The 111994-nt window shown below is 63.8% G+C and carries 110 protein-coding genes (2 of these 110 cut by a window edge); 57 read left to right on the top strand and 53 right to left on the bottom strand.

The window, feature by feature from the left end; translation table 11 throughout:
- Positions 1–329, bottom strand: partial view of a phytanoyl-CoA dioxygenase family protein gene (locus MHM97_RS01905; RefSeq protein ID WP_239318931.1) — the start only. The gene continues 469 nt to the left of window position 1, outside the view; the window shows 329 of its 798 coding nt (coding positions 1–329); the start codon lies at positions 327–329; its stop codon lies off the left edge, out of view.
- Between the two features lie 92 nt (positions 330–421).
- Here MHM97_RS01905 and MHM97_RS01900 point away from each other — a divergent pair, with 92 nt between their 5' ends.
- Entirely contained in the window at positions 422–1330 is a 909-nt protein-coding gene (locus MHM97_RS01900; protein WP_239318930.1) for a LysR family transcriptional regulator, read from the top strand.
- A gap of 5 nt (positions 1331–1335) precedes the next feature.
- On the opposite strand, the gene irrA is transcribed toward MHM97_RS01900, so the two are convergent.
- A complete protein-coding gene (irrA, locus tag MHM97_RS01895) occupies positions 1336–1752 on the bottom strand; it encodes an iron response transcriptional regulator IrrA (protein ID WP_239318929.1) in 417 nt (138 codons plus the stop codon).
- A gap of 229 nt (positions 1753–1981) precedes the next feature.
- Between irrA and fabA the strand changes: the two genes are divergently transcribed.
- The 5 genes from fabA to MHM97_RS01870 all read left to right on the top strand — a co-directional run bounded on the left by fabA (position 1982) and on the right by MHM97_RS01870 (position 5985).
- A complete protein-coding gene (gene fabA, locus MHM97_RS01890) occupies positions 1982–2491 on the top strand; it encodes a bifunctional 3-hydroxydecanoyl-ACP dehydratase/trans-2-decenoyl-ACP isomerase (protein ID WP_239318928.1) in 510 nt (169 codons plus the stop codon).
- A gap of 81 nt (positions 2492–2572) precedes the next feature.
- Positions 2573–3802, top strand: coding sequence for a beta-ketoacyl-ACP synthase I (fabB, locus tag MHM97_RS01885; RefSeq protein WP_239318926.1), 1230 nt, complete (start codon positions 2573–2575; stop codon positions 3800–3802).
- A gap of 5 nt (positions 3803–3807) precedes the next feature.
- A complete protein-coding gene (locus MHM97_RS01880; RefSeq protein WP_005676343.1) occupies positions 3808–4602 on the top strand; it encodes an enoyl-ACP reductase FabI in 795 nt (264 codons plus the stop codon).
- A gap of 139 nt (positions 4603–4741) precedes the next feature.
- Entirely contained in the window at positions 4742–5374 is a 633-nt protein-coding gene (locus MHM97_RS01875; RefSeq protein ID WP_239318924.1) for an HD domain-containing protein, read from the top strand.
- Positions 5371–5985 (top strand): TetR/AcrR family transcriptional regulator, encoded by a 615-nt coding sequence (locus MHM97_RS01870; RefSeq protein ID WP_239318922.1) that lies wholly within the window; start codon positions 5371–5373, stop codon positions 5983–5985. The genes MHM97_RS01875 and MHM97_RS01870 overlap by 4 nt, the downstream gene beginning before the upstream one ends.
- A 120-nt stretch (positions 5986–6105) precedes the next feature.
- Here MHM97_RS01870 and MHM97_RS01865 read toward each other — a convergent pair whose 3' ends face one another.
- Both MHM97_RS01865 and MHM97_RS01860 read right to left on the bottom strand, forming a co-directional pair.
- Positions 6106–7179, bottom strand: a complete 1074-nt coding sequence (locus MHM97_RS01865; RefSeq protein WP_239318920.1) for an ABC transporter substrate-binding protein — start codon at positions 7177–7179, stop codon at positions 6106–6108.
- Positions 7180–7622: 443 nt separating this feature from the next.
- Positions 7623–8051 carry an FKBP-type peptidyl-prolyl cis-trans isomerase gene (locus MHM97_RS01860; protein WP_239318918.1) on the bottom strand — a complete coding sequence of 143 codons (429 nt, stop codon included), beginning with the start codon at positions 8049–8051 and terminating at the stop codon, positions 7623–7625.
- Between the two features lie 164 nt (positions 8052–8215).
- On the opposite strand from MHM97_RS01860, the gene MHM97_RS01855 reads away from it, so the two are divergent.
- The 8 genes from MHM97_RS01855 (at position 8216) to MHM97_RS01820 (ending at position 15886) form a co-directional block, all read left to right on the top strand.
- Positions 8216–8905, top strand: a complete 690-nt coding sequence (locus tag MHM97_RS01855; protein WP_239318916.1) for a haloacid dehalogenase type II — start codon at positions 8216–8218, stop codon at positions 8903–8905.
- A 15-nt stretch (positions 8906–8920) separates the two neighbouring features.
- Complete coding sequence (locus MHM97_RS01850; protein WP_239318914.1) at positions 8921–9769, top strand: alpha/beta fold hydrolase; 849 nt, start codon at positions 8921–8923, stop codon at positions 9767–9769.
- Positions 9766–10743, top strand: a complete 978-nt coding sequence (locus MHM97_RS01845) for a threonine ammonia-lyase (protein ID WP_239318912.1) — start codon at positions 9766–9768, stop codon at positions 10741–10743. The genes MHM97_RS01850 and MHM97_RS01845 overlap by 4 nt, the downstream gene beginning before the upstream one ends.
- Positions 10744–10893: 150 nt before the next feature.
- A complete protein-coding gene (pcaD, locus tag MHM97_RS01840; protein WP_239318911.1) occupies positions 10894–11685 on the top strand; it encodes a 3-oxoadipate enol-lactonase in 792 nt (263 codons plus the stop codon).
- Entirely contained in the window at positions 11678–12406 is a 729-nt protein-coding gene (locus tag MHM97_RS01835; RefSeq protein WP_239318910.1) for an alpha/beta fold hydrolase, read from the top strand. The genes pcaD and MHM97_RS01835 overlap by 8 nt, the downstream gene beginning before the upstream one ends.
- A 234-nt stretch (positions 12407–12640) precedes the next feature.
- A complete protein-coding gene (locus MHM97_RS01830; RefSeq protein ID WP_239318908.1) occupies positions 12641–13732 on the top strand; it encodes an alcohol dehydrogenase catalytic domain-containing protein in 1092 nt (363 codons plus the stop codon).
- Between the two features lie 124 nt (positions 13733–13856).
- Positions 13857–15095 carry a mandelate racemase/muconate lactonizing enzyme family protein gene (locus MHM97_RS01825; protein ID WP_239318906.1) on the top strand — a complete coding sequence of 413 codons (1239 nt, stop codon included), beginning with the start codon at positions 13857–13859 and terminating at the stop codon, positions 15093–15095.
- A 476-nt stretch (positions 15096–15571) separates the two neighbouring features.
- Positions 15572–15886, top strand: coding sequence for an ArsR/SmtB family transcription factor (locus MHM97_RS01820; protein WP_239318904.1), 315 nt, complete (start codon positions 15572–15574; stop codon positions 15884–15886).
- A 34-nt stretch (positions 15887–15920) separates the two neighbouring features.
- Here the strand turns inward: MHM97_RS01820 and MHM97_RS01815 are convergent, their stop codons facing one another.
- Positions 15921–16769, bottom strand: a complete 849-nt coding sequence (locus MHM97_RS01815; RefSeq protein ID WP_239318903.1) for a fumarylacetoacetate hydrolase family protein — start codon at positions 16767–16769, stop codon at positions 15921–15923.
- A 98-nt stretch (positions 16770–16867) separates the two neighbouring features.
- On the bottom strand, positions 16868–19834 hold the full coding sequence (locus MHM97_RS01810; RefSeq protein WP_239319211.1) for an ABC transporter transmembrane domain-containing protein: 2967 nt from the start codon (positions 19832–19834) through the stop codon (positions 16868–16870).
- A 322-nt stretch (positions 19835–20156) separates the two neighbouring features.
- Here MHM97_RS01810 and MHM97_RS01805 point away from each other — a divergent pair, with 322 nt between their 5' ends.
- The gene (locus MHM97_RS01805; protein WP_239318900.1) at positions 20157–20546 is read left to right on the top strand and encodes a DUF3307 domain-containing protein; all 390 of its coding nucleotides are present in this window, start codon (positions 20157–20159) and stop codon (positions 20544–20546) included.
- Positions 20547–20618: 72 nt separating this feature from the next.
- Here the strand turns inward: MHM97_RS01805 and MHM97_RS01800 are convergent, their stop codons facing one another.
- Both MHM97_RS01800 and MHM97_RS01795 read right to left on the bottom strand, forming a co-directional pair.
- Positions 20619–21209 carry a type 1 glutamine amidotransferase family protein gene (locus tag MHM97_RS01800; RefSeq protein ID WP_239318899.1) on the bottom strand — a complete coding sequence of 197 codons (591 nt, stop codon included), beginning with the start codon at positions 21207–21209 and terminating at the stop codon, positions 20619–20621.
- Positions 21210–21341: 132 nt separating this feature from the next.
- A complete protein-coding gene (locus tag MHM97_RS01795; protein ID WP_239318898.1) occupies positions 21342–21800 on the bottom strand; it encodes an Lrp/AsnC family transcriptional regulator in 459 nt (152 codons plus the stop codon).
- 167 nt (positions 21801–21967) lie between these two features.
- Here MHM97_RS01795 and MHM97_RS01790 point away from each other — a divergent pair, with 167 nt between their 5' ends.
- On the top strand, positions 21968–25387 hold the full coding sequence (locus tag MHM97_RS01790; protein WP_239318897.1) for an indolepyruvate ferredoxin oxidoreductase family protein: 3420 nt from the start codon (positions 21968–21970) through the stop codon (positions 25385–25387).
- A 109-nt stretch (positions 25388–25496) separates the two neighbouring features.
- On the opposite strand, the gene MHM97_RS01785 is transcribed toward MHM97_RS01790, so the two are convergent.
- Together MHM97_RS01785 and MHM97_RS01780 are read right to left on the bottom strand one after the other, a co-directional pair.
- Positions 25497–26171: a TetR/AcrR family transcriptional regulator gene (locus MHM97_RS01785; protein ID WP_239318896.1), complete on the bottom strand. Its 675-nt coding sequence runs from the start codon at positions 26169–26171 to the stop codon at positions 25497–25499.
- Between the two features lie 131 nt (positions 26172–26302).
- Complete coding sequence (locus MHM97_RS01780) at positions 26303–26794, bottom strand: class I SAM-dependent methyltransferase (RefSeq protein ID WP_370645667.1); 492 nt, start codon at positions 26792–26794, stop codon at positions 26303–26305.
- Positions 26795–27048: 254 nt separating this feature from the next.
- Between MHM97_RS01780 and MHM97_RS01775 the strand changes: the two genes are divergently transcribed.
- From MHM97_RS01775 to MHM97_RS01755, 5 genes are read left to right on the top strand one after another with little or no spacing between them, the layout of a single operon-like run.
- Complete coding sequence (locus MHM97_RS01775; RefSeq protein ID WP_239318895.1) at positions 27049–28827, top strand: ABC transporter ATP-binding protein; 1779 nt, start codon at positions 27049–27051, stop codon at positions 28825–28827.
- Positions 28820–30742 (top strand): ABC transporter substrate-binding protein, encoded by a 1923-nt coding sequence (locus tag MHM97_RS01770; protein ID WP_239318894.1) that lies wholly within the window; start codon positions 28820–28822, stop codon positions 30740–30742. Before MHM97_RS01775 ends, MHM97_RS01770 begins: the two co-directional genes overlap by 8 nt.
- On the top strand, positions 30742–31770 hold the full coding sequence (locus MHM97_RS01765; protein WP_239318893.1) for an ABC transporter permease: 1029 nt from the start codon (positions 30742–30744) through the stop codon (positions 31768–31770). The genes MHM97_RS01770 and MHM97_RS01765 overlap by 1 nt, the downstream gene beginning before the upstream one ends.
- Positions 31767–32936, top strand: a complete 1170-nt coding sequence (locus MHM97_RS01760) for an ABC transporter permease (RefSeq protein ID WP_239318892.1) — start codon at positions 31767–31769, stop codon at positions 32934–32936. The genes MHM97_RS01765 and MHM97_RS01760 overlap by 4 nt, the downstream gene beginning before the upstream one ends.
- Positions 32933–34279 (top strand): CoA transferase, encoded by a 1347-nt coding sequence (locus tag MHM97_RS01755; protein ID WP_239318891.1) that lies wholly within the window; start codon positions 32933–32935, stop codon positions 34277–34279. The genes MHM97_RS01760 and MHM97_RS01755 overlap by 4 nt, the downstream gene beginning before the upstream one ends.
- A gap of 348 nt (positions 34280–34627) precedes the next feature.
- Here the strand turns inward: MHM97_RS01755 and MHM97_RS01750 are convergent, their stop codons facing one another.
- Entirely contained in the window at positions 34628–37015 is a 2388-nt protein-coding gene (locus MHM97_RS01750; RefSeq protein ID WP_239318890.1) for a mechanosensitive ion channel family protein, read from the bottom strand.
- 436 nt (positions 37016–37451) lie between these two features.
- Here MHM97_RS01750 and MHM97_RS01745 point away from each other — a divergent pair, with 436 nt between their 5' ends.
- The 7 genes from MHM97_RS01745 to MHM97_RS01715 are packed head-to-tail and all read left to right on the top strand — an operon-like array spanning position 37452 to position 43999.
- The gene (locus tag MHM97_RS01745) at positions 37452–38675 is read left to right on the top strand and encodes a glycosyltransferase family protein (RefSeq protein WP_239318888.1); all 1224 of its coding nucleotides are present in this window, start codon (positions 37452–37454) and stop codon (positions 38673–38675) included.
- Positions 38676–38677: 2 nt separating this feature from the next.
- Positions 38678–39919 carry a glycosyltransferase family 4 protein gene (locus MHM97_RS01740; protein ID WP_239319209.1) on the top strand — a complete coding sequence of 414 codons (1242 nt, stop codon included), beginning with the start codon at positions 38678–38680 and terminating at the stop codon, positions 39917–39919.
- The gene (locus MHM97_RS01735; RefSeq protein ID WP_239318886.1) at positions 39916–41022 is read left to right on the top strand and encodes a glycosyltransferase family 4 protein; all 1107 of its coding nucleotides are present in this window, start codon (positions 39916–39918) and stop codon (positions 41020–41022) included. The genes MHM97_RS01740 and MHM97_RS01735 overlap by 4 nt, the downstream gene beginning before the upstream one ends.
- On the top strand, positions 41019–41603 hold the full coding sequence (locus MHM97_RS01730) for a histidine phosphatase family protein (protein WP_239318884.1): 585 nt from the start codon (positions 41019–41021) through the stop codon (positions 41601–41603). Before MHM97_RS01735 ends, MHM97_RS01730 begins: the two co-directional genes overlap by 4 nt.
- Positions 41600–42739, top strand: a complete 1140-nt coding sequence (locus MHM97_RS01725; protein WP_239318882.1) for a glycosyltransferase family protein — start codon at positions 41600–41602, stop codon at positions 42737–42739. Before MHM97_RS01730 ends, MHM97_RS01725 begins: the two co-directional genes overlap by 4 nt.
- A gap of 20 nt (positions 42740–42759) precedes the next feature.
- On the top strand, positions 42760–43518 hold the full coding sequence (locus tag MHM97_RS01720; RefSeq protein WP_239318880.1) for a polysaccharide deacetylase family protein: 759 nt from the start codon (positions 42760–42762) through the stop codon (positions 43516–43518).
- Position 43519: 1 nt separating this feature from the next.
- A complete protein-coding gene (locus tag MHM97_RS01715) occupies positions 43520–43999 on the top strand; it encodes a class I SAM-dependent methyltransferase (RefSeq protein ID WP_239318878.1) in 480 nt (159 codons plus the stop codon).
- A gap of 397 nt (positions 44000–44396) precedes the next feature.
- Here MHM97_RS01715 and MHM97_RS01710 read toward each other — a convergent pair whose 3' ends face one another.
- Positions 44397–45539, bottom strand: coding sequence for an alpha-D-ribose 1-methylphosphonate 5-triphosphate diphosphatase (locus MHM97_RS01710; RefSeq protein ID WP_239318877.1), 1143 nt, complete (start codon positions 45537–45539; stop codon positions 44397–44399).
- 52 nt (positions 45540–45591) lie between these two features.
- On the opposite strand from MHM97_RS01710, the gene MHM97_RS01705 reads away from it, so the two are divergent.
- Positions 45592–46275 carry a DUF1045 domain-containing protein gene (locus tag MHM97_RS01705; RefSeq protein ID WP_239318876.1) on the top strand — a complete coding sequence of 228 codons (684 nt, stop codon included), beginning with the start codon at positions 45592–45594 and terminating at the stop codon, positions 46273–46275.
- Here MHM97_RS01705 and phnN read toward each other — a convergent pair.
- From phnN to phnG, 7 genes are all read right to left on the bottom strand, one after another.
- Entirely contained in the window at positions 46257–46829 is a 573-nt protein-coding gene (phnN, locus tag MHM97_RS01700; RefSeq protein WP_239318874.1) for a phosphonate metabolism protein/1,5-bisphosphokinase (PRPP-forming) PhnN, read from the bottom strand. The two genes, MHM97_RS01705 and phnN, sit on opposite strands and share 19 nt — an antisense overlap.
- The gene (gene phnL, locus MHM97_RS01695; RefSeq protein WP_065324546.1) at positions 46826–47509 is read right to left on the bottom strand and encodes a phosphonate C-P lyase system protein PhnL; all 684 of its coding nucleotides are present in this window, start codon (positions 47507–47509) and stop codon (positions 46826–46828) included. The genes phnN and phnL overlap by 4 nt, the downstream gene beginning before the upstream one ends.
- A 93-nt stretch (positions 47510–47602) precedes the next feature.
- Positions 47603–48373, bottom strand: a complete 771-nt coding sequence (gene phnK / locus MHM97_RS01690; RefSeq protein ID WP_009175801.1) for a phosphonate C-P lyase system protein PhnK — start codon at positions 48371–48373, stop codon at positions 47603–47605.
- Positions 48373–49254, bottom strand: coding sequence for an alpha-D-ribose 1-methylphosphonate 5-phosphate C-P-lyase PhnJ (locus MHM97_RS01685; RefSeq protein WP_005669187.1), 882 nt, complete (start codon positions 49252–49254; stop codon positions 48373–48375). Before MHM97_RS01685 ends, phnK begins: the two co-directional genes overlap by 1 nt.
- Before the next feature lie 156 nt (positions 49255–49410).
- On the bottom strand, positions 49411–50514 hold the full coding sequence (locus MHM97_RS01680; RefSeq protein WP_239318872.1) for a carbon-phosphorus lyase complex subunit PhnI: 1104 nt from the start codon (positions 50512–50514) through the stop codon (positions 49411–49413).
- A gap of 4 nt (positions 50515–50518) precedes the next feature.
- Positions 50519–51094 carry a phosphonate C-P lyase system protein PhnH gene (phnH, locus tag MHM97_RS01675; RefSeq protein ID WP_239318870.1) on the bottom strand — a complete coding sequence of 192 codons (576 nt, stop codon included), beginning with the start codon at positions 51092–51094 and terminating at the stop codon, positions 50519–50521.
- Positions 51094–51546 (bottom strand): phosphonate C-P lyase system protein PhnG, encoded by a 453-nt coding sequence (gene phnG / locus MHM97_RS01670; RefSeq protein WP_065324552.1) that lies wholly within the window; start codon positions 51544–51546, stop codon positions 51094–51096. The genes phnH and phnG overlap by 1 nt, the downstream gene beginning before the upstream one ends.
- Before the next feature lie 122 nt (positions 51547–51668).
- Here phnG and phnF point away from each other — a divergent pair, with 122 nt between their 5' ends.
- Complete coding sequence (gene phnF, locus MHM97_RS01665; RefSeq protein WP_239318868.1) at positions 51669–52391, top strand: phosphonate metabolism transcriptional regulator PhnF; 723 nt, start codon at positions 51669–51671, stop codon at positions 52389–52391.
- A 208-nt stretch (positions 52392–52599) separates the two neighbouring features.
- On the opposite strand, the gene MHM97_RS01660 is transcribed toward phnF, so the two are convergent.
- From MHM97_RS01660 to phnC, 5 genes are all read right to left on the bottom strand, one after another.
- Positions 52600–53214 carry a chloramphenicol acetyltransferase gene (locus MHM97_RS01660; protein WP_239318866.1) on the bottom strand — a complete coding sequence of 205 codons (615 nt, stop codon included), beginning with the start codon at positions 53212–53214 and terminating at the stop codon, positions 52600–52602.
- Between the two features lie 157 nt (positions 53215–53371).
- A complete protein-coding gene (phnE, locus tag MHM97_RS01655) occupies positions 53372–54691 on the bottom strand; it encodes a phosphonate ABC transporter, permease protein PhnE (RefSeq protein WP_239318865.1) in 1320 nt (439 codons plus the stop codon).
- Positions 54692–54694: 3 nt separating this feature from the next.
- Entirely contained in the window at positions 54695–55573 is an 879-nt protein-coding gene (gene phnE, locus MHM97_RS01650; RefSeq protein WP_239318864.1) for a phosphonate ABC transporter, permease protein PhnE, read from the bottom strand.
- 112 nt (positions 55574–55685) lie between these two features.
- Positions 55686–56588, bottom strand: coding sequence for a phosphonate ABC transporter substrate-binding protein (phnD, locus tag MHM97_RS01645; RefSeq protein ID WP_239318861.1), 903 nt, complete (start codon positions 56586–56588; stop codon positions 55686–55688).
- A 68-nt stretch (positions 56589–56656) separates the two neighbouring features.
- Positions 56657–57475 (bottom strand): phosphonate ABC transporter ATP-binding protein, encoded by an 819-nt coding sequence (gene phnC, locus MHM97_RS01640; protein ID WP_239318859.1) that lies wholly within the window; start codon positions 57473–57475, stop codon positions 56657–56659.
- 229 nt (positions 57476–57704) lie between these two features.
- Between phnC and rpe the strand changes: the two genes are divergently transcribed.
- The gene (gene rpe / locus MHM97_RS01635) at positions 57705–58388 is read left to right on the top strand and encodes a ribulose-phosphate 3-epimerase (RefSeq protein WP_239318858.1); all 684 of its coding nucleotides are present in this window, start codon (positions 57705–57707) and stop codon (positions 58386–58388) included.
- Positions 58389–58578: 190 nt separating this feature from the next.
- Here the strand turns inward: rpe and MHM97_RS01630 are convergent, their stop codons facing one another.
- On the bottom strand, positions 58579–59949 hold the full coding sequence (locus tag MHM97_RS01630) for an aspartate aminotransferase family protein (protein WP_239318857.1): 1371 nt from the start codon (positions 59947–59949) through the stop codon (positions 58579–58581).
- Positions 59950–59978: 29 nt separating this feature from the next.
- Entirely contained in the window at positions 59979–60758 is a 780-nt protein-coding gene (locus tag MHM97_RS01625; RefSeq protein ID WP_239318856.1) for an IclR family transcriptional regulator, read from the bottom strand.
- 205 nt (positions 60759–60963) lie between these two features.
- On the opposite strand from MHM97_RS01625, the gene MHM97_RS01620 reads away from it, so the two are divergent.
- The 5 genes from MHM97_RS01620 to MHM97_RS01600 all read left to right on the top strand — a co-directional run bounded on the left by MHM97_RS01620 (position 60964) and on the right by MHM97_RS01600 (position 66869).
- Entirely contained in the window at positions 60964–61908 is a 945-nt protein-coding gene (locus tag MHM97_RS01620) for a tripartite tricarboxylate transporter substrate binding protein (RefSeq protein ID WP_239318854.1), read from the top strand.
- A gap of 100 nt (positions 61909–62008) precedes the next feature.
- Positions 62009–62539 (top strand): tripartite tricarboxylate transporter TctB family protein, encoded by a 531-nt coding sequence (locus tag MHM97_RS01615; protein WP_239318852.1) that lies wholly within the window; start codon positions 62009–62011, stop codon positions 62537–62539.
- A gap of 27 nt (positions 62540–62566) precedes the next feature.
- Positions 62567–64186, top strand: a complete 1620-nt coding sequence (locus MHM97_RS01610; RefSeq protein WP_239318851.1) for a tripartite tricarboxylate transporter permease — start codon at positions 62567–62569, stop codon at positions 64184–64186.
- Positions 64093–65535, top strand: a complete 1443-nt coding sequence (locus MHM97_RS01605) for an aldehyde dehydrogenase family protein (protein ID WP_239319207.1) — start codon at positions 64093–64095, stop codon at positions 65533–65535. Before MHM97_RS01610 ends, MHM97_RS01605 begins: the two co-directional genes overlap by 94 nt.
- 101 nt (positions 65536–65636) lie before the next feature.
- The gene (locus tag MHM97_RS01600; RefSeq protein WP_239318850.1) at positions 65637–66869 is read left to right on the top strand and encodes a Tm-1-like ATP-binding domain-containing protein; all 1233 of its coding nucleotides are present in this window, start codon (positions 65637–65639) and stop codon (positions 66867–66869) included.
- A gap of 34 nt (positions 66870–66903) precedes the next feature.
- Here the strand turns inward: MHM97_RS01600 and MHM97_RS01595 are convergent, their stop codons facing one another.
- The 3 genes from MHM97_RS01595 to MHM97_RS01585 all read right to left on the bottom strand — a co-directional run bounded on the left by MHM97_RS01595 (position 66904) and on the right by MHM97_RS01585 (position 70505).
- Positions 66904–67638: an FkbM family methyltransferase gene (locus MHM97_RS01595; RefSeq protein WP_239318849.1), complete on the bottom strand. Its 735-nt coding sequence runs from the start codon at positions 67636–67638 to the stop codon at positions 66904–66906.
- Positions 67639–67763: 125 nt separating this feature from the next.
- Positions 67764–69053 carry a glutamine synthetase family protein gene (locus tag MHM97_RS01590; protein WP_239318848.1) on the bottom strand — a complete coding sequence of 430 codons (1290 nt, stop codon included), beginning with the start codon at positions 69051–69053 and terminating at the stop codon, positions 67764–67766.
- A gap of 192 nt (positions 69054–69245) precedes the next feature.
- Entirely contained in the window at positions 69246–70505 is a 1260-nt protein-coding gene (locus MHM97_RS01585; RefSeq protein ID WP_239318847.1) for a cytochrome P450, read from the bottom strand.
- Between the two features lie 73 nt (positions 70506–70578).
- Between MHM97_RS01585 and MHM97_RS01580 the strand changes: the two genes are divergently transcribed.
- Entirely contained in the window at positions 70579–71289 is a 711-nt protein-coding gene (locus MHM97_RS01580) for a type 1 glutamine amidotransferase (RefSeq protein WP_239318846.1), read from the top strand.
- On the opposite strand, the gene MHM97_RS01575 is transcribed toward MHM97_RS01580, so the two are convergent.
- Positions 71286–71936 (bottom strand): GntR family transcriptional regulator, encoded by a 651-nt coding sequence (locus MHM97_RS01575; RefSeq protein ID WP_239318844.1) that lies wholly within the window; start codon positions 71934–71936, stop codon positions 71286–71288. The two genes, MHM97_RS01580 and MHM97_RS01575, sit on opposite strands and share 4 nt — an antisense overlap.
- Before the next feature lie 244 nt (positions 71937–72180).
- Here MHM97_RS01575 and paaA point away from each other — a divergent pair, with 244 nt between their 5' ends.
- From paaA to MHM97_RS01495, 16 genes are all read left to right on the top strand, one after another.
- Positions 72181–73173: a 1,2-phenylacetyl-CoA epoxidase subunit PaaA gene (paaA, locus tag MHM97_RS01570; RefSeq protein WP_239318842.1), complete on the top strand. Its 993-nt coding sequence runs from the start codon at positions 72181–72183 to the stop codon at positions 73171–73173.
- Positions 73174–73261: 88 nt separating this feature from the next.
- Positions 73262–73546: a 1,2-phenylacetyl-CoA epoxidase subunit PaaB gene (paaB, locus tag MHM97_RS01565; RefSeq protein ID WP_168620869.1), complete on the top strand. Its 285-nt coding sequence runs from the start codon at positions 73262–73264 to the stop codon at positions 73544–73546.
- Positions 73546–74307, top strand: a complete 762-nt coding sequence (paaC, locus tag MHM97_RS01560) for a 1,2-phenylacetyl-CoA epoxidase subunit PaaC (protein ID WP_239318841.1) — start codon at positions 73546–73548, stop codon at positions 74305–74307. Before paaB ends, paaC begins: the two co-directional genes overlap by 1 nt.
- Before the next feature lie 110 nt (positions 74308–74417).
- A complete protein-coding gene (paaD, locus tag MHM97_RS01555; RefSeq protein ID WP_239318840.1) occupies positions 74418–74894 on the top strand; it encodes a 1,2-phenylacetyl-CoA epoxidase subunit PaaD in 477 nt (158 codons plus the stop codon).
- Between the two features lie 13 nt (positions 74895–74907).
- The gene (locus MHM97_RS01550; RefSeq protein WP_239318839.1) at positions 74908–75978 is read left to right on the top strand and encodes a 2Fe-2S iron-sulfur cluster-binding protein; all 1071 of its coding nucleotides are present in this window, start codon (positions 74908–74910) and stop codon (positions 75976–75978) included.
- Positions 75979–76088: 110 nt separating this feature from the next.
- The gene (locus MHM97_RS01545; RefSeq protein ID WP_239318838.1) at positions 76089–76952 is read left to right on the top strand and encodes a branched-chain amino acid aminotransferase; all 864 of its coding nucleotides are present in this window, start codon (positions 76089–76091) and stop codon (positions 76950–76952) included.
- 353 nt (positions 76953–77305) lie between these two features.
- Positions 77306–77761: a universal stress protein gene (locus MHM97_RS01540; protein ID WP_239318837.1), complete on the top strand. Its 456-nt coding sequence runs from the start codon at positions 77306–77308 to the stop codon at positions 77759–77761.
- A gap of 124 nt (positions 77762–77885) precedes the next feature.
- Positions 77886–78449 (top strand): NifU family protein, encoded by a 564-nt coding sequence (locus tag MHM97_RS01535; protein ID WP_239318836.1) that lies wholly within the window; start codon positions 77886–77888, stop codon positions 78447–78449.
- Positions 78450–78750: 301 nt separating this feature from the next.
- Positions 78751–79416 carry a tRNA (adenosine(37)-N6)-threonylcarbamoyltransferase complex dimerization subunit type 1 TsaB gene (tsaB, locus tag MHM97_RS01530; protein WP_239318834.1) on the top strand — a complete coding sequence of 222 codons (666 nt, stop codon included), beginning with the start codon at positions 78751–78753 and terminating at the stop codon, positions 79414–79416.
- Positions 79417–79420: 4 nt separating this feature from the next.
- Complete coding sequence (gene rimI / locus MHM97_RS01525; RefSeq protein WP_239318832.1) at positions 79421–79846, top strand: ribosomal protein S18-alanine N-acetyltransferase; 426 nt, start codon at positions 79421–79423, stop codon at positions 79844–79846.
- Positions 79847–79983: 137 nt separating this feature from the next.
- On the top strand, positions 79984–80979 hold the full coding sequence (locus MHM97_RS01520) for a BMP family lipoprotein (protein WP_239318831.1): 996 nt from the start codon (positions 79984–79986) through the stop codon (positions 80977–80979).
- Between the two features lie 193 nt (positions 80980–81172).
- Complete coding sequence (locus MHM97_RS01515; protein WP_239318830.1) at positions 81173–82702, top strand: ABC transporter ATP-binding protein; 1530 nt, start codon at positions 81173–81175, stop codon at positions 82700–82702.
- The gene (locus MHM97_RS01510) at positions 82703–83797 is read left to right on the top strand and encodes an ABC transporter permease (RefSeq protein WP_239318829.1); all 1095 of its coding nucleotides are present in this window, start codon (positions 82703–82705) and stop codon (positions 83795–83797) included.
- Positions 83797–84804: an ABC transporter permease gene (locus MHM97_RS01505; RefSeq protein WP_239318828.1), complete on the top strand. Its 1008-nt coding sequence runs from the start codon at positions 83797–83799 to the stop codon at positions 84802–84804. The genes MHM97_RS01510 and MHM97_RS01505 overlap by 1 nt, the downstream gene beginning before the upstream one ends.
- 317 nt (positions 84805–85121) lie before the next feature.
- Positions 85122–86039: a sulfite exporter TauE/SafE family protein gene (locus MHM97_RS01500; RefSeq protein ID WP_239318827.1), complete on the top strand. Its 918-nt coding sequence runs from the start codon at positions 85122–85124 to the stop codon at positions 86037–86039.
- On the top strand, positions 86039–86821 hold the full coding sequence (locus tag MHM97_RS01495; protein ID WP_239318826.1) for a TIGR02186 family protein: 783 nt from the start codon (positions 86039–86041) through the stop codon (positions 86819–86821). The genes MHM97_RS01500 and MHM97_RS01495 overlap by 1 nt, the downstream gene beginning before the upstream one ends.
- Positions 86822–86957: 136 nt before the next feature.
- Here MHM97_RS01495 and MHM97_RS01490 read toward each other — a convergent pair whose 3' ends face one another.
- The 5 genes from MHM97_RS01490 to MHM97_RS01470 form a co-directional block, all read right to left on the bottom strand.
- Positions 86958–87695: an SDR family oxidoreductase gene (locus tag MHM97_RS01490; RefSeq protein WP_239318825.1), complete on the bottom strand. Its 738-nt coding sequence runs from the start codon at positions 87693–87695 to the stop codon at positions 86958–86960.
- Complete coding sequence (locus MHM97_RS01485) at positions 87692–89245, bottom strand: ATP-dependent DNA helicase (protein ID WP_239318824.1); 1554 nt, start codon at positions 89243–89245, stop codon at positions 87692–87694. The genes MHM97_RS01490 and MHM97_RS01485 overlap by 4 nt, the downstream gene beginning before the upstream one ends.
- 88 nt (positions 89246–89333) lie before the next feature.
- The gene (locus MHM97_RS01480) at positions 89334–90053 is read right to left on the bottom strand and encodes a helix-turn-helix transcriptional regulator (protein WP_239318823.1); all 720 of its coding nucleotides are present in this window, start codon (positions 90051–90053) and stop codon (positions 89334–89336) included.
- 392 nt (positions 90054–90445) lie between these two features.
- Positions 90446–91726, bottom strand: coding sequence for a crotonyl-CoA carboxylase/reductase (ccrA, locus tag MHM97_RS01475; RefSeq protein ID WP_239318822.1), 1281 nt, complete (start codon positions 91724–91726; stop codon positions 90446–90448).
- A 126-nt stretch (positions 91727–91852) separates the two neighbouring features.
- Entirely contained in the window at positions 91853–93283 is a 1431-nt protein-coding gene (locus MHM97_RS01470) for a 1-acyl-sn-glycerol-3-phosphate acyltransferase (RefSeq protein WP_239318820.1), read from the bottom strand.
- 177 nt (positions 93284–93460) lie between these two features.
- Between MHM97_RS01470 and MHM97_RS01465 the strand changes: the two genes are divergently transcribed.
- The 3 genes from MHM97_RS01465 (at position 93461) to deoD (ending at position 96618) form a co-directional block, all read left to right on the top strand.
- A complete protein-coding gene (locus MHM97_RS01465; protein WP_239318810.1) occupies positions 93461–95446 on the top strand; it encodes a protein meaA in 1986 nt (661 codons plus the stop codon).
- Positions 95447–95576: 130 nt separating this feature from the next.
- Positions 95577–95897, top strand: a complete 321-nt coding sequence (locus MHM97_RS01460) for an H-NS histone family protein (RefSeq protein ID WP_239318808.1) — start codon at positions 95577–95579, stop codon at positions 95895–95897.
- 16 nt (positions 95898–95913) lie between these two features.
- Positions 95914–96618, top strand: a complete 705-nt coding sequence (gene deoD, locus MHM97_RS01455; RefSeq protein WP_239318806.1) for a purine-nucleoside phosphorylase — start codon at positions 95914–95916, stop codon at positions 96616–96618.
- A gap of 143 nt (positions 96619–96761) precedes the next feature.
- On the opposite strand, the gene MHM97_RS01450 is transcribed toward deoD, so the two are convergent.
- From MHM97_RS01450 to MHM97_RS01390, 13 genes are all read right to left on the bottom strand, one after another.
- Positions 96762–97619 carry an urea carboxylase-associated family protein gene (locus tag MHM97_RS01450; protein ID WP_239318804.1) on the bottom strand — a complete coding sequence of 286 codons (858 nt, stop codon included), beginning with the start codon at positions 97617–97619 and terminating at the stop codon, positions 96762–96764.
- 112 nt (positions 97620–97731) lie between these two features.
- Positions 97732–98949 (bottom strand): type III PLP-dependent enzyme, encoded by a 1218-nt coding sequence (locus MHM97_RS01445; protein ID WP_239318802.1) that lies wholly within the window; start codon positions 98947–98949, stop codon positions 97732–97734.
- A gap of 383 nt (positions 98950–99332) precedes the next feature.
- On the bottom strand, positions 99333–100172 hold the full coding sequence (locus tag MHM97_RS01440) for a hypothetical protein (protein ID WP_239318800.1): 840 nt from the start codon (positions 100170–100172) through the stop codon (positions 99333–99335).
- Positions 100173–100457: 285 nt separating this feature from the next.
- The gene (locus MHM97_RS01435) at positions 100458–100655 is read right to left on the bottom strand and encodes a hypothetical protein (protein WP_239318798.1); all 198 of its coding nucleotides are present in this window, start codon (positions 100653–100655) and stop codon (positions 100458–100460) included.
- 151 nt (positions 100656–100806) lie between these two features.
- Positions 100807–100983, bottom strand: coding sequence for a hypothetical protein (locus MHM97_RS01430; protein ID WP_239318791.1), 177 nt, complete (start codon positions 100981–100983; stop codon positions 100807–100809).
- Positions 100984–101532: 549 nt separating this feature from the next.
- On the bottom strand, positions 101533–102312 hold the full coding sequence (locus MHM97_RS01425) for a succinate dehydrogenase iron-sulfur subunit (RefSeq protein WP_239318789.1): 780 nt from the start codon (positions 102310–102312) through the stop codon (positions 101533–101535).
- Positions 102313–102441: 129 nt separating this feature from the next.
- Positions 102442–103308 carry a hypothetical protein gene (locus tag MHM97_RS01420; protein ID WP_239318787.1) on the bottom strand — a complete coding sequence of 289 codons (867 nt, stop codon included), beginning with the start codon at positions 103306–103308 and terminating at the stop codon, positions 102442–102444.
- Positions 103305–104147: a sulfotransferase domain-containing protein gene (locus MHM97_RS01415; protein WP_239318785.1), complete on the bottom strand. Its 843-nt coding sequence runs from the start codon at positions 104145–104147 to the stop codon at positions 103305–103307. Before MHM97_RS01415 ends, MHM97_RS01420 begins: the two co-directional genes overlap by 4 nt.
- Complete coding sequence (gene sdhA, locus MHM97_RS01410; RefSeq protein WP_239318783.1) at positions 104148–105956, bottom strand: succinate dehydrogenase flavoprotein subunit; 1809 nt, start codon at positions 105954–105956, stop codon at positions 104148–104150.
- Between the two features lie 23 nt (positions 105957–105979).
- Entirely contained in the window at positions 105980–106351 is a 372-nt protein-coding gene (gene sdhD, locus MHM97_RS01405; protein ID WP_239318781.1) for a succinate dehydrogenase, hydrophobic membrane anchor protein, read from the bottom strand.
- A gap of 11 nt (positions 106352–106362) precedes the next feature.
- A complete protein-coding gene (gene sdhC / locus MHM97_RS01400) occupies positions 106363–106752 on the bottom strand; it encodes a succinate dehydrogenase, cytochrome b556 subunit (protein WP_239318779.1) in 390 nt (129 codons plus the stop codon).
- A gap of 388 nt (positions 106753–107140) precedes the next feature.
- Entirely contained in the window at positions 107141–107539 is a 399-nt protein-coding gene (locus MHM97_RS01395) for a hypothetical protein (RefSeq protein ID WP_239318777.1), read from the bottom strand.
- 13 nt (positions 107540–107552) lie between these two features.
- The gene (locus MHM97_RS01390) at positions 107553–108089 is read right to left on the bottom strand and encodes a redoxin domain-containing protein (protein ID WP_239318776.1); all 537 of its coding nucleotides are present in this window, start codon (positions 108087–108089) and stop codon (positions 107553–107555) included.
- 70 nt (positions 108090–108159) lie between these two features.
- On the opposite strand from MHM97_RS01390, the gene MHM97_RS01385 reads away from it, so the two are divergent.
- Positions 108160–108765 carry a TetR/AcrR family transcriptional regulator gene (locus MHM97_RS01385; RefSeq protein WP_239318775.1) on the top strand — a complete coding sequence of 202 codons (606 nt, stop codon included), beginning with the start codon at positions 108160–108162 and terminating at the stop codon, positions 108763–108765.
- Positions 108766–108835: 70 nt separating this feature from the next.
- Here the strand turns inward: MHM97_RS01385 and MHM97_RS01380 are convergent, their stop codons facing one another.
- The 5 genes from MHM97_RS01380 to MHM97_RS01360 all read right to left on the bottom strand — a co-directional run.
- A complete protein-coding gene (locus MHM97_RS01380) occupies positions 108836–109510 on the bottom strand; it encodes a DUF1194 domain-containing protein (RefSeq protein WP_239318774.1) in 675 nt (224 codons plus the stop codon).
- A 150-nt stretch (positions 109511–109660) separates the two neighbouring features.
- On the bottom strand, positions 109661–110701 hold the full coding sequence (locus MHM97_RS01375) for a MaoC family dehydratase (RefSeq protein ID WP_239318769.1): 1041 nt from the start codon (positions 110699–110701) through the stop codon (positions 109661–109663).
- 1 nt (position 110702) lies between these two features.
- Positions 110703–110906, bottom strand: coding sequence for a DUF1737 domain-containing protein (locus tag MHM97_RS01370; protein WP_068240441.1), 204 nt, complete (start codon positions 110904–110906; stop codon positions 110703–110705).
- A gap of 3 nt (positions 110907–110909) precedes the next feature.
- The gene (locus tag MHM97_RS01365) at positions 110910–111458 is read right to left on the bottom strand and encodes an NnrU family protein (RefSeq protein ID WP_239318767.1); all 549 of its coding nucleotides are present in this window, start codon (positions 111456–111458) and stop codon (positions 110910–110912) included.
- Positions 111459–111496: 38 nt separating this feature from the next.
- Positions 111497–111994, bottom strand: the 3' portion of a protein-coding gene (locus MHM97_RS01360; RefSeq protein ID WP_239318765.1) for an HpcH/HpaI aldolase/citrate lyase family protein. The gene runs 357 nt beyond the window's last position; only the last 498 of its 855 coding nucleotides appear in the window; its start codon lies beyond the right edge, outside the window; it ends in the stop codon at positions 111497–111499.

The following is a 111994-nucleotide window of genomic DNA, read 5'->3' as shown; positions in this document are numbered from 1 at the left end:
GAGGTGCCCGGCTCCTTGACCAGCACATGGTCGTGAAACATCTGCACACGGTCCGAACGCATCAGATCGGCCGCGACCTCCGCCACCGGCGCGGCCTCGATGGCGGCGGCGAACTCGGGGATGCGGGTCCAGTTGCAATAGTCGTCAAAGAAACGCCCGCTTTCGCCGGCCTTTTCGTTGTTGGACGCATAGGGGCCCGGCTGCGCCATATTCGCGGCCACGCCCGCGCGCAGCAGATCCACCTGATCCTTGAACAGCCCCTTGATCAGGACCGCACCATCGCGCTGAAACGCCTCAACCTGATCCTCGCTCAGCATCGCATGTGCCATGATCGCTCTCCCTTGATGATCGCTGTCAGCTGGATCTTCTGTGCGCCTGAATATAAATTCAAATCATAGTTACCTAAGGCACTATTTCACTGATGTTATACCTTACACTTCGGCACTACGAATATGTCACCGCCATCGCGCGTCACGGCAGCCTGTCGGGCGCCGCCCAGGCCCTGCATGTCAGCCAGCCCGCGCTGTCGACGGCACTGTCGCGGATCGAGGCGCATCTGGGGCGGGTGCTGTTCCTGCGCCGCAAGGGCGCGCCGCTGGAACTGACACCGGCAGGGCGGGATTTCGTCGCGCGAGCGGATTCCCTGCTGGCAGAGGCCGCGCGGCTCGAACAGGCCGGCACGGCGGCGCACCCGCCGCTGTCTCTCACCATCGGGTGTTTCAGCGACCTGGCGCCCTTCCTGATTCCCCGGGCGCTCGGCCTTCTGCGCGCGACCCTGCCCCACGTGCAGCTCGATGTATTCGAGGGTGGGTTTGAGGCGCTGATTGCCGCGTTGAAGGCCGGCACCTGCGACTTGGCATTGACCTATGACCTCGGACTTGATTCGAGCATCACCCGGACGCCGCTCTATCAGGTCACGCCCCGGGCGCTGATGCCGCCGGATCACCGGCTCGCCCAACAGCCCGACACCAATCTGGCCGCGCTGGCAGAGGTGCCCCTGATCCTGTCGCGCGACGGTCTGTCCAGCGCCCATATGATGCAAATGTTCAAATCCGCGGATCTGGTGCCGCAGGTTGCCTACCGCGTGGCGTCGCTCGAACTGCTTCGCAGCATGGCGGCACGCGGCGAAGGGGTCGGACTAGCCTACAGCCTGCCCGCCAGCGACACCACCTATGATGGCATGCCGCTCGCCAGTCGCCCGCTACGTGATCCGCAGGCCACGGAATCCGTCGTGCTGAGCTGCCACGCCACCCCTGTGCCCAGGTCGACAACCGAACGCGCCATGTCAGCGCTGGCCAAGGGTTTGGCTGCAAATTCTGGTTTAAGTTGAGAGGCTTACTTCTTGCGCAGGCGGATGACCACATCCACCGAGGCGATCTCCATCCCCTCGGGCGGCTGCGGCAGGGACTGGATCACCAGCTCCTCGGAAGGGGCATCGGTCACGCGCCCCTCGCCTTCCCAGTAGTAATGCGGATGGTCGTGCACATTGGTGTCGAAGTAGCTCTTGGAGCCGTCCACGGTGATTTCCTGCAAGACGCCGGCATCGCAGAACGCCCGCAGCGTGTTGTAGACCGTGGCCAGAGACACCGCAGCGCCATCGTCCTTGGCCGCATCAAACAGGCTTTCGGCGGTGACGTGCCGGTGCTGACCGTCGCCCACCAGCAGCGAGGCCAGCGTCACGCGCTGGCGGGTCGGGCGCAGGCCCGCCTCCATCAGCCACTTGTTGGCGTTCTCTTCATGGGTCGGTGTCATGATCACCTTCCTACCGTTCACTGCTACCGGGGCCTTATAGGATAGAATACTGCCCTTTTTCAAACGGATTTGCAAAGTGGGCATGCGACACGAACGCGGCACCGTCCCGGATTTGCGGCGCGGACCCTCGCACCTGCGGCAACGCGCTGCCCTTGCAGGATATGTAAACGCGGTGCTAATGGGGGCAGTGAACAAATATCAGACCCCACAGGCAGGAGTTGCCCCGCACATGACCCAATATCCCAGCAGCTTTGACAAGGAAGACCTGCTTAAATGTGCAAGAGGCGAGCTGTTCGGACCCGGCAATGCGCAGCTGCCCGCGCCGCCCATGCTGATGATGGACCGCATCACCGAAGTCAGCGCCGATGGCGGCGAGCATGGCAAGGGCCATATCCTCGCGGAATTCGACATCACCCCGGACCTGTGGTTCTTTGATTGCCACTTCCCCGGCAACCCGATCATGCCCGGCTGCCTTGGCCTCGACGGCCTGTGGCAGCTCACCGGCTTCAACCTCGGCTGGCGTGGCTGGCAGGGTCGCGGCTATGCGCTTGGCGTTGGTGAGGTCAAACTGACCGGCATGGTGCGCCCGGATCGCAAAATGCTGACCTATCGCGTCAATTTCACCAAAGCCGTACAGACCCGCCGCTTGACCATGGGCGTCGCAGACGGGATCGTGGAGGCGGATGGAGAAGTGATTTATCAGGTTAAGGATATGAAGGTGGCCCTCTCCGAGACCTGATCCGCCCTCCGGATCAGCTTGGGGCTTCGGGCCCATGATGCGGGGTGCGCCCCCTTCACACCAGTTACAGGAGTACGCAACATGCGTCGCGTCGTCGTCACCGGCTTGGGGATCGTTTCCTCGATCGGGAACAATGCCGAGGAGGTCATCGCCTCCTTGAAGGCCGGGAAATCCGGCATCGTCGCCAGCGAAGAGATGGCCGAACACGGCTTTCGCAGCCAGATCGCGGGCACGCTGAAAATTGATCCGGCCGAGCATGTGGACAAGCGCACCCTGCGGTTCATGGGTCCGGGTGCCGCCTATGCCCATATCGCCATGAGCCAGGCGATTGCGGATGCGGGCCTCTCGGACGATCAGGTCGTCAACGAGCGCACCGGCCTCGTGGCCGGCTCTGGCGGGCCATCGACCTCGTCGATGCTGACCGCGCATCAGACCGTGTTGAAAACCGGCGCAACCAAGCGCATCGGCCCCTTTGCGGTGCCGAAATGCATGTCCTCCACGATCTCCGCGAACCTTGCGACCGCGTTCAAGATCAAGGGCATCAACTACTCGATTACCTCCGCCTGCTCTACCTCGCTGCATTGCATCGGCAACGCGGCTGAGCAGATCATGATGGGCAAGCAAGACGTGATGTTTGCCGGTGGCGGCGAGGAGCTGGACTGGACCCTGTCCTGTCTGTTTGACGCCATGGGCGCGATGTCCTCGAAGTTTAACGACACGCCGGAAAAAGCCTCCCGTGCGTTCGATCAGGACCGCGATGGGTTTGTGATCTCCGGCGGTGGCGGCATTGTGGTGCTTGAGGATCTTGAACATGCGCTGGCGCGTGGGGCCAAGATCTATGCCGAAGTAACCGGTTTTGCCGCGACCTCCGACGGTCACGACATGGTGGCCCCCTCTGGCGAGGGCGGCGAGCGCGCGATGCGTCTGGCGCTGCAAACCCTGCCCGAAGGCCGCAAGGTTTCCTACATCAACGCGCATGGCACCTCGACGCCAGTGGGCGATGTGGGCGAGGTTGAGGCCGCCCGTCGGCTGTTCGGCGCAGGCAATGTGCCGCCGATTTCCTCGACCAAATCCATGACCGGCCACGCACAGGGCGCGGCGGGCGCGCTGGAGGCGATCTTCTGCCTCCTTATGCTGGACAATGATTTCATCACGCCGTCCATCAACGTCGACACCCTCGCCGAGGGCATCGAGGAGGGCGAAGTGGCCACGCAATATGTTGAAAACGCAGGACTCGACAGTGTCATGACCAACAGCTTCGGCTTTGGCGGCACCAACGGCTCCATGGTTCTGAGCAAGTACAAGGATTGACGACCGTGACAGGAGTATTGGCCGGCAAACGGGGCCTGATCATGGGGGTGGCAAATGACCGCTCCATCGCTTGGGGGATCGCCAAGGCGATGCATGAGGCAGGGGCCGAGCTGGCCTTTACCTATCAGGGTGAAGCCTTTGGCAAACGTCTGGAGCCGCTCGCGGCCTCTGTGGGCAGCGATTTCATGGTGGATGTGGATGTCACCGATGATGCCTCGCTCGACACCGCGTTCGAACAGCTGAGCGCGCGCTGGCCGACGATTGATTTCCTCGTTCACGCGATTGCCTATTCGGACAAGACCGAACTCACCGGCCGGTTCATCAACACCAGCCGCGCGAACTTCAAGAACTCCATGGATATCTCCGCCTATTCCTTCATCGAGGTGGCGCGTCGCGCCTATCCGTTGATGCAGGAAAACGGCGGCGGCACCATGATGACGCTGACCTATGGTGGCTCCAACCGGGTGACGCCGAACTACAATGTGATGGGTGTGGCCAAGGCCGCGCTGGAAAGTGCCACGCGCTATCTGGCCAATGACCTCGGCCCCGATGGCATCCGCGTCAATGCGATCTCTCCCGGCCCGATGAAAACGCTCGCCGGGGCTGCGATCGGTGGGGCACGCAAGACATACAAGCACACCGAACAGAACGCCCCCTTGCGGTCCAATGCCACCCTTGAGGCGGTGGGCGGCACAGCGGTCTATCTGGCCTCGGATGCAGGGGCCTACACCACGGGTGAGATCATCCGCGTCGATGGCGGCTTTCACATCCTTGGCATGCCGCAGCAAGAACACCTCTGATTTCAATTAGAATTCAGACTGTTAAGGCACCCTTCGGGGTGCCTTTTCTTTTTGTCGCAGGTCGTTTTGAGTATCGGCTCTTTTATTTTATACCGAATCGCATAATAAAAGGCGAACCTTTCAAGACAGGATACTTTCGATGCTCCTCACTGACCTCGTCACCCCGCCCGACACGGCCCTGTGCGCCGCCGCCGAAGAGATGGCGCGCATGGCAAGCGATCCCTTCCTTTATAACCATGTCAGTCGCTCATATGTGTTTGGCGCGCTGGCGGCGCGCGCGACGGGCATGCAGTATGACCCGGAGCTGTTCTACATCGCCTCCATGCTGCATGATCTCGGCCTCACCGAAACCTATATGGCAGAGGATCGTTTTGAGGTGGACGCCGCCGATGCCGCCGCCACGTTCCTTGCGGCGCAAAACGTAGAGCAATCGCGCATTGACCGGGTCTGGGACGCGATTGCGCTGCACACGACGTTTTCGATCCCGCAGAAGAAATCGCCCGAGGCCGCGCTGGTGCAGATCGGTGCAGGGCTGGACGTGGGCGTTATCCCACATGACCACATCACGCCGGAGGTGATGGAACAGGTGCTTGACGCCTACCCCCGTCTGGGTTTCAAAAAGGCCATGGAACACGCGCTCACCCGGATCTACAAAGCCAAGCCCATGACCGCGATGCATAATTTTGGCGCTGATGTGGCCCATCGCCATGTGCCGGGCTTTCACCAGCCGCATTTCTGCGATGTGCTGCATGGGGCGGATTTCCCCGAATGAGCAAGGCGGGGCAGACACGCGGTCGAGGCCGTCCGCGCAAGTTCGATGAACGCGCGGTACGGCAGACCATCATGGAGACCTTCTGGCAGAAGGGCTATGCGGCCACCTCGCTGGATGATCTCTCCAAGGCAACCGGCCTTGTCCGCCCCAGCCTCTATGCCGCCTTTGGCAACAAGGAAGAGATGTTCCTGCGCGCGATGGATGATTTTGTCAGCCGCGTGCAGGGCGATCTGCGCCGTCAGGTGCCGCGCGATGCCGCGCCCGAAGACGCGCTTCTGGCGGTTTTTACCGCGATGCTGGCGAACTATCAGGAGGACGGCGCTTCCGGCGCACGGGGCTGCCTGGTGTTTTCGACCGCCATTGCCGAAGCCCCCATGCACCCCGAGATCCGCACTGCGTTGCGCGCCCGGATTGCCCAAACAGATCACCAGTTCCGCTGTCTTTTTGACCACCTGGCACCGGCTGCGCCGGAGGCCTCCCGCGCAGCCGCCGCAGACCTCGCCGCCGCAACTCTGCATTCCCTTGGGCTGCGCGTCCGGGCCGGCAGCGACATCGAAGGATTGCGGGTCTTCCTCCAGCGCTCGGCCCGCAGCATCGCGTCACTGCTGTAACGCGCAGCGCCTACCCCGCCCAAGCTGGCACCCTCAGACACCGGGCCACAATCTGCCCCGGCAAACAAAAAAAGGGGACGCCCTGGCGCCCCCTTCTCCGTCACGATCCAATGGACCTGATCAGCTGTCGCCGCCCGAGGCGCGTTTGGACAGCATGTTCATCACGTTGTTGGCAACCTTGGTATAGGGCGGCCAGAACAGCTCTTCGGCAAAGAACTCCGGATTCTCGTCCAGCATTGGGTTGGCATCGACCTGCGTCGTCGCCGCCACCATGCCAAGACCATTCACGATGCGCTCCTGCACGTCCTTGCCGATGAAATAGTTGGCAAAGATCTCTGCCGCTTCCAGCTTCTCACCCTCAAGCTTCTTGGAGAAGTTGATGGTGTCGAGCCAGACGGTGTTGCCTTCCTCGAAGTTCACGATGCTCCAGTTGCCACCTTCGGCCACATGCGCCGCTGCACCCGGCCCGTAAGAGGCCACAAACGCCAGATCGTCGCGGAATTCCGGACCGGCGCTCCAGAAGAAACCGACCTGATCGTAGAGCGTGTTCATGGTCTGCTGGAGCGCGCCATCGGCCTTCTGCATCTCCGCCATCTTCTTGCGATCTCCGGAGGCATCCTGCACCGCAAACGGCGCCTCGCCCATCGCCATCAGCGCCAGCGCCACGTTGGGCTGCACCTGACCCTCGGTCAGCGAGAGGCGGCCCTTCCATTCCGGCTTCAGAAGATCGGCGACAGAGGCGGGGTGCTCCGACACCACATCGTCATTGGCCCAGATCCCGTAGGACCCGCCACCGAACGGCAGGTAGAGCGGACCCGCATCCGACATGCCCATCGGGATTGCGCTCAGCTCCGGCAGCAGCGCCGCAGCGTTGCTCAGCCGTGGCGAGGACAGATCGATGGGCTGCAACAGGTTGGAGAAGGGAAAGCCCTCCATCTGGATGTAGTTCAGCGTCAGGAAGGACACGTCCACATCACCGGAACGGATCACGTCGAACATCTGCTCCGGCCCCTCGGCCAGCGTGTCCATGACGCGCACCTCGACATCATAGCCTTCGGACTTGAGGATGTCGTTCACCGCCGCGACCTCGGCCGGCAGGACATAGCCGTCCCAGGTGAAAACATTCAGATATTCGGTGGCATGCGCCATGGTGCCGCCAATGGTGAACATTGCGCCAAGAAGCAGATTCCGCATGTGAGAGAACTCCCGTTAGATAAAAACCCACCCGCAGGCCAACCGGCCGTTCGATCGGGCCGGGAACAAAACGCGGCATCACGCCAGCGCGGCAGCGGGTCTGTGGGGAAGGTCGCCGAGAGAAATGAACAGGACGTGAATCCCGATCACCGCGCTTCAGAAATGCGCGGCGCAATTGAAGTAAGTTGCGGGTGATCGCCCGGGGCGGAATGCGCTCGTGACGCGAGGCTAACGAGGCGTACAAGGGACGCGCGCAGACGGAGGGGGGAAGAAGCGACCGCCACACAGGTTTTGGCGGCGATCACGTGGGCGGGCTGCGGCCTGTCCCCGCCGCGCCGCAGGCGCGGCGCCGGGCCCAACCGGGAAGGATGCGCTTGCCGCGTCCCGAGCGGGCGGGAGCACCGCCTGCCCGGCTTTCAAAGCAGTGGCAGTGATGCCTGGCCTCAGGCGATCGCCACCAGCTCCACGTCAAAGACCAGGTCCTGGCCCGCCAGACGATGGTTGGCGTCCAGGGTCACATTCGCCTCGTCCACCTCGACCACTGTCACCGGCAGCACCTGGCCTTCGGGGGTCTGCATCTGGAGCATGGTGCCGATTTCCAGCGGAATATCGTCCGGGATCCCCTCGCGCGGCACCGCCTGGCGCGCCGACGGGTTGATCGGACCGTAGGCATCTTCGCAGGCAATCTCCAGCGTCTTGGTGTCGCCTTCGGCCATCTCCAGCATGCCTTCGTCCATGCCCTTGATCACGTGGCCGGCGCCGACGGTGAACTCTAGCGGATCGCGCCCTTCGGAACTGTCAAACACGGTGCCGTCCGTCAGTTTTCCGGTGTAGTGGATGCGAACCGTGTCGCCATTTTTTACCGCGGTCATAATGACCCCCTTTCGGGTTCTCTGGTGTATTTCAGGCCCAACGCCCAATGATAAAGCGCCACCCTAACGGCCATGTCGGCAGAGTAAACCCGTACCAACACAATTTAGCCCATTGAGACCGGCCCCGCTTGTGGCACCTTTGCCGCGACAGGGAGACCCAAGAGATGACACTCAAGACCTGCATCTTCGACGCCTATGGCACGTTGTTCGATGTCACGGCTGCCGCCCGGCAGGCCGCCGCAGACCCAGCGTTTCCGCAGCTTGCCGACAGCTGGGCGACACTGGCGCAGGACTGGCGGCTGAAGCAGCTGCAATACACCTGGTTGCGTGCGGTCGTCGGCGCCCATGCAGATTTCTGGCAGATCACACAGGACGGCCTCGACTGGGCGTTGGAGGCTGCCGGCCTGGCCGACCAGCCGGCGTTGCGGCAACGGTTGCTCGACCTCTATTGGCAGCTCGCCGCCTATCCGGAGGTTCCGGCGATGCTGCAGGCGCTGAAGGCGGCAGGCTACAACACCGCAATCCTGTCGAACGGCTCGCCCGACATGCTGACGGGGGCGGTGGACTCGGCCGGGATTTCCGAATGCCTCGATGCGGTGCTGTCGGTCGAAAGCGTCGGCGTCTTCAAACCCGCTGCTGCCGTCTATGATCTGGTGGGCGCGCATTTTGGCGATGCCCCATCCGACGTGCTGTTTGTGTCCTCCAACGGCTGGGACGCCGGTTGTGCAACCGGCTATGGCTTTACCACGGTCTGGGTCAACCGGGGCAAAGAGCCGGTCGATCGGCTGCCCTGGCGTCCCACACATATCCTGACCGACCTGAGCACCGTGCCCGACATTGCCGCCTCCTGCTGAGAAAGACCCTGTTACATGAGCCGTTTCACCACGCCCGACGGGCTGTCGCTCTACTATGAAACCCACGGCAACCGCGATGGATTGCCGCTGATCTGCCTGCCCGGGCTGACCCGCGACGGGCAGGATTTCCGCTATGTTCTGCCGCATCTTGCCGATTACCACGTGATCCTGCTGGACCTGCGCGGCCGGGGGCGTTCCGACTATGCCGAGGACCCCGGCAGCTACAACATCCTGACCGAAGCCGGGGATGTGGTCGCGCTGATGGATCATCTCGACCTGTCCCGTGCCGCCATCCTGGGCACCTCGCGCGGCGGGCTCGTCGCCATGGCCATGGCCGGCACCACCCGGGACCGTTTGTCGGCGGTGATCCTGAATGATGTCGGCCCCGACATCGCCGACACGGGGCTCGGGCGCATCTTCGACTATCTGGGGCGGCGACCAGCCGCAAAAACCCACGCGCAGGCTGCACAGGCGCTCGAGGCCGCGATGTCTCCGGCCTTTTCCGGCGTCCCGTCACAGCGCTGGCTGGAAGAGGCCCAGACCTTCTACAAGGAAACCCCGGACGGGCTGGAGCTGCGCTATGATGCACGCCTGCGGGACGCGATGCTCGCCCAGGCCGAGGCCGTGGCAGAGATGGAGGAGAAACCGAGCCTCTGGCCATGGTTCGCCGCTCTCGACGGCCTGCCCTGCGGCGTCATCCGCGGCGCACAGTCCGATATCTTCTCGGCCGAGACCTATGCAGAAATGCAGCGCCGCCTGCCCGCGCTGCGCGCGGTGGAACTGCCGGATCGCGGCCATGTGCCCTTTCTCGATGAACCCGCTGCCCTGTCCCTTATCCACGACGTATTGAAAGACGCCCAATGACCACACTCGCCATGATCGAGGCCGCCGCCGCGCGGCTCAAGGGCCATGCCCGTCGCACGCCCTTGCTGTCCTCGCCCTTTCTTGACGAGATCGCGGGCCGCCGTCTGCTGGTGAAGGCCGAGTGCCTGCAACACACCGGATCGTTCAAGTTCCGCGGCGGCTGGGCGGCGCTCTCGGCGCTTTCCCCGGAGCTGCGCACACGCGGCGTCATCGCCTATTCCTCCGGCAACCACGCACAGGGCGTCGCCGCCGCCGCCAAGGCCCATGGCGCGCCTGCGGTCATCGTGATGCCTGCCGATGCGCCCCGCCTCAAGATCGACAACACCCGCGCCCTCGGCGCCGAGGTCGTTCTCTATGACCGCGCCGCCGGTGAGAGCCGCGAAGCTGCCGCCGCACCGCTGGTCGAGAGCCGCGGCCTCACCCTGATCAAACCCTATGACGAACCCGAGGTGATCGCAGGTCAGGGCACCACCGGCCTGGAGATCGCCGAACAGGCCGCAGAGCTTGGCATCACGCAAGCCGACGTCCTGGTCTGCTGCGGCGGCGGAGGCCTGACCTCCGGCATCGCACTGGCACTGGAAGATCGCGCGCCGGCGATGCGCGTGCGCCCGACAGAGCCAGAAGGGTTCGATGACGTGGTGCGCTCGCAGGCTGCGGGCCGGATCGAGACCAATGCCGCGCCCACCGGCTCCATCTGCGATGCGATCCTGACCCCGGCCCCGGGCGAAATCACCTGGCCGCTGCTGTCCCGCCTCTGCGCGCCGGGCATCACCATCACCGATGCCGAAGCACAACAGGCCATGGCTCTGGCCTTTCAGCGCCTCAAGATCGTGCTGGAACCCGGCGGCGCCGCCTCTCTGGCCGCAGCTCTGTTCCATGGTTCGGACCTTGAGGGCGATACCGTGATCGCCGTTGCCACCGGCGGCAATGTGGACACCGAGACCTTTACCGAGGCGCTCGCGCGCTTTGGCTGAGACGGCCCCTGCCGTGCTTGTGCAACCGTCATTCGAGGTGTCCGGGTCGCTGGCCACTTCTGACAGATCCGGCTAGGGTCGGGGACCTCACCCCACCCTGATCGGACCCGGCGTCCGGTCCGCACAGCGCAGAACCAAAGAGCCCCACCCATGCCCCTCGCAGACCTCGGCGACGTCCAGTTGAACTACACCCTACGCGGTCCGGAGACGGCCCCACCGGTGGTGTTTGCCCATGCGCTTGGCACCGATCAGCACATCTGGGATCGCGTCATCGAACTTCTGCCCGACGGCCTGCGCATCCTGACCTTCGACCTGCGCGGTCACGGAGGGTCCTCGGTGCCCGACGGTCCCTACTCCATGGGCACGCTGGTGCGCGATACGGAACGATTGATGGAGTTCTGCGAGATCCGCGACAGCCTCTTTGTTGGCCTCTCCATCGGCGGCATGATCGCCCAGGGTCTTGCGGTCAAACGGCTGGATCAGATCCGGGCGCTGGTGCTGTCGAACACCGCCGCAAAGATCGGCACGCCAGAAATCTGGCAGCGCCGGATGGCGGCGATCCGCAGCGGCGGCATGACCGCCATAAGCACAGACACCATGCAGCGCTGGTTCCCCCGGGCCTATGTGAAATCCGGTGCCCACGCCCCGACACAGGCACAGATCGAGAGCTGCCCGCCGGAAGGATATCTGGGCTGCTGCGCCGCCATCGCCGGAACCGATTTCTACACGCCGACCTCCGGCCTGCGGCTCCCAGCCCTCGGGATTGCCGGCTCCGAGGACAGCTCGACGCCGCCGGATCTGGTGCGCGAGACCGTCGATCTGATCCCCGGCTCGCAGTTCACCCTGTTGCGCCGGACCGGGCATGTGCCGCCCATCGACCAGCCCGAAACCTATGCCGAACGGCTCACACATTTCATGCAGGAGATCGCTCACCTTGGCTGATATTCTTCTCGTACACGGGTCCTGCCACGGCGCCTGGTGCTGGCGCGACCTGATCCCGGCTCTGACCGCATATGGCCATACCGTGCGCACCATCGACCTGCCCGGCCACGGCGACGGGCGTTCGCCGGCAGATGTCAGCCTGGACGACAGCTGCCGGGCAGTGGCCGCCCAGATCACGCCCGACACAATTGTCGTCGGACACTCCTGGGCCGGTTTTCCAATCACCGGTGCCGTGGCCCACGCCTGCCCACGCGGGCTGATCTACCTCTGCGCCTATGTCCCGATCTCCGGCATGTCGCTGATCGACATGCGCCGGGCCGGTCCACGCCAGACCATCGGCAGCGCCGCGGTCAAATCCGAGGACGGGCACAGCTATACAATCCACCCGGATGCTGCGCCGGAGCTGTTCTATCACGACTGCCCGCCCGACGCGGTGTCTTTCGCGCTGGACCATATCTGCCCGCAGCCGATCCGGCCACAGGCGACGCCCCTCACCGTTCCCGACCGCTGGAGCAGCCTGCCCAAGCACTACATCCGCTGTACACAGGACCGGACCATCCCGCCGGAGTATCAGGCCAGCATGACTGCGGACTGGCCGGACGCGCAGGTCCATGTTCTGGACAGCGCTCACTCCCCGTTCTTCGCCGCGCCTGGCCCGCTGGCCAGATTGATCGACCAGATCACGGCCAATATCCCGGACCCGTCGGAGCCGCGACGTTAAGGGAACACCCGCCGTTCGGGAAGGCGTGCACGCGGGCCGGATCACCGCGTGTTCGCCTCCCCCAAGCTGCGCCATGCCCCGCACCGCTCCCCGGGCCCGGCGGCCCCGTTCGGCGCGCCTCTCCAACGTCCCACCCGATGCCGTAGCGTAAAACCGACACTTCAGCGCCGTTTTCCGCATTGCAGTGCACCAGAGCGCCCGTCACCCTGACCTCAACCGACGAGGAGACGAACCATGCAGTTGATCAAGGCCGCAGTGTGCCACACACATGGCGCCCCGCTTGTGATCGAAGAAATCCGGATCGCACCACCCGGAGCGGGCGAAGTCGAAGTCACCCTCGATGCCGTCGCGATCTGCCATAGCGACATCTCCTATGCCGACGGGGCCTGGGGCGGCTCCCTGCCTGCGGTCTTCGGACATGAGGCCGCCGGTCGCGTCACCGCGGTTGGCGCCGGTGTCGAAGGGTTCGCCCCCGGCGATGATGTGATCGTGACCCTGATCCGGGCCTGCGGCAGCTGCCCCACATGTGCCGCGGGTCGCCCCGTCAACTGTGCCACGCCCCGGGACGGGACCGACGGGCCGCTCACCACCGCGGAGGGACGCCCCATGCTTCAGGCGATGGACTGCGGTGCATTTGCCGAAAAGGTCGTGGTCAGCGCCCGACAGATCGTGAAGATCCCCGCGCAGATCCCGAAGGACGTGGCGGCGCTGATCTCCTGTGGCGTGATCACCGGCATCGGCGGAGCGGTCAACACCGCCCATCTGAGAGCCGGCGAGGACGTGGTGGTCATCGGCGCCGGCGGCGTCGGGCTCAACGCGATCCAGGGTGCGCGCATCGCCGGCGCCCGCCGTATCGTGGCGGTCGACATGAGTTCCGAAAAGCTCGCGATTGCACGGGAGTTCGGCGCAACCCACGGCATCCTCGCAACCGAGCCGAAACCCTGGCGCGCTGCCTTCGAGGCGCTCGGCGGGAAGGGCGCGGAAGTTGTGCTGATTACCGTCGGCGCCATTCCCGCCTACGAGCAGGCCCCCCGCTATCTCGGAGCGGGGGGACGCGCGGTGATGATCGGAATGCCGCACTCCGGCCAGACGGCCCGCTACGAACCCGTGGTGATGGCCGCCCTGGGCCAGGGGTTTCTAGGCTCCAAGATGGGAGATGTGGTGATCCAGCGGGACGTGCCCTGGATCGTCGATCTCTACCAGCAGGGCCGCCTGAAGCTGGACGAACTGATCTCGGGGCGCTGGTCGCTGGCGCAGATCAACGACGCCATCGCCGATACCAGAACCGGCAGCGCCAAACGCAATGTGATCCTTTTCGACCGCTGAGGATTGCAACCTGACGCAGGGATCCGGGCCACCAGGCCCGGACCCGCGCGCGCCGGGGCCTCGATGGCCCCGGCGCGCGCTCCCGCCTCCACCCGATCTGCAGACCATCAAAGGACCGAGAGATATGAAACTCCAGGACCTCGACATCATCATCACCGCGCCCCCCGCTCCGGGCTGGGGCGGGCGCTACTGGATTCTCGTCAAACTCACCACCGACACCGGCATTACCGGCTGGGGGGAATGCTATGCCTCCACTGTCGGCCCCAAGGCAATGACCGCCGTGATCGAGGACGTCTTTGCCCGCCATATGCAGGGTGAAAACCCCGAGAACATCGAGCTGATGTTCCGCCGGGCCTATTCCTCCGGCTTCACCCAACGCCCGGATCCAACCGTGATGGGAGCTTTCTCCGGTCTCGAAATCGCCTGCTGGGACATCCTCGGCAAGGATCGCGACCGACCGGTGCATGCACTGCTCGGGGGGCGGATGAACGACCGTATCCGCGCCTATACCTACCTCTACCCCTTGCCGCACCACGATATCAGCACCTTCTGGACCTCCCCCGAAATGGCCGCCGACTCCGCCCGCGATGCCGTCGCGCGCGGATATACGGCGGTGAAATTCGATCCCGCCGGCCCCTACACGATCCGCGGCGGCCACATGCCTGCCATGTCGGACATCAGCCTCTCGGTCGCCTTCTGCAAGGCGATCCGCGACGCGGTTGGCGACAGGGCAGATCTCCTGTTCGGCACCCATGGCCAGTTCAACACCGCAGGCGCAATCCGCATGGGCCAGGCGCTCGAACCCTATAGCCCGCTCTGGTACGAAGAACCCACCCCGCCGGATATGGTCGAGGACATGGCCCGCGTAGCCAGACAGGTCCGCATCCCGGTTTCCGCCGGGGAACGCCTGTCCACCAAGGCCGAATTCGGCGCGCTGCTGCGGGCCGGTGCCGCGGAAATCCTGCAACCCGCACTCGGACGCGCCGGCGGGATCTGGGAAATGAAGAAAGTCGCCGCCATGGCCGAAGTGTTCAATGCCCAGATGGCGCCACATCTCTACGCCGGGCCGGTGGAATGGGCGGCCAATATCCAGTTCGCCGCCTCCATCCCCAACCTTCTGATGGCGGAAACCATCGAAACCCCCTTTCACGATGCGCTGATCAAATCCTCGATCCAGGTCGAACAGGGCTATGTCACGCCGCCAACCTCGGCGGGCCTCGGCATCGAGGTGGACGAGGACCTCGCCCGCGCGCATCCGTTTACCGGCGACGACCTGCACCTCAACATGCAGGAAGCGCCCTGCGACTATGCAAACGGCAATGCGTTTCAGGGGGGCGCTCCGGTTCTGGACGGCGACACCTAGCGGTTCCCCTGGACCGCAGGTCCCCCAGCGCCACACGCAGCGCCGGTACCACTGCACCGGTACAACCGCACCGACGCATCAGCCCTGCCCCTCCCAAACCAGCCGGCGGACCAGCAACAGTCCGCCGGCTGCCGCGCACAGCGCCTGATTCCCGCATGTACCCAGACAGGCAATGCCCCGCTCGGGTGGCCCCGCACCAGTCGCAACCTTGCGCCCGGAGCCTGTCCTCACGGCGACGTGTCTGGACATTTCCAGCGCATTGCCGCTAGGACATCTTTTCCAACCTCGCCAGATCCGGCGAGGCGTTCCCGCAAAAAGTGAGCGGAGGTTTGCTAAAATGAATAAATATTTGCCAAAACTCTTGCGATCCCCCTACAAGACGTGAACTTACTCTAGTTAGCGTCAGCCCAATGGCCTGACACACTCAGCCTGCGCCCGTGCAGGATCAACGACGGCCCCGAGAGTAGACCCTGACCATGACTGAAACACTGGACATGCCCGCCCCCGACATGGCAGATCGCGCGTCTGACGCTGCAACCCTGTTGAAAGCCCTGGCGCATGAGGGACGCCTGATGATCCTGTGCTATCTCGCCGGCGAGCAGGAGCTTTCGGTGGGCGCACTTGAAGACAGGCTGGGCAAGCGGCAGGCCGCGGTCAGCCAGCTGCTCTCCCGCCTGCGCGAAGATCGGCTGGTTGTGGCCCGGCGCGAAGGCAAGACGGTCTATTATTCCCTTGCCGACGGACCGGCCACAAGCATCCTCAATACCCTGCAGGACATCTATTGCAGCTGACGGGGCCGCGCCGCGCGGGCGCGGTGCCCCGGGTTTATTGGTCGGCGCGCAGGTTTTGCCGCTGACGGCCAAGCCCCTGAATTTCCAGCTCCATAACATCGCCCTCCTGAAGAAAGATCGGCGTGGGCTTCTGCCCCATGCCGACCCCGGGCGGGGTTCCGGTGGCGATGACATCCCCGGGATGCAGCGTCATCAGCTGGCTGAGATGGCTGATGATCTCGGCCACGGAAAAGATCATCCGGCTGGTATGCCCGGTCTGCATCCGCTGGCCGTTCACATCGCATGACAGGTCGAGCGCCTGAGGGTCGGGCACCTCATCAGCGGTGACCAGCCACGGACCGATGGGGCCAAAGGTGTCGCAGCTCTTGCCCTTGGTCCACTGCCCGGTCAATTGCATCTGGAAGTCGCGTTCCGAGACATCATTCACAACGCAATAACCCGCCACATGGTCCAACGCGTCTTCCACTGTGACGTATTTTGCCGCCTGACCGATCACCACGCCCAGCTCGACTTCCCAATCCGTCGCCTTCGACCCTCGGGGAATGCACACGTCATCGCAGGCGCCTATGATCGCCGAATTTGCTTTCATGAAAAGAATGGGGTGTGCCGGGGGGGACGCCCCCACTTCCTGGGCATGATCGGAATAGTTGAGTCCGATGCAGAGGAACTTGCCGATACCCCCGACACAGGGCGCATAGTCGAGCGCCCCCTCCAGTTCGGGCAGCGCGCGCGCATCCAGTGCCGCGATCGCCGCCAGCACAGATGGGTTCAGCGTCTCCGGCGTGACATCCGCGACATGCTGGGCCAGATCCCGGGGCACCCCCTCCGAGTCGATCAAGCCGGGGCGGACCCCTTCGGCGGTCCGGTAGCGAAACAGTTTCATGCGTTCTCTCCCTGATTTTCATTGGTATGTTTGGCCCGCCTGAGCGGCCCGCCTGGCACCCCGGAGGGCCGCCTGTCGCATCACGCCGGATCGCAATCTCAGCTGGAGACGTATCCCGCGACCACCTGCAACAGCTTGAAGGCCGTATTGGCATCATTCTCCACCACGGCGAGGAACTCCTCCTCACCGATCCGCAGGCAGGTCAGGTCGCTCTCTGCGACCATCGACAGGGCGCGGGGCTCCTTGCGGATCAGGCCAAGCTCTCCGACCAGCCGCCCCGGCCCGACCCGTGCGATCATCTGCGCCTGCGTGCCGTCGTCATCGGACGGCAGGTAGAGCCCCGCCTCGCCCTCGATGATCATATAGGCCCCATCGGTGGCCGCATCGTCCTTGTGGAACACGGCAGTGCCCGGTGCCGCCTCATACCAGCGCGCGCCAAAGGCCAGCAGCCGCAGCTGGCGGCGGTTGAGGCCGGAGAACAGCTCTGTGGTTTCCAGCGCGCGCAGCTTGCGCGACAGATCCGCCGCCGAGGCGCTGTCCTCGTCGCCAGTCTCCCGGTCGTCGGCGCGTTCGTCCTTCAGGCGTCCTTGCCGCAGCTCGAAATAGTGATCGAACCGATCCGGGTCGCGGAACGCCGGTTCAAGGAAGATCAGCGTGGTGTGCGGCAGCAGCTCGCGCAGATTGTCCTGCATGGCGCGGCGGGTGTCGCGATCAAAACTGGCCAGGGCGCTGTCTAGGATGAGCACATCCGGGCGCTTGATCGACGCGCGGCAAAAGGCCAGCGGCTCGGCAAAGCTCTGCCCCAGCCCCTGCCCGCCGACGGACACCGGCAGGTCGAAGATCAGCTCCACCACCATTTCGCGCACGCCGGCCTCGTCGATCACCTCGGCAACCGCCTTACGCAGATCCTCGGCCCGCGCGCCGGCGCTGTCGGAAATCTTGCCGAAGATGGCGTTCTCCAGCACGGTGAAGCCGGGCGCGAAATCGCCCTCGTAGAGCGGGACAAAAATATCGTCGAGCGTGTCCAGAAGCTCGCGCCCGTGGCTGTCGCGCAGGGACAGGATGCGGTCCTCGATCTCGGTGCTGAATGCCGGCCCCAGCGACTCGGCGGAAATCGAGAAGGGCACGATCATCATCTGCGCCAGCTCCTCCGGCTCCAGCGCCTCGGTGCCCTTGGATTTCACCTTTTGCAGCAATTGCAGTGCCGCCTCATAGTCCGAGGCCTCCAGCCCCAGCTTGCGGAACAACGGATGCACGGTGCCGTCCATGCCAAAGATCTGCCGCAGCATTTCCAGCACGTCCTGCGCCAGCATCACCAGGTCCTTGTCGAGCCCGATACGGCGCACCGTCTCCAGAAAGTCGCTCTGCCGTCGCAACAGCTCGTAGGTGATCGGCACCGAGCGCGTCGCATAGAGCAGGTTCTCCACCACCGGCAACGCGGGGTTATACTGTTCGCGATTGTTGAAATGGGCAAAGGCATCCAGCCCCGCATCCATCAGCGCCAGCTGCACATGCGGGCGCAGCTTCACCAACGCATCGGCCAGTTTCGGATGCTCCGCCCGGTCAAAGATCTGGTCCATGCCCCGCCGCAGCAGCGCCGTGTCAGAGCCGATGCCCTCGACGATGCGCAACCACCAGTCGCGCAGCTCCTCCGGCTTCTCGAACCCGGCAATGCGCGGATCGACCCAGTTCACATCAAAGGGATCGGGGCTGTTGCCCGCACGGATGGCATCGCGCTGGACGCGTGGATCGGAAGGATCCTCCAACGGGCGCACCCGCAGTGGCATCAGCACGTTTTCCCCGAATGACCCCTGGAACAGCGCCGGGCGCGAGGTGGCATGGCCGACCCGCGTTGCCAGCACCATCTGGTGCAGTTCGCGAATGTTGTGTCCGGCCAGGGTCACCGTGCCCGATGCGGGCAGCACCTCACGGGTCAGAACCTCCGCCAGGGCGCGGCGATCCTCTTCGGACGGCGCGGCGATACCGATCAACTCGCCCTTGGGGAAGGTCGCCGTCAGCTCCTCCAGCACCAGATTGCCATCCGCATCGCGCACGCTGACGCCATCCAGCACGATGTCGCCGTCCAGATGCGGCAACGTCTCCGGCTCGCCCTGCATCAGGCGCTCATCCACCATGTCCGGCGGCGCGAACCGCTCCAGGATCACCTCCCAGCGCAGCGCCATGTCCTGGGTCTGGTTGTAATAGGTCAGCAGTTCCTTCCACGGCGAGGCAAGGTCCTTGTAGGCCGCCAGGGCCGCAACCAGCGCCCCGAGCGAGACCTTCCCCTCCAGCACCAGATAGCCGCCGACCGCGTAGAAGAAGAACGGCGTCAGCTGGGTGATGAAGTTGTTGAGGAACTTCATGAAGAACTTTTTCTGATAGATCTCGAAACGGATCTCGTAGAGGCGGCCCAGCCGATCCGTCACCCGCGCCATGCGGTAGCGCCAGCCACCGTTCACCCGCAGCGTCGCCGCCCCGGCGGCGCTTTCGCCGATTTCCGAGGCCAGCGCCCGCACCTGCTGGATGCGCTTCTTGTTGAGCTTGTTGATCCGCCGCTGCAACAGCGGGATCAGCCAGCCCTGCAAGGGTATGAGGGCCACCGCGGCAAGACCGAACCAGACATTCTGCGCAAACAGAAAATAGAGGATGGTCAGCATCTGGCCGGCCTGGAGCACCGGCTGACTGACCGCATCCCCCATCAGCCCGCCCATGGGCTCGGATTCGGAGGTGATCATCGACACCAGTTCGCCCTGGCTGGTGCGCTCGAAATAGGGCTGCGGAAACCGCAACACCCGCGCGATCAGACTGTAGCGAAACCGGCGCAGCATACGCTCTGCCAGCACACCTTTCATGGTGTTGATGCGCATCTTGGTCAGCCCATGCGCCAGCACCGCAAGCAGAAAGGCACCGCAAAGCAGCCACAGGTAGGTGAGCTGATCCACCTGATGGCCCCAGACCTCGACCACGGAGCTCTGCGCCCCGATGGCGTCATTGATGATCCGCTTGGGCAGCTCCAGCGTCAGATAGAGCAGCGGGAACAGACAGGCCGTGACCACCAGGAGAATCAGCTGGTCGCGCTTGGAGTACTTCCAGATGAATTGGAAAAGCGAGCGTTCTATGGGAGGAGCTCCAAAGATCAGGTGACAGGACGCGGCCTGTAGGATGTGACGGTTATTATGCAGTGTTTTGCCATGGGTAGCGCGGTTTGACCATGGCAGGCAATGGCGCAGGCACGGGCGCGATCCCAGCCTAGAAAGCTGGCTGGAACGCGTCTGTGAGCTATGTCACAGACAGTCGAATGCGGTATTTGCGATACAGGACAAACACCGTAAGGTCCGCCGGGGTAACATGCCCGCGCGAAACGCAACTGCAAGAGGAGCGCCTGTTTTGCCTCAGAATGTCGGGATCGTCCTGCTGCTGATCTGCCTGCTCGAGGTCAAGCATATGTTTGCCGACTTCTACCTGCAGACCAAAAAGATGCTGTCAGGCCGGTGCCAGTATTTTCATCCAGGCCGGGCGCAGCATGCGGGCGTCCATGCTCTGGCCTCCGTGGTTGTCCTGTTCATTGTCGGCAGTCCCCCATGGTTCATCGTTGCCGTCTGTGCCGCGGAATGGGTGATCCACTTCAATATCGACTTCTGGAAGGCGCATCACACAGAGTGCCACAAGCTCGACCCGACCCAGGGGGCATTCTGGCGCGCCATGGGCACCGATCAACTGCTGCATCACCTGACCTACGTGGGCATGGCCGCGGCCTGGGCAATGGTCTCGTTCTGACACCTCGCCCCGCGGCCGGATCATCGGGCCGCAGATCCTGTGTGCCTGACCCTCCCGCCCGCAGCGCCCCGGTCAGGAGACCGGCACCGGCCCTGCCTTGTGCTCTGCGCCGAGCATCGACTTCAACTGATGCACGGTCTCCAGCGGGATATCGACGGCGGTCATGATCTCGGCAGCAAAGCTCACCGGTGCCGTGCCCGCCGCAGTGATCACCCCGCCATCGGAAACGCCCGTGGCTTGGTCCACATAGTGTGCCGCGCCCGCATAGCTGTCGGCGTGGGTGCCGAGAAACGCCGGATCATTCGATGTATGGCGCCGCGCATTCAACAATCCGGCGCGCGCCAGCGCCAGAGTTCCACCGCAGATCCCCGCGATCACCGTGCCGCGCCCATGCAGGTCTTGCAGCCACGCGGACAGCTCCGGCGCGTTCGGTTGCTCCCAGATCGTGCCGCCGATCACCACCAACGCCTCCGGGTTCCAGGACGCCAGCGCCTCACATCCGTCCTGCACCCGCGCCACCAGACCGCCCATCGAGGTCACCACGCCGGGCTCGGGGGCTACATAGCGGATCTCAAGACCGAAGTAGCCCTGTCCGAGGCCGCACAAGACACCATATTCCCAATCCGCAAACCCCTGCGTCAGCAGCACCGCAACCCTGGCCATCGCTTCACTCCTCGCTTCACCACGACTCGGAACGTATCGGGAACATACAGGTAGCACAACCGGAAACCCAGCCCCGCGCATGCCCGCACCCCCGCACGAGGCGTCGCAAAGTGGGACGTCGCACAGCCGCGCTCAGGGCACCACTGGGGTATCCCGCTTGATCGTTTTCAGGATGACATGGGTTTGCGCGCTGGCCACCCCCGCCAGCTGAAACAGGAACTGCTCCAGAAACTGGTTGTAGGCTTCCAGATCCGGCGCCAGCACCCGCAAATGATAGTCCGCCTGTCCGGTGGTCGCATAGCAGTCGACCACATGTGGATTGGCCTCCACCGCATGGATGAACTCGGTCAGATGCTCGGGCGCGTGCCGCGTCAGATTGACCTGTACCAGCGCCTCGAATCCCAATCCAACCGCCTTGGGCACCACCACGGCCCCATAGCGGTCGATCACACCGGCCTCTTCCAGCGCGCGCACCCGACGCCAGAGCGCCGAGGGCGACATACCAACCGCATCGGCCAGATCGGCGTTCGACATGCGGCAATCCTCTTGTAGCAGCGTCAGAATACGACGATCGCGGTCATCCAGCTTCATCGACGTGGAACTCCTGTTCAGAAAATCGGCCTCACGCGGACAGTTTATCCACATAACTGCAAGGAAGCACCATATCTGGCAAGTTTTTTCGCCGAACGGGGCGTATCATTGCATCGCCGAGCCATCCCCGCCCGATTGCCATGCCCGATAGCCACGAAGGAGCCGACATGACCGAGCTGTCCCACGCGTTTGACACGTACCAGCTGGAGGACCGCTACGCCCGCACCGAAGGCCGCGTATTCCTGACCGGAACACAAGCCCTCGCCCGGATCATGTTGGACCAATCCCGCCGCGACCGCGCCGCCGGGCTGAACACCGCCGGGTTTGTCTCCGGCTATCGCGGCTCTCCCCTTGGCGGTGTCGATCTGGAATTCTGGCGCGCCCGCGACCGGATGAGCGAGGCCGGCATCACCTTCATGCCCGCCGTCAACGAGGACCTTGGCGCAACGGCCGTTCTGGGCGCGCAACAGGCCATTCTTGATCCCGACTGCGAGGTCGAGGGCGTGTTTTCCATGTGGTACGGCAAGGGCCCCGGCGTGGACCGCTCCGGCGATGCGCTGAAACACGGCAATGCCTACGGATCATCGCCGAAAGGCGGCGTTCTGGTTGTGGCGGGCGATGACCACGGCTGTGTCTCCTCCTCCATGCCGCATCAGTCGGATGTGGCCTTCATGTCGTGGTTCATGCCGGTCCTGAACCCGGCCGATGTGGGCGAATACCTGTCCTTTGGCGAATACGGCATCGCGCTGTCGCGCTATTCCGGCACTTGGGTGGGGTTCAAGGCCGTCTCGGAAACCGTGGAAAGTGGCCGCTCGGTCGAGCTGCCCAAGGACCGCACCTTCACCCTGCCCGATCTGCCGGACCATCCCGGCGGGCTGCACATCCGGTCGTCCGACCTGCCCAGCCCCGAGATCGAGACCCGCATTCGCGCCAAGCTTCAGGCCGTGCGCGCCTTTGCCGAGGCCAACCCGATCGACCGCCGCATCTACGATCTGCCCGAGGCGCGCTTTGGCATCGTCACCACCGGCAAGGGGCATCTCGACCTGATGGAGGCGCTGCGTCTGCTGGATCTGGACGAGGACGCCTGCCGCAGCCTGGGCATCGACATCTACAAGGTTGGCATGGTCTGGCCGCTGGCCCGCGCCGAAGCGCTGCGTTTTGTGAACGGCAAGGAAGAAGTGCTGGTCATCGAGGAAAAACGCGGCATCATCGAGAGCCAGTTCAAGGAGTATTTCTACGACTGGCCCGGCGACAAGCCCAAGAAAATGGTCGGCAAATACCACGCCGCAGGCGAACCGCTGATCCCATGGGTGGGCGAGTTGAGCCCCTTGATGCTGGTGCCCGTGGTGGCCGAACGTCTTGACCGGTTCTTCCCGGAACTGAACCTGCGCGACAAGGCGCGCGCCCTGACCGAACAGCCGCCCAACCTTTTGAACATCCCCGGCGCAACCCGCACGCCCTATTTCTGCTCGGGCTGCCCGCATAACACCTCCACCAAGATCCCCGAAGGCTCCACTGCCAACTCCGGGATCGGCTGTCACGTCATGGCCTCCTGGATGGGGCGCGACACCGCAGGCTATGCGCAGATGGGCGGCGAAGGCGTGCCGCATCTGGTCGCGTCCAAGTACAACGGCGGCAAACATGTGTTCCAGAACCTTGGCGAAGGCACATGGTATCACTCCGGCTCCCTCGCCATCCGTCAGGCGGTGGCAGCGGGCGCCAATATCACCTTCAAGGTGCTCTATAACGATGCGGTGGCTATGACCGGCGGTCAGCCCGTGGACGGCCCGGTCTCGGTCGCCGGCATCGCGCAGGCCGGGCGCGCCGAAGGCGTGGAGCGCATCGCGCTGATCTCTGATGATATCGGTAAATTCACCCGTAGCGACTTCCCGGCTGGCACGTCTTTTCATGATCGCGCCGACCTCGATCTGGTCCAGCGCCAGCTGCGCGAGATCAAGGGCGTCACCCTCCTGATCTACGAGCAAACCTGCGCCACCGAGAAACGTCGCCGCCGCAAACGCGGCAAGATGGAAGACCCCAGGCGCTTTGCCTATATCAACGATCTGGTCTGTGAAGGCTGCGGCGATTGTTCCGTCGAGAGCAACTGCCTGAGCGTCGAACCCAAGGAGACCCCCTTTGGCCGCAAGCGCAAGATCAACCTCTCCAGTTGCAACAAGGATTTCTCCTGCCTCAATGGCTTCTGCCCCAGCTTCGTGACGGTTGAGGGCGCAACCCGGCGCAAGAAGGAACTGCACGATCTGGACGCCCAGCAGCTCACCGCCGATCTGCCCGCACCCGACCTGCCTGCGCTGGGGAAACCCTTTGACCTCTTGGTCACCGGCGTTGGCGGCACCGGTGTGGTCACGGTGGGCGCGCTCATCACCATGGCCGCCCATCTGGAGGGCAAAGGCGCATCGGTACTTGATTTCACAGGCTTTGCGCAGAAATTCGGCACCGTCCTCAGCTACATCCGCCTCGCCAAATCCCCGGATGAGGTCCATCAGGTGCGCACCGATCTGAGCGCGGCGGACGCGGTGATCGCCTGCGACGCGGTGGTCTCCTCCGCGCCCAAGGCCTCTGCGCATTATCGCGAAGGCAGCCGGGTGGCGCTGAACCTTGCCGAAATGCCCACCGGCGATATCGTTCTGCGCCGCGACGCCACACTCGACATCCCCGCCCGCGCCCGCGCGGTCGCCTCGGTGGTCGGTACCGAGAACATCACAGCCCTCAATGCAAACGCCATTGCCGAAACACTTCTGGGCGATGCGGTGCTGGCCAATGTCATCATGCTGGGGTTCTCATGGCAGCAAGGTCTGGTGCCCGTCAGCCTCACCGCCTTGCAACAGGCCATTGTGCTGAACGGCGTCGCGATCGAGAAAAACCAGCTCGCCTTCGCCATTGGGCGCGCCATGGCCGCCGCACCGGACCGCCTGAAATCCCACTACAGTGAGGACACGCCAGAGGAAGAAACGCTGGAGCAGCTCATCGACCGCCGCGCCGCATTCCTGACCTCCTACCAGAACGCAGCCTACGCCAAGTCCTACACGGATCGCCTGAAGCGCCTGCACACAGCACTGCCCGCGGATCAGGCCGACGCGCTCACGGCCACAGCCGCCCGCAGCCTCTTTAAACTCATGGCCTATAAGGACGAGTTCGAAGTGGCCCGCCTGATGAGCGCCGACAGTTTCAAGGCCGAACTCGACCGCGAATTCGACGGCAACTTCACCGTCAAATACCACATGGCCCCGCCGCTCTTGAACTTCAAAACCGATGCCCGGGGCCGCCCCGCCAAACGCGCGCTTGGGGCTTGGATGACACCGGTGCTGTCCTTGCTGGCCAAAGGCAAGACCCTCCGACAGTCACCGCTCAACCCCTTCGCCTATCACGCTGAGGCCCGCATGCACCGCGATCTCAGGGAGTGGTTCCAGAACCTGATCGACGACATCATTGCCCACCCCGCAGCCCTGGCACCCGACACGCTGGACACCATCCTCAAAGCCCCGATGGAAATCCGCGGCTATGGCCCGGTGCGCGAAGAGGCCGCCCGCAGGGTGAAGGCCCAGGTCGACGCCCTGCGCATAACCTGACCGCTTTCACCTTTTCCAAAATACCTCCCGCCGGAGGCCACGGCCCTGTCCTCTTTTGGGGGCAGGGCTCAACCTGCCGCGCGTCAGCGCGCCCGCTTGGCAGACGCCTCTAACGGGACAGATCGCGCCAGAACCGGCGACTGTAATCGGCAAACTCCTGCATCTCCGCATCCGTCGGCGCCTGGCCGGTAAAGACCTTCAGATACTCCGGCGTCATCGAGAGACGATAGTCATGGCTCTCCTGCGGCTCCGCCATGTCATAGCCAAGCTGCATGTAATACAGCACCTTGGCCCGGGTGAGCGCCTCAAGGTCATCACATCCGTAGCGCTGAAACATGGAGGTCAGCGCCGCCACCCGCGCCGCATCCCCCGCCCGCATCCGTGCCAGCACCGCATCGGACCGACGCGCCCAGTCGCGCACCGCAAAATCAAGCGCGGTGTCGAACAGATCCGGATTGGCGATACAGCGAAAGATGTTCAGAACCGCACCGGTGACCCGCTCCGCCGGCGCCTGCGCCTGTGCGATCAGACCCGCGGTATTGGTCTCTTCCCAGCGGGTCAGGAGGGCGTCCAGCAGATCCTGCCGCGACTTGAAATACCAATAGAAAGAGGATCGCGAGACCCCCATCGCCTCGGCCAGCGCCAGCACTTTCACCCGCTCCACCCCGTCACGGATCAGAACATCAAGCGCGACATTCAGCCAATCGTCGCGGGTGACCTTGATATTGCCGATCAGGGGGGCCGCGTCGGGATCATCACGGTGCAGCAGGGGTCTGGATGTCATCACGCTCTCGGGGTCATCGCGCGCCTATGTCGCGCCCGTGCACAGTGCCCCGATGGGCCCGCCAGTGCAAGTCGCGGCGGAGCACCGCACTCCCCGCGCGGCCCTGCACGCCCGGTCCGGATCACGCAGGCTCAGACCCGCTGATACACGAAACAGCGCCCCTCGACCGCGCCTTCGGGCAGAGGCAGTTCCTGCATCTGCTCAAAATACATCCGGTCGGAGGAGACCATCAGCCCCCCGGGCGCCAGCAGCGGCTCCACCAGCGGCGAAATCAACCGCGCAAAGGCATCGTTCTTGTCGCGGTTGTGCCCGCCCAGATCGGCATGGATCAGGCTGGCACTGGCCCCGAACCGGTCCAGCGCCGCCGGCAGCGTCTCGCGCACGTCTCCCAGGATGGTGCGGTCTTCCGGCGGAATACTGTCGGGATGCGCCCCAACCGCGCGCTCGAACACATAGATGTCGCGCCCCCGGATCCGCTCCCGCATGTGATGATAGGTGCGCCCGTTGCCCAGCCCCAGTTCGAACACCGGCCCCGGCAGCGGGTCGGTTTCGGCAATGGCAAAGTCCAGGCAGGCGCGCTGCGACACCATACGGTCGATGAACAAATCCAGTCTCGTCGGCACTTGTGATCCCTTTTCGATTGGAACAGCCACCCGGACTGTCGCGTTGATGTCGTAACTTCACACTATCAGCCCCTGCGTACCGCCATCGGTGCGGCGCGGGAACGGGCGCGTGGGTCACAATTGCTCCAGCAGTCCCCTGCCTGCGACAAATGGCATTTGACTACAAGGGCCTGCCCGCGCGAAGGTATGGCAAAAACAGGGAGATCTCACATCACCAGTCTTGCGCAGCGATCACGCGGCAGGGACCACTAGCAATGCGTCCCCTCCTGTCGGTCGAAGACCTAAGTATCGGGTTCGGAAAGGACAAGCCGGTTGTCCGGAATGTGAACTTTTCCGTCGCCCCCGGCGAAACGCTGGCCCTTGTCGGCGAAAGCGGCTCTGGCAAGACCATCAGCTGCCGCGCCGTGCTGCGCATCCTGCCGCGCACCGCCAGGCTTCATTCGGGCCGCATGATGCTGAGCGGAGGTGACGGCGATGGCGATCTCGACCTTGCCCGGATCAGCGAGCGCCAGATGCGCCGCGATGTGCGGGGCAACCGGATCGCCATGATCTTTCAGGAACCGATGCGCTCGCTCTCGCCGCTGCACCGGATCGGCAACCAGGTGGCAGAGATCATCCACCTGCACAGATCGGTGTCCGAGGCAGAGGCCCGGCGCGAGGTGCTCGAATGCTTCGAACGTGTGGGCTTTCCCGACCCGGACCGCACCTGGCGCTCGTATCCGTTTGAGCTCTCGGGCGGCATGCGCCAGCGCGCGATGATCGCCATGGCCATGGTGGCCAAACCCGACCTGCTGATCGCCGATGAACCCACAACTGCGCTCGACGTGACCACCCAGGCGCAGGTGCTTGGGCTGATGAAGGATCTGCAGCAGGAAACCGGCATGGCGATGATCCTTGTCACCCATGACCTCGGCGTGGTGGCCAATATGGCCGAACAGGTGGTGGTGATGCACAAGGGGCGAGTGATGGAGGCCGGCCCGGCAGAGCCGATCCTGCGCGCCCCCGCACACCCCTACACCCAGCATCTGTTCAACGCCGCCCCCAAGATCCCGGAGGCGATCTGCCCGCTGCGCGACGGGCAGGAGGACCGTATCCTTGAGCTGCGCAACGTCACCAAGACCTTCACCATGCGCTCCGGCAAGAGCTGGAGCAAACCGGTTCTGGTGCGCGCCTGCGAACAGGTCGACCTGAGCCTGCCCCGCGGCAAGACGCTGGCCATCGTCGGCGAAAGCGGTTCCGGCAAGACCACAGCGGCACGGATCGCCCTCGGGGCCGAAACCGTCGACCCCGGTGGCGAGGTGCTGTTCCGCCCCACCACGGGCGCGGCGCCGCTTCAGGTGCACGACATGGACCGCGATGCCCGGCGCGCCTTTCAGCGACAGGCGCAGATGGTGTTTCAGGACCCCTATTCCTCGCTCAGTCCGCGCCAGCGCATCTTTGACACCCTGGCCGAACCGCTGGAGATCCATGGCATCGGCAGCCGCGCCGATCACAAATCCCGTGCCGCCGAGATGCTGCGGCTGGTCGGCCTGCCCGCAGACATGCTCAGCCGCTATCCGCATGCGTTTTCCGGCGGCCAGCGTCAGCGCCTGTCGATCGCCCGCGCGCTGATGCTCGATCCGGCGCTTCTGGTCTGCGACGAGCCAACCTCGGCGCTGGACGTCTCGGTGCAGGAGCAGATCCTGACGCTGCTGGAAGAAATCCGCGACGCCCGTCAGCTGTCCTATCTGTTTATCAGCCACGACCTTGCGGTGGTGGCCCGTATCGCGGATGAGGTCGCTGTCATGCGGCGCGGGATGATTGTGGAACAAGGCCCGCCCGAGGTGCTGTTTCATGATCCCAAACACCCCTATACCAAGGCGTTGATCGCCGCTCAGCCGGTGCCCGATGTGGACCGGCCCATCAACCTGAAACTCGTGGCCCAGGGCGCAGGCGCGCCCGAAAGCTGGCCGGAGGCCTTCCGCTTTGCCGGACAGGATGCCCCGCCGCTGGTGCCACTGGACCCCGGACACAAGGTACGCTGTCATGTCTAACGCACGCCCCCTGTTCACCCTCGCCTCCACCCTTGCCTGGGCGCTGGCATTGCCGCTTGTGGCGATCGCACAGCCGCAGCTGCAGGAGAGTGGCTTCTGGAGCCAGGAGGTCGAGTCAGGCGATCTGCCCCCCATCGCCGACCGAATTCCTGCCGAACCTCTAGTGGTGAATGTCGCCGCAAAGGGCCGCACCCCCGGCCTTCAGGGCGGCACATTGAACACCATGGTCACCCGCTCCAAGGACATCCGCCAGATGGTGGTCTACGGCTATGCCCGCCTTGTTGGCTACAACGAAGCCTACGATCTGGTGCCCGACATCCTTGAAAGCTTTGAAAGCGAGGGCGACCGCAGGTTCACGCTGAACCTGCGCGAAGGGCACAAATGGTCCTCGGGGGATCCGTTTACGTCGGCCGATTTCGAATACTGGTGGAAACACATCGCCAACAACGAAGACCTGAACCCCACCGGCCCGCCGGATTTTGTCCGCGTCGAGGGGGAGCTGCCGCAGGTCTCATTTCCCGATGCGACCACAGTGGTGTTTGAATGGACCACCCCCAACCCCAGCTTCCTGCAGGTGCTGGCGCAGGCCGCCCCGCCCTTCATCTATCGCCCCTCCGCCTATCTGAAGCAGTTCCACAAGGATTTTGCCGAGCCCGAAGCGCTGCAGGAGGAAATCGACTACGCCCGGGTCAAGAGCTGGGCCGCGCTGCACAACAAGCGCGACAATATGGACAAGTTCGACAATCCCGACCTGCCCACGCTGCAGCCCTGGATCAACGCCACCGCCGGCAAGAAGATCCGGCACCAGTTCGTGCGCAATCCCTATTACCACCGCATCGACGAGAACGGCGTGCAGCTGCCCTATATCGACACCGTCGAGATGGAGATCGTCTCCGGCGGGCTGGTGGCGGCCAAATCCAACGCGGGCGAGGCCGACCTGCAGGCCCGCGGCCTCGATTTCCGCGACATCCCGATCCTGCGCAAGGGCGAGGCCGCCGGGGGCTACCGGACAGAGCTCTGGTCCTCCGGCACCGCCTCGCAGATTGCGATCTACCCCAACCTCAACACCGTCGATGAGGTCTGGCGCCAGACCCTGCGCGACGTGCGCGTGCGCCGGGCACTGTCGGTGGCCATCAACCGCGCCGCGATCAATAAATCGCTCTATTTCAAACTGGCCAAGCCCGGCGCCATGACGGTGCTGGAGCAAAGCCCGTTCTTCGACCAGAGCCTGCGTGATGCCTGGGCGCAATATGACCCGGAGCTGGCCAACAGGCTGCTGGACGAGGCCGGATTGGTCGAGCGGGACGGCTACGGCATCCGCCGCCTGCCCGATGGCCGCCCGATGGAGCTGGTGATCGAGACCGCCGGCGAGCGTCAGGAGGTGGAAAACGCGCTGCAGATCATCACCGATGACTGGCGCGATGTGGGCGTCAAGCTGGTGATGCGCCCGCTGGACCGCGACATCCTGCGCAACCGGGTGTTTTCCGGCACCACCATGGCCTCGGTCTGGTACGGCTGGGACAACGGGCTGCCGCAAAGCTATACTTCGCCCGCCTATCTCGCCCCCACCGATCAGGTGTTCTTGTCCTGGCCCAAATGGGGTCAGTTCTACCAGACCGGCGGCGCGGTCGGCGAAGCGCCCGACCTGGCGCCCGCCCAGCGGCTGATGGAGCTGCTGCACGACTGGAACCTTGCCACGGATGCCACCATGCGCGCCGAGGCCTGGCGCGAGATGCTGCAGATCCACGCCGACAATGTCTTTGCCATCGGGCTGGTGGCCGGGGCACCACAGCCGGTGGTGGTCTCCGACCGGTTGCGTAACGTGCCCAAGACCGCGATCTGGGCCTGGGATCCGGGGGCGCATTTCGGCGTACACCGGATGGATGAGTTTTTCTTTGAGGACGGCCAAGGCTGATGGAAATTCTCCGCTACGCGATCTACCGGTTCGGCACCATGCTGCTGACCCTGCTGCTGGTGTCGGTCCTGGTGTTCTTTATCATCAACCTGCCGCCGGGCGATTTCCTGTCGAACCAGATCGCGGAGCTGCGCGCCACCGGGCAGGAGGCGGGTGTGGCCAAGGCGGAATTCCTGCGCCGCGAATACGCCTTGGACAAGCCGCTGTGGCAGCAGTACTTCATCTGGATGGGCATTCTCCCCGGCCCGCACGGGTTTTCCGGCATGTTGCAGGGCAACTTCGGCTGGTCGTTCGAATTTGACCGCCCGGTCTCCGAAATCGTCGGCGAAAGCCTCTGGCTCACCGTGCTGGTGAACCTCGCAGCGGTGCTGTTTGTCTATATGGTGGCGCTGCCCTTGGGCGTGCTGGCGGCCGCCAAATCGCGTACCATGATCGACTATACCGCCGCCTTCATCGGCTATCTCGGTCTTGCCACGCCGAATTTTCTGCTGGCACTGATCCTGTTCTACTATGGCCACCAATACCTGAACCTGCCCATCGGCGGGCTGATGGCGCCGGAATTCGAGGGCGAGCCGATGAGCTGGGACAAGGTCAAGTCGATCCTGATCCACCTGATCGTGCCCACCTTCGTGATCGGCACCTCCGGGGCTTCGGCGATGATGCAGCGGCTGCGGGCCAATATGCTGGACGAACTGGGCAAACCCTATGTGGAAACCGCCGTGGCCAAGGGCATGCGCCCCTCGCGGATGCTGGCGAAATACCCGCTGCGGGTGGCCTTCAACCCCTTTGTGGCCGATATCGGCAATCTGCTGCCCGCGATGGTCTCCGGCTCGGTTCTGGTCTCGGTGGTGCTGGGGCTGCAAACGATCGGCCCGGTGCTGCTGCAGGCGCTGAAGTCGCAGGACATGTTCCTGTCGGGCTTTGTGCTGATGTTCGTGGCCTTGCTGACATTGATCGGCACCATGATCTCCGACGTGCTGCTGGTCCTGCTTGATCCGCGCATCCGCTATGAGGGGCGTGAGACATGAGCCAGAATTCCCCCGATGGGCGCCCCGATGGTCGCTACGTCGATGATGCCCCCTATGATCCGCAGGCCTCGATCCGCGAGCTGGAGCGCAAGGACCTCGACGCCCCCAACTGGGTGCTGATCTGGCGCAAGTTCAAGACCCACCGTCTGGGCCTGATTTCCGGTATCTTCCTGCTGTTCTGCTACGTGATGCTGCCCTTTGTCGGCTTTATCGCCCCCTATGGGCCAAACGAACGCGATGCCGAACATCTCTATTCGCCGCCGCAATCGGTGAACCTGTTTCACGAGGGCGAATTCCTTGGCCCGTTCATCTATCCGCTGACCTCCGAAGCGGATCTGGAGACCTTTCAATGGGTGGTGAAGCCCGATTATGACAATCCCCGGCAGATCGAGTTCTTCTGCGAGGGGGCGGAATATCGTCTCGCCGGGCTGATCCCTGCCGATACCCATCTGTTCTGCGCCCCCGAGGGTGCAACATTGTTCCTCTGGGGCTCGGACCGGCTGGGTCGGGACATCTTCAGCCGCATCCTTTTTGGCGCGCAACTGTCGCTGACGGTGGGTCTGATCGGCATCACCGTGTCCTTTGTGCTGGGCATTTTCTTCGGCTCGGTGGCGGGGTATTTCGGCGGCAAGATCGACTGGGTCATCAACCGGGTGATCGAGATCCTGCGCAGCCTGCCGGAGCTGCCGCTCTGGCTGGCGCTGTCCGCCGCGGTGCCCTCCACCTGGTCGCCGGTGGCGGTGTTTTTCATCATTTCGATCATCCTCGGCATATTGGACTGGCCCGGGCTGGCGCGTTCGGTACGGGCCAAATTCCTCAGCTTGCGCGAAGAGGAATACGTCCGCGCCGCCGAGATGATGGGAGCCTCGTCCGGCCGCGTCATCAAGAAGCACCTGTTGCCCAACTTCATGAGCCACCTGATCGCCTCGGCCACCCTGTCGATCCCGGCGATGATCCTCGGTGAGACGGCTCTGTCGTTCCTCGGGCTTGGACTGCGCGCGCCCGCAGTCAGCTGGGGCGTGATGCTCAATGACGCGCAGAACCTGGCCAATATCGAGATCTACCCCTGGACCGCGATCCCGATGCTGCCGATCATCGTGGTGGTGCTGGCCTTCAATTTCCTCGGCGACGGTTTGCGCGACAGTCTGGATCCCTATCAGCAATGACACTCCTGACCTCCCTCCCGCCCCCCGGCTCCTATCGCGTCACCGGCACCGGCCACCGGCCGAGTGCCTACGCGGTGTCGGAACTGGCCAATGCGTCGGTTGCTGCGGTGGGGCTGGCCATGGCGGATCTGATCGCGGCGCTGAACCTCGCCGCGCGCGCGCCGGAGGTCACGGTGGATCAGCGTCTGGCGTCCTTGTGGTTCGGCGCGTCCTTTCACCCGGATGGCTGGGAGATGCCCGCGCTCTGGGATCCGATCGCTGGGGACTATCCCTGCGCCGATGGCTGGATCCGCCTGCACACCAACCTGCCGCACCACCGCGCTGCGGCGCTCTCCGTGCTGGGCTGCGCCGAGGACCGGGAGGCTGTCGCGGCAGAGGTTGCACATTGGGGCGGCGATCCGCTTGAACAGGCAGTGATCGCCGCCGGCGGTGTCGCGGCCGCCCTGCGCAGCCGCGCGGACTGGCAGACGCATCCACAGGGTGAGGCGGTGGCAGAGGAGCCGCTGGTAGACTGGATCAAGCCCCGCCGCGTGGTGCTGCGCGACCGCCCGGAGGCAAGCCTGTCGCGCCCGCTTCAGGGGATGCGGGTGCTCGATCTGACGCGCGTGCTGGCCGGTCCGGTCAGCACCCGCACGCTGGCCGGGTTCGGCGCCGATGTGTTGCGGATCGACCCGCCCGGCTGGGACGAGCCCGGGGTGCTGCAGGAGATCAGCCTGGGGAAATACATGGCGCAGCTCAATCTGCGCAGTGCGCTCGACCGGGAGCGGCTGAAGGACCTGCTCGCGCAGGCGGATGTGCTGGTGCACGGTTATCGGCCCGGGGCGTTGGAGGCATTGGGGCTCGATCTGGCGACGCGCGATGCCATTGCGCCCAACCGGATCGAGGTGACGCTGAACGCCTATGGCTGGACCGGTCCCTGGGCCGGGCGGCGCGGCTTTGACAGCCTGGTCCAGATGAGCGCCGGGATCGCCCACGCCGGGCAGGACTGGGCTCGGAGCGACCGGCCGACGCCGCTGCCCGTGCAGGCGCTGGATCACGGCACAGGCTATCTGATGGCCGCAGCGGTTCTGTCCGCCCTGGCGGCGGCGGCCCGGGGCGAGGAGGTCGCGGTGGCACGACTGTCGCTGGCGCGGATGGCCGAAACGCTGGTGGCACTGCCCAAAGATCTGGGAGGCGTCCAGATCCACACCGCCGATGCGGCGGATCTCGGGCCCCATGAGGACAGCGGCTGGGGGCCGGCACGACGCCTCTCGCCGCCCCTGAGCCTGGAGGGCTGCGCGATGTGCTGGAGATGGCCCGCCTCTCCGAGCGGCACATATGCGCCCCGGTGGGACGCCGCCTGATTGTTGCGGCTTGCTCCCCCGCCGGGAGGACGCGGACGGGGCGGGCCATGGCTGAACCAGACACAGCAGTTTTGCCGGGCCTCACTTTCGTCGATCAGGGGCCTGCGGCTGCCCGTGACGGCCTGCAGTCAACCGCAGACGGCGCGGCCTTCAAAGCCCGGAATTCGTTTCACGCGCTGACATCAGCCGCCATCCGCCTCGCCCAGCGCCAGAGGCCTTTCGCTTCGGGCCATGCCCGAAGCGACCCGCGCCGCGGACCCTTCCGGGTCCGCGGCGCGCGCGGCCCAACTCCAAAGGGGGCGCAAGGCACTTGCGGTCCGCTGCGGAGGCGGGAGAGCCTGCCCGCCCTCAGCGGTCGTCCCCGCCGCCGCCGTCATTGGCATCCATCAGATCGTCCTCGATCGCTGCCTGTGCCGCCCCAAGTGCTGCATCCCGTCGCGCCGGCGTGTTGCGCTCCTCACTGTCGTCCACGACCCGAACCGTGACCTCCCGATGCGCGAACTTGATTCCTTCGCGCTCAAACAGGTCGCGGATCTCCTGGAACACCTTCTTGCGCACCAGCCACTGATCGCCCGGTTTGGTCATGAACTTCACCCGGATGATCATCGCCGAATCCTGCATCTCGATCACCCCCTGCGACTTCAGCGGCTGGATGAAGTTGTGGCCGATCACCTCATCCTTCAGCAGCTCCTTGCCGAGGGTTTTGATCAGCTTACGCACCTTCTCCACGTCGGTGTCATAGGTCACCCGCAAGGGCAGCTTCATGATCACCCAGTCACGGGAGTAGTTGGTCAGCACCTGGATTTCGCCAAAGGGGATCGTGTGCAGCGCCCCAAGGTGATGGCGCAACTGGAACGACCGCACGGAAATCTTCTCCACCGTGCCCTTGACGCTGCCGATGTCGATATACTCGCCCCGCCGGAACGCATCATCCAAAAGGAAGAAGGCGCCCGAGAAAATATCCCGCACCAGCGTCTGCGAGCCAAAGCCCACCGCCAGGCCAACGACACCGGCGCCGGCGAACAGCGGGCTGACGTTGATGCCGATCTCCATCAGGACAATCAACACGATGGTGACGATCACGACGGCGAGGATCGCACCGCGAAACAGCGGCAGCAGGGTTGCCAGACGACTGGCGCTGGAGGCGCCGCCTTCATCGCCAAGCTCGCCGTCCTCCTGATCCTGGCTTTCCTCCTCGATCTTGCTGTCGATCCAGATCCGGGCGATATGAAAGACCAGATAGCCGATGAACAGGATCACCAGCACGTCGATGATCCGGTCGAGAACCGAGTTCTCCTCCAGCGAAAAATCCGGGTTCCAGACATAGATCAGCGACACCGCCCCGCCGAGGAACGCAAGAATGCCAGCGGCACGGCGCGCAAGATCGCGGAAGGTGGCGATCGGGTGCCGCGGCACTCCGGCCGGCGCCTGCCCGTCGCCTGCAACCGAGCCCTCCGGATCACCCTCCGCGTCGGTATCTCCCGCGGCAGGTTCCGCGACGATTTCGGCGCGGCGGCGCCGGGTCGCAAACTGTTCGATGACGTAGTTGATCAGGCCATAGACCACGAGGATCGAACTCAGCACCGCAAACAGCCCCATGTTCGGCGGCACCGGGCTGGGGTTCTCCAGCACCAGATCAAAGGTCAGCGCCAGCCAGCCGAACGCGATATAGAGGATCACCATCGGGGCCCAGATCCAGGACAACAGGCGGTTCGGCCAGGCCACGACATGCGCCGCCCCGGCGTTGCGGATCGCCGCCGAGACCGCCCGCGCGTTGACCAGCACCAGCAAGATCCCCAACAGCGACGAGACCAGCATCAGGATGGCATAGGTCAGCACGTAGATATTGTAGTTGAGGCCGAAGTCCTGCACCCAGGTTGCAATCATGACCGCCGCAAAATCAAACGTCGCCAATCCCGATAGCCACAGATACAGCCGCCGTGCCGCCCGGTCCTCCAGCGCCGGAATGCGGTACTGGCTGAGGTAAGGCGACAGCACCATGCGCCACAGATCAGACGCCGTGCGGGCGGCAAAGAAGGTCAGGTAGACCGCAAGCGAGGTGAACTCCACCGAGACATCGCCGGAGGGACCAAAGACAAGCAGCGTCACCACCAGCGCAAAGACCATGGCAAACAGCGTTGCCCCGAGCCCGGCAAAGAAGCGGATCAGCAGGAACGGCATCTTGCCCGCATAGCCCTCGGGCGCGTCCTCGATCCGGCTGACCACAAACCGTTTTATCAGGCGCTTGCCATAGATCTCGACCGACAGCCAGCGACCGATCAACAACAGCAGCAGCGTGATCACCATGACCTCCACATAGGTCATGATGCGCCCGTCGGGGCTGGTAGCGCGCAGAATATAGGCCATCTCGATATAGGAGTTGGGCAGCGCCTCAAGGCGCTCGTTCAGCTGGGCCCGGAACTCGCGCATCCGGGTCTGCGCCTTCATCATCGACGAGGCCCCGCCCATGACGCCCGGCTCATTGGCCATTTCCGCCTCGGCTTCGGCCAGCGCCGCCGCCCCGGTCAGCGGCCGTCCGCTGCCATCCAGGATCACCACACCAACGCCCGCCTCCGAGGCCTGCCGGATCGCCTCCGCCAGGGCGCTGGCGTCGCCCGCATTGTCGCGTCCGGCAACGCTGTTGAGCGCGGTCTGGGCCTGGGCGCCCCCCACGGACAGGACACACAGCACTGCCACCGCGATCCACAACCGAAACAGGCTTATCAGGCTCTGCATGACGTTTTCTCCCTTGGCCCTTTGGGCAAATGATATGCGATCCGGGTCATTTCCGGTGGCAACTGTCGATTTTGCGCCTCAAATCACATCTCGTTCTCTTTGGTTTGATTGCATGACCCGCCTCTGCAGGCTATATCACGGATGTTTAATTCCCCTGTTTTTCGCCTCGCGTGTTCGCGGGGCCATAGCAAAACCGGGCGGGAAAGATGGAACAACCGGCCACGCTCCGCCGCTGACGGGAGCGGGCTGTCACGACGTTGGGGCGGAATATGGCGGGGCGGAATATGGCCAGAACGCAAGGCGCCAGCCCGGCCGGGCGTCGCGCATCGCCCTCCGTGCGGCGCCGGTTCGATCCGATGCGCCTCCGCGTCGTCCCCCCTTCCTGCCCTGCGCCCGCGGTTTTACATCCTGACCACCCCTGCAAGCGAGCCCCCCTATGAGTGCCAGCACCACGTCCCGATTGGGCCCAGAGGCGGGGCGCGGTCCGCGCATCCTGTTCTACAGCCACGACACCTTTGGGCTTGGCCACCTGCGCCGCTCGCGGGCGCTGGCGGCGGCGATCACCTCTGCCGATCCCACCGCCTCGGCGATGATCCTGACCGGCTCGCCGGTGGCGGGGCGCTTTGCCTTTCCCAACCGGGTCGACCACATGCGCCTGCCCGGTGTCATCAAACGCGCCGACGGCTCCTATGCCAGCCGCACCATGGGCATGACCATCGAGGAAACCACCGAGTTGCGCGCCGGTCTGATCCGCTCCACCGCCGAACAGTTCGACCCGGATGTGCTGGTGGTGGACAAGGAACCCTGCGGCTTTCGCGGCGAGTTGCTGCCCACGCTCGACCTGTTGCAGCACCGCGGCAAGGCCAAGCTGGTGCTGGGCCTGCGCGACGTGCTGGACGAGCCCGAGGTGCTGAGCGCCGAATGGGATCGCAAGGGCGCGCTGGCGGCCACCGAACAGTATTACGACGAGATCTGGGTTTATGGCCTGCGCGATGTCTACGACCCCACCGCCGGGCTGGATCTGAGTGCGGCGGCACAGGCCCGCATGCATTGGACCGGCTACCTGCGCCGGGACCTCGGCGAGGTCGGAGAGCCGCCCGAACAGCCCTATGTGCTGATCACCCCCGGCGGCGGTGGCGATGGTGCGATGATGGTGGATCTGGCGATCTCGGCCTACGAGCGTGACCCCAGCCTGACGCCCCGCGCGATGCTGGTCTACGGCCCGTTCCTCTCGGGCGAGACCCGCGCCGCGTTCGAGGACCGCGTCGCGGCACTGGACGGTCGTGTCACCGCTGTCGGCTTTGAAAGCCAGATCGAGACCCTGTTTGCCGGTGCCCAGGGGGTGATCTGCATGGGCGGTTACAACACCTTCTGCGAGGTCCTGTCCTTTGACAAACCGGCCGTGATCGTGCCCCGCACCACGCCGCGGCTGGAGCAATGGATCCGCGCCAGCCGCGCCGAGGAGCTGGGCCTTGTCACCATGCTGGACGAGACCCGCGACGGCTGGACACCGGATGCCATGATCGGCGCGATCCGCGCCCTCGACCGTCAACCCCGCCCCTCGCAGGCGATTTCCGACGGGCTGCTCGACGGGCTCGACTATGTGACCGGCCGTGTCGACCACCTTCTGCATCTCTTGCCGCGTGAGGCTGCCGAATGAACATGACCCGCCGTCCGGCGCTCGCCGTGCTGGTCAAGGGCTGGCCGCGCCTGTCCGAGACCTTTATCGCGCAGGAACTTGTCGCCCTCGAGGACGCAGGCCAGCCGTTTGAAATCTGGTCGCTGCGTCACCCCACCGACACCAAGACCCACCCGCTGCACGATCGTTTGCAGGCCCCGGTGCACTACCTGCCGGAATATCTGTATGACGACCCGGCCCGCGTCGCCAGATCGCGCGCCATCGCGCAGGCCCTGCCCGGCTATGCCGCCGCCTATCGCGTCTGGCGCGCGGACCTGCGCCGTGATCCGACCCGCAACCGGGTGCGCCGCTTTGGTCAGGCCTGTGTACTGGCGGCGGAACTGCCGCCCGAGGTGCGCGGCCTCTATGCGCATTTCCTGCACACGCCCTCATCGGTGGCACGCTACGCCGCGATCATGCGCGGCCTGCCATGGAGCTTTTCCGCCCACGCCAAGGACATCTGGACCTCGCCCGAATGGGAGTTGCGCGAAAAGCTCTCATCACAGACCCAAGGCGCGGCCTTTGGCGCGACCTGCACGGGCTTTGGCGCGAAACACCTGCAAGACCTCTCGGCTGGCACTCCGGTGGATCTGATCTATCACGGCCTTGACCTGACGCGGTTCCCAGCCCCGCCCGACCGGGAGCTGCGCGCGCCTGACGCCTCCTTTCACATGATGTCGGTGGGGCGCCTCGTCGAGAAAAAGGGCTTTGACCGGCTGATCGCCGCACTGGCGCTGCTGCCTGTGGATCTGGACTGGCACTGGACCCATATTGGCGGTGGCGGGCTGGGCGATCTGCTGCAAGGCATGGCCGAGGACGCAGGGATTGCAGCGCGCATCACATGGCGCGGTGCCTGTGACCAGCCGGAGGTGATCGCCGCCATGCGCGCCGCCGACCTTTTTGTGCTGCCCTCGCGTGTGGCAGAGGACGGTGACCGCGACGGGCTGCCCAATGTTCTGATGGAGGCCGCATCGCAGGGCCTGCCGATCCTGTCGACGCCCGTGTCGGCGATCCCGGAATTCATCCAAAGCGGCACCCATGGTCTCCTCAGTGATGACGCGCCCGCAGCGCTTGCCGATGCGATGCTGCGCCTCGCGCATGCCCCAGACGAGGCCCGCCGCATGGCCGACGCCGCGCTCAACCGCCTGCGACGTGATTTTGGCATGGACCCGGGCATCCGGCAGCTGAACACCCGCCTGAACGCCATGCTCAAGGGCGCTGCATGACCGCGCCCCGCATCGCCTATTATGCGCCGATGAAGGCCCCGACCCATCCGACGCCCTCCGGCGACCGGGCCATGGCACAAAGCCTGATGGGCCTGTTGGAAAGGGGTGGTGAGGAGGTCATTCTCGCGTCTGAGCTGCGCCTGCATGACAAACTCGGCGACCGCGACCACCAGCAGATCCTGCAACAGCGCGCTGCGGATGAGGTGGGCCGCCTGATCGAAGAGCTGCCCGAGGTCGACGCCTGGGTCACCTATCATAACTATTACAAGGCCCCCGATCTGATCGGCCCCGCCTTGGCGGCCGCCCGTGACATTCCTTATGTGCAGATCGAGAGCACCCGCGCCAGCAAACGCCTGACGGGCCCGTGGTCGGAATTTGCCCAAGCCGCACATGCGGCAGCGGATCAGGCGGCGGTGATTTTCTACCTCACCGAACAGGACCGCGAGACGCTGGAGCGCGATCGCGCAGGCAACCAGAAATTGGTGCACTTGCGCCCCTTCCTGCCGCAAGATGCCCTCCCCGCGCCCAGCACGGGTGATGGCCCAATGCTTGCTGCCGGTATGATGCGGCGGGGTGACAAGCTGGCCTCCTATGCGCTCATCGCCGAGACGCTGCGCCATCTGGAGAGCACAGAGCGCGCGGTCGACTGGCAGCTCTTGATTGCGGGCGACGGCCCCGCGCGCACCGAGGTGGAATCGCTTTTTGCACGCTTTGGAACGCGCGTGCGCTTTCTCGGTCAGCTCGATGCCGCAGCCATGGCAGAGGCCTATTGCGCAGCACAGCTGTTCCTGTGGCCCGGCGTCAATGAAGCCTTCGGCATGGTTTACCTGGAGGCGCAATCCCACGGGCTGCCCGTGGTGGCGCAAGACCGCCCCGGCCTGCGCGATGTGCTGCTGCCCGCAATGCCCGATGCCTATCCTGCGCCCGACGCCGGGGCCTTCGCACTGGCGGGCCGCGTTCTGCGCCTTCTCGACAGTGCCTCTGAGCGCGACGACCTCAGGCGGCGGGCGCGCGAACATATCGCCACCCACCACCTGCGACCCGCCGCTGCAGACACCCTTTGGGCTGCGCTGGGGCCACTGATACAGGAACGGGGCACATGATCCGCCTTGCCCTGCTGCGTCACGGCCATACCGCGTGGAACCGTGCGGGCCGCATTCAGGGGCGCAGCGACATCCCGCTTGACGAGACCGCACGCGCAGACCTCGCCGCGCAGTCTCTCCCCGAGGGTTGGAACGACGCGGATCTCTGGTCCAGCCCCCTGACACGCGCCGCTGAAACCGCCACGCTTGTGGCCGGGCGCGCGCCCCAGACCACGCCTGCACTCATCGAAATGAACTGGGGCGCATGGGAAGGCCAGCACGGGGTGGACCTGCGTGCAGATCCCGCGTCCGGCTTTCGCGACATCGAACACTGGGGCTGGGACTATCGCCCCCCCGGCGGTGAAAGCCCGCTTGAGGTCTGGAACCGCATCGATCCGTGGATCAAGAGCCTCGCGCGCGACACCGTCGCGGTCTGCCATATCGGGATCATGCGTATGATCCTTGCCCGCGCCCATGGCTGGGATTTCGACGGCCCTGCTCCGTTTCAGGTCAAACGCAATCGGCTCTTTGTGGTGGAGGTTTCGCGCGACAAGCTCACGCCCTGGCCCGATCCCATTCGACTTGAGCGACGGCCATCATGAAGGTTCTGATTGCCGTCACCCACCTTCTGGGCACCGGGCACCTGTCACGCGCCCTGACACTGGGGCGCGCATTTGCGTCGGAAAATCATCAGGTTACGGTAGTTTCTGGTGGCTTTCCGGCACCGCAACTCTCTGCGCAGGGTCTGCAGTTTGAACAGCTACCGCCTCTGCGCTCTGATGGCGTGGAGTTCTCGCGCCTGCTTGGCACGGATGGCACGGTTGCGGATGAGGCTTATCTGATGCGCAGGCGTCAGCAGATGCAGGCACTGATTCAGGATCAGCAGCCGGATGTGCTGATCACCGAGCTCTATCCGTTTGGTCGTCGTTCCCTCCGGGATGAGTTTCGCGCCCTGCTGGAGGCCGCGCATGCGCTGCCTCGTCGTCCGCTGGTGCTGTCGTCGATCCGCGACATCCTCGCACCGCCCTCAAAGCCCAAAAAGGCCGAAGACGCCGATGCAATGATCGCCACCTTTTACGATGGCGTGCTCGTTCACTCAGACCCCAAGGCCACGACGCTGGACGTCAGTTGGCCGGTCTCAGAGATGCTGGCGTCACGGCTGCAGTATACCGGCTATGTCGCACCACCTGCTGCTGCACCGCACCCCGAGGGCCTCGGCAAAGGGGAAATCCTCGTCAGTGCCGGCGGTGGCAGCGTGGGGGATGCGCTTTACGCTTGCGCGATCGAGGCCGCCAAACTGATGCCCGATTACCGCTGGCGCATTCTGGTTGGCGGCGCGGATGCACGGGCGCGCATCGCAGATCTTGAGGATGCAGGCTCGCCCGCGATCCTGGAACCTGCCCGCCCGGAGTTTCGCGCCATGCTGCCTCATGCGGCGGCCTCGGTCAGCATGTGTGGCTACAACACCGCGCTTGATCTGCTGCAATCCGGCACACCCGCCGTTCTGGTGCCGTTTGATGCGGGCAAAGAGGTGGAACAATCCTTGCGCGCCCAGAGCCTTTCGCCCCTCGCAGGCATTGAGGTGGAGGGCGCAGCAACCCTCACCCCGGCTCGTCTGTGCGCCGCACTCTCCCGTGCCATGCACGATACGCAACGCGGCCTTGACGGCTTTGAATTTGACGGGGCGCAGCGGAGCGTGGAGATTGCCGCAACGCTGCTGAGGCGGCAGCGCGCTTGAGCGCAACGGGGGGGACGGACATGACACAAGGCTGGGACGCGCTGGACGCGGAGTTGGCGCATTGGGCCACGGAGGGCCTGCGGCTACCGCTCTGGTGGCGGGATGATGATGCGATTGCGCCCACCGAGGCGCTGGTCCGGCTGGAGACACTGGCGACGCGGCTCGACCTGCCGGTGCATCTGGCGGTGATCCCCGAAACTGCGCAGCAGGAACTGGCACAGGCGGTTGCGCAATCCAGCCACCTGATCCCGGTGGTGCATGGCTGGGCGCATAAAAACCACGCCAGCGCCGACAAGAAGAAATGCGAATTTCCCAGTACCCGCCCGGTGGATGAGGCGCTCAACGCGGCGGAACAGGGGATGGATCGCCTGAAACATCTGTTTGGTCCGGCGTTGCAGCCGATGTTTGTGCCCCCCTGGAACCGGATTTCTCCAGCCATGCTGCCCTGGCTTGCGGGTCTGGGCTTTGCTGCGATCTCCACCTATGGGCCACGCAAGCGCGTTCAGGCCGCGCCGGGTCTGGTGCAGATCAACACCCATATCGATCCCATCGACTGGAAACATGGACGGGGTCTGGTGCCCGAGGAGCACCTCCTGACACCGTTGGTCGACACGCTCATAGCGCGCCGCACCGGTCAGCAAGATAACGCAGAGCCACTTGGCCTGCTGACGCATCACCTTGTGCACAGTGACGAGGTGTGGGAGTTCTGCGAAACACTGCTGCGCCGACTGCTGGATGGCCCGGCACACCCTTGGCGTTTCAATGAAAGGATTGGCTGAGATGAGCCGACTGGACAGCATGCTGCGCCGCCTCACTGCGCAACGCGATGGGCTCAACTGGGCCGCGCAGCAGATCTCGGGCATTGCGGGGGATGTGCTTGATCTGGGATTGGGCAACGGACGCACCTATGACCATCTGCGCGAGGTCATGCCGGAGCGGCGGGTCTGGGTCATTGATCGCGTCCTGCAATGCCACCCCTCCTGTGTGCCCCCGGAAGAAAACTTCCTGCAAGGCGAGGCAGAACCGATGCTGGCGCGACTTGCAGACGGCGGGCATCGGCTGGCGCTTGCCCATTACGATCTGGGGTTTGGCGTCAAGGAACAGGATGTTGCCGAAGCCGCAAAACTCTCGCCCGCGATTTTGCAGGTCATGGCAGCGGGAGGGCTGATCATCTCAGGCCAGCCACTGGTGGGGTTTGAGGAAATCGACGGCCCCGAAGGCATCCCCGAAGGCCGTTACATGTTCTACCGCGCCGGGTAGGCCGCGATCTCTTACCCCAGCGGAGAGCCTTGCGGCTCTCAGGTTTTGCGCTTTGCTTTGCAAATCGCGGTGGGGCGGTGGCCACGCCTGCGGCGCGGCCACCGCCCGGCCCAACGCTTTTTGGGGGAGGCTTTGCCTCACTCATAAAGGGGCGGGAGCTCCCCCCTCCCCGCAACACAGAGAATAGGTCAGCTGTCTTGTCGGATTGTTTCGCGTGCGAAACAACAGGTCACAGAGACTGATACTTTATGTGGGCGTTGCGCATGCAGCGTACGCTGACATCTGGGGATGCGCTCGCTTGCACCAGATGTCAGCGGACTCACCGGATCTTTAACCTACTGAAATATAACGCGCGCCCATGGAAGGCGCACGTCATAAACACCCAACGCCTTTCCCGTCAGGCGACACGCGCACCGCGCGCATAGACGGCCCGTGGCATCGGAACCCCTTCGCCAACACGGAACCGGATCAGGTCTGCGCGTTTGCCAACCTCCAGCACCCCGCGATCCGTCAAGCCAACCGCAGCAGCAGGCGCTGCTGTCACCGTCGCCATACCCCGCGCCAGATCGCCCCAGATGTCACCGAGTTTGACCGCCGCCTGCAACAGTGCCGCCGGGATGTAATCCGACGAGACGATGTCCAGCAGTTCCAGATCCGCAAGCTCGCGCGCCGCGACATTGCCGGAATGCGACCCGCCGCGAATGAGGTTTGGCGCGCCCATCATCACCTTGATGCCATGCTCGTGACAGGCCCGAGCCGCCTCGACCGTGGTGGGAAACTCGGCCAGTCGGATGCCGTGGCTTGCGGAGGTGGCGACCTGCTCGGCGGTGGTGTCATCGTGGCTTGCCAGCACCGCCCCAAACCGCGCGGCCTCAGATACCGTGGCCGCTTCGTGCATATCGCCGTATCGCGCGCGCAGGTCTTTCAGCTCGGCCACATGGTTGATGAACTCCTCATCCGACATGCCGCGTTTGGATTTCACATATTGTTCGAGCTTGGAGATATCGCGGAACTGGCGCTGACCCGGCGTGTGGTCCATCAGGCTGACCAGCCCGACGCGGTCCTCGGCGGTGAATTCCGACAGCTCCTCGGCCAGCGTTTCCGAACAGACCTCGGCGCGCAGGTGCAGGAAGTGGCTGATCTTCAGCATGTCCTTGGCGCGCAACTCCAGCATCTCGGTGGCAAGCTGGCGGGCATATTTCAGGTAGCGCCCCTTGCCGCGCGGGATCGAGCCCACCCGCATCGCATCAAACACCGTGGTGATCCCGGTGGAGGCCAATTCCGCGTCATGGGCCACCAGCGCTGCCGCGTGGGGCCAGTCGACGCCGGGGCGCGGTTCGATGTGGCGTTCCAGATTGTCCGTGTGCAGTTCCACCAGACCGGGGCTGAGGAAATCGCCCTCAAGATCCACCGCACCGGCAGGGACAGCGGTACCCTCGGAGATGTCGGAAATCACGCCTTGGCTGATTTTCAAGCTGCCTGTGCGGGTTTCACCTGCAAGGATCAGCGTGGCATTGGCAAGGATCAACTCTTGTGTCATCTGAAGTTCACATCTTTCGGGATAGGGAAGGCCCACGTCTTAGGAGGCCAATGTGACATTTACGCGATACGCGATCTATTATGCGCCCCCCGCCGAGGCGGCGTGGAGCAAATGGGCAACCGGCTGGCTCGGTTGGGATATGGAGGCGGGCTGTGCGACCGCGCTCCCCGACGCCGGAGCGTTGGATGTGGCGGCGATCACGGCAACGCCGCGCAAATACGGGCTGCATGCGACAATGAAGCCGCCGATGCGGCTGGCGACGGGCACCGATGAGGACGCCCTGCGCGCAGCATGCGCGGCACTGGCCGCCACCCGCGCCCCCGTCCGCCTGGATGGTTTGCAGGTGGAACGTCTGGGCCGGTTTCTGGCGCTGCGCCCGCTTGGGGATGTGCACGCGCTGAATGCGCTGGCAGCGGCTTGCGTCACCGAGCTTGACGCCTTTCGCGCGCCCGCATCCGATGCGGAAATCGAGAAACGCCGGGCGGCGGGACTGAGCGCAGAGCAGGACACAAACCTCATCCAGTGGGGGTATCCTTATGTGCTGGATCAGTTCCGCTTTCACATCACCCTCACCGGCAAGCTGCCCAAGGGCGATCTGCCCGCGGTCGAGGATTACCTCGCGACCGAACTGGCGCCGCTGTTGCCACAGCCCTTTGAGATCAACGATCTGGCGCTGATGGGCGAGGCCGAGGATGGGCGTTTTCACCTGATCCAACGCTACCCCCTCTTGGCCTGAATGATCGACTGAGCTTGGACGATGGCGGCGCAAAGATCGCCGCTGTTGTCCACCTCATAGACCTGTTTCAGCCCGTCGGGCAGCGCGAGGCTGGCGCGTGCAAGGCGGCGTTTGACCTCATCGGCATCCTCGCGCCCTCGGCCTGCCAGCCGCTCTGCCAGAACCTCTGGCCGGGCGGTGACGGAAATCACGCGGAAGTCGTCAAACACCTCCTGCGCCTGCAAAAGCACCGCGCGTGACAGGTTCACCAGCACACCGGACGCGCCCACGCGCAGTTTCTCGATGTCGCGCGGCACGCCGTAGCGCAGCCCATGGGCCTCCCAGTGGAGCGCAAAGACATCCGCCTCGACCAGGGCCGCGAACTCCGCCTCGCTGACGGGTTGATAATCCTCCCCCCCGGCCTCTGGCGCGCGGGTGATGACGCGCCGCATGCTGCGCAGGCGCGGATCGGCCACGGCAAGACCGCTCATCAGACTGTCCTTGCCGACGCCCGAGGGGCCGACAACGGCAATCACCGGCCCTTTTGCGGGGTTATTGTCGGCAGGCGCGCTCATGCGGCGGCCTTGGGGGCAAAGGCCGAGACATCGATGAAACGGTCGCAGACCTGTTCACGGGCGGATTCGTCGTGGAAGATGCCGATGATGGCCGCGCCGCGCTCCTTGGCGGTCTCAATGAGGTTCAGCACCGTTGCACGGTTCTGCGCATCAAGGCTGGCGGTCGGCTCGTCGAGCAGCATCGCCGGGTAGTCATAGGCAAAGCCACGCGCAATATTGACCCGCTGCTGTTCGCCACCGGAGAAGGTTGTGGGGCTCAGAGTCCAGAGCCGCTCGGGAATGTTGAGCTGCGCCAGAAGCGACGCCGCGCGGTCGCGGGCCTTTTCCACCGGGGTGCCAACGGACAAGAGCGGCTCTGCCACCACATCCAGCGTCGAGACCCGTGGCACCACCCGCAGGAACTGGCTCACATAGCCCAGTGTCTTGCGGCGCAGTTCCAGAATTTCGCGCGGCTCGGCATTGGCGACATCCAGCCCACCGATCATGATATGGCCGGAGGCGGCAAGGTAATTGCCGTAAATCAGCCGCATCAGGGTCGATTTTCCGGCGCCCGAGGCACCGATCAGCCCGACACATTCGCCGGGGTTCACCGAAAGGGTGGCCCCTTCCATCACCGGGATCAGGGCGCTGCCCTGATTGTGCAGTGTGAAGGTCTTGGAGACATTTTGAATGTCGATCATGGGAGTTTGAGAAGCGGTCATAGCCAGCCTTTCCAACGATAAAAAGAAGCCTGCCGCGCGTCTGCATCCATCGCGCAGGCAGAACGCATCAAGTCACACCTGCAACACGGAGGAGACCAGCAACTGCGTATAGGCATGCTGAGGATCATCCAGCACCTGATCGGTGAGGCCGGTTTCCACGACGTGGCCCGACTTCATAACCATCAGGCGATCCGCCAGCAGGCGCACCACCGCGAGGTCATGGGTGACGATAATCGCCGAAAGGCCCATTTCGCGCACCAAGCCACGCAGCAGATCCAAAAGCCGCGCCTGTACCGATACATCAAGACCGCCGGTGGGTTCGTCCATGAACACCAGACGCGGGCCAGTGACGAGGTTGCGGGCAATCTGCAAGCGTTGCTGCATGCCGCCCGAAAACGCCGTCGGGCGATCATCCACCCGGCTCTCGTCGATCTCCACGCGGTCGAGCCAGTCGACGGCACGGTCGCGGATGTTGCCATAGTGGCGGTCGCCGACGGCCATCAGCCGCTCACCGATGTTACCACCGGCAGAGACCGACATGCGCAGGCCCTCGCGCGCATGCTGGTGCACAAAGGCCCAGTCGGTGCGTCCAAGCATGCGGCGCTCGGGTTCCGACATGGTGAGCGTATCGACGGGACCACGATCCCGGGTGTCAAAGATCACCTCGCCGCCGTCCGTGTCCAGATGACCCGCAAGGCAGTTCAGCAAGGTGGACTTGCCGGAACCGGACTCGCCCACGATGCCCATGACTTCGCCCGGATAAAGGTCAAAGGAGACATCCGTACAGCCGATGCGATGGCCGTACATCTTTTTGATATTGTTGACTTTCAGAAGGGGATGCATCACGCGGCCTCCGGTCCGGTGGTGAGAGGAGCGTCCTGGCCCAGACGGCCCACATGGCCCGCCTCACGCCGAGAGCGGCAATAGTCGGTGTCGGAGCAGACGAACATCCGCCCGCCCTGATCATCGAGGATCACCTCGTCGAGATAGCTGTCCTCTGCGGCGCAGAGATCACAGGGGTGGTCGGCCTTGGTGGCCTCGAACGGGTAGTCCTCGAAATCGAGAGAGACCACTTTGGTGTAGGGCGGAACTGCGTAGATACGCTGCTCCCGCCCCGCACCAAAGAGCTGGATCGCGGCCATTTCCATCTTGGGGTTGTCGAACTTCGGAATGGGAGACGGATCCATCACGTAGCGCCCCTCCACCTTCACCGGATAGGCGTAAGCGGTAGCAATGGCGCCATGTTGGCTGATGTCTTCATAGAGTTTCACATGCATGAGGCCGTATTCCTCAAGCGCGTGCATCTTGCGGGTCTCGGTCTCACGCGGCTCCAGAAAACGCAGGGGTTCCGGGATCGGCACCTGATAGACGATGATCTGATCCTCGCGCAGATCGGCCTCCGGGATGCGGTGGCGGGTTTGGATGATCGAGGCCTTTTCGGTTTCCTCGGTGGTGGCGACACCTGCGGTGCGCTCAAAGAACTTGCGGATAGAGACCGCGTTGGTGGTGTCATCGGCACCCTGGTCGATGACCTTGAAGGTGTCATCGGGTGTCAGTGCCGCGGCAGAGACCTGCACGCCGCCAGTGCCCCAGCCATAAGGCATGGGCATTTCACGGCTGGCAAAGGGCACCTGATAACCGGGGATGGCGAGACCTTTGAGGATCGCGCGACGGATCATCCGCTTGGTCTGCTCGTCGAGGTAGGCAAAGTTGTAGTCAGACATATCGAGTCCTTTCGGTCGCTCGAAGGGATCGGGAATGGGTGAACACGGGTGCGACTCTCACGCCCGGGGCGCTTGCGGCCCGGGCTGCGCCTGCCTGCCCCCCGGCAGGCGCATGCGCGCCCGCCCAGGCAGTCGCGGCCCTCATGATGGAATGCTTCATTCCGCCGCCTCCCGCGCTTGCTCAGCCTCAGTGCGCGCGGCCTCGGCCTCGCGACGCAGCTTGCGCACCAGTTCCAGTTCGGACTGGAAATCCACGTAATGCGGCAGTTTGATATGTTCGAGGAAACCGGTCGCCTGAATGTTGTCGCAATGGCTGAGGACAAATTCCTCATCCTGCGCGGCGGCCCCCAGGTTATCCTCGCCGAGCTCCTTCCAGCGCAGCGCGCGATCCACCAGCGCCATGGAGATCGCCTTGCGCTCTGTCTGGCCAAACACCAGACCATAGCCCCGGGTGAACTGCGGCGGCTCGGTCTTGGAGCCTTTGAACTGGTTCACCGTTTCGCATTCCGTCAGTTCCACCTCGCCGATTTCGATGGCAAAGCCCAGCTCGGGAATGTCCATCTCAACCGCGACGGTGCCGATGCGCAGCTCGCCCACAAAGGCGTGGTTGCGCGCATAGCCGCGCTGGGTGGAATAGGCCATGCCCAGCACAAAACCCTCATCTCCCCGGGTCAGCGTCTGCAACCGGGTGGCACGATCCGCCGGGAAGGACATCGGCTCGCGGGTGATGTCCTTGGGCGTCGCATCCGACTCTTCCTCGGTCTGGATGATATCCTCACCGCGCAGAAAGGATGTCACATGCGGGGTCGGCTCGCGACGCGGCTCCGCAGCAGGGGCCTCGGGCACCTCGCCTTCGGCGGCGAGTTTGAAATCCAGCAAACGGTGCGTGTAGTCGAATGTCGGCCCCAGCACCTGCCCGCCCGGCACATCCTTGAAGGTCGCGGAAATCCGGCGGTCGCAGGCCATATTCGCGGTCTCCACCGGGCGCGAGTTGCCAAAGCGCGGCAGCGTGGTGCGGTAGGCGCGGATCAGAAAGATCGCCTCGATCAGGTCGCCCCGCGACTGTTTGATCGCCAGTGCGGCCAGATCGGGATCATAGAGCGAGCCTTCGGCCATCACCCGGTTCACCGCCAGTTTCAGCTGCGCGCGGATCTGCGCCAGCGTCATCTCTGCGATGCTTTGATCGCCCCGGCGTTCTTCGGCAAGCCACGCATGCGCGTTGTCGATGGCGCGCTCACCGCCTTTTACTGCTACATACATCTGCTTAGCCCTCCGCTTGGATCTGGGTCGAGCGCGGCAGCGCCGACACTTCCGACCCGCAGGTGAAGAACAGATCCACCCCAAGCGGGTAGAGCATGGCGTTGCGCTGCATCAGCGCCACATCGGGCAGGTTCATCCGCACGGAGTCCTTGATGCCCGGGCCGGTGAGAGTGGCATTGGGGGCGGCGAATTCTGCCAGTTCCACCACCAGCGTGGCGGAGCGGTCCGGGTACTCCGAGGTGCCGATGCGGTATTGGTCGATGGGCATCAGCGCATCCCAGCCCCCCACGGCAAAATCAGCCTCCGCTGCGGGCACAATCGGCGCGCCGGTGTGGAAGGTGATCCAACCGCGCAAGGCAGTGCTGTCGACATCCGGCGCGAGGTAGATCCCGGTTTCAGGATCGCAAAGCGTCAGGATCAGGCTCGCTGCCGCAATGCTCAGCCCCTCAGGCGCCACAGCACCCGTGATTTCGCGGATCTCGCCCGGACGCGCCATGACGTCCATCGCAGCGCGGAACCCATGGGCCGAGGCCACCGCCGGGTCGACAAAGCCGCCTGTGTAGATATTGGTCTGCGTCATCAGTCCTCTCCTCGCACCATGGTGAAGAAATCGACCTTGGTGGCGGCCGCTTTGGCGGCGCGGGCATCGCGGGCCGCATCACGCTCAGTGCGCAGGGGTGTCAGGATCTTGTCCTCGACCTCTGCGGCGGCCTCTGTCTGCATCATCGCGTCGAGCTTTGCGGCCAGTTCCGCCTGCCGTTTGCTGCGTCCCTGCACGTACCCATGCCCCACCGCACCGGACGCCAGTTTCAATGTGCATCGGGTGACGGTCATCTCACCGAGGTTGAAGGGCGCGCCGGTGCCCCCTGCCCGGCCCCGCACCATCACGCCACCGGTTTCCGGCGCGCGCAGGGTATCGTGGTCGGGGCTGTTGTCCAGCTTGTCGAAGAGCGCGGCAAGCCGGGCCTCGGGCGCGGTGGACAGCAGGCTCATCCAAGCCTTGCGTGCCTCCGGCGTGATTTCTTGTGTCATGTCTGGTGTCGCCTCTTGGCAGATTTGTCTACATGTCCTATACAACTAGACAAATAATACATGAGTCGGCTCAAGGGACGCAAGCCGCTCTCTCGTGAAGGTTTCGTGACAGAGGATTGAACATGGCCAAATCCGCCACCCGCACACCGGTCTGGAAGTCGATCGCGATCACTTTGATCGATGACATTGCGCAGGGCCGTTATGACACGGGAACAAAACTGCCAGCCGAGGCGCAGCTCGCCGAACGCTTTGGTGTCAACCGTCACACGGTGCGGCGCGCATTGGCGGATATGGCGGAACAGGGGCTGGTGCATGCACGCCGTGGTGCGGGCGTGTTTGTCGCGGCAAAGCCCACCGATTATCCGGTGGGCAAGCGCATCCGCTTTCACCAGAACATTCGTCGCGCAGGACGCGTGCCGAGCAAGAAAGTCCTGCGCCTGGAGGTACTTGCAGCAGATGCACGCGAGGCGGATGCGCTGGATCTGGAGCCCGGTGATCCGGTGGTGGTCTATGAGGGGCTGTCCTATGCGGACGACCACCCCGTGGCGCTGGCGCGTACGGTGTTTCCGGCAGAACGGCTGCCCGGAATCCTCGACGCGCTGGAGGCCCATGAGTCGATCACGGCTGCGCTGAACGCCTGCGGGGTGGAGGACTACACCCGCCGGGAAACCCGGATCACCGCCAAGCTCGCCACCGCGACGCAGGCGCTGCACCTGCGCACATCGGAAGGCGCGCCCATACTGCGCACCACCGGCATCTCGGATGATGCGAACGGCACACCGATCGAATTTGGCCGCACCTGGTTTGCGGGCGACCGGGTGACTCTTACCGTTGGCGACGATTGAACAAACAAGGGGGCACTCCCGCCCGTCGCTGGATCGCGGGTGCGATCCGCTCCCGTTGGGGGTGGCGCCGCCGGTGTACCGGCGGCGCGCCGCGCGTCCCCGAAGGGGACGCGCGGCCGGGCCCAACTCCGCCAAGGGGTTTTGGCCTTTTGAGGCCAAGGCACCTGCGGAGGCGGGAGCGCCCCCCTTGTTGCGCACCCCTTTTATTTCATTCGTATTTCTCCAGGAACTCTCCCGCCTTTAGGCTGCGAAAATCCGCAAGCCTCTCGCGCAAAACCGCGTGATCCCAATCCCACCAGGCAAGTGCCATCATCCGGTCCGCCACTTGCTCCGGATACCGGCGACGGATCAGCTTGGCGGTGTTGCCCCCCACGATGGTGTAAGGCGCCACATCCTTCGTCACCACAGCCCCGGAGGCCACCACCGCCCCATGGCCAATCGTGACCTCTGGTTTGATCAGCGCCCCATGGCCGATCCATGTGTCATGCCCGATCACGGCGCGGCGGCTCTTGCGGTGCTGAAACCAATCCGCGTCATCCTCGGCATCTTCCCAATAACTCGCGGAGCGATAGAGAAAGTGATGCAATGAGGCCTTCTCCATCGGGTGATCGGTCGCCCCGATCCGCACGGAACTGGCGATATTGGCGAATTTCCCGATCTCGGCATTGGCGATGTCGCACATCCGGTCGCAATAGCTGTAGTCACCAAAATGACTGTTGGCGACCCGGGTGTCGGCCCCGATCTCGACCCAAGCCCCAAAGGTGCTGTTGGTCAGGCTGCACCCGGCGTGCACAAGCGGTTCAAGGGCGGAAAGTCTGGGCATCTGGGCACCTGTCGAGATTCAATATACAACTAGACTTATACTACCATCGCGACCGTCATGAGACCATCCGAAACACCACTAACCGGATGCAAAAAGACCCCTCTCACGTCAGCGAAAGGGGTCTTTTGAAAGAGGCGTCGGTATCGGCGGCGCGCCTTTAGTGGCCGCCTTCGTCCCCGCTGATCAGACGCTTGCGCAGCCAGCCGGAGAACCAGTCCATGAACATCACCATGACGATGATCAGCACGATATAATAGGAGACCTCTTCCCAGTCCTTCTGGGTGATGATCGCCTGCGTCAGCAACAGGCCGATACCGCCGCCGGTGATGGCCCCGATGATGGTGGCCGACCGCGTGTTGGACTCGAGGAAGTACAACAGCTGCGACAGCAGAACCGGCGTGATCTGCGGGATCACCCCAAAGCGGTAGCGCTGGATCGGCTTGGCCCCGGTGGAGGACACCCCTTCGATCTGCTTCTCATCGACGTTTTCCAGCGCCTCGGAGAAGATCTTGCCAAAGGTGCCGGTGTCCGTGATCAGGATCGCCAGCGCGCCGGTCAGCGGGCCGGGCCCGAAGGCGCGGGCCAGAACCACGGTCCAGATGAGCGAGTCGACCCCGCGGACAAAGTCAAAGAACCGCCGCGCCGCAAAGCGGATCACCCGCACGGGCATGAAGTTACGCGTCCCAAGGAAGGCCAGCGGCAACGCCACCAGACCCGCACCAAAGGTGCCGAGGAAGGCCATCAGAATGGTCTCGCCAATGGCCCAGGCCACATCGCCGTGGCGCCACATCTTGTTGTTCCAGAAGTCATTCCAGATCGCCCCGGCCTCGCCAGACACTGCACGGCCTGTCAGTTCAAACGGGTTCAGACCGTGATAAGGGCTGTCGAGGGTAAAGAAGAACAGCTCCCAGCCGACAAAGTAGCGGAACACTTCGGCGCGGTTGCGGGTCACGGTCAGGCGGCCTGCATCGGTGGTGATCGCCAGACGGTTCTTCGACAGGTTGATCCATTCGGGCACGTCGCCTTCGGGCAGGACAGCCTGCACACCCTGGCTGCGCGATGGCGTGGCAGAGACCAGACCATAGCCCGGAATATCATACTCGATGGTCTCGGGCCCAAAGCGCACCACATGTCCGCCCGTCAGATCCACGATCGTGGTCTCGCCGGGGGTGACCCAGTCGGGGCTCATGCCCTCGGGGTATTCGCCCTTGCGCTCGCCCTCGACGGCATAGGTCACATCGCCCGTGCGATTGTCGCGGGTCACATGGGTTTTATAACTATAGGTGTCAGACACCAGCGTGCGGGCATTGTCCATCGACGCGCGTTCCCACAGGCCCGGCACGTCAAAGGCAAAGAACACATAGGTGAGATAGGCCAGGATCACGGCCGGAATGCCGAAGTTCATCAGCCGTTTCTTGAAAAACAGCTTGTCCATCTGCCCTTTGAGGGGCGCGGTGTTGAGGTCCATGGTGCTCATGTCTCAGGCCCCTTTCCGGTTGCCGTGGGTCAGACGGTCACGCAGCGCGCCAGAGATCTGGTCCACCACAACAATGGTCACAAACAGCAGAATGAAGATCGCCGCCGCCTCGTCGTATTTGCCCTGCCCCCAGGACATGGAGTTCTTGAGCTCGTAGCCGATGCCGCCTGCGCCGACAAAACCGAGGATCGCAGAGGCGCGAATGTTGATCTCAAAGCGCAACAGCGCATAGGACACATAGTTCGGCCCCACCTGCGGGATCACCCCAAGCCACATGCGTTGCGCCCAGGAGGCGCCGGTGGAATTCAGCCCCTCGACGGGTTTGAGCGAAGCGTTTTCGTTGACCTCGGAGAACAGCTTGCCCAGGGCGCCCGCGGTATGGATCGCAATGGCGATCATCGCCGGCACCGGGCCGCCGCCCAAAAGGAAGATCAGCACCAGGGCGATCACGATTTCCGGGATCGCGCGGCAGATGTCCATGATGCGGCGGAACAGCGGAATCAATGCGGGCCACGGGGCCATGCCGCGGGTCGACAAAAGCGACAGGAGCGTGCCGAAGATGGCACCGATCAGGGTCGCCGCGCCGGCGATGTTCACGGTCTCGATCAGGGCCGGGAAGAAATGGACCACATGGGCGGGCAGCTCAACCGCCTTCTCCGCCGCTTCCGACAGCACCTCGGCCGGGTAGTCGAAGATGCGCTGGTAGCCATCGGCAAAGGAGCCTGCATTGCGGTCGTCGGCGGTGCGGAACCCCGCCACCATCAGCGCGATGAACAGGGCCAGAAGGATGCCGCCATAGATACGCTTGCGACGGGTGAGATCGGCGTATTGCGCCTTGATCTCAGCCACCGATCCGGGGGCCTGAGCGGTCAGATCAGCCATTGAATTCTTCCTGAGTCATTGGGGGTGGCACGGGGTGGCACACGCGGGCCCGGGCCACGAATGCGGGGCCCGGGCACCGGCCCGAACCCCGCGAAGACATAAAAGCGCGCGCTTAGTTGGACTTCAGCTTGCGGGCTTCGATGATGACTTCGTAAGCGTCGTGGGAAATCGGCTGGAAGCCTTTGGAGTCGCCCGCCGCCACGGAGTAGTAGCAGTCGTAGTCCATCGCCGGCATGGAGGCCATCAGCGCGGTCATCTTGACCTTGACGTCCTCGGGCAGGGCTTTGCGCAGCACAACCGGGCCTTCGGGGATCGGCTTGGACTGCCAGATCTGGACCAGATCGTTCATGTCGATGAGACCAGCGTCAACCGCCTTGCGCAGGGCGCCGGAGTTGTAGCCGTCTTCCCAGTTGCCCAGACCGTCGGCCCAGGTCACGCCGGCGTCGATGTCGCCGTTTGCAACCGCAACGATGGTCTGCTCGTGGCCGCCGGTGAATTTCACTTCGCCGAAGTAGTCGCCGGACTGCATGGTGGAGCCGGTGGCCTGCGGGATCTCGATGGAGGGGATCAGGTAGCCGGAGGTGGAGTTCGGATCACCAAAGCCAAAGACCTTGCCCTTGACGTCTTCCAGTGCCTCGATGCCGCTGTCTTTGCGGGCAAAACCAACCGAGTAGTAGCCGTAGCCGCCGTCGACGTTGACCTTGACCAGAACCGGCTCAACCGCTTCGGGGTCGGAGAGATAGGTCTTTGCGTAGCCGGATGCGCCCAGCCAGGCCATGTCGATGGTGCCGCCCAGCAGACCCTGGATCACGCCGTTGTAGTCGGCAGGGGCGAACAGCTTGGTTTCGACACCCAGCAGCTCTTCGGTCTTGGCGCGCAGGCACTCGTTGGAGTTCAGACGGTCCTGGGCGTTTTCGCCGCCGAGGATGCCGATGCGGAATTCAGAAATCTCGTCTGCCAGGACCGGGGAGGTCAGGGCGGTGGTGGCCAGTGCGGCAAGGATCAGTTTTTTCATCGTGGAACACTCCGGTTGTTGGTTGGCCCGGGACCACACCGGCCCCGGGATGATGAAAGGGGGGAGGATCAGACGTAGGCCTCTGCCGTGCGCACGGCCTCGGTCTGGTCCAGTGTTTCGATCGCGGTGGAGGTGGCGGCTTCGGAGAAATCCGCGCCAGCGCCATAGATTTCGCGGGCAACGCCGGTGGTCAGCTGCTCCGGCAGGCCGTCAAAGACGATGCGCCCGTCGCGCATGCCGACAACCCGGTCGCAGTAGCGGCGCGCGGTATCCAGCGTGTGCAGGTTGGCGATGACGGTGCGGCCGTCTTCCTCGTGGATGCGGCGCAGGGCCTCCATCACGGTTTGGGCGTTCATCGGGTCGAGCGAGGCGATCGGCTCGTCGGCGAGGATGATCTTGGGGTCCTGCATCAGCGCGCGGGCAATCGCCACACGCTGCTGCTGCCCACCCGAGAGCGCCTCGGCCCGCTTGGGCGCATGTTCGGCGATACCCAGGCGATCCAGAATCTCGATCGCCTTGTGGATGTCCGCCATCGGATAGAGGTTGAACATGGTCGCCAGCGTCGAGCGCCGGTTCAGCGTGCCGTGCAGGACGTTGGAGACCACATCCATACGTGGCACCAGGTTGAACTGCTGAAAGATCATCGCGCATTCGGACTGCCATGCGCGTTTGTCCGTGCCCTTCAGGGTGGTGATCTCGCGGCCCTCAAAGCTGATCGAGCCCTCGGAGGCGTCGCCCAGACGGTTGATCATCCGCAGCAGGGTGGATTTGCCTGCGCCAGAGCGTCCGATGATGCCCAGCATGCAGGGTTTGTCGATTTCGAGCGTGGCGGCCTCGACAGCCGTCTTGTCGCCGAATCTCTTGGTCAGTTTGTCGATGCGCAGCACGTGGCGGCCCCCTTTGGTTCCGCGACTGCCTACGCATAATCACCAAATCATTTGTGTCAGGAGGGTAAAAGTTTTGTAAACCCCGCGGATTTGCGGGGATGCCCCCTTCGCCGCCCGCCTCTGTCCGCGTCGATCGCGCGGGTGGGAAACAGGGCCTGTGCACATCCTGTGTTTCGGTCTATACGGTCGGCGATCACACTCACACCGTTTCTCACAAGGGACCCCGCCGATGTCGTTTGACCGCTCCATCAAGATCGCCCCGTCCATCCTATCGGCGGATTTCGCCAACTTCGGGCAGGAAATTCAGGCCATCGAGGCCCAGGGCGCGGACTGGGTGCATGTGGATGTGATGGACGGTCACTTCGTGCCCAACCTCACCTTTGGTCCGGCGGCGGTCAAAGCCTTTCGCCCGCACGTCAAGACGGTGATGGACGTGCATCTGATGATCGCGCCGGTCGATCCCTATATCGACGCCTATGCGGATGCCGGGGCGGATGTGCTGACCGCGCATGTGGAGGCCGGCCCGCATATTCACCGCACCCTGCAAGCCATCCGGGCCGCGGGCATGAGGGCCGGTATCGCGCTGAACCCCGGCACCCCGGCAGAAGCCGTTGCGCATTTGCTGGACCTCACCGATCTGATCTGCGTGATGACCGTGAACCCGGGCTTTGGCGGCCAGAAGTTCATCGACATGACAGGCAAGATCCGTGCCCTGCGGGACATGATCGGGGACCGTCCGGTGCATATCGAGATCGACGGCGGTGTTGACCCGACCACCGCGCCGCTGGTGGCCGAAGCCGGGGCCGATGTTCTGGTGGCGGGTTCTGCCGTATTCCGCGGCGGCTCCGTCGAGGCGCCGCAGGTGTACGGTGACAATATCCGCAAGATCCGCGCCGCAGCGACCCGCGACTGATCCGACAGGCCCTCTCGGTGAGATAGAGACGGGGAGGCTCCCGCCCGTCGCCGGATCTGCAGGGCAGATCCGCTCCCGTTGGGCCGGGCGCCGGACCTCACGGCCCGGCGCATCAGCGCCCTTCGCAACGGGGAACGATCCACCGCAGACCTGTTACGGGGCTGCCTGCCAGACAGCCTGTCAGCAGGTCCTAGCCGCTCACCGCCGCAAAGCCCGCGTCCAGCGCCGACAGGATCTGCGCGGCATCCGCTTCGGTCAGGACCAGCGGCGGCGACAGGATGATGTTGGGCCCGCTGACCCGCACCATGGCGCCGTTCTGATAGGCGACCTCCTGAACGGTGTTGATGGTCTTCTTGTCGATGGCCGCCTTGGTCGTGCGGTCGCTGACCAGTTCCAACGCGCTCATCAGCCCGTGGCCCCCACGCACATCGCCGATCAGGCTGTAGCGCTCTTGCAGATCCTGGAGCCCCGCGCAGATCTGCGCACCGCGCGCCGCCGCATTTGTGGGCACATCGAGGCGCTTGGTCTCCGCCAGACAGGCCAGCGCCGCCGCCGCGCCCACCGGGTGGCCGGAATAGGTGTAGCCATGGCCGATCGCGGCCTTGCCACTCTCATCCTTTTCGAACACCTCGACCAACCGCTCAGAAATCATCAGCGCCCCGAAGGGGAAATAGCCATTGGTGATCGCCTTGGCGGTACACATCATATCCGGCTGCACGCCCCAATGGCGTGATCCGCTCCACGAGCCGCAGCGGCCAAAGGCGGTGATGACCTCATCCGCGATCAGCAAGATACCATGCTTGCGGCAGATCTCGGCCACCCCGGGCATGAAGCTCTCATGTGGCGGGATCACGCCCCCTGCGCCCAGGATCGGCTCCATGATGAAGGCCGCGATGGTGCCAGCCCCCTGAAAGGCGATCTCGTCCTCCAGCGCCGCGAGGCACAGTTGCGCCAGCCGCTCCGGGTCCGTTTCATTAAACGGATTGCGATAGGTATAGGGGGCCGGGATGTGGTGGCAGCCGGCCAGCAATGGCTCATAGGCAGTGCGGAAGTTGGCGTTGCCATTGACCGAGGCACCGCCAAAATGGGTGCCGTGGTAGCCCTTCTTCAGGCTCAGATATTTCACCCGGGACGGCTCGCCACGTACCTTGTGATACTGCCGCGCCAACCGCAGGGCGGTTTCCACCGAATCGGATCCGCCCGAGGTGAAAAACGCGCGGCTGAGGCCGTCGGGGGCGAAAAAGTCTCGCAGCTCTTCAGCCAGCTGGATGACCTGATCGTTGGTGGTGCCGCGAAAGATCGAGTAGTAGGGCAGCACGTCCAGCTGCGCGGCGATGGCGTCCTTTACGGGCTGGCAGGAAAACCCGAGGTTCACGTTCCACAGGCCGCCCACGGCGTCGACCACCTCGTGCCCGTCCACATCCTTGATGCGCACGCCGGAGGCGCCTGTCACGATAGTCGGCGGGTTGGCGAGGCTGTCGCCGGGATGCGCCATCGGATGCCAGAGGCTCCGGGCGTTGTGTTCCTTCAGGAAGTTGGCGTCGGGCTGATGTGCGGTCATGGTCGGTCTCCTTGTCGCGGCGCGGCGGGTCAGGCCGCGATGTCGGTGGGGAACTCGGGCGGACAGGCGCCGCCGATGCGTTCGGTGAGGGCAAGCCCCGCGGCGCGCAAGGCGCGCGGGATCGCAATCCGTTGGTTGTCAGTCATCCGCGAGGTTGGCGCGGCCACGGCCAGGGCCCCCATCACCGCGCGGTCGGGGCCGAAGATCGGCACCGCGTGGGAATGCACCTCCGCCTCGAACCCGCCGACGGATTGCGCCATGCCTGTCGCCTGCACCTCGGCTATCAGCGCCCGGATCGCGCCCGGATCGGTCTCGGTCTGGGCCGTGCGGGCGGCCAGCGGCGCGCTGAGCACACGTTCGACAAAGCCCGGCTCGGCAAAGCCCAGCACCGCAAGCCCCGAGGCGGTGCCGTGAAAGGTCAGCACCTCGGCGTCTTCCATCATCACCTTGGTGGCATGTTGCGGCGCATAGGCGTGGCTGAGCGAGGCCAGCTGATCGCCCTGCAACAGCGACAGGTGGGTGGTTTCGCCGGTTTCCTCGGACAATTCCCGCAGCACCCGGCGCGAGGCCGACAGAATCGGCACGCTGGCTTCGCGCAGCGCCGCCAGCCGCAAAACCTGCGGCCCCAGACGATAGGAGCGCGCGCCATCCACCTGCTCGACGAATCCCACCTCCTGCAATTCGCTCATCAGGCGATAGACGGTGGCCTTGTTCATCCCCGACAGCCGGGTGAGGTCGCTCAAGCCGATCTCCAGCCGCCCATGGTTGAAATGGGTGAGCAAACTCAAGGCTTTGGTGGTTGTTCCCATGGGTGTCACAGGTCCCTGTCTGCCGGAAAACACAGCGCTTGCGACCCCGAGAGATCCGCGCCCTTTCATTTTTGTTGACAGATCTGCCCCATGGCTGTCAATCTAAATTCAAACCAGTGGTTCATATATCAAACCACCATCCGAGCGGCGAGCAACGCCGCCACCTCACCAACGGCAACTCGAATGGCGAACAGGGAGACAGCCAATGACCGTGACATCTGTACTCAAGGGATGTGTGGCCGCAGCCGGCCTGGCACTGACAGCGGGGGCCGCGTTTGCGGACTACCCGGAAAAGCCCGTGAACTTCATCGTGCCCTGGCCCCCGGGTGATCTTGAGGACGTGCTGACCCGCATGATCGCCGAGGATTTCCAGGAGGAATACGGCGTTGCGGCCGCGGTGGTGAACAAGCCCGGCGGCGGTGGCGGGCCCTTCCCCGGGGCGATCGAGGTCGCCAATGCGCCGGCGGATGGCTACACCGTGGGCTCCTTCGTGATCGGCGTGCCGGTGATGGGCCACCAGATCGACATCCCGCCGCTGACACCTGCAAAGTTCGACCCGCTGGGGATTTTCCTGACCTATCCCTTCGTGATCGCGACCTCGGGCGATGCGCCCTACTCCTCGATGGAGGAACTGGCGGCGCATGCGCAGGACAATGACGTGGTGCTGGGCCATTTCGGCGATGTGCTGACGCCGACCCAGGTGACCAAGGCCTATGCCAAATCTGCCGGGTTCGAGTGGGGCGCGGATGCCGCCTTTGATGCGCTGGATTGCAACACGCTGGCGTCGGGCGATGCGGATGTGATCAACACCACGCTGCAACTGATCCTGCCCTGCCTGGACGATGTGAAGGTGCTGGTCTCCATCACCGACCAACGGATCCCGCTGGTGCCGGATGCGCCCGCCATTGGTGAACTGAACCCGGATCTGGATATCGCGCTGTGGAACGGGCTGTTCGTGACCAAGGACACGCCGCAGGACGTGCGCGACAAGATCATCGCCGTCGCCAAGGAAACGGTGATGAGCGACCGGGCGCAGGCCGTTGCGGCCGAAACCGGCGCGCTGGTCTACTGGCAGACCGCCGATGAAAGCGCGGCGCGCGTTGCCAATGACATCGAGACCATGGCGCGGATCAGCGAAACACTGGAGTAACCTCCCCGAGCCTTCCGCCGGTGTCACCTATGTGAGCCGGCGGATTTTTTGCAGCGCTGAACGCACCCACACGATCCGCCTTCCCAGCCAGAGACCTTCCATGCAAAGCGAACGCGAACGCAGATTTGTCGGCCCGCGCCGGGGACAGCTTCTGTTTGTCCTGTCTTTCCTCATCCTCTCGGTGCTGCTCCTGTCGCAGATCGGCACCCAGACCGCCTGGGTGAAGAAAACCGATTTCTTTGCCCAGCCACGGTTCTGGCCCGCAGTGGGCGTGGGCGGCATGGTGCTGTTCACCGCCTTGCACCTGTGGCGGCTGCCGTTTCGCCGGATTGAACGCACCGACCTGCGCGAGGCGCTGCGCTGGGCCAGTGCGCTGGAATACATGCTGTGGTTCATGGGCTATGTCGTGCTGGTGCCGCTGGCTGGCTACCTGCCCGTGACCCTGGTGTTCGTGCCGCTGCTGGCCTGGCGGATGGGCTATCGCAGCCCGCAGATGATGATGATCAGTGCCGGGTTTGCGGTGTTCATCGTCCTGTTCTTCAAGGGGGTTCTGGCGGTGCGCATCCCCGGGGCGGCGCTTTATGAATACCTGCCGGACGCCTGGCGCAGCTTTGCCATCCTCTATCTCTGAGACTCTTTCCAAGGAAGACGCGCGCGCATGGACCTGATCCTTTCTGCCCTCGATATCCTGATGCGCTGGGACGTGGCGCTGGCGCTGCTGGCGGGCTCCGTCGGCGGTGTGCTGATCGGGGCGATCCCCGGGGTCGGCCCGGCGGTCGCCATCGCGATCCTGCTGCCCGCGACCTTCTCGCTTGATCCCATCGTGGGGCTGACGGTGCTGTTGGGCATCTATGGCTCGTCGATGTATGGCGGTGCGATCCCGGCGATCCTGATCAACACCCCCGGCACCGCCGTCAACGCGCTCACCACCTATGACGGCTACCCGATGACCGCCCGGGGCGAGCCGCGCCGCGCCCTCAGCCTCGCCTATTCCGCGAGCTTCTTCGGCGGCGTGTTCTCGGTGATCTGCCTGATACTCTTTGCGCCCGTGCTGGCAAAAATCGCGCCGCTGTTTGGCGCGCGCGAGATCTTCCTCGCCGCACTCCTTGGTTTGTTGCTGGTGGTGGTGGCCCATCGCGGTCAGGCGCTGATCGCGGCGGCGCTGGCCTGTCTGGGGATATTCCTCAACACCATCGGCATGGAGCCGGTGAAATACACCCAGCGCTACACATTTGGCACGGATGCGCTTGGGTCGGGCATCAACCTCATCGTGGTTGTGCTGGGGCTATTTGCGATCTCGCAGGCCTTTGTACTGCTGACCGATGAGGACGAGAAGATCCGCCTCACCAAGCTGCGCGGCGGCATGTTTCAGGGCCTGCGCGAGTTGGCGCGCCACCCGCGCGTGGCCTCGGTGTCGGCGGGGTTTGGCGTTGTCATGGGCATGATCCCCGGTGTGGGTGAGTTCACGGCACAGTTCATGTCCTACACCTACGCGCAGAAATCCTCGAAACGGCCGCAGGATTTTGGCAATGGCTCCTCCGAGGGGCTGATCGCCGCCGAGACCGCCAACAACGCCGTGCCCGCCGCCGCCATGGTGCCGCTTCTGGCGCTTGGCATTCCGGGTGAGGCGCTGACGGCGATGATGCTGTCGGTCTTTTACGTGCACAACGTGGTGCCGGGGCCGGGGCTGTTCCAGAACCAGATGGATTTTGTCGTCGCACTTTATCTGGCGCTGCTGATCCTTAACGTGCTGGTTCTGATCTTCCTCTTGGGTGCAACCAAATCGCTCATTCAGGTGGTGCGTATCCCGAACCGGTTCCTCGGCGTGGGCATCCTGACCCTCAGTTTCGTGGGCGTTTACTCCCTGAGAAACTCCGCCACTGATTGCTTTATTGCGGCAGGTTTTGGTCTCTTTGGCTTCATCCTCAAGCGCCTGCAACTGCCCGCCGTACCGATCATCCTCGGCATGGTTCTGGGCGGCATCATGGAAGTGAAGCTGCGCGCCGCCATGGCGCGGGTAAAGACCCCCTTTGATTTCATTGACCGCCCGGTGGCGTTCATCCTGTTCACTCTCATCTTGATCGTGCTGGCGACGCATATCCTTCGCATTCGCAAGGAAGCGCGCGAGCTGAAGGAGGCCGAATGGCAGACCAAGACCTCATCAACACGCTTCGGCGCACTGCTATTGCGCCGCAAAACCTCTTTCTTGAAGGAGCATGGACGCAAGGTTCGGGCACGCCACGCGAAACTACTTCGCCGATTGACGGATCTGTTCTGACCACATTGGCCACGGCCACGGCGGCGGATGTCGACCGGGCCGTCGCCTCCGCACGGCGGGCGTTCGAGAATGGCCGCTGGTCAAGGCTGGCGCCGGCGGTGCGCAAAAAAGTACTGCACAGGATCGCCGACAGGATCGAGGCCGAGGCTGTGGCGCTCACGGTGCTTGGCGTGCGTGACAACGGCACCGAGTTTAACATGGCGCTGAAGGCCGAGGCTGGCTCTGCAGCCGGGACCTTTCGCTACTACGCCGAGGCGCTGGACAAGGTGGCGGGCGAAGTGGCCCCCACCGCGCCGGATGTGCTGGGGCTTGTGCAGCGCGCCCCCGTCGGTGTGGTGGGCGCGATCGTGCCATGGAACTTCCCGCTGATGATCGGCGCGTGGAAACTGGCGCCCGCGCTCGCGATGGGCAATTCCGTGGTGCTGAAACCGGCTGAGACCGCGTCGCTGTCGCTGCTTCGGCTGGCAGAGATTTGTTCGGACTGCGGCCTGCCGGATGGCGTACTGAATGTTGTGACCGGGCCGGGTGCTGTGACAGGTGCCGCCCTGTCGGAGCATATGGATGTGGACGTGATGGTCTTTACCGGTTCTGGCGCGACGGGACGGCAGTTGCTGGAGGCCTCGGCGCGTTCCAACCTCAAACGCTGCTATCTGGAGCTGGGCGGCAAGTCGCCCAACATCGTCTTTGCCAATGCCAAGGATCTGGACCACGCCGCCAAGGTGTCCGCCATGGGGATCTTTCGCAACTCCGGGCAGGTCTGTGTCGCAGGCTCCCGCCTGCTTGTGGAGGCATCGATCCATGATGAATTTGTCGCGCGGGTGGTGGACCATGCCAAAGCGTTGACGGTCGGTGATCCGTTGGATCTGGGCACCCAGATCGGTGCGGTGAATTCTGAGGTGCAACTGGAGGCCAACCTCGCGCATGTGGAGCGCGCTATCGCCGAAGGCGGCGAGGTGCTGTGTGGCGGCGGGCGAATTTTGCAGGACACTGGCGGCACATACATGGCCCCCACTGTCGTGACCGGTGTGACCCAGCAGGCGAGTCTGTTTCAACGCGAGGTGTTTGGGCCTGTGTTGGCGGTGACCCCGTTCGAGACGGAAGAAGAGGCGCTACGGCTCGCGAATGCCACCGACTATGGCCTTGCCGCCGGGGTCTGGACGCAGGATCTGTCGCGGGCGCATCGCTGTGTGGCAGGCATACGCGCCGGTGTGGTGCATGTGAACACCTATGGCGGTGCGGATAATACGGTGCCCTTGGGCGGTGTTGGCCAGTCCGGTAACGGTCACGACAAATCCCTGCATGCGCTGGAGAAGTACGTCGATCTGAAAACCGCCTGGATTCAGCTTTGACGGGAGCGCGGTCCTGGCTGCGCCCGGACCGCGCGGCCTCCGGCGGGGATATTTGGAAGAAGATGAAGACGGGCGCGGGAGGCGCCTGAGGGGAGGATAAGATGAGCGGTGAAAAGACGATCCTTGTGGCCGGGACCTGGGACACCAAGGATGATGAGCTGTCCTATCTGTCGGAGGTGATCCGGGGACAGGGCGGTCAGGTGCTTAGCATGGACGTGAGTGTTCTGGGCGATCCAAAGCTTCCCACGGATGTCTCCAAACACGAGGTGGCCGCGGCGGCAGGCAGCTCCATTCAGGCGGCCATCGACAGCGGCGATGAAAATACCGCGATGCAGATCATGGGGGCGGGATCGGCCCGGCTTGCGCTGGACCTGTGGCGGGAGGGGCGCATTCATGGCGTGATCGTGCTGGGCGGCACCATGGGCACCGATCTGGCGCTGGATCTCTGCGGGGCATTGCCGCTTGGGGTGCCGAAATATGTGGTCTCTACCGTGGCGTTTTCGCCGCTGCTGCCGCCAGATCGCATTCCGGCGGATGTGCAGATGATCCTCTGGGCCGGCGGGCTTTATGGATTGAATGACATCTGCAAGGCATCGCTCAGTCAGGCGGCGGGTGCAGTGCTGGGCGCCGCCCGCGCGGTGGAGGCACCGACGTTCACGCGGCCGATGATCGGGATGACGTCTTTTGGCAAGACGGTGCTGCGCTACATGGTGACTCTGAAACCGGAGCTTGAACGGCGCGGGTTTGATGTGGCGGTGTTTCATGCCACCGGCATGGGCGGACGCGCGTTTGAGAGCCTTGCCGGCGATGGTGCCTTTGCCGCGGTGATGGATTTTGCCCCGCAAGAGGTGAGCAATCATCTGTTTGGCGGGCTCTCGGCCGGTGAGGGGCGTATGACCCATGCGGGCCGGGCGGGCGTGCCGCAGATGATCGCGCCGGGCTGCTACGATCTGGTGGATTTTGTCGGCTGGCAGGGCGTGCCTGCGCCGCTTCAGGGGCGGGAGTGCCACGCCCACAACCGCCTGCTGACCTCTGCCATGCTCTCGACAGAGGAGCGCCGCACGGTGGCCCGGGCGATCTGCGAGAAACTGTCAGGTGCCAAAGCCCCCGTTGCCTTCTTTCTTCCCACCGAAGGCTGCAATGAATGGGATCGCAGCGGCGGAGATCTGCATGACGCCGACGGGCTGGCCGCCTTTTGTGACGAGATTCGCCGCACGGTGCCCGACACAGTCGACCTGCAGGAGCTGGCCTGCCACATCAACGACGCCCCCTTTACAGAGGCCGTGCTGGCGCAGTTTGACCGCTGGATCGCCACCGGGGTGATCCAGCGCTAAGGCGGGCCTTTCCGACCCCAGGCGGGGACGGCGATCAGCTCGGCGTCTCCGCGCGGGTGCAGGTCCAGACCGTGCGGCTGGAGACCTCTTCGACCTTCTGAAACCCCGCCTCGCGCAGGATGGTCTTGCAGCGGCGCATGCCCTTGACCTCATAGGCCTCCGGGTGGAATTCGATCACGATGGCCCGGAAGGGGCTGAGGTCCATCGCTTCCAGCAGCGCCAGCTCGCCGCCCTCGATGTCCATTACCAAGACGGTGGGGGTCAGCTCGGCAACGACCTCGGCCAGATCGACGGTGGGGACCTGCACCACGCGCGACGGGCGCCCGCCCTCGTTCAGCAGCGAAGAGCCGAGAAAGCTGTTGCGCAGGTGGAAGTCCATACTGTCGGGTCGGTCCGTACCGGCAAAGAGCACCTGATTGCGCAGCTCCACCCGATCGCCAAGATCATTCATCTGGTGCAAGGCGCGGATGACGGGCACCAGCTCCGGGTTGGCCTCGAACGCCAGCACCTTTTCGGGCTTGGCGTTGGTTGCGATCACCGCCCCCACCACGCCAAGGCCTGCGCCAACCTCCAGCACCCGGTCGTCTTCGCGCACCACATGCAGCGCGCCGGCAATTTCCTGACCCTCATAGCGCGCCGCATTGATCCGATTGATCCGCGTCTCGGTCAAAAAGGACGACTGCGGCACCTTCACGCCAAGGCAGGTCGCTGCGACCTCCTGCGTCACCACCGGGCCCGCATCATGCGGTGCCACTTCTGTATCAGACATGTTCTGCTCGTTTCGCCTGAGTTGATTATGCCGTCACTCTGGCGCGGTCTTCGATGCAAAAGCAAGCGCAGGCCGCAGCGGGCCTGCGCATCGACCATCATCTGTGTCCCAGTTCAGACAATCCGTCAGACAAAATGCACGTAGAAATCGCGCAGGGCGTCGCCTTCCAGATCACGGGTTTTGCGGACCTCTTTTTGTTTCATGTAGACGTGATTGGCGACCAGATCTGCGCCCACCGCCTGCGTCAGCGCGACGTCCTTCTCCAGATCCGCCACCGCGCCCTTCAGCGTCATTGCGGTGCTTTCGCGAGTATCCGTGCGATCGAACCCGTCGCCGGTTTCCATCGGCCCCAGTTCATAGCCGTTCTCCACCCCAAGCCGTGCCGCCTGCAACAGCGCCGCCACCGTGGTGTAAGGGTTCGACGAGGCATCCGCCATCCGATGCTCCAGCCGTGCCTTGGCACCGCCCTCGGAACTGATCCGCGTGGTGACATTGCGATGATCGCCGCCCCAGTTCTGCCAGAAGCCCGACAGGCTCCCCGGCTGCAAGCGCATGTAGCTGTTGGCGGTGGGCGCGATCAGACCGGCCAGACCCTTGTGGTGATGCAGAAACCCGGCAAGGCAGCCGCGCGCCAGATCATTCATATGCTCCGGCCCACCTTTGGGTCCGGACGAAAGCGCATTGCCCCCGGCCTCATCCGCAAACGACAGGTTCACATGCATGCCCGAGCCACCGGCCTGTGCCACCGGCTTGGGCATGAAGGTCAGGACGATCCCGTATTCCAGCGCAATCTCCCGCGCCATCAGGCGAAACAGCACGATGTCATCGACCGCTTTGACGGCATCGTCAAAGGTCAGCGTGTATTCAAACTGCGGGCTGTCAAACTCGGCGGTGATCATATCGAGCGAGAAGCCCATCTCATCCGCCATCGCCCAGATCCGGTCGTTGAACCGCAGCGGGTCGGCAAAAGGTCCGGTGCCATAGACCACGCCGCCCGGCGCATCATAGGGCACCAGCCGCCCGTAATCATCGGGTTGCAGGGCAAAGGCCTCCAGCTCGATGCCAATTTTTGGCGAAAGCCCCTTGGCCTGCCAATCCGCCACCGCGCGTTTCAGCGCCCCCCGCGGACAGAGCGTGAGCGGCGCGCCCGCATCATCATAGAGATCGCCCAGCACGATCTTGGTCGAGGCATGCCAGCTGTCGCGGATCTCCTCGCCGCGCCAGCGCAGTTCCATATCCGGCAGGCCCTGTTTCACCATCGACCCCGGCGCGTCCAGCAGATCGCGGTCATAATGGGTGCCAAAGACGGAGCGGCAGAACCGGGTGTCATCGTCTCCGATCTTGGAATGCGGCAGGTATTTTCCGCGCATGATACTGAGATGGTCGCAGAAAAGCGCGCGCAGGCGGGTTTTCATTTGGCTTCCTTTCCTGTTGGCGGCCTGCGCATCTTTGGCGTGCGTCTTGGCCTTGGGATCTGCGGAACGCGCCCACGTAAGGGCAGCGCCCGATCCTAGGGTGGGCGCAAAAGCGCCCTCCCTGGGGGGAGGGTCGGGCGCTGCCCGGGCTCTTCGCCCGGGCGACCCAGTTTCAACCTGACGAGCTTGAGCCTACGCGGCTTCCACCCGAACCGGCAATTCCTTGATGCCGCCGACGAAATTCGAGCGCAGGAATTTATGGGCACCGGCTGGCTCGATGGACTTGATCCGCTTGGCAAGCTCCTGAAACAGCACGGTGACCTCCAGCCGCGCCAGCCACATGCCAAGGCAGACATGCGGACCAAACTGGCCAAAGGACAGGTGCCGGTTTGGATTGCGCATCAGGTTCACCCGGAACGGGTCGTCAAAATAGCTGTCGTCGCGATTGGCCGAGGCAAACCAATAGAGCACCTTGTCGCCTTCGCGGATGGTCTTGCCGTGCATCTCTACATCCTGCGTCGCGGTGCGGCGGAAATAGAGCGCGGGCGTCGCCCAGCGGATGATCTCATCCGCCGCCGTCTCCCAGACATCGCCACCCGCCTGCATCTGCGCCAAAAGCTCCGGCTGATGACACATCGCTTGAATGCCAGCGGCGATGGAATAACGCGTGGTGTCATTGCCCGCCGCCACCAAGAGGCAGAAGAAATTGCGAAACTCGGTCTCGGTAATGACTGATCCATCCCGCGCCGGCTGCAAGATCATGTTGAGCACGCCGGATGTGTCGCCCGCCTTTTCCTTGGCTTCCATCAACTCCTTGGCATAGATGTATAATTCTGCCCCCGCCGGAGAGTTGAAGGGCATCATGCGGAATTCATCCGTGTCCATTTTATCCAGCACATGCGAGGTGAAATCCGGGTCGGTATTGGCGATCAGTGCGTCACCCTTTTCCACCAGCCACGGCAGATCTGCGTCCGGTAGACCCACCACGCGCCCCAGCATCCGCATCGGCAGTTGCCGGGCGATCTCCTTGGTGGCGTCAAAGCTGCCCTTTGCCAGCGCCGCGTCCAGAATTTCGGCGCAGAGGTCGCGGATGTCGTCCTCGTATTGCGCCATGGTGGTTTTGGAGAACGCCTTCAGCAGTTTCATCCGCACCTGTGAATGCTCGGGCGGGTCGGTTTCCTGAAAGGTGCGCCGTGCGAGGTATTCCTCATAGGTCTGGTCTTCCATGCGGATGCCGCGCGCCGAGGAGAACACCTCTGTGTTCTTGTTCATCTTGGTGATGTCATCGTAGCGCGTCACCGACCAGAAATTCTGCCCGTCCGGGTAGTCTGTCCAATGCAGCGGATCATCACGCCGGAGCCGGGCAAAGGTGTTGTGCGGCGCACCACCGGCAAAGGCGTCATGGCTCGACAGGTCCGCGTATCCATCATCGGTCGGGGTCCAGATCGTCATGGCGGGGCTTCCTTTGGGTTGCTTCACATGTATATTATTAAGCACTGTAAATATGCATATGGGAAGCCTGAACATGCGCATTGCGATTTTGATGACCAATACGGACGACAGCGCCTTTGCACACAGGCACCCGATGGATGGTGAGAAGTTCACCACTTTGGTGCAGATGGCGCGGCCCCACTGGTCCTGTGATGTTTTTGCGGTGAAGGACGATATTTTTCCCGAAGATATAAGTACTTATGACGGCGCGATAATCACCGGCAGCCCGGCCTCAACACGGTCCGGCGCGCCGTGGGTGACGCGTCTTTTGGATCTGATCCGGCAGATGCATGCGTTGCGCCTGCCGCTTTTTGGCGCCTGTTTCGGCCATCAGGCGATTGCACTCGCCTTGGGTGGTCGCGTCGACACTCTGCCCGGCGGCTGGGTGCATGGCCGCACAGAGAATCACCTGGTTGCGCGCCCGGAGTGGGCCGCTGAGCTGCCGGAGGTGGTCTCGATCTACGGCTCTCATGTGGAATATGTGCGCGACTTGCCGAAAGGGGCCGACCCGTTAATGACCCGCGACGGCCACAACACCGGTTTCACCCTCGGCACCCATATCGCCACCAGCCAGCATCACCCGGAAATGACCCATGCGTTCATAAGCGCGCTAACCGAAGAACTGCGGCAGGACATGGGCCCCGAGGTCTACGCCCGCGCGCAAGAGAGCCTGCAGCAGAAGGTCGACCAGCCCGCACTGGCAGAGGCCATCGCACGGTTTTTCGAGGCTGCGCGCGCCGCCTAGCCAAGGGCGGCCAGCAGATCCATCACCGTGACCTGATCAAACAGCACATGCGCCTGCATCGCGGCCTCGGCACCGTCGCGGTCATGCGACAGGATCAGCGTCGCGATCTCGCGATGCTCCAGCGCCGATTGCGCAATGGCACCGGGATAGCGGTAGCGCGCACGATAATAGGCCATCAGCTTGCGGGCATTGGTCTTTATCATTTCGACCAGAAACGGATTTGCCGCGCCCAGCGCGACCGTTTCATGAAACCGCAGGTTCAACTGGTAATACCCATCGGGGTCGGCGTCGCCCTTTTCCGACGCATGCGCCTCGCAGGCTGCGACCACCGCGTGCAACTGCTCTCGCAACACAGGCGAGATCCGCCGCGCGGCCAACCCCGCCGCCTGCCCCTCCAGCTGCGCATGCACCTCCTGGATGGCGAGGAATTCCTCCAGCGTGGGTTTGAACAGCACTGCGCCCTTGCGGGGCAGACGCCGGATCAGGCCAGAGGCTTCGAGCTGGATATAGGCCTCGCGGATCGGGGTGCGCGACACCGAATGGCGCGCAGCCAATGCGGCCTCGTCAATCTCCTGCCCCGGCGCCAGCCGCCCGGCGTCGATATCCTCAAGGATCGCGGCAATCAGCGTATCTGTCTGCCCGGCCATCGCTGTCTCCTGCTGCCTGCCCCCTGCTTACGGCAGCAAGGGCAACATTGGCAACGCGGCAGGGCAACCCGCCTGGGTGGTCACCCCAATGCGTTACCGCTTTTTGCTAATGTGTATTTTTGTGTTACATTTCTCTTGAGCCGAATCGAGCGCGGGCGTAGATTGATCCTGCGTCGCGCAACATGCGGCGATGCACGCCAAGTTATTCGGGCCGAGTATTGGGCCAGGACCGGAGGAGCCAGCCATGTACGCGCAAATGGTCAGATCGACCGGCACGGGACTAAAATCCGCGGACGAGATGAGCGCCAAGGAGCGCGCGTTTCAGGCCCGCATCGACGCGGGCGAAAAGATCGAGCCCAAGGACTGGATGCCCGAAGGCTATCGCAAAACGCTGATCCGCCAGATCGGCCAGCACGCCCATTCCGAAATCGTCGGCCAACTGCCGGAGGGCAACTGGATCACCCGCGCGCCAACATTGGAGCGCAAGGCGATCCTCCTGGCCAAGGTGCAGGATGAGGCGGGCCATGGGCTCTATCTCTATTGCGCCGCTGAAACGCTGGGCGTCAGCCGCGATGAGATGACCGAGATGCTGCTGGATGGGCGGATGAAGTATTCGTCGATCTTCAACTACCCGACGCTGACATGGGCCGATATGGGCGCGGTCGGTTGGCTGGTCGATGGCGCGGCAATCATGAATCAGGTGCCGCTGCAGCGCACGTCCTTTGGCCCCTATTCGCGTGCGATGATCCGCGTCTGCAAGGAAGAGAGTTTCCACCAGCGTCAGGGCTTTGACATCATGATGAAGATGGCGCAGGGCAATGCGCAGCAAAAAGCCATGGCCCAGGATGCGCTCAACCGCTTCTGGTATCCGGCGCTGATGATGTTCGGCCCCTCGGACAAGGACTCTGTCCATTCCGCGCAGTCGATGGCGTGGAAGATCAAGATGAACACCAATGACGAGCTGCGTCAGAAGTTCGTCGACCAGACTGTACCACAGGCCGAATACCTCGGACTGACGGTGCCGGACGAGAACCTCACGTGGAACGAGGAAAAGGGCGGTTACGACTTTTCCGAGCCCGATTGGGAGGAGTTCTTTGAGGTCATCAAGGGCAACGGCCCCTGTAACACCGACCGTCTGGCCGCACGTAACAAAGCTTGGGATGACGGGGCTTGGGTACGCGAGGGCATGATGGCCCACGCCGAGAAGAAACGCGCCCGCAAGATGGCGGCGGAATAAGCGCCCCCTTCGTTTTGACATTCCCTGCGGCAGCGCCGCGCGCCCGCAGCCCCGGGCGCGCCCTGTCTCAGCACCGAAAGGACCAAACATGAAAACCGAATGGCCCCTCTGGGAAATCTTCATCCGCGGCCAGCATGGCCTCAGCCACCGCCACGTCGGCAGCCTGCACGCGCCGGACGCGGAAATGGCGATCAAGAACGCCCGCGACGTCTACACCCGCCGCAATGAAGGCGTGTCGATCTGGGTGGTCGAGGCGGCGCAGATCACCGCCTCCTCGCCCTCCGACAAAGGCCCCATGTATGAGCCCTCCGAGAGCAAGGTCTACCGTCATCCCTCATTTTACGACATTCCCGAAGACGTGGGGGCGATGTGATGTCGCGCGACGCTGCTTTTTATGAATTCCTGCTGCGGATGGGGGACAACACCCTGATCCTCGGCCATCGTGTCAGCGAATGGTGCGGCCACGCGCCGGTGCTGGAAGAGGATATCGCCCTCGCCAATACAGCGCTCGATCTCATCGGTCAGACCCAGATGTGGCTTGGTCTTGCAGCGGAGGTTCAGGGCGAGGGAAAGTCCGCAGATGATCTGGCTTTCCTGCGCGATGCCTGGGACTTCCGCAACCTGCTGCTGGTCGAAATGCCAAACGGCGATTTTGGCCAGACCCTGATGCGGCAGTTCCTGTTTGATGCCTGGCACGTGCTGCAACTGCGCGCGCTGACCGGGTCCTCTGACGAGCGTGTCGCGGCTATCGCCGCAAAGGCGGTGAAGGAAGCGACCTACCATCTGGAGCGCTCTGCCGAGACCGTCGTGGGCCTTGGCGACGGCACCGCGGAAAGCCACGCCCGGATGCAGGCAGCGCTCGATTACCTTTACCCCTATGTGGGCGAGATGTTCCTGAGCGACGCGGTGGATGCAGCGCTGGTCGAGGCCGGGATTGCCCCCGATCCCGCAAGCTTGCGCGCGGACTACGATGAAACACTTGCCCGCGTTCTGGGCGAGGCGACGCTGACGCTCCCCGAAGCCCGCCGCGCCCGTGGCGGGGGCCGCGATGGCAAGATGCACACCGAACACCTCGGCCATCTGCTGACCACCATGCAATGGATGCAGCGCGCCTATCCGGGCGCGACGTGGTGATGTTTGCCTTTACGCGCATAGGGCATCCCCCGGCCTCGGGTGGGGGTGAAGCCCCCTCCCGGGGGGGAGGTCGGGGGCTGCCCGGCCTATCGTCCGGGCGAGGTGCCTGAATGCAAGACACGCAATCCAACCAACCCTCCCTCGCGCAGATCTGGGAATGGCTCGACGCGGTGCCCGATCCGGAAATCCCGGTGATCTCCCTCGTCGACCTCGGCATCGTGCGCGATATTGAGTGGAGCGACGACGGGTTGATCGTCACCCTGACGCCGACCTATTCGGGCTGTCCGGCGACCTCGATCATTCGGCTGGATGTGGAAACCGCGCTGGCCGCCCACGGGGTTGAGCGCGTGGAGATCAAGACCCAGATCGCGCCGCCCTGGACCACCGACTGGCTCTCAGAGAAAGGCCGCGCCCGGCTGGAGGAATACGGCATCGCGCCGCCCTCCCCCGCTGGCGGCCCCGACCATTGCCCCCGCTGCGGCAGTCCTGAAGTGACCCGCGTGAGCCAGTTCGGCTCCACCCCGTGCAAGGCCCATTGGCGCTGCAACAGCTGCCTGGAACCTTTCGATTATTTCAAGTGTATCTGAGGAGGCTTGGCTCATGGCCCGCTTTCACCCGCTCGAAGTCACCGACATCAAACACACCATCCGCGATGCAGTGGTGGTCACGCTGAAGCCCGTCAACGGCGCGGCGGCAGAATTCGACTTCACCCAAGGCCAATACCTGACGTTTCGCCGCGATTTCGACGGCACCGAGTTGCGCCGCAGCTATTCGATCTGTGCGGGCAAGGACGAGGGTATCCTGCAGGTCGGCATCAAACGGGTCGATGGCGGGGCTTTCTCGACCTGGGCCAACACCGACCTCAAGGTCGGCGACACGGTCGAGGCGATGCCGCCGCAGGGGCGGTTTTTCACCGATCTCGATGCAGCAGCCGAAAAACACTACCTCGGCTTTGCCGGTGGCTCTGGCATCACGCCGGTATTGTCGATCCTGAAAACCACTCTGCAGGCCGAACCCCAGTCCCGTTTCACGCTGGTTTACGCCAACAAGGGCATCAACTCGATCATGTTCCGCGAGGAGATCGAAGACCTGAAAAACCGCTACATGGGCCGCCTGTCGGTAATCCATGTGCTGGAGGCGGATGCGCAGGAGGTGGATCTGTTCACCGGGCTGGTCACGCAGGAGAAATGCGCCCAGCTGTTCGAACGCTGGATTCCGATCCAGAGCGTCGACACCGCGTTCATCTGCGGACCTGAGCCGATGATGCTTGGCATTGCCGAGGCATTGCGCACGGCGGGCTTGACGGATGCGCAGATCAAGTTCGAACTCTTCGCCTCCAACCAGCCCGGACGCGCTGCGAAAAAGGCTGCCAGCAGTGACGCCGCCGCCAGTGCGCCGGTCACCGCCGCCATCACGCTGGATGGGGCCACCCGCTCGGTGACGCTGGATCGCAATACCAGCGTGCTTGAGGCCGCGCTGGACAACGCCATGGATGCTCCGTGGTCGTGCCGCGCCGGTGTCTGCTCCACCTGCCGCTGTCGCGTGATCGAGGGCGAGGTCGAGATGGCCGCCAACCACGCGCTGGAGGATGACGAGGTCGCAAAGGGTTTTGTGCTGTCCTGCCAGTCCTACCCGGTGACCGATCACCTGGTGGTCAGCTACGACGAATGACAGGCGCTTGGTCCAGACCAACCTGAGACGGGATTGGCTCTGGACCTTGCCGGGCGTGCCGCCTAACGTCCCGATCGTATCCAATCCGCATTCCCAGACCCGAGGTTCCCATGGCTGTCGGCAAGAGTATCCGCACCTATTTCAACGGCCAATGGCATGACGGCGATGTGCCGATCATGTCCGCCGCCGACCATGCCGCCTGGCTTGGCTCTTCCGTCTTCGACGGCGCGCGCTGGTTTGACGGCGTCAGCCCGGATCTGGACAAGCACTGCGCCCGCACCAATGCCTCGGCGGAGGCGCTGATGATGGCGGCAACGGTGCCCGCCGACCAGATGGTGGAGATCGTGCGCGAGGGGCTCGAAGGGTTTTCTGCCGACAGCGCCGTCTACATCCGGCCGATGTATTGGGCCACCGACGGCGATCAGACCCTGATCGCTCCCGCGCCAGAGGCGACGCAATTCGCGCTCTGCCTCGAGGAGATCCCGATGGCTTCCGAAGCCGCCTCGGCCACGCTCACGCGGACCCGCTTTCGCCGCCCGGTTCTGGAGTCCGCGGTGGTCAATGCCAAGGCCGGCTGCCTCTACCCCAACAACGCTCGCATGCTGCGCGAGGCGCGTGCCAAGGGCTTCACCAACACATTGACCTGCGACGTGATGGGCAACGTGGCCGAAGCCGCCACCGCCAATATTTTCATGGTCAAGGACGGTGAGGTGTTCACGCCGATTGCCAACGGGACGTTCCTTGCTGGCATCACCCGCGCGCGCCACATCGAAAACATGCGCGCCGACGGGATCGCCGTGCATGAGACCGTGCTGGGCTATGCGCATTTCGAAGCCGCGGATGAGATCTTCATGTCCGGCAACATGTCCAAGGTGACCCCGGTCACCGCATTTGACGATGTCACCTATCCCCATGGCCCCGTCACCCGCCGGGTGCGCGAACTTTATTGGGACTGGGCCAAATCCGGCATCTGAGAGGCGCCGTCACGTCATCGCAATAGGAAAGGGAGCCCTCCCGCCCCCGCGCGATCTTCTGGCTGCGCCAAAGATCCCTGGCGGCGTTGGGCCGCGCATCGCAGCCCTGACGGGCCGCGATGCGGTTGCGTCCAGATCCTGCCCTCTCCGCAGAACGCAACCGCGCCGGACGGCAGTCCGGCGCCCGGCCCAACGGTTTCCGTTGCATTTTCAATGCAATGGAATCGGGCGGGAGGTCCCCCTTCCTCCGGTGGTTCGCCGCGCGGCGCGGACAACGGGCGCGACCGCAGACCTCTATTGCGCGGGACGGTTGCATCAGCCAATATGTCCGGGACACGACAACAGAGGTTTTGATGCGCAAGTTCCTGGTCGTCCTCGACGACAGCCGTGAATGCCTGAACGCCATGCGCTTTGCCGCCATGCGCGCGTCCAACACCGGTGGCGGCGTGGTCATCCTGTCGATCATCCCGCCGGATGAATTCAACCACTGGATCGGCGTCGGCGAGGTGATGCGCGAGGAGGCCCGCGAGCGCATCCACGCCCACTTCGAAGTCTTTGCCAAATGGATGCGCGACCGCCAGGGCGTCGATCCCGAACTGGTCATCCGCGAGGGCGACATCGTGCCGGAAATCCTCGCCCAGATCGAAGCCGACCCCGAAGTGGGCGTGCTGGTACTGGGCGCCGCCAGCGACCGCAAGGGCCCCGGCCCCATCGTCACCCAGCTGACGCGCACCGCCGGCACGCTTCCCTTTCCGATCACCATCGTCCCCGGCGACATGTCCAAAGAAAAGCTCGAGGCCATCACCTGACGCAATCCGCCACGCCGCATCGGGCAAACCCTTGCATTTCGCGCCGCAGCCTTTAATTTAGAACCATTCCAAAACCCGACAGGCACCGGGCCGACCGCCCGGGCCAGTCTGACGGAGAACCGAGATGTTTATCCAGACCGAATCCACGCCGAACCCGGCGACCCTGAAATTCCTGCCAGGCCAGACCGTTCTGGATGCTGGCACCGCCGACTTCCCCTCGGCCGAAGCGGCGTCGAAATCACCGCTGGCGCAGCGTATCTTTGCGGTCAGCGGCGTGACCGGCGTGTTCTTTGGCAATGACTTCGTCACCGTCACCAAGGACGACTCGGTCGAGTGGGACCACATCAAACCCGCCGTTCTGGGCGCGGTGATGGAGCACTACCAATCCGGCCAGCCGGTGATCGACGAGGGCGGCCAGCAGGCCTCCGGCCATGCCGAGCACAGCGGCGAAGACGGCGAAATCGTCGACCAGATCAAGGAGCTGCTCGACAGCCGCGTGCGCCCTGCGGTGGCACAGGATGGCGGCGACATCACCTTCCACGGCTTTGACCGCGGCGTTGTCTACCTGCATATGCAGGGGGCTTGTGCGGGCTGCCCGTCCTCGACCCTGACGCTCAAGATGGGGATCGAGAACCTGTTGCGCCACTACATCCCCGAGGTGACCGAGGTCCGCCCGGTTGCCGTCTGAGGCGCGCCGGACTGAGACACTCCAGGCGCCCGATGCGGCGCCGCACGATTTTGGCGGGGGACGGATCTTGTTTCGTGCCCCGCCCTCCCCCGGTTCCGCCCGTCACGACCTTGACGACTGGCGCCGCACCGGAGCGACAGATGCGGCCACCGCGACGCTCTCCCCGCCATTTTCAACCGCATGTGCCCGTGACGGATGCGTTCTGCATCATGCAGCGCCACGCGCGGACGGCTTGCCATGGGCGGGCGGCTCTGCCAGAGACCGGCTGACTGTAGCCACAGACCACAGAGACTGAACCGAGATGCCGACAGACGCCCCCCTGATCCTGGGTTTTGACACCTCAGCGGCCCATTGCGCGGCGGCGTTGTTGCGCGGCAACGAAATTCTGGCGCAGCGCCGCGAGGACATGGCCAAGGGCCAGGCGGAACGTTTGATGCCCCTGCTCGAGGAACTCCTGACCCAAGGCGGCGTGACATGGGCGGATCTGGACGCCATCGCCGTTGGCATAGGACCCGGCAATTTCACCGGCATCCGCATCTCCGTCTCTGCCGCACGCGGCCTTGCGTTGGGGCTGGATGTGCCCGCCATCGGCGTCTCCAGTCTTGAGGCCCAGACCTTTGGAACCGCAGGCGTCGTGGTCTCCAGCCTCGATGCGCGCCGCGAGGGCCTCTATGTGCAGGTGTTCGGAACGCAAACCGGGTCGCAGCCCCGCCACTGCACACTCGACACGCTGCCAGACATTCCCGCAGGCGCCGAGCCGTCGTGCATCGGACATCGCGCCGAAGACATTGCCCCTCTGTGCGCGGGGACGGTCACCGCCCCCCGCTATTCCATTGCCGAGGCCATCGCCCGTGTCGCTGCCACTCGACTTGACCGGATCGATCTGCCCGCACCGGCACCGCTCTACCTGCGCGAGGCCGATGCCGCCCCCTCGCGCGAGCAGCCGCCTGCCCTGCTCGATGACTGATCCAATGCCACCGCAGGCCGACCCTGCGGCGCTTGCCGCGACGCATAAAGCGGCCTTTACCCAGTCCCGACCGTGGACCGCGCAGGAGTTTGCAGAGCTTCTGGCGGACCGATTCACCCATCTCACCGGCGATGCCCGCGCCTTTGCGCTGGTGCGCGAAATCGCGGGCGAGGCCGAACTGCTCACCATCGCCACCCATCCCGATCACCAGCGGCAGGGCCTCGGCCGCCACATCATGCAGAGCTGGATGAAAACCGCCGCAGAACGGGGCGCGACAGAGGCTTTTCTTGAGGTCGCACAAGACAATACCGCCGCACAGGCGCTATACTCGGCCTGCGGATTCGGTCTTGTCGGGATTCGAAAGGCCTACTATCCGCGCCCGACGACGGCAGCGGCGGATGCATTGCTCATGAAACGGCGGCTTCCCTAGGGGAAGTTGGCGATTTTTGGACCGGTTGGTCAAAAAATTGTTGACCCCGGACCGGCACAGCAGGCTAAATCGCTCCACCTTTTTGAACGGACACGCCCGCCACGCGGGGCAGAAAAAGAAAAACTGGGAGTAACTGAATGACCCTGATGAAATCGCTCATGGGCGCGGCGGCAGCGGTTGCGCTGACCGCAGGTGCGGCTCTGGCAAACCCGGCGCTGATCTTCGATCTCGGCGGCAAGTTCGACAAATCCTTTAACGAGGCGGCCTACAATGGCGCCAAACGTTGGGCGGATGAGACCGGCGGCAAATATCTGGAAATCGAAATGAAGTCCGAAGCCCAGCGCGAACAGGCGCTGCGCCGCTTTGCCGAATCCGGCGCCAACCCGATCATCACCACCGGTTTCGCCATGAGCGCACCGCTGGCGGATGTGGCCGGTGACTACCCGGACACCAAATTCGTCACCATCGACGGCTGGGTCGATGCCCCCAACGTCCATGTGGTCAGCTTTTCCGAGCACGAAGGCTCCTACCTCGTGGGCATGATGGCGGCGCAGGCGTCCAACTCCGGCACCGTCGGATTTATCGGCGGCATGGATGTTCCGCTGATCCGCAAATTCGCCTGCGGCTACGCCCAGGGCGTCAAAGCGGTGAACCCGGATGCCACCGTGATCTCCAACATGACCGGCACCACCCCGGCGGCCTGGAACGATCCCGTGAAGGGCTCCGAGCTGACCAAGGCGCAGATCTCCCAGGGCGCGGACGTGATCTATGCCGCAGCGGGCGGCACCGGCGTGGGCGTTCTGCAAACCGCCGCGGATGAGGGCATCCTCTCCATCGGCGTCGACAGCAACCAGAACCACCTGCACCCGGGCAAGGTCCTGACCTCGATGCTGAAGCGCGTGGACGTGGCGGTCTACAACATCCTGCAAGCCGGCGAAGACCTCGAAGTGGGCAAGGTCACCCTCGACCTCTCCGACAACGGTGTCGGCTATGCGATGGATGACAACAACGCCGAGCTGGTCAGCGATGAAATGCAGGCCACCGTCGAAGAGGCCAAGGCCCAGATCATCTCCGGCGATATCGAGGTTCACAACTACACCAGCGACGACAGCTGCCCGGTTCTGAACTTCTGATCGACATGATCCGCGCCCCGCTCCGCCATGGCAGGTCTGCCCGGCGGGCGGGGCGTTTGCATATGGCCCGGAGGTCGCGTCCGCGTGCCCTCCGGGTTTGGTTTTTCCCGTCCCGGTCCTTCTTAACATGATCATAATGCGCAGCACGCACCCTGCGCGCATGAACCGGCGATGAGGCGACAGGGGAGCCCCGATGACGGCACCAGCAATCGAACTCAAAGGCATTTCCAAGGCCTTTGGCCCCGTCCAGGCAAACAAGGACATTTCCATCCGCGTCGAGCCCGGCACGATCCACGGGATCATCGGCGAAAACGGCGCGGGTAAATCCACGCTGATGAGCATTCTCTACGGGTTTTACAAGGCCGACAAAGGCGAGATTTGGATCAAGGGCAACAAGACCGAGATCCCCGACAGCCAGGCGGCCATCTCTGCCGGCATCGGCATGGTGTTTCAGCATTTCAAGCTGGTGGAGAACTTTACCGTTCTGGAAAACATCGTGCTCGGCGCCGAGGATTCCGGCCTGCTGATGCCCTCGCTCTCTCGCGCCCGCAAGGAGCTGAAGGAGCTGGAGGAAGAATACGAGCTCTATGTCGACCCCGACAAACGCATCGACGAAATCGGCGTAGGCATGCAGCAGCGGGTGGAGATCCTGAAGGCGCTCTATCGCAAGGCCGAGATCCTCATTCTGGACGAGCCCACCGGGGTGCTGACCCCGGCCGAGGCCGACCAGCTGTTCCGCATCCTCGACCGGCTGCGCTCGGAAGGAAAAACCATCATCCTGATCACGCACAAGCTGCGCGAGATCATGGAATATACCGACACCGTGTCGGTGATGCGGCGCGGAGAAATGACCGCGACCGTCAAAACTGCCGAGAGCAGCCCGGAACATCTTGCCGAGCTGATGGTGGGCCGCAAGGTCTTGTTGCGCGTGGATAAAGTCCCCGCCACCCCCGGCAAGCCGATCCTCGAGATCGAGAAGCTCTCGGTCGTCGACAGTGCCGGTGTGCAGCGCGTGAAAGACATCGATCTCACCGTGCGCGCGGGCGAGATCCTCGGCATCGCGGGTGTTGCGGGCAATGGTCAGTCGGAACTGCTGGAGGTGCTGGGCGGTATGCGCGAGGGCACCGGCAGCATCCGGATCAACGGCGAACCGCTGCCGCTGTCCGGCGCGGGTTCGGACGCACGCGCCCGCCGTCACGCGGGCATCGCCCATGTGCCCGAGGATCGCCAGCGCGAAGGTCTCATCATGGACTTCCACGCCTGGGAAAACGTCGCCTTCGGCTATCACCGCGAAGAGATCTACAAAAAGGGCCTGTTCCTCGACAATGCCGCCCTGCGCGCCGACACCGAGGCCAAGATGGCCAAATTCGACGTCCGCCCGCCCAATCCCTGGCTCGCCGCCAAGAGCTTTTCCGGCGGCAACCAGCAGAAGATCGTCGTCGCGCGCGAAATTGAGCGCAACCCCGACCTGCTGCTGATCGGCCAGCCCACCCGCGGTGTCGATATCGGCGCCATCGAGTTCATCCACCAGCAGATCATGGAGCTGCGCGACCAAGGCAAGGCGATCCTGCTGGTCTCGGTGGAGCTTGAGGAGATCCTGTCGCTCAGCGACCGGGTTGCGGTGATGTTTGACGGCAAGATCATGGGCGAACGCCCCGCAGATCAAACCGATGAAAAAGAACTCGGCCTCCTGATGGCCGGCGTCGCGGGGGAGGCCGCGTAAATGGAAAAGATGCCAAAATGGGCCGATGTGGTGCTGATCCCGGTGATCAGCCTGCTGTTGGCCGCACTTATCTCCGCAATCGTGATCCTGCTGATCGGCGAAAGCCCGATGGAAGCGCTGGACCTGATGGTCACCGGCGCGCTGGGGTCCACCTATGGCTGGGGCTACACGCTCTATTATGCCACCAACTTCCTATTTACCGGGCTGGCGGTGGCGGTGGCGGCGCATGCCGGGCTGTTCAATATCGGCGGTGAAGGCCAGGCGATGATCGGCGGGCTGGGGCTGGCACTGGTCTGCCTCTATATCCCCTTCCCGCATTGGACCATCGCGCTGGTCTTTGCCGCCCTCGGCGCCGGGATCTTTGGGGCAGCCTGGGCCGCGATCCCCGCCTATCTGCAAGCCAAACGCGGCAGCCATATCGTCATCACCACCATCATGTTCAACTTCATCGCGGCAGCGGTGCTGAACTACATGCTGGTGAGCGTGCTGAAGCCCAAGGGCGCGATGGACCCGGCCACGGCCAAGTTCCCCGAAAGCACGCAGCTGCCCTCCCTGCACGAAATCCTGGCGCCAATCGGCATCGAGTTCTCCAAATCCGCGCCCGCCAATGTCACGCTCTTTGTCGGCATCGCCGCCTGTATCGTGGTCTGGGGCCTCATCTGGCACACGCCGCTGGGCCACGAGATCCGCGCTCTGGGCAAGTCCGAGCGCGGCGCGGTCTACGCAGGTATTTCGCCGGTGCGCACGGTGATGATCACCATGCTGATTTCCGGCGCGCTCTGCGGTTTGATGGCCACCAACAACGTCATGGGCGAGGCCGAACGTCTGGTGCTGAACGCCACCGAGGGCGCCGGCTTTATCGGGATCGCGGTGGCCCTGATGGGCCGCAACCACCCGTTTGGGGTCTTTCTCGCGGCGATCCTCTTTGGGTTCCTCTATCAGGGCGGCGCGGAACTGGCGCTCTGGACCAATATCCCGTCCGAGCTGATCGTGGTCATTCAGGCCCTCGTGATCCTGTTCACCGGCGCGCTCGACAATATGGTGCGGATGCCGATTGAAAAGATCTTCCTCGCCTTCCGGAAGGAGAACGCCTGATGGATTTCCTGACACTCATTCAGGTGCTCGACAGCACCGTGCGCATGGCGACGCCGCTTCTGCTGGCCTGTCTGGCCGGTCTCTTTTCCGAACGCGCGGGCATTTTCGACATCGGCCTTGAGGGCAAAATGCTGATGGCCGCGTTTTTCTCTGCCGCCGTCGCCGCCGTCACCGGCAATGTCTGGCTTGGCCTTCTGGCTGGGATCGGCGCATCCATGCTTCTCTCTGGCCTGCACGGTCTGGCGTCGATCACCTTCCGGGGCAACCAGCTGATCTCCGGCGTGGCGCTCAACTTCCTGGCCTCCGGTCTCACGGTCCTGATTGCCGAGAGCTGGTTTCGCCAGGGCGGGCGCACGCCGTCGCTGTTCACCGAAGGCCGCTTCAACGGGATTGAACTGCCCTTTGCGATTGGTCCGACCGAGGCCGAAGCCGCCGACCGCCCGCTGAACGAGCTGATTGGCGAGGCCAACGTGATCCAGCAGATCTGGTCCGAGCTGATCTCCGGCCATTCCATTCTGGTCTATGTCGCCGCCCTGATGGTGCCGCTGACATGGTGGGTGCTGTTTCGCACCCGCTTTGGCCTGCGCCTGCGCGCCGTGGGGGAAAACCCGGCCGCCGTGGACACCGCCGGTGTGTCCGTGCGCGGGCTGCGCTTTGCCGCGATCGGCATTGCGGGCGTGCTCTGTGGCATCGCCGGGGCCTATCTCGCCACCGGCCTGCAGGCGGGTTTTGTGAAGGAAATGACCTCCGGTCGCGGCTATATCGCGCTGGCAGCCCTGATCTTTGCAAAATGGCGCCCCTGGCACGCGCTTGGGGCCTGTCTGCTGTTTGGCCTGTTGCAAGCGGTGGCGCTGCGGTTCCAGAGCATCCAGCTCGGCGGTGTGTCGATCCCGGTGCAGGTGATGGACGCCCTGCCCTATATCCTGACCGTGGTGATCCTCGCAGGCTTTGTCGGCAAGGCGATCCCGCCGCGCGCCGGTGGGCAACCCTATGTGAAGGAACGCTAGGTCCCCGGACCGTCGTGCTCCGACCGACAGGCCGATCAGCCCCCGCCCTCCCGCAGGGCGGGGGTTTTGCGTTCAACCGCGCCGGCCCTGTGCGCCTCGACGCTGTGCGCCGGGGCGATTCGAGCGCCGCGCGCCGCCCGCCCCCTGCAGTGCGTCTGTAGCGCCTCCGCCTCACTTGCCGCACGCGGGGCGTTTTTCTGCCCATCACGGTCGCTTTCCCGGAGTGGCTGATCTAAGCTTTATAAAACCTCAGCCGGGTCACGCTGCGCGGCAGCATTTTTATTGATTCACCAGCCAATAAAAGACTAGTCAGGGATATGAATATCTACCTCCCCATCGCCGAAGTTGCCGTCAACGCGTTCCTTGTCCTGGGACTCGGCGGTCTGGTTGGCGTGCTCTCCGGCATGTTCGGCGTCGGCGGCGGCTTCCTGCTGACGCCGCTGCTGTTCTTTATCGGCATCCCGCCTGCGGTGGCGGTGGCGACCGGCGCCAATCAGATCGTGGCCTCCTCCGTCTCCGGTGTGCTGGCACATCTGCGGCGACGCACGGTGGACCTGAAGATGGGCGCGGTGTTGCAGGGCGGCGGGCTGATCGGGGCGACGCTGGGCGTGGCGATCTTCAACTATCTGAAATCGCTGGGTCAGGTCGATCTCTTCGTCACCCTGTGCTACGTGGTCTTCCTCGGCATCGTCGGCGGCCTCATGTTCATCGAGAGCCTGAACGCCCTGCGCAAATCCAAACGCGGCGCCCCCCCCAAGCGCAAACAGCGCGGCTGGGTCCACGCGCTGCCGTTCAAGATGCGGTTTCGCACCTCGGGCCTCTATATCTCGGTGCTGCCGCCGGTGGCGGTCGGGGTCTTTGTCGGCATGCTGACCGCGATCATGGGGGTTGGCGGCGGCTTTATCATGGTGCCCGCAATGATCTACCTCCTGGGCATGCCCACCAAGGTCGTGGTCGGCACCTCGCTGTTCCAGATCATTCTGGTCACCGCCGCCACCACCATGATGCATGCGATCACCAACCAGACGGTGGACATCGTGCTGGCGGTGCTGCTGCTGGTCGGCGGGGTTGTCGGCGCCCAGTTCGGCACCCGCATCGGCACGCTCCTGAAGGCAGAGCAACTGCGCATCCTGCTGGCGCTTCTGGTGCTTCTGGTCTGTGCCAAGCTGGGGCTCGATCTGCTGCTGGAACCAAGCGAGCTTTACTCCCTGAACCCGCTGCGGGAGGCCCGGTGATGCGCGCGCTTCTGACCCTCCTGCTGCTGGCCACCGCCCCGCTGCTGCCCGCGCTCCTCATCACGCCACCGGCACAGGCCGAAGAAGTCGTGCTGGGTCTCAGCCAGGACCGGGTCGCCATCACCGCGACCTTTGACGGGTCGGAGATCCTGATCTTCGGCGCCGTCAAACGCGAGGCCCCGATCGCGACCGACGCACCGCTCGAAGTGGTCGTCACCGTTTCCGGCCCCAGCGAGCCGGTGATGGTGCGCCGCAAGGAGCGCGAGTTCGGCATCTGGGTCAACACCGACAGCGTCGCGGTGGATTCCGCGCCCAGCTTCTACGCGGTGGCCACCTCCGCCCCCTTCTCCGACGCGCTGAGCGACACCGAAGACCTGCGCCACAAGGTGTCGATCCAGCGGGCGATCCGCTCGGTCGGGGCGACGGTCGAAGGGGCCCAGGCCTTTACCGAGGCGCTGATGCGCATCCGCGAGGACCGCGGCTTCTACACGCTTCAGGAAGAGGCCGTCGCACTGGATGAGCAGACCCTGTTCCGCACCGCCCTGCGCATGCCCGCCGATCTCATCGAGGGCGAGTATGAGACGCGCATCTTCCTGACCCGGGCCGGGCGGGTGATCTCTCGCTACGAAACAGTGATCGAGGTGAACAAGGTCGGGCTGGAACGCTTCCTGTTCAACCTCTCGCGCGAACAGCCCGCGATCTATGGCGTGCTGGCGCTGGTCATCGCCATGCTGTCCGGCTGGGGCGCCGCCGCCCTGTTCCAGATGTTGCGCGACCGCTGAACCTGGCGCGCCCGCGCCGCGCGTCAGCGCGGCGCCCGGCCCAACCAGAGGCCACGTGCCGCACGGCGCGGGGCAAATGGGCGGGAGCGCCCCCATCCCGGGTTCGCCCCCTTCGGTGTCTCTCAGCCGGCGCCTCTCAGCCGCGGCCGATGTAGGGCATTTTTGTTGCCATCACGGTCATGAACTGAACATTGGCCTCCAGCGGCAGCTCCGCCATATGCAGAACCGAGCGCGCCGCATCCGCCACATCAAAGGTGTCCATCGGCGGCGCGTCCGGCTGTGCCTCGGCCTGTCGCTGCGCCAGATCCGCCACCATTGGCGTGCGGGCATTGCCAATGTCGATCTGCCCACAGGCGATGTCATAGGCACGCCCATCCAGCGACAGCGATTTGGTCAACCCGGTGATCGCCGCCTTGGTCGCCGCATAGGGCACACTATTCGGGCGCGGCACATGTGCGGCGATGGAGCCATTGTTGATGATCCGCCCGCCCCGTGGGTTCTGGTGGCGCATCCGGGCAAACCCCGCCCGCGCGCACAAGAACATGCCATTGAGGTTGACGTTCACTGCCGCAAACCAATCCTCCAGCGCGATCTCGTCAATGGTACCCGGCGGGGTAAAAATGCCAGCGTTGTTGAACAGCACATCGATCCGCCCGGCCTCGGTGCAGAAGTGATCAAACGCAGCGTCCACTGCCGCAGGGTCGGTCACATCCGCAGGCAGCACCACGGCACGGCGCTGACCCGCGGCGATCTCCACCAGTTTCTCCGCCCGCCGTGCCAGCAGACCAACCGTCCAGCCGCGCCCGAGGAACAGCTCCGCCACCGCGCGGCCGATCCCGGAACTGGCGCCTGTCACCAGAATGGAGTGTGTCATACCGGGGCCTCCTCACCCTGTGCCTCAAGCGTCAATGTCGGGGCCGCCACCTGCCGCAAGTCATCGACCGGCAGCGGGCCTGTGGGCTTCGCCAACCGATTGCGCACCACCCAGATCAGCCGCTCCTGCGCGCGGGTGATGGCCACATAGGCCAGCCGCTTCCAGAGGGGCTGGCCCGCCTCCACCCGCCCCATCCGGGCGGCTGCGTAAATATCGGGGGCAAAGACCTGTGCCGTATCCCATTGCGAGCCCTGCGCCTTGTGGATCGTGACCGCCGCGCCATGCAAGAACGTGGCCCCCATGCGCGCGGCAAAGGGAATAAACGGTTCTTCTTCCTCGGGTTTTTCGATCTTCACGATGGAGGCGGCAGAGACCTGCGGGTCTTCTGCCCCCATCACATGCAGGCGCGAAAATCCGGGCTTGCGGCCGGGGCCGAGGTAGATCACCTGCGCGCCCTTGATCAGGCCACGCGCCTCCAGATCCAATCTTTTCTTGCGGTGCTTCAACGGCAGCTCCAGCCCGTCACAGATCAGCGGTTCACCCTCAAGGAGCTGATCTTCGGGCGCGCCATGTACCGCGCGAAATGCGTTGATCAGCCGGATGCGCGTGTTGTTGCGCCAGACCAGCACCGGAGAGCGTGCCATCAGATCGACCTCGACCCGCTGCCCCCAGACCACACGTTCGTCCTGACGGGCCTTGTCCTCCACCATACGTTCGAAATCTTCAAACCCCAGTTGCGGGTCCGCCAGCGCATGGGCCAGATCGAGGATCGGGTTGTCGGCCTCTTGGCGGTGAATGCGGTTGAGGATCAGCTTGCGCTCTTCGGGCAGGTCCTCAAACACCATTGACCCCGACTGGTTCACCGGTGCCAGCTGCGCGGGATCGCCAAACAGCACCAGCGTCGGGAAAATCTCCTTCAGATCCTCGAACTGGCGATTGTCCAGCATCGAGGCCTCGTCGACAAAGCCGATGTCCAGCGGCTCTTCGCGCCGTTTCCAGCCGGTGATGAAATCCGAACCCCGCAGCCCTGCCGCCGCCAATGCACCCGGCATGGATTTGTTGGTGGCATAAAAGGCTTCGGCGCGCGCCAGCGCCTCCTCGCTCAGCCCCTCAATTTCGGGTCGCTCCCCCTCGCCCGCCAGCCACTCGGCAATGCGCTCATATTCGGGATCATAAACCGGGGTATATAGAATGCGGTGGATGGTGGTCGCGGGCACACCGCGCAGGCGCAGCACGCTTGCCGCCTTGTTGGTGGGCGCCAGAATGGCCAGGGTGCGTTTGTCGGCTTTCTTGCGGCTCTCGTAATCGCCCGAGACCACCTCGACCCCGGCTGCGGCAAGGGCCTTGTAGAACTCGGCCAGAAGCAGCGTCTTACCCGATCCGGCCTTGCCGATCACCGCTGCCACGCCGGTTTCGCCGCGCGGTGGATGCAACAGATCCTCGCCCAGATCGACACCCGCCTTGCGCAGCTGTTCGGTCAGGGCATCAAAGGCTTGCGCCTGGTCATCGGAGAAGCGCAGCTCGGGCGCTGGCGTCGGGGCCTGTGTCATGGCGCGACCCTACAGCCGCAGGCCAGAGGGCACCAGTGGGAAGGCGCATCGCAACGTCAGAAGTTCCACCCCGCTGCCCCCGGCAGGATCACACCGCGATCAGCCCCATGGTGATCGCCCGGGCCACCGCATGCGTGGTGTTCTGGGCCTGCAACTTACCGCGCGCCCCTTCGATATAGACCCGCAGCGTATGTTCCGAGATCTCCAGCGCCTCCGCCACACGCGCCCGGCTGCGCCCCTCGGCCAGCAGGCTCAGCGCCTCGATCTCGCGCAGCGACAGGGGCTGTTCGGGCAGCGGATAATAGGCCATTTCGAAATCCAGCGCCCGCCGGTTCACGTAATGCGCCACCAGGATCAGATCACGGCCATGTTTGCGGGTGAACTTGTCCCAGACATCGCCATCGCAGGTCTTGCTGACACTGAAAATGGCATATTGCCCCGCCGGTCCGCGCACCGGCACGCTATAGCCCTGGCTGCCCATCCCAAAGGCAAGGGAATCCTTGCGATAGGCCGCCGCCAGTCGCGACGACCAATCCAGATCCCGCCAATCGACGGGATGAACCGCAGTATAGCAGCCCACCGCCACCGGATCGATCCGGTGGTATGCCATCGCGGAATAGCGGTCCTGCCAGGCGGTCGGCAGGGTGGAACAGCCATAGATGCTGCCACAGCGGTCCACCCAGCGATAAAAGACATGATCCACGTCGATCTGAGAGCGGAACCGATCCATCACCTCGCCGATCTCTTCGAGGTTGGCTGCGCTCTCGATCAATTCGAGAGTTGTGTTCAGGGTCTGACGTCTCACCATTCTCTTTCGTACCTACTCCCGACGCATTGCACCGCCGCAGCCGTCCAATCCGGAACCCGACGCGTGGCACGGCGTGCCCCGCGGCGCCGGGCATTGGACGCCGGTCTGCGCCGCTCCACGTGCGCGCCATGTCCTTCAGAACACAGTCCTGCCGAACACGGGATCTGCGCACAGTTCAAACTTGGCGTAATGATAGTGCACCCTCCGGCCCGGCCCACTCCGGCCCGTGAGAAATCTCACTGATCCCTATCCTCGTCCGTCAGTTGTATCAGAACAATCCTCTCTAGTTCGACGACGAAAACCTATCAAAATGATAAAACCCGGCCGCGCGTGGCGACCGGGTCACGTTTTGCTGCAGTCTCCGGCCCCGTGCTCCGGGACGGGCGAGGTGCTTAGCCGTGCAGAACCTCTTCGAGGGTGCGCAGCCCGGTCCTCGGCGCCTGCACCAGCACCGACATATTGCCGGGCTTGTGCTCGTTGCGCAGCATTTTCATATGCGCCGCCGGCAGATCCGCCCAGGTAAAGACCTCGGACATGCAGGGGTCCAGACGGCGCTCGATCATCAGCTTGTTCGCCGCCGACGCCTGCTTGAGATGCGCAAAATGGCTGCCTTGCAAGCGTTTCTGGTGCATCCACATGTAGCGCACGTCGAAGGTGCAGTTGAAGCCGGAGGTGCCCGCGCAGATCACCACCATACCGCCCTTCTTCACCACGAAGGTCGACACCGGAAAGGTCGCCTGGCCGGGGTGTTCGAACACCATGTCGACATTATTGCCCTTGCCGGTGATCTCCCAGATCGCCTTGCCGAACTTGCGGGCCTCGCCGAACCACTCCGCATATTCCGGCGTATTGACGGTGGGCAGCTGTCCCCAGCAGTTGAAATCCTTGCGGTTGAGCACGCCTTTTGCGCCCAGGCTCATGACGAACTCGCGCTTGCTCTCGTCCGAGATCACGCCGATCGCATTGGCCCCGGCGGTATTGATGAGCTGGATCGCATAGGACCCCAGCCCGCCCGAGGCGCCCCAGACCAGCACGTTCTGGCCCGGCTTCAGGTCGTGCGGCTCATGGCCGAACAACATCCGATAGGCGGTGGCCAGCGTCAGCGTGTAGCAGGCGCTTTCCTCCCAGGTCAGATGCTTGGGCCGCGGCATCAACTGCTGGGCCTGCACATTGGTGAACTGGGCAAAGGAGCCATCGGGGGTTTCATAGCCCCAGATCCGCTGGCTGGTGGAATACATCGGATCGCCGCCGTTGCACTCCTCGTCATCGCCGTCGTCCTGATTGCAGTGGATCACCACCTCGTCGCCGACCTTCCAGCGCTTCACCTTGTCCCCCACGGCCCAGACAATGCCCGAGGCATCGGAACCGGCGATATGATAGGGGGCCTTGTGACCGTCAAAGGGGCTGATCGGCTGGCCCAGCGCCGCCCAGACGCCGTTGTAGTTCACGCCCGCCGCCATCACCAGAACCAGCACTTCGTTGCTGTCGAGGGTGGGCACATCGACCACTTCCTGCTGCATCGCAGTATCCGGCTCGCCATGGCGTTCCTTGCGGATCGCCCAGGCGTACATCTTCTTGGGCACATAGCCCATCGGGGGGATTTCCCCCATTTCATAGAGGTCTTTTTGCGGTGCGTCGTAGGTCATCATGCCGTCCTGCGTGTCCAGAGCCATGCCGGCCTCCCTTGGTCTCGATCTCTCTCGGCGCAGTGGTTCTGCAACGCAGAATCGCGCCGTCTCCCCCAAGGAGTACGAACGGACAGGTAATAAAGCAACCCCTGTCATTGCTTGTTTGTAATTTTATGACCCAGCGGATGCGGAATTTCCTTTTGCACCTGCAGAAACAGCCTCCGTTTCGGGAGGCGGCTCCAGGGCAGCGGGCACCAGATGGGCAATGGAATTGGCATAGTAGCGCAGCATGTCGATCTGGGCCCGCTCCGGGGTGACCAGCCCGCCAGATGTGCGGATCAGCCCGCGTCTGCGCATCTGCAGCACCGCGCTCTGGATCGCCACATCATGGGCGTGTTCTGGCAAATGGATGCTGGCCAACGGCATGCGCGCCACGGTGTCGCGCAACGCCTGCAGCAATGCCGCCTCACTCATCGCGCCACGTTGCAACAAGAGATAGCTGACCATCGGCACCGGCAGCACCGGCACCACCTCCCCGATCCGGCGCATCAGCTCGGTCGACAGCATCCGCGCACGATCTTCACGAGAGGTCTGCGGCAGCTCGCTAACGCTGAGCGGGCGGCCAAAGCTCACCGCCGCCTGCCCTGCATGCTGATACCGCCCGGTCAGCCAGAGCCAGAATTGCCGCAGCAAGCGCAGCATCACCGCGCCGATCCGCGCCCGGAACCGCCGGTCGCCGGTCTGCGCCGCCCGGATCAGGATCTTGTCTTCCAGCACCCGATCATAATTCAGCGCCACCGGCACAAAGACCACGTCCTTGCCCACCTCGGCGCTGCCGTCCACGATGTATTTGAGCAAGCCATGCTTGGGCGGGGCCATCGCCCCCGTCAGGCTGAGGCCCCCTTCGGGAAACATCGCCTGCGTCACCCCTGCCCGCGTGGCCAGCCGCACATAAGCCGCCAGCACCGCCCGATAGAGCGCGTTTTGTGATTTGCGTCGAATGAAATAGGCCCCCATCGCCCGGATCAGCCGGCTCAGCGGCCAGACCCGCGCCCATTCACCCACCGCGTAGGACAGGGCCGAGCGTTTGGCGACCAGATAGGTCACCAGCACGTAATCCATGTTGGAGCGGTGGTTCATCACAAAAACCACAGTGGCGTCACGGTCGATGGCCTTCAAAAGCCCCTCGTCGTAACTGCCCAACCGCACCCGGTAGATCGCATTTGACAGCAGCCGCGCCGCCCGGATCGCAAAGCTGAAATAGGTGAACGCCGAAAACGACGGCACGATCTCGCGCGCATAGCGCCGCGCCTCCTCAAAGGCGACGTTTTCCGGGATGCCCTTTGCCGCCGCATGGTCCGAGACCGCCTGCGCCACCTGCGGGTCATAGATCAGCCGCTGGATCATGTCGTAGCGCCGCGCCAGCTTGAACGGTTCGATCGGACGCTCCAGCCGCTGGTTGAGCCGCGCCACCGCCCGCTCCAGCCGACGGCGAAAGAACCAGCGTACCGAGGGAAACAGGAAATGCGACGCAAATGTCACCGCCGCAAACAGCAGGATCAGCACAAAAGCCCAAAGAGGAAGTTCAACAGTCTGCGTCATACCCGCACTCTTACTGCGCCCGCCTCTCGGCACAACTGCAACCGCGCATCTTCTGCGGTCGCAAAAGTCGCAGTGCAGCAATTGCCGCAACGCGGCGAATTGACAAGGTAGCATAATTCCAGTTTAGATCACCCCAACGTAACTTTATTGCTCACTCGATGATTCACGAGGCCCGCCATGTCGCTCGCGCAGAAAGACCGCCCCGAAGCCCCCAGCCGGGACCGGCCCTGGCTGATCCGCACCTATGCGGGCCATTCCACCGCCTCCGCCTCTAACGCGCTTTACCGCGCCAACCTCGCCAAAGGGCAGACCGGCCTGTCCGTGGCCTTCGACCTGCCCACCCAGACCGGCTATGACAGCGATCACGTGCTGGCGCGGGGCGAGGTGGGCAAGGTCGGCGTGCCGGTGGGGCATCTCGGCGACATGCGGGCGCTGTTCGATCAGATCCCGCTGGAGCAGATGAACACCTCGATGACCATCAACGCCACCGCCCCTTGGCTCCTTAGCCTTTATATCGCGGTGGCCGAAGAACAGGGCGCGGACGTCTCCAAACTTCAGGGCACGGTGCAGAACGACCTGATCAAGGAATACCTCAGCCGCGGCACCTACATCTGCCCCCCGGCCCCCAGCCTCAAGATGATCGCGGATGTGGCGGAGTACTGCTACGAGAACGTGCCCAAGTGGAACCCGATGAACGTCTGTTCCTACCACCTGCAAGAGGCCGGTGCGACGCCGGAACAGGAACTGGCCTTTGCGCTGGCCACCGCGCAGGCGGTGCTCGACGAGCTGAAACCCCGCGTGCCCGCCGAGGACTTCCCGGCGCTGGTCGGGCGTATCTCGTTCTTTGTAAACGCAGGCATTCGCTTCGTGACGGAGATGTGCAAGATGCGTGCCTTTGTCGACCTCTGGGACGAGATCTGCCTGACCCGCTACGGGGTCGAGGACCCCAAGTTCCGCCGCTTCCGCTATGGCGTGCAGGTGAACTCTCTCGGGCTGACCGAGCAGCAACCGGAGAACAACGTCTACCGCATCCTGATCGAAATGCTCGCCGTGACGCTCTCAAAAAAGGCCCGTGCCCGCGCGGTGCAGCTTCCGGCCTGGAACGAGGCGCTGGGTCTGCCGCGCCCCTGGGATCAGCAATGGTCGATGCGGATGCAGCAGATCCTGGCCTATGAGACCGACCTGTTGGAATACGGCGACCTCTTTGATGGCAACCCGGTGGTGGACGCCAAGGTCGAGGCGCTGAAGGACGGCGCGCGCGCCGAGCTTGCCACGCTGGAGGGTATGGGCGGCGCGGTTGCCTCCATCGAGTACATGAAATCCCGCCTCGTGGACGCCAACGCCGAACGCCTGAACCGCATCGAGGCCGGCGAAACCGTGGTGGTCGGCGTCAACAAATGGACCGAGGGCGAACCCTCGCCGCTGCAGACCGAGGATGGCGGCATCATGACCGTCGATCCGGCGGTGGAGGCCGACCAGATCGCGCGCCTTGAGGACTGGCGCAGGAACCGCGACACGGCCGAGGTCACCGCCGCGCTTGCCGGGCTCCGCGAGGCGGCCAGCACCGGCGCCAACATCATGCCCGCATCGATTCGCGCCGCCAAGGCCGGTGTCACCACCGGAGAATGGGCCGAAGAGATGCGCAAGGCCTATGGCACCTATCGCGGCCCCACCGGGGTCTCGGCCTCTGTCTCCAACAAGACCGAAGGGCTGGACGACCTGCGGGACGCGGTGAATGCGGTCTCCGACCAGCTGGGACGGCGGCTGAAATTCGTCGTCGGCAAGCCCGGTCTGGACGGTCATTCCAACGGTGCCGAGCAGATCGCCTTTCGCGCCCGTGATTGCGGAATGGACATCACATATGACGGTATTCGCCTCACGCCGCAGGAACTTGTCGCCACTGCGCGTCAGGACGGCGCCCACGTTGTTGGCCTTTCGATACTGTCGGGCAGCCATTTGCCGCTGGTTGAAGACACCCTGACGCAATTGCGCGACGCCGGGCTTACTCATGTTCCGGTTGTTGTTGGCGGGATTATTCCCGACGAAGATGCAAAGAAACTGCTGAACATGGGGGTGGCGCGGGTCTACACCCCGAAGAATTTCGAGTTGAATTCGATCATGATGGATATCGTGGAACTGGCAGGTGCAAACTCTTCGGTTTAATTCACGCTCCGCTGAATTTCGCCAAAAAACAAAAAAATGAAAATTAGATGCTGAATAGCATCCAGAATTCGGGCAATAAGAGCGTTAGCCCGGATTTTGATCCGTGGCCACTAATCTACGGAGTAAAACAATGTCTCTTGACCTGACCGAGATGTCCCGCAAGGAGCTGCTTCAGCTCCAGAAGGACGTTGAAAAAGCACTGAAAGATGCCGAGCAACGCGAGCGCACCGAGGCCCTGAAGGCCGTTGAAAAGGCTGCGGCGGAATATGGTTTTTCGCTGGATGAAGTCCTGACATCGCCCAACAAGGGGGCGGCGCGGAAATCAAAGGCGACGCCGAAATACCGCAATCCGGAAAATCCGGACGAAACGTGGACAGGCCGTGGCCGCAAACCGCATTGGGTGCATGCCGCCCTGAGCAAAGGCGTTGATATTTCTGAACTCGAAATCTGAACCGGGATCGCAATAAGTGACAGTTCATATTGGAGCAGAAAAAGGCGATTTCGCCGAAACCGTGCTCATGCCGGGCGATCCCTATCGTGCGAAATGGGCAGCGGAGACCTTTCTGAGTGATGTGCGCCTCGTCAACGAGGTCCGCGGCATGCTCGGGTTCACCGGCACGTGGAAGGGGCATCGGGTCTCGATCCAGGGCAGCGGCATGGGCATGCCATCGCTGTCGATCTATGCCAACGAGCTGATCCGGGACTTCGATGCCAAGACGCTGATCCGGATCGGATCCTGTGGCGGCATGCAACCCCACGTCAAGGTGCGCGATGTCATCGTTGCGATGACCGCAACCAGCGTCAACACGCCCTCCTCTAGCATTTTCAAGGACGTGAACTTTGCGCCAACGGCCGATTGGTCGCTGCTGCGCAACGCAGTACAGGCCGCCGAGGCGCAGGGGCTGACCCCGCATGTCGGGGGTATTTATTCCTCTGACACCTTCTATGACGAGCGCCCGGACCTGAACGAACAGATGGTCCGCCATGGTGTGCTGGGCGTGGAGATGGAAGCGGCGGAGCTTTATACGCTGGCCGCCCGCCACGGTCGCCGCGCATTGGCGGTATTGACCGTGTCGGACCACCTGCAAACCGGCGAGGCCCTCCCGTCCGAGGAGCGCGAGCGCAGCTTTGGCGAGATGGTCGAAATCGCCCTCGCCGCTGCCTTCACCTGAGGTGACGCCACAGCGGGATCGGGGCTGTACCACTCACCAGCCCCGGCCCCGCGCAGAAAACAAACGAAGGGCCGCCAGCGCTGGCGGCCCTTTTTATTGGCAGTCTGATTGTTGGCAGCCTGTCTATTGGCAGCCGGGCGCGCTCAGCGTCCGTGGCTGCGGTCATAGCCGTTGAGTGCGGGGCTTTGCCAGCCGGCAAGGCTGCCCTCTTTGGGGGCAAAGACCTCCACCAGCATTGGATGGCAGGCCGCCGTATCGCTGGAATGCTCGGCCGAGCAATCGCCCCCCGGGCAGGCGCTCATGGCGCCAAGGAGGTCGATTTCGGCAAAGAACTCCAGGTAATCGCCCGGACGCACCGGGCTCGCTTTCATGAAATACTGGCCGGTGTCGCGGGTAAAACCAGTGCACATAAAGACGTTCAGCACGTCATGCACATGCGGTTCCGCCTCCGCCAGCGACAGGCCAAGGTGATCGGCCAGCGCCCGGGTCAGGTTTGAATGGCAGCAATGGTGATACTGGCTGCCTTGCAGCAGATTGCCGGTGTAGGGATCACATCGCGTGCCAATCACATCATGCACGGAGCCGCCATAGGCGTCGATGCCGTACCATTCCAGCGTATCGGCAATGATCGTCGCCATCGGGCGCATATAAGGCAGGTTCGACCACAGCCGCTCGCCCGTGGTGACATGGGTGCCATGCAGGGCGCGGGTCTTGCCGGAAAAGAACCGCTCGCTGATGTCATTGCGGTTCCACAGGTTCAGGTCCCCGACCTGCGGCCCCTCAATGGAGGAGATACGGAAAAACTGCCCGGCGGCGACCTCGAAGGTGGCTGCTTCGCGCGGCGGCACGGTGACCTCTGCGACCTTTTCCGCGCCGTCCCGTGCCGCGCGATAGAGCGCCAGATCGGGCTTTGGCAAGGTCTCGTTCGGATAGCAGATCACCGGCGGCACCGCGCGGCGGGTGTCTGCGTCGGCGGGAATGGGGAATTGGGTGTCGGACATTCTGCGCGGGTCTCCCTGTTCTGTTTTCTACCTGATACATGGCTTAACAGAACAAGGACAGCACTCGGACGACGGTTCGCGGGCCTTGCGGCGTCACAGCGTCCTGATGACCTCAGAGCACCACAACATCCAGCGGCGGGAAGCCGTTGAAGCCGATCGACGCATAGGTGGTGGTATAGGCCCCACAAGAGTGGATCACCACGCGGTCGCCGGATTTCAGCCCCAGCGGCAGCTGAACGGGCTGCTTTTCATAAAGCACATCGGCACTGTCACAGGACGGCCCCGCCAGCACGCAGGCGCCCATGGTCTCATGGTCGCGGTCGGTGGTGATCTTGTAGCGGATCGCCTCATCCATGGTTTCCGCAAGACCGGAGAACTTGCCGATGTCGAGGTAAACCCAGCGGTGCAGGTCACTGTCGTGCTTGCGCGACACCAGCATCACCTCGGCAGCGATGGCACCGGCTTCGGCCACCAGTCCGCGACCCGGCTCCGCCATCACTTCGGCCGCGTCGGGGAAGCAGGCATTCACCCGTTTCATGACCGCAGCGGCATAATCCTGCGGCGCCATCACCGCATTGCGATAGCCTGCGGGAAAACCACCCCCGATGTTCAGAAGTTTCAGGTCATGGCCTGCCGCCCGGGCCGCTTGCCAGACGTCGGCAACCTGATCGAGGATCGGCTCCCACATCTGAGGTTCGCGGGTCTGCGAGCCGACATGGAACGACAGCCCATGTGGCACCAGACCAAGCGCAACACAGCGATCCATCAACCCCACCGCCATATCCGGCGCGCAGCCGAATTTGCGGCTCAGCGGCCAATCGGCCGAGGTGGCATCGACCAGGATACGAATGCAGATACGTGCCCCCGGCGCATGCTCGGCGAGCTTTTCCAGCTCTTCCACCGCGTCCGCCGCATAATGGGTGATCCCCAGCGCATGCGCGAATGCGATGTCTGCGGGTTTCTTGATGGTGTTGCCAAAGGTGATGCGCGCAGCAGAGGCACCGGCAGCGCGGCACATCTCGATCTCGGCACGGCTGGCGGCATCGAAATTCGACCCCAGCGCGCAGAGACGGCGCAGGATTTCCGGCGCCGGGTTGGCCTTGACGGCGTAGTGGATACGCGCCCGCCCCAGACCACGGGCAAGACCCACGTACTGACGCGCCACGGTCTCGCTGTCGATCACCAGCGTCGGGCGTTCGAACCGGGTGTTGGCGATATAGTGCAGGTGGCGGGGGACAGGGTGTGCGTCGTCGCGGGCAGCAGGCCCGGTCACATTTACATTCATGGTCATCTCCAAAAGACCCGGCCATATATGACCGCTCAGTTCCATCAGAGACGTTACCGTCGCTACGTAACCCTAGGGCTGTGAACCCTTTCGACAGAGGCGCGTGCGTTGGCGTCTTGAGCGCGCGTATCAGGCAAAACCTCGAGTCGATCAAGCACCAATTTCTGCAAGGAAGATATTTCTTTTCTGCATGGCTCCGTCTGCGGGCGCACGCCACAGGGAGCCGGCCAGGGTGACGCATCCCTCATTGCCATCTGCGACTTTGCAGCCTTCAGACAGCCGCAAGACCCACGCGGCCTACCACATCGCACCCCCGAGGGGCGCCTTCACGTTGGCACAACAGCCGCCTGCGCGGGAGCGCGCATGAACTGGGAGGATGCGGGACTTTTGAGACATTCGCTGCGCTTGCATCAATGGCTGCTGAAGCGCTACGTCACAAATGTGATTTGGGCGTATTCGTAGCGTGCTCTTAGTTCCGCAGCCTCGTTTTCGGTAACCTGTATTCCATCCAGCCAAACTCGTCGCAACGATGGTAGTTTTGCCAATTGTGGCAACACATTCTTTGACGTAAGCCGCTCTTGACCGTCGTAACCTCCAACCGACAAGTATTCGAGATGCTGAAGCCCTTCCAAACAGTCTAGATCGTGTTCGTCCAAGTCCAGTGCCCAAATATCCAGTTCACGCAACTGCGTCATCTTACAAATTTCCTGCAAACCAGATGGCCCCAATCGAGTTGCTCCAACATCCAGTTGCACAATCTTTGATGATTTGGCCAACTCTTTTGCCATGTCATCGTCAAAGTTGGACGCCTCAAGGTCTAGATTTGTCAACGAGTTGCTGTTGACGAACATTTCTATAGTCTGTTGATTTACGAAGGAGTTTTGTGCGCTCAACGTTCTCAAATGCTGGAGCTGCGCAAGTGCTCTCACATCGCGCGCGGAAAGCCAACCACCTCTGAAAACCTGCAAAGAACTTGACTGATCAATGTCGTGGAGGTTGCCGTGCTGGTGCAGCTCCATAACGTAGATTTCGTGGATTTCCGCCAATGACAAAAGTCGCCGCAATGCCGCTTTGCTGACCGTGCCCCAAAGCATGACCGCTTTGATACTAGGCCATTGTGCAAGTTCATCCGCAAGCTTTTGGTGGAAAAACGTGTCGCGAGATACGGTAAGCGTTTTGATTTCGCTGCTTGGGGTCATCGCCCGCATTTTGCTGGGCGTAAGTCTCCCCGAAAGCGAAAGGTCGTTTTGCTCGTTATCTTTGGTCATTGGTTTTGCGTAACCGCGCTTGATGTCTCAAGGCAAGAGATCAGTTCTCGGCCAAACCAGTAAGTGAGCCGCCATTCGCACAAAGCGTAGCATTCGACACCTTGGGCGCTGCGCGGAACTTCGCCTCACCGAGAACAAACGACGGGGTCTCCGGATATGGTCGTCGCATTCGCCGGGGGCGCTCCCGCCCCTTTGACCCTGCATCACAGATGCCGGGCAAAGCGTTGGGCCCGGCGCCGCCCCTGACGGGGCGGCGTGTCAACCGCCGCAGCCAAGCGCCCGGGGTCAGCCCCGGTCCTGGCCGCGGCGGCAGTGCAGCGGAGCGCCGGCACCGCCCTCGACCGCTCCGCAGAAGGCACAGCGCCAGCCGCCGGCGCGGCGGTCCTGTCGCCAGCGGCAGTTGCGCGTCAGCGTGGTGGTGCGACGCCGCCAGTAGAGATAGGTCAGCGTGCCCAGCAGGAGGAGGATCAGAAGAACAGGCATATGCCGCATCTAGAGGCAGCGCCCCGGGGGACGCAAGCCATGGCGCCGGTGTTTTGAACCGCGACGCGCATCGGACCCTGCGACCCGCAGCGCACCAGCCGGGCCAGACCGTTGGTCGCACCACGGCAGTCGGGGCGCGCGGACTGGCGCGTCAGGCGGCCTCGTAATAGGCGACGACGCCGTCCTGCGGTGCCTCCACCTCGTGCAGGGTCACCGGCGGCTCCGGGCTGTAGTAGGCCCAGCTGTCTTCCAGCACGCCCAGGGCGTCGGTCGCCCCAGCAACGGTGGCATCGGCAAGGATCTGCGGGGCGGACAGGGGGGATGTCATTGGGGAACCTCTCGGGTTGTCGGTGTCTGCGTCTCCCTCGACCGTCAATCTAGGCGCCCCGCCGCGGTGCCGCATCCCCTTGTTTTGCAAGCACGCCATGCATCCCGTGCAGATGTGGCGCCGGGTCGCATGGTCTGCCGCGCGCCGGCGCCCCTGCCCTGTTGCGGGGGAAGCGCACGCGGCATTGTCCCGGGCTTCAGATCTCTGTGGCACACTGGGCGGGTCGCGACACACTCAAAGACCAGGAGACCGGCCCGCCAGAGACCACCCCCTCATTGGGTGCAGGCAGGGTCCGATCCGAGCTCACTTTCGGACATGGGGCTTTCCACCCCATCCGATCCTCCGCCTTGATGGGCGGCCGCCTATTCTTCCTTCACGGGAGGACCCGTTTGGCCGATAGGCCGAACAGCCCCCGACCCTCCCCCCGGGAGGGGGCTTCACCCCCACCCAGGCTCGGGGGCCGTTCTCTGATCCCGTGAGGTCAGGCAAACAAAAACCCCGCAGCCGCTCTGGGCTACGGGGCAATTCATGCAACCTACCGGTCCCGGATCAAACGGTGCGTTCGACCATCATCTTCTTGATATGCGCGATCGCCTTGGCGGGGTTGAGACCCTTGGGGCAGGTTTTGGCGCAGTTCATGATGGTGTGGCAGCGGTAGAGCTTGAAGGGGTCTTCCAGCTCGTTCAGGCGCTCTCCGGTGGCCTCATCGCGGCTGTCGATGATCCAGCGATAGGCGTGCAGCAGCGCGGCGGGGCCGAGGTAGCGATCACCGTTCCACCAGTAGCTCGGGCAGGAGGTGGAACAGGACGCGCACATCACGCATTCATAGAGACCGTCGAGCTTCTTGCGGTCCTCGATCGACTGTTTCCACTCTTTGGCGGGGCGGTTGGTCTTGGTTTCCAGCCAGGGCATGATCGAGGCATGCTGGGCATAGAAATGCGTCAGGTCGGGAATGAGGTCCTTCACCACCGGCATATGCGGCAGCGGGTAGATCTTCACGTCGCCCTTCACCTCGTCGAGACCATAGATACAGGCCAGCGTGTTGATCCCGTCGATGTTCATCGCACAGGAGCCACAGATCCCCTCGCGGCAGGAGCGGCGGAAGGTCAGCGTCGGGTCGATCTCGTTCTTGATCTTGATCAGCGCGTCCAGAACCATCGGGCCGCATTTGTCCATGTCGAGGAAATAGGTATCCACCGACGGGTTCTTGCCGTCATCCGGGTTCCAGCGATAGATCTGGAACTTGCGGACGTTGGTTGCGCCTTCTGGCTTGGGCCAGGTCTTGCCTGTGGTGATCTTGGAGTTTTTCGGAAGTGCGAATTCGACCATGATCGTGTCTCCTTGCTTAGCTGCCCGCCACGGCTGCAAGGGGCAGCGCGCACGGGGAGAGGGCTGGGCCCGGAGCGATCCGGGCGTCATGCGGGGCGCAGGATCTGCGCGATGTGTCGGGGCGGAGGCTCACGTCAGCACCTCCGGGTCAAAATCGGGCTGCGCTGCGACACGCGTCATCCGCGCCGCATCCGCAGGACAGAGGGCCGCAAGCCGGTCCATGAAACTGCGGTCCAATGCCGCCACGCGCAGCAGCGCGCGATACTCCGGATCCGGCGCCATCGCCTGCCAGCGTGCCGTGACGCGCAGGTCTCCGGCCTCCGGGCTGCCCGCGTCAAAGCTGGATCCACCGCCATAGCCCTGCACCGCGCCGAGGGTGTTGTCCCGCACCGGCAGGCCCAGATCGGTCAGCACCCGCGCCCGATAGTCCGCATCCGTCGCCCAGTCGTCATAGCAGATCGCGCAGCGTGCGGCGCTGTCGGCCTCCAGCACTTCGGCCAGCAGATCGCCATAGGTCGCCAGCGCCCGCGCCATCACCGCCATGCGGTCCGCAGACCGGTAGGTTTCATTGCGTTGCAGCTTTTTCAACAGTGACGCGCTCCAATTGAGGAAACTGCGGTAGATCAGCAGATCGCCGTCAAAACTGTCGCTGCCATAGGGGCCAGACAGGTTGTCCCTGCTGTCAAAGCGCAGATGCAGCGTGTCCTCGTAAGAGAGCAGCAACAACACCCCGTCACCTGCCTCTGCCGCGGCATCCTGCACACTGCCATCATAGCGCTGGCCCGAGACCTCGATGCCATTGTGGCTGCGCAGCGGGTCATGACCGGGGCGGCAATTGTTCAAGAACAACGCATGATCCGCGTTGCGTTGCAGCCAATTGGCAATCGCGTGGTTGCCGGATCGGCGCATGCCGGTCATCCGCAACGCCGATCCCGGCGCAATGCCAAGGGCGCTCCAGACATTTTCGACAGTGGCGAGGGCTGCGACAGAGGTCATGCCATCCCCCCTGCCGCCTGTGCAAAAGGGGGGCTTGCCACCTCTGCCTGTTGGTCGGTTTCCAGCCGCGACAGCCAGTCCTTGTCGCGCTCATAGCCCAGCGTGATCAGATCGTCGCCGTGACACTCCAGATAGCGCGCGGCAGTGGCGCGTGGCAGCTTGGACGGCCACTGGCGCGCCTTGCCCGAGGAGACATGGGTCGCCATGCGCCCGACGTCGCTCTCGGAACTCAGGCCGCCAAACAGCGAATTGTCATAGTAGATCTGCCGCGCGGTTTCGATCTCGGCCTCGCTGAAGCCAAAGAAACGCAACACGCCGATAAAGATCGCGCAGTCCTGATCCGCAATCAGATCCTCATAGCGCAGATCCATCGCGCGGTCATGCCCATAGGGCCAGGCGAGCATTTCATTCAGTGTTTTCAGATGCATATTCTGCATCTCGAAATCCAGCTTGGCCGCCGGATCAGGCAGTGCCTGCAGGTGTTCCTGATAGCTCTTGCCGCCAAGATCCTCGCGCGGGCCATGCAGGAACCGTTCCTGCCGACCGGGGCTGTTCTCATGATAGCGCGCGCCAGACAGCAAAACATCGCGCGGATCGCGGATGATGTGCAGGAACCTTGCTTCTGGGTGGTCGAACAGCTCCGGCGCAAAGGCCCCGGCCCAGTTCACCACAATCGCACGCCCCGTCTGCGGGATTTTTGTCCATCTGGCCGGGTTGTGAACAGGCACAAAAGGAATATCGAGCGCCTCCCCGATCAAACGCCAGACACGCCGCATCCAGACGGTACCCGTCTTGTGATGCGTGCCGACGCAGAGCAGTCGAGGAGGCGCAACGCTCATTTAGAAGGTCCGTGCCTTTGGCGCGATCTTCTGGAGGCTGATACCGCCCGCGTCCTCGTCGGTCAGCGGATCGACAATCACCGGACGATAGCTGAGGGAGGTCTTGTTGCCCTCGACCCGCGCCACGGTGTGCACGCGCCAGTTGTCATCGTCACGCTCGGCGTAATCCTCATGCGCATGCGCCCCACGGCTTTCCTTGCGCGCCTCGGCCCCGACGATGGTCGCCAGCGCGTTGGGCATCAGGTTGGTGAGCTCCAGCGTTTCCATCAGGTCGGAGTTCCACACCAGCGAGGTATCGGTGACGTGGAGATCGTCGAGCTTGGCGGCGATTGCCTCCATCTTGCCGACGCCTTCCTTGAGGGTCTTGTCGGTGCGGAACACCGCCGCATCCGCCTGCATGGTGCGCTGCATTTCCAGACGCAGCTCTGCGGTGGGCGTGCCACCCTTGGCGTTGCGCAGCGTGTCAAAGCGGTCAAACGCCTTGTCGATCGACGCCTGATTGAGCACCGGATTGGGGGCCTCTGGGTCCACCACCTTGCCGGCGCGAATGGCCGACGCACGACCAAAGACCACGAGGTCGATGAGCGAGTTGGAGCCGAGACGGTTGGCACCATGCACAGAGGCACAGCCCGCCTCGCCCACGGCCATCAGACCCGGCACGACGCCGGTCGGGTTGTCCTCGGTCGGGTTCAGCACCTCACCCCAATAGTTCGTCGGGATACCGCCCATGTTGTAGTGAACGGTGGGCAGAACCGGGATCGGTTCTTTGGTGACGTCGACACCTGCGAAGATCTTCGCAGACTCGGAAATCCCCGGCAGACGCTCCGCCAGAGCCTCGGCCGGCAAGTGGGAGAGGTTCAGGTGAATATGATCGCCCTCGGCGCCGACACCGCGCCCCTCGCGGATCTCCATGGTCATGGAGCGCGAGACATAGTCGCGTGGCGCGAGGTCCTTGTAGTTGGGCGCATAACGCTCCATGAACCGCTCGCCTTCGGAGTTGGTCAGGTAGCCGCCTTCGCCCCGCGCGCCCTCGGTGATCAGACAGCCGGAGCCGTAGATGCCGGTGGGGTGGAACTGCACGAACTCCATATCCTGAAGCGGCAGACCTGCGCGCGCCACCATGCCGCCACCGTCGCCGGTGCAGGTATGGGCCGAGGTCGCGGAGAAATAGGCCCGGCCATAACCGCCGGTCGCCAGCACCACCATCTTGGCGTTGAAGACATGCATGGTGCCGTCATCAAGCTTCCAGCACACCACACCCTGGCACTGCCCGTCGTCGGACATGATCAGGTCGATGGCGAAATACTCGATGTAGAACTCCGCCTTCTGCTTGAGGCTCTGACCATAGAGCGTGTGCAGGATCGCGTGGCCGGTGCGGTCGGCGGCGGCACAGGTGCGCTGCACCGGCGGGCCTTCGCCAAACTCGGTGGTGTGGCCGCCGAAGGGACGCTGGTAGATCTTGCCTTCCTCGGTGCGCGAGAACGGCACGCCGTAATGTTCAAGCTCGTAGACCGCCTTGGGTGCTTCGCGGGCGAGGTATTCCATCGCATCCGTGTCACCCAGCCAGTCGGAGCCCTTGACGGTGTCGTACATGTGCCACTGCCAGCTGTCGGGGCCCATGTTGCCCAGCGAGGCCGCAATGCCGCCCTGTGCGGCCACGGTGTGCGAGCGGGTCGGGAACACCTTGGTCACACAGGCGGTGCGCAGGCCTTGCTCTGCCATGCCGAGGGTGGCGCGCAGACCCGCACCACCGGCACCGACAACCACCACGTCATAGTCGTGGGTTTCATATTCATATGCTGTTGTCATTTGTATCGTGTCCTTCGCGCGGATCAGAGGGCGAGCTTGACGAGGGCGAACAGGCCCGCGGCAATCAGGGTGTAGGAAAACGCCGCCACGGCGATCAGCAGCAGTTTACCGACCAGCCCGTGCACATAGTCCTCCACCGCGACCTGCGTTTCGCGCATCAGGTGAATGACGCCGACCACAAGGGTCAGCCCGGTGATGATGGCGGGAAGCGGCCGGGCGTAATAGGCCAGAACCTCTTCGTAAGTGCCGCCAAGGCCGAGACCAAAGGTGATCACAAAGGCCGGAACCAGAACAACCAGCAGGATCGAGGTGACCATCATCTGCCAGTGGTGATGGGTGCCGGTGCCCCCTGCGCCCAGACCTTCGGCGCGCTTACGGTCAGTCAGAAATCGCATGTCAGATCTCCTTACAGCACGATGGCGGCGAGGATAGCCAGCACGGTTGCGCCCACGAACATGCCGCGCGCCATCTTTTCGGAGGTGGAGACCTCAAGGCAGTAGCCGAAGTCCCAGATCACGTGCCGTAGGCGGCCCAGCATGTGGTAGAAGATCGCCCAGCTTGCGAGCAGCAGCACAATGTCGCCGACAAAGCTGCGCAAGAGCCCGTCGATCACTGCAAAGGACGACGCGGAGGTCGCAGCCGCCAGCAACCACCACACCACCAGCAACGCCGCCCCGAGCGAGGCAATGCCGGTGATCCGGACCATGATGGAGGAGATGGAGGTAAGCTGCGGCCGGTAGTACGGCCCAATCATAAAGGGCGATAGCGGGCGGTTGCCCCGATTGACATCGGCCATGTTGGCTCCTTTCCGGTTAGCTGACGACGTTTTAGCCTATTTTTGCGCACTGTCACGCAAACGAGTGGTAAAAATCGCCTGTTAACGCTGCCGTTTGTGGCAATTTCTCCACGTTGTGATCACAAGCCAGATTGCTGTGATCACAAACTCCGATCCCAAGTAGAACAGTCAGAATCAGCACCGCCCATGCAAGGCAGAGGCATTCCCGATCCCCCCGGGACCGGACCATCTGCCACAGATCCGGTGCTGACCCGGGCCACGCAGCGCTGCCAGAGCGGCTTGCGATCGCAAGCCCGGCGCCCGCGCGCAAAGGCCGGCAGGGTCACATGCTGCCGGCCTCGGTATCTGATCCGCGCGCTGATCCGCGCGCGGTCAGGCGGCTTTGGTGTCAGGTTGCGTCGGCATCCGGGCGGCTGAAGTTGACCTCTCGCGTCACCTGCCAGCGTCCTTCCTCGAACACAAAGTCGATGCTGAGATCAATATGCATCCTGGGCCCGCCCACCGGGATCTTGCGGGAGATCAGCACATGGCCGCGATCACCGCTCACCGTCAGGCTGTGGATCTTCGACCACATGTGCTCTTCGGGGATCTTGTCCTTGAAGGACTCGCCGATCAGCGCCATGAAACCCTGCTTGTCCAGGGTGACGAGACGGCCGTCGATGCTCAGATCCATGACCACGATGTCGTCGTGATAGATCCTGTCCAGCTCTGCCATATTGGCGCTGGTGCCGAAGGTCATCAGGTCCTGCACCTTGTCCTGCAGGGCTTGCTCGGGGGTCTGTGTCATGGGGGTCTCCGTTTTAGGCGGCATAGGTGCCGTTGACAGGCGCGGCCTTCATGGGGCCGCGACGAAACCCGATGCCCTTGGCGATCCAGGCCAGATCCGGGCGGGCAAAGGGCACGTTCGAGATGTCGATGATTTGCAGCACCCGATCCTGGTTCAGCACAAACAGGCCCGGCTCCGCGAAGGGCTCTGACACGTCCTGCCCGTTCCGGGGATCGGAAACATAGAGGCCAAGCGCCTGCATCTGGTCCACGGACAGCCCGTAGGCCACCTCGTAACGAGGGCTCACCTCCGCCATCTGGGCGGCGGCACGGACGGCACTGTCGGCAGACACCGCCACCACATCGACGCCCAGCGCATGCAGATCGTCGAGGGTGTCGTTCAGCTGGCGCAGGTATTGGGTGCACAGCGGGCAATGTTTGCCGCGATAGACAACGACAAGCATCCAGTCAAAGCCCGCAGCGGGCGTTGAAATGTCGCGCGTGCCGCCATCAAGCACAGGAAGGGTGATCGCCGGAAACACCGTTCCGGCGGCAAGTTTGGGACTGGTCAATTTCGGGGACTCCTTATATGTATTGATTGATACATAAGTAGCGAACACACAGGGCGTCAAGGATTCTATATTGAGCGTTACAAAAAAATTAGGCCGCCCCCGGACTTTCGACTACGATCAGGCGTTGCTGAAGGCGATGGCCGTGTTCTGGGAGAAGGGCTATGATGGCGCCTCGATGCGCGATCTCACCGGGGCCATGGGGATCACCGGGCCAAGCCTCTATGCGGCGTTCGGCGACAAGCGTGATCTCTACCTCAAGACCATCGACCACTACCGCGCCTCGGATGCCTGCACGCCGCTGGTCGTGCTGGAGGGCGAAGAGGACATCGAAACCGCGCTGCGCGGCTTTCTGGTCGCGGTCATCACGTCGGCCACAGAGCATGACAGCGGCGCCAAGGGCTGCTTTATCAGCTCCAGCGTCGTGGCCTCGGTTGGTCAGGTGGAGGGCGTGGCCGCGCGCGTCGAGGAGACGATCTGCGAGGCCGAGGCGCGGCTGACGGCCCGCTTTCAGCGCGAGATCGACAAGGGCACCCTGCCGCCCGATTTTCCGGCGCGGGAACGGGCGGCGCTGCTGTTCGACATCCGCCAGGGCTACATGTTCCGCGGCCGGGCCGGATGGACCCGCGCGCAGATGCTGAAGGACGTGCCGGAGCGGGTGGCCCTGCTGCTGTCCTGAGCGCCGCCGCGCCGACCCGCGCCGGTCGTGTCAGGTCAGCTCGAGTTAGGTCGGATCAGGTCAGGTCGGATCAGCGGGCAAGCCCGGCGGTCTGCTTCACCACCTCGCGCAGCAGCTTCTTGCGGATTTCGCGCGGGTAGTCCTCATAACTGTCCGCATAGACCACAAAGGCGCCGGGGCCGTGGATGACATGTTCGAAGAAATAGGCGGCGAGGTCGTCCTCGCTGGCCTCGATCGCAATGGCGTTGACGGTGACCCGCGCCGCCGTCAGCCGGGCCCGCAGCGCCTCGGGGGCGATGCCCTCGTTCGACGGCCCGTCGCCCGACACATCCACCACCCGGCGGCGGCACTGCGGAACCGCGTCGAACATCGGCAAGGCAAAGGTCAGCAGCTCGCCGATGGCGGTGGAGTAGTTGCGCCACTTGCGGGAACTCTGTTCCACCGCATCGGCGAACCCCTCCAGCGCGACAAAATCCGGCACCGCGGTCCAGGGCACCGTCAGGGCCTGACGGGACATGCCGCTCCATTGCACCAGCGCCACCTGCGCCTCTGCCCGCACCAGGGCCTCGCTGACCAGCGGGTCGCGCAGAGCAAAGGCCAGCCCCTGCATCTGCAGGTCATACTCGCGCGGATCGACAGAGCCGGAGACATCCACCGCCAGCACCAGCGCAAGGTCGCAGGCGCGCGCGCTCCCCGGCAACAGGGCAGCGACCGCACTCACAGCCAAGAGGATCACATCGCGCATGGGATCGAGACTGCGGCCACAGGCCCGTGGGGGCAAGATCAAAGCGCGACCACAGCCGCGACCTCGCGCATATGTCATTGCCGGGCCGCGGCACCGGCGCATCGCCTGAATGGCAGCCGCTGGACCAGACGCGCGGGTCAGACAGGCAGCTCAGACAGGCATCAACGCCCAGTAGTCGAGATCCAGCAGCACCTCGGGCAGGTATTTGCCATCCGCGCCCCTGAGCTGGAACGGCGCGCCGCCGGAGGTTGCAACCAGCCGCAAGCGGATCGCTCCGACGCCGGGCCTGTCGGTCTCTGCCTTGTCGAGCACCTCGGACCAGGCGCGGATCGTGGTGCCGGACACGCAGGGGTTTGCATGCGCGCCGCCATTGAGCCCCACGATCATCTGCGCATTGGCCAGCCCGTTGAACGACAGCGCCCGCGCCATGGAGATCACGTGACCGCCATAGATCAGCCGGGTGCCATCGGGGCGCGCGGTGGTGTCGAAATGCACCTTGGCGGTGTTCTGCCACAGGCGGGTGGCCAGCATATGCTCGGCCTCCTCCACGGTGACACCATCCACATGGTCGATCTGCTCGCCGATGGCGTAGTCGCCCCAGCGATGCGGCTCTCCGGCCAGTTCAAAATCATAGGAGGTGAAATCAAGCCCCGCTGGCAGCGACAGGTCTGCCGCAGTCAGGGCCGGTTGCAGCTCCGGCACCCGGGTCTCCGGTGCGTCGGCGTCGAGGTTTCCCTTGCGCACCATCACCCAGCGCACATAGTCCAGCACGCAGTCGTCGCGCTGGTTGAGCCCGCGCGTGCGCACCCAGACCACCCCGGTCTTGCCGTTGGAATTCTGCTTGAGCCCGATCACCTCGCTCTCGGCTCGCAGCGTATCGCCCGCGTAGACCGGCAGATGCCAGCGCCCCTCGGCATAGCCCAGATTGGCCACTGCGTTCAGCGAGATATCCGGCACCGTCTTGCCAAAGACGATGTGGAACGCCGCCAGATCATCCAGCGGCGCGCCTGTGTCCTGACCAAGACCAACCGCGCGGGCAAATTCATCCGAGGAATAGAGCGCATGCCGCGCCGGGTAGAGCGCATGATAGAGCGCCCGCTCGCCGCCCGAGACCGTGCGTGGCACCGCGTGGCGGATCACCTCGCCCAGCCGGTAATCCTCGAAGAAACGCCCGCGGTTGGTCTTGGTCATGTCAGTGCGCCCCCAGCTTGGTGTCGGGGGTATAGGTGCCGTCCACCTCCTTCACCACCGACTGGCCGCAGCGCATGATGCCCTTCACGGGGTCAAAGGTCTGGGTCGGGCTGCCGTAGAGCTCCCAGCCCTTGTTCAGCGCCTCGGTGACCTTGTGGCAGAAGGCAGAGGTGTCGTCCTCGCTCAGGAATCGATAGAGTTTCATGTGTTATCCCGGAAATGGAGAGGGCCCGATGAGCCCGTGGATATAGCCGATCACACCGACCAGCAGGAAGGAAATCGCCAGGAACATCAGCCCCTTGGCGGTGGTGCCCTTGGGGCCTGGGGTCCACTCCGGCTCGGCGCGGTTGATCGCCATGACCTCGACCCCGGCCCAGACCAGCAGCGACCCGAACAGGATCACCGAGGCCAGATCACCGTTGACCAGCAGATGCGCCACCGCCCAGAGCGAGAAGCCCAGCAGCATCGGGTGGCGCATCTTGTGAAACAGCCGCCCCTTGCGCGGGCCCGGGCTAGTGAAGAACAGCGCCAGCACCATCAGCGAGTTGTTGATATGCACCATGAAGGACGGCGGCGCCCAGACATGGATGTAGTCGATGCCGCGATAGCCGATGACCATCAGCACCACGCTCGCCAGCAGCGCCAGCGCCACCAGCCCCTTGCCCTTGTCGCCCAGGGCAGCGCGTTGCGCCGGGGCGAGGCGTTTGAACAGGTGGGCGGCCCACCACAGGATTATGCCAAGTATCAGAAGTGCCATGTCTTTCTCCAACATCAGACCGGTGCCTGAATACAGCCCTATCCGCTGAGAGAGGCAATTGCATCTGCTTTCGCGATGATTTCACGCGCGGTCACAACATGCAGGTTTTCAACAATGCGGCCATCGACCACGGCCACCCCCTGCCCCGCGGCAGCGGCGGCGTCAAAGGCGGCGATCTGGCGGCGCGCCAGATCGACCTCGGCCTCCGACGGCGCAAAGGCGCGGTTGGCGATCTCCACCTGCGCCGGGTGGATCAGCGTCTTGCCGTCGAACCCCATGTCGCGACCCTGTTCGCATTCCGCCATCAGCCCCGCGTCGTCCTTGAAGGCGTTGTAGACCCCGTCGACGATCACCTTGCCCGCCGCCTTGGCCGCCAGCAGGCACAATCCAAGACCGCTCATCAACGGCAGGCGATCGGCGCGGAACCGGGTCTGCATGTCCTTGGCCAGATCATTGGTGCCCATAACAAGCCCCTGCAGCCGTGGATGTGCGGCGATCTGGGCGGCGTTCAGCATGCCCTGCGGCGTCTCCATCAT

The sequence above is a fragment of the Epibacterium sp. Ofav1-8 genome (assembly GCF_022348185.1).
Lineage (GTDB): Bacteria > Pseudomonadota > Alphaproteobacteria > Rhodobacterales > Rhodobacteraceae > Epibacterium.
This window is presented reverse-complemented; position numbering and strand designations above follow the sequence as displayed.

What these genes read in the sequence shown, in the direction of transcription:
- MHM97_RS01395 (WP_239318777.1), bottom strand. Translation starts at nt 107,539, where the DNA reads ATGACACAGACCCCCGAGCAAGCCCTGCAGGACAAGGTGCAGGACCTG.
- phnE (WP_239318865.1), bottom strand. Translation starts at nt 54,691, where the DNA reads ATGAGCACCATGGACCTCAACACCGCGCCCCTCAAAGGGCAGATGGAC.
- tsaB (WP_239318834.1), top strand. Translation starts at nt 78,751, where the DNA reads ATGCCGACAGACGCCCCCCTGATCCTGGGTTTTGACACCTCAGCGGCC.
- MHM97_RS01500 (WP_239318827.1), top strand. Translation starts at nt 85,122, where the DNA reads ATGAATATCTACCTCCCCATCGCCGAAGTTGCCGTCAACGCGTTCCTT.
- phnD (WP_239318861.1), bottom strand. Translation starts at nt 56,588, where the DNA reads ATGAAAAAACTGATCCTTGCCGCACTGGCCACCACCGCCCTGACCTCC.
- MHM97_RS01795 (WP_239318898.1), bottom strand. Translation starts at nt 21,800, where the DNA reads ATGAAGCTGGATGACCGCGATCGTCGTATTCTGACGCTGCTACAAGAG.
- MHM97_RS01610 (WP_239318851.1), top strand. Translation starts at nt 62,567, where the DNA reads ATGGACCTGATCCTTTCTGCCCTCGATATCCTGATGCGCTGGGACGTG.
- MHM97_RS01425 (WP_239318789.1), bottom strand. Translation starts at nt 102,312, where the DNA reads ATGGTCGAATTCGCACTTCCGAAAAACTCCAAGATCACCACAGGCAAG.
- phnF (WP_239318868.1), top strand. Translation starts at nt 51,669, where the DNA reads ATGGCCAAATCCGCCACCCGCACACCGGTCTGGAAGTCGATCGCGATC.
- MHM97_RS01505 (WP_239318828.1), top strand. Translation starts at nt 83,797, where the DNA reads ATGGATTTCCTGACACTCATTCAGGTGCTCGACAGCACCGTGCGCATG.
- MHM97_RS01575 (WP_239318844.1), bottom strand. Translation starts at nt 71,936, where the DNA reads ATGGCCGGGCAGACAGATACGCTGATTGCCGCGATCCTTGAGGATATC.
- MHM97_RS01660 (WP_239318866.1), bottom strand. Translation starts at nt 53,214, where the DNA reads ATGCCCAGACTTTCCGCCCTTGAACCGCTTGTGCACGCCGGGTGCAGC.
- MHM97_RS01540 (WP_239318837.1), top strand. Translation starts at nt 77,306, where the DNA reads ATGCGCAAGTTCCTGGTCGTCCTCGACGACAGCCGTGAATGCCTGAAC.
- MHM97_RS01830 (WP_239318908.1), top strand. Translation starts at nt 12,641, where the DNA reads ATGCAGTTGATCAAGGCCGCAGTGTGCCACACACATGGCGCCCCGCTT.
- MHM97_RS01865 (WP_239318920.1), bottom strand. Translation starts at nt 7,179, where the DNA reads ATGCGGAATCTGCTTCTTGGCGCAATGTTCACCATTGGCGGCACCATG.
- MHM97_RS01685 (WP_005669187.1), bottom strand. Translation starts at nt 49,254, where the DNA reads ATGTCTGACTACAACTTTGCCTACCTCGACGAGCAGACCAAGCGGATG.
- paaC (WP_239318841.1), top strand. Translation starts at nt 73,546, where the DNA reads ATGTCGCGCGACGCTGCTTTTTATGAATTCCTGCTGCGGATGGGGGAC.
- paaB (WP_168620869.1), top strand. Translation starts at nt 73,262, where the DNA reads ATGAAAACCGAATGGCCCCTCTGGGAAATCTTCATCCGCGGCCAGCAT.
- MHM97_RS01450 (WP_239318804.1), bottom strand. Translation starts at nt 97,619, where the DNA reads ATGTCCGACACCCAATTCCCCATTCCCGCCGACGCAGACACCCGCCGC.
- MHM97_RS01720 (WP_239318880.1), top strand. Translation starts at nt 42,760, where the DNA reads ATGACACAAGGCTGGGACGCGCTGGACGCGGAGTTGGCGCATTGGGCC.
- MHM97_RS01440 (WP_239318800.1), bottom strand. Translation starts at nt 100,172, where the DNA reads ATGACCAAAGATAACGAGCAAAACGACCTTTCGCTTTCGGGGAGACTT.
- MHM97_RS01735 (WP_239318886.1), top strand. Translation starts at nt 39,916, where the DNA reads ATGACCGCGCCCCGCATCGCCTATTATGCGCCGATGAAGGCCCCGACC.
- MHM97_RS01775 (WP_239318895.1), top strand. Translation starts at nt 27,049, where the DNA reads ATGCGTCCCCTCCTGTCGGTCGAAGACCTAAGTATCGGGTTCGGAAAG.
- MHM97_RS01625 (WP_239318856.1), bottom strand. Translation starts at nt 60,758, where the DNA reads ATGGGAACAACCACCAAAGCCTTGAGTTTGCTCACCCATTTCAACCAT.
- phnN (WP_239318874.1), bottom strand. Translation starts at nt 46,829, where the DNA reads ATGAGCGCGCCTGCCGACAATAACCCCGCAAAAGGGCCGGTGATTGCC.
- MHM97_RS01750 (WP_239318890.1), bottom strand. Translation starts at nt 37,015, where the DNA reads ATGCAGAGCCTGATAAGCCTGTTTCGGTTGTGGATCGCGGTGGCAGTG.
- MHM97_RS01790 (WP_239318897.1), top strand. Translation starts at nt 21,968, where the DNA reads ATGACCGAGCTGTCCCACGCGTTTGACACGTACCAGCTGGAGGACCGC.
- MHM97_RS01820 (WP_239318904.1), top strand. Translation starts at nt 15,572, where the DNA reads ATGACTGAAACACTGGACATGCCCGCCCCCGACATGGCAGATCGCGCG.
- MHM97_RS01470 (WP_239318820.1), bottom strand. Translation starts at nt 93,283, where the DNA reads ATGACGCAGACTGTTGAACTTCCTCTTTGGGCTTTTGTGCTGATCCTG.
- phnG (WP_065324552.1), bottom strand. Translation starts at nt 51,546, where the DNA reads ATGACACAAGAAATCACGCCGGAGGCACGCAAGGCTTGGATGAGCCTG.
- MHM97_RS01710 (WP_239318877.1), bottom strand. Translation starts at nt 45,539, where the DNA reads ATGACACAAGAGTTGATCCTTGCCAATGCCACGCTGATCCTTGCAGGT.
- MHM97_RS01755 (WP_239318891.1), top strand. Translation starts at nt 32,933, where the DNA reads ATGACACTCCTGACCTCCCTCCCGCCCCCCGGCTCCTATCGCGTCACC.
- paaD (WP_239318840.1), top strand. Translation starts at nt 74,418, where the DNA reads ATGCAAGACACGCAATCCAACCAACCCTCCCTCGCGCAGATCTGGGAA.
- MHM97_RS01900 (WP_239318930.1), top strand. Translation starts at nt 422, where the DNA reads ATGTTATACCTTACACTTCGGCACTACGAATATGTCACCGCCATCGCG.
- irrA (WP_239318929.1), bottom strand. Translation starts at nt 1,752, where the DNA reads ATGACACCGACCCATGAAGAGAACGCCAACAAGTGGCTGATGGAGGCG.
- sdhD (WP_239318781.1), bottom strand. Translation starts at nt 106,351, where the DNA reads ATGCGATTTCTGACTGACCGTAAGCGCGCCGAAGGTCTGGGCGCAGGG.
- MHM97_RS01585 (WP_239318847.1), bottom strand. Translation starts at nt 70,505, where the DNA reads ATGACGATCTGGACCCCGACCGATGATGGATACGCGGACCTGTCGAGC.
- MHM97_RS01520 (WP_239318831.1), top strand. Translation starts at nt 79,984, where the DNA reads ATGACCCTGATGAAATCGCTCATGGGCGCGGCGGCAGCGGTTGCGCTG.
- MHM97_RS01485 (WP_239318824.1), bottom strand. Translation starts at nt 89,245, where the DNA reads ATGACACAGGCCCCGACGCCAGCGCCCGAGCTGCGCTTCTCCGATGAC.
- MHM97_RS01815 (WP_239318903.1), bottom strand. Translation starts at nt 16,769, where the DNA reads ATGAAACTGTTTCGCTACCGGACCGCCGAAGGGGTCCGCCCCGGCTTG.
- rimI (WP_239318832.1), top strand. Translation starts at nt 79,421, where the DNA reads ATGCCACCGCAGGCCGACCCTGCGGCGCTTGCCGCGACGCATAAAGCG.
- MHM97_RS01495 (WP_239318826.1), top strand. Translation starts at nt 86,039, where the DNA reads ATGCGCGCGCTTCTGACCCTCCTGCTGCTGGCCACCGCCCCGCTGCTG.
- MHM97_RS01595 (WP_239318849.1), bottom strand. Translation starts at nt 67,638, where the DNA reads ATGTCTGATACAGAAGTGGCACCGCATGATGCGGGCCCGGTGGTGACG.
- MHM97_RS01760 (WP_239318892.1), top strand. Translation starts at nt 31,767, where the DNA reads ATGAGCCAGAATTCCCCCGATGGGCGCCCCGATGGTCGCTACGTCGAT.
- MHM97_RS01375 (WP_239318769.1), bottom strand. Translation starts at nt 110,701, where the DNA reads ATGACCAAGACCAACCGCGGGCGTTTCTTCGAGGATTACCGGCTGGGC.
- MHM97_RS01515 (WP_239318830.1), top strand. Translation starts at nt 81,173, where the DNA reads ATGACGGCACCAGCAATCGAACTCAAAGGCATTTCCAAGGCCTTTGGC.
- pcaD (WP_239318911.1), top strand. Translation starts at nt 10,894, where the DNA reads ATGCCCCTCGCAGACCTCGGCGACGTCCAGTTGAACTACACCCTACGC.
- MHM97_RS01420 (WP_239318787.1), bottom strand. Translation starts at nt 103,308, where the DNA reads ATGACCTCTGTCGCAGCCCTCGCCACTGTCGAAAATGTCTGGAGCGCC.
- MHM97_RS01510 (WP_239318829.1), top strand. Translation starts at nt 82,703, where the DNA reads ATGGAAAAGATGCCAAAATGGGCCGATGTGGTGCTGATCCCGGTGATC.
- MHM97_RS01765 (WP_239318893.1), top strand. Translation starts at nt 30,742, where the DNA reads ATGGAAATTCTCCGCTACGCGATCTACCGGTTCGGCACCATGCTGCTG.
- MHM97_RS01580 (WP_239318846.1), top strand. Translation starts at nt 70,579, where the DNA reads ATGCGCATTGCGATTTTGATGACCAATACGGACGACAGCGCCTTTGCA.
- MHM97_RS01435 (WP_239318798.1), bottom strand. Translation starts at nt 100,655, where the DNA reads ATGCCTGTTCTTCTGATCCTCCTCCTGCTGGGCACGCTGACCTATCTC.
- MHM97_RS01415 (WP_239318785.1), bottom strand. Translation starts at nt 104,147, where the DNA reads ATGAGCGTTGCGCCTCCTCGACTGCTCTGCGTCGGCACGCATCACAAG.
- MHM97_RS01535 (WP_239318836.1), top strand. Translation starts at nt 77,886, where the DNA reads ATGTTTATCCAGACCGAATCCACGCCGAACCCGGCGACCCTGAAATTC.
- phnL (WP_065324546.1), bottom strand. Translation starts at nt 47,509, where the DNA reads ATGATCGACATTCAAAATGTCTCCAAGACCTTCACACTGCACAATCAG.
- MHM97_RS01430 (WP_239318791.1), bottom strand. Translation starts at nt 100,983, where the DNA reads ATGACATCCCCCCTGTCCGCCCCGCAGATCCTTGCCGATGCCACCGTT.
- sdhC (WP_239318779.1), bottom strand. Translation starts at nt 106,752, where the DNA reads ATGGCCGATGTCAATCGGGGCAACCGCCCGCTATCGCCCTTTATGATT.
- MHM97_RS01490 (WP_239318825.1), bottom strand. Translation starts at nt 87,695, where the DNA reads ATGACACACTCCATTCTGGTGACAGGCGCCAGTTCCGGGATCGGCCGC.
- MHM97_RS01785 (WP_239318896.1), bottom strand. Translation starts at nt 26,171, where the DNA reads ATGACATCCAGACCCCTGCTGCACCGTGATGATCCCGACGCGGCCCCC.
- MHM97_RS01770 (WP_239318894.1), top strand. Translation starts at nt 28,820, where the DNA reads ATGTCTAACGCACGCCCCCTGTTCACCCTCGCCTCCACCCTTGCCTGG.
- MHM97_RS01730 (WP_239318884.1), top strand. Translation starts at nt 41,019, where the DNA reads ATGATCCGCCTTGCCCTGCTGCGTCACGGCCATACCGCGTGGAACCGT.
- phnE (WP_239318864.1), bottom strand. Translation starts at nt 55,573, where the DNA reads ATGGCTGATCTGACCGCTCAGGCCCCCGGATCGGTGGCTGAGATCAAG.
- rpe (WP_239318858.1), top strand. Translation starts at nt 57,705, where the DNA reads ATGTCGTTTGACCGCTCCATCAAGATCGCCCCGTCCATCCTATCGGCG.
- MHM97_RS01600 (WP_239318850.1), top strand. Translation starts at nt 65,637, where the DNA reads ATGAGCGGTGAAAAGACGATCCTTGTGGCCGGGACCTGGGACACCAAG.
- MHM97_RS01370 (WP_068240441.1), bottom strand. Translation starts at nt 110,906, where the DNA reads ATGAAACTCTATCGATTCCTGAGCGAGGACGACACCTCTGCCTTCTGC.
- MHM97_RS01545 (WP_239318838.1), top strand. Translation starts at nt 76,089, where the DNA reads ATGGCTGTCGGCAAGAGTATCCGCACCTATTTCAACGGCCAATGGCAT.
- MHM97_RS01860 (WP_239318918.1), bottom strand. Translation starts at nt 8,051, where the DNA reads ATGACCGCGGTAAAAAATGGCGACACGGTTCGCATCCACTACACCGGA.
- MHM97_RS01465 (WP_239318810.1), top strand. Translation starts at nt 93,461, where the DNA reads ATGTCGCTCGCGCAGAAAGACCGCCCCGAAGCCCCCAGCCGGGACCGG.
- phnK (WP_009175801.1), bottom strand. Translation starts at nt 48,373, where the DNA reads ATGCATCCCCTTCTGAAAGTCAACAATATCAAAAAGATGTACGGCCAT.
- MHM97_RS01680 (WP_239318872.1), bottom strand. Translation starts at nt 50,514, where the DNA reads ATGTATGTAGCAGTAAAAGGCGGTGAGCGCGCCATCGACAACGCGCAT.
- MHM97_RS01630 (WP_239318857.1), bottom strand. Translation starts at nt 59,949, where the DNA reads ATGACCGCACATCAGCCCGACGCCAACTTCCTGAAGGAACACAACGCC.
- paaA (WP_239318842.1), top strand. Translation starts at nt 72,181, where the DNA reads ATGTACGCGCAAATGGTCAGATCGACCGGCACGGGACTAAAATCCGCG.
- ccrA (WP_239318822.1), bottom strand. Translation starts at nt 91,726, where the DNA reads ATGGCTCTGGACACGCAGGACGGCATGATGACCTACGACGCACCGCAA.
- MHM97_RS01715 (WP_239318878.1), top strand. Translation starts at nt 43,520, where the DNA reads ATGAGCCGACTGGACAGCATGCTGCGCCGCCTCACTGCGCAACGCGAT.
- MHM97_RS01745 (WP_239318888.1), top strand. Translation starts at nt 37,452, where the DNA reads ATGAGTGCCAGCACCACGTCCCGATTGGGCCCAGAGGCGGGGCGCGGT.
- MHM97_RS01845 (WP_239318912.1), top strand. Translation starts at nt 9,766, where the DNA reads ATGACCACACTCGCCATGATCGAGGCCGCCGCCGCGCGGCTCAAGGGC.
- MHM97_RS01620 (WP_239318854.1), top strand. Translation starts at nt 60,964, where the DNA reads ATGACCGTGACATCTGTACTCAAGGGATGTGTGGCCGCAGCCGGCCTG.
- sdhA (WP_239318783.1), bottom strand. Translation starts at nt 105,956, where the DNA reads ATGACAACAGCATATGAATATGAAACCCACGACTATGACGTGGTGGTT.
- MHM97_RS01740 (WP_239319209.1), top strand. Translation starts at nt 38,678, where the DNA reads ATGACCCGCCGTCCGGCGCTCGCCGTGCTGGTCAAGGGCTGGCCGCGC.
- fabB (WP_239318926.1), top strand. Translation starts at nt 2,573, where the DNA reads ATGCGTCGCGTCGTCGTCACCGGCTTGGGGATCGTTTCCTCGATCGGG.
- fabA (WP_239318928.1), top strand. Translation starts at nt 1,982, where the DNA reads ATGACCCAATATCCCAGCAGCTTTGACAAGGAAGACCTGCTTAAATGT.
- MHM97_RS01480 (WP_239318823.1), bottom strand. Translation starts at nt 90,053, where the DNA reads ATGGTGAGACGTCAGACCCTGAACACAACTCTCGAATTGATCGAGAGC.
- MHM97_RS01850 (WP_239318914.1), top strand. Translation starts at nt 8,921, where the DNA reads ATGAGCCGTTTCACCACGCCCGACGGGCTGTCGCTCTACTATGAAACC.
- MHM97_RS01380 (WP_239318774.1), bottom strand. Translation starts at nt 109,510, where the DNA reads ATGCGCGATGTGATCCTCTTGGCTGTGAGTGCGGTCGCTGCCCTGTTG.
- MHM97_RS01870 (WP_239318922.1), top strand. Translation starts at nt 5,371, where the DNA reads ATGAGCAAGGCGGGGCAGACACGCGGTCGAGGCCGTCCGCGCAAGTTC.
- phnH (WP_239318870.1), bottom strand. Translation starts at nt 51,094, where the DNA reads ATGACGCAGACCAATATCTACACAGGCGGCTTTGTCGACCCGGCGGTG.
- MHM97_RS01800 (WP_239318899.1), bottom strand. Translation starts at nt 21,209, where the DNA reads ATGGCCAGGGTTGCGGTGCTGCTGACGCAGGGGTTTGCGGATTGGGAA.
- MHM97_RS01725 (WP_239318882.1), top strand. Translation starts at nt 41,600, where the DNA reads ATGAAGGTTCTGATTGCCGTCACCCACCTTCTGGGCACCGGGCACCTG.
- MHM97_RS01875 (WP_239318924.1), top strand. Translation starts at nt 4,742, where the DNA reads ATGCTCCTCACTGACCTCGTCACCCCGCCCGACACGGCCCTGTGCGCC.
- MHM97_RS01365 (WP_239318767.1), bottom strand. Translation starts at nt 111,458, where the DNA reads ATGGCACTTCTGATACTTGGCATAATCCTGTGGTGGGCCGCCCACCTG.
- MHM97_RS01445 (WP_239318802.1), bottom strand. Translation starts at nt 98,949, where the DNA reads ATGGAACTGAGCGGTCATATATGGCCGGGTCTTTTGGAGATGACCATG.
- MHM97_RS01460 (WP_239318808.1), top strand. Translation starts at nt 95,577, where the DNA reads ATGTCTCTTGACCTGACCGAGATGTCCCGCAAGGAGCTGCTTCAGCTC.
- MHM97_RS01590 (WP_239318848.1), bottom strand. Translation starts at nt 69,053, where the DNA reads ATGAAAACCCGCCTGCGCGCGCTTTTCTGCGACCATCTCAGTATCATG.
- MHM97_RS01550 (WP_239318839.1), top strand. Translation starts at nt 74,908, where the DNA reads ATGGCCCGCTTTCACCCGCTCGAAGTCACCGACATCAAACACACCATC.
- MHM97_RS01855 (WP_239318916.1), top strand. Translation starts at nt 8,216, where the DNA reads ATGACACTCAAGACCTGCATCTTCGACGCCTATGGCACGTTGTTCGAT.
- MHM97_RS01825 (WP_239318906.1), top strand. Translation starts at nt 13,857, where the DNA reads ATGAAACTCCAGGACCTCGACATCATCATCACCGCGCCCCCCGCTCCG.
- MHM97_RS01615 (WP_239318852.1), top strand. Translation starts at nt 62,009, where the DNA reads ATGCAAAGCGAACGCGAACGCAGATTTGTCGGCCCGCGCCGGGGACAG.